This is a genomic window from Streptomyces paludis (genome assembly GCF_003344965.1).
GTDB lineage: Bacteria > Actinomycetota > Actinomycetes > Streptomycetales > Streptomycetaceae > Streptomyces > Streptomyces paludis.
In genome coordinates, this window is record NZ_CP031194.1 from 1 (window position 1) to 113,640 (window position 113,640).

A 113,640-nucleotide genomic window follows, 5' to 3' on the forward strand; every position below is an offset into this window, starting at 1 on the left:
TCCGGGACCGGGACGGGCTGGGTGCGCGAGCTGCTCTGGCCCTGAGCCGGCACTCGCCACCCGGCGCCCGGCGGGCGCGGGCGGTCGCGGTCGCACCGCCGGGTCATGTCACGTCAGGTCGAACTCGCCGTCCCGCGCGTTGATGACGAATGCCCGCCACTCCGCCGGACTGAAGATCAGCGACGGCCGCTCGGGCGTGCCGCTGTTGCGCATGGCGATGAAGCCCTCCACAAAGGCGATCTCCACGTCACCCGCGCCCCGGCTGCCCGACCGCCACTGCGCCCCGCTCAGATCGAGTTCCGGCTTGTCCCAGCCCGCGTGCGGCTTCCGGGTGGTGATGCTTTCGGCCATGTCCCGCTCCTCCCACTGCGTCGTCCCGCGCCAGACTATCGATCGTCACCGGTCCGGGACAGGCCACGTCGGCACCCGCGCCGTACGTCTTGACGCCCGGCTCCGCCGCTGGATTACTGGGGGCGGGACGATCAACCGAATGATCGGTCGATCACCTTGCCGCATCGGCCCCGGCACGGGAGAGCGCCATGAGACCTCAGTGGGATCCGGCGGACCAGCTCGGCGGTGAGGCGCTGGCCGCAGTGCAGACGAGGCGGCTGCGCCGCACCCTGCGGCACGTCTACGACCATGTCGCCTTCTACCGGGACGCCTTCGACCGGGCCGGGCTCCGGCCCGAGGACTGCCGTTCGCCCGCCGACCTGGCGCGCTTCCCGTTCACCACCAAGGCCGATCTGCGGGACAACTACCCGTTCGGGATGTTCGCCGTGGACCGCTCCGAGGTACGGCGTATCCACGCGTCGAGCGGCACCACCGGCCGCCCCACCGTCGTCGGCTACACCCAGCGCGATCTGGACACCTGGGCCGACCTGATGGCACGCTCGATCCACGCGGCCGGCGGGCGCCCCGGCCAGCAGGTCCATGTGGCCTACGGCTACGGCCTGTTCACCGGCGGCCTCGGCGCGCACTACGGCGCCGAGCGGCTCGGCTGTACGGTGATCCCCGCCTCCGGGGGCATGACCGCCCGGCAGGTCACCCTGATCCAGGACTTCCGTCCCGAGATCATCATGGTGACGCCGTCGTATCTGCTCACCCTGCTCGACGAGTTCGAGCGCCGGGGCGTCGATCCCCGGACCACCTCGCTGCGCGTCGGGATCCTCGGGGCCGAGCCGTGGACGGAGGAGATGCGGCGGGAGATCGAGGAGCGCTCCGGGATCGACGCGGTGGACATATACGGCCTGTCCGAGGTGATGGGTCCGGGGGTGTCCCAGGAGTGCGTGGAGACCAAGGACGGGCTGCACATCTGGGAGGACCACTTCTATCCGGAAGTGATCGATCCGCTCACCGGCGCGGTGCTGCCGGACGGGGAGCGCGGTGAGCTGGTCCTCACCTCGCTCACCAAGGAGGCCATGCCGGTGATCCGTTACCGGACCCGGGATCTGACCCGGCTGCTGCCCGGCACCGCGCGGCCCGTCCGGCGGATGGAGAAGGTCACCGGCCGGACGGACGACATGGTGATCCTGCGCGGGGTGAACCTCTTCCCCACCCAGATCGAGGAGATCGTGCTCCGCACACCGGGCGTGGCCCCGCACTTCCAGCTCCGGCTGACCCGCGAGGGGCGGCTGGACGCCCTGACGGTACGGGCCGAGGCGCGCCCGGCGGCCACGCCGGAGCAGCGCGCGGACGCGGCGGTCGCCATCGCGGCGGCGGTCAGGGACGGCGTGGGGGTCTCGGTGGCGGTCGAGGTGGTCGATCCGGAGACGCTGGAGCGCTCGGTGGGGAAGATCCGGCGGATCGTGGACCTCCGGACGCGCTGAACGGGTCCCCCGGGTCGAACGGGTCCCCCGGCCTATGGGCTGATGGCGAGGAAGACGAACGCGGCGAAGATCGCCAGATGGACGCCGCCCTGGAGGAGGGTGGCGCGCCCGGGAGCGACGGTCAGCGCGCCGACCACCACGGTCAGCGCGAGCAGCACCATATGGGTGGCGTCGAGCCCGAGGACCAGGGGGCCCTCCAGCCAGATGGTGGCGAGCGCGATGGCCGGGATGGTCAGCCCGATGCTCGCCATGGCCGAGCCGAGCGCGAGGTTGAGGCTGGTCTGCACCCGCTCGCGGCGGGCGGACCGTACGGCGGCGATGGTCTCCGGCAGCAGCACCAGCAGCGCGATGACGACGCCCACGACGGCCTGCGGCAGCCCGGCGGACTCCACACCGGACTCGATGGTGGGCGACACCGCCTTCGCGTCCCCGACGACGGCGACCAGCGCCACCAGCAGCATCACCAGGCTGAGTACGGTGGCGCGCCGGCTGGGCGGGTCGGCGTGGGTGTCCTCGTCGCGCAGATCGCCCTCCTGGGTGACGGGCAGGAAGTAGTCGCGGTGGCGCACGGTCTGTACGGCGACGAACAGCCCCCACAGCCCGAGCGAGGCGACCGCGGCGAAGCCGAGCTGCGCCGGGGAGAACTGGGGTCCGGGCTGGCTGGTGGTGAAGGTCGGCAGGACCAGGGTGAGGACGGCGAGCGTGGCGACGGTGGCGAGCGCGGTGCCCGTGCCCTCGGGGTTGAACACGGCGATCCGGCTGCGCAGGGCGCCGACCAGCAGACAGAGCCCGAGGATGCCGTTGCAGGTGATCATGACGGCGGCGAAGACGGTGTCCCGGGCGAGCGAGGCGGTCTTGTCGCCGCCGTCGATCATCAGGGTGACGATGAGGGCGACCTCGATGACGGTGACCGCGACGGCGAGGACGAGCGAGCCGAACGGCTCCCCCACCCGGTGCGCGACGACCTCGGCGTGGTGGACGGCGGCCAGGACCGCGCCCGCCAGACAGAGCGCGACCAGCCCGACTGCGAAGCCCGTCAGGCTCCGGCCCCAGCTGAGCACGAGCGCGACCACGGCGAGCAGCGGCACCACCACGGTCCACTGGGAGGTCAGTGACCTGATGCCGATACGCGTAGCCATGCGTCCCACGCTGCCAGAGGTGGCCGGGGCGCGCGCGGCGGGCCGGGCGGGGGTGCCGGTCCGTACGGCGTCCCCTGATGCGTGGTCAGCCGCGGCGTGGTAGTGAGGAGCGTCAGGGAGGCCGCAGGCCGCAGGCCGCAGGCCGCAGGCCGCAGGCCGCAGGCCGCAGGCCGCAGGTGGCGGGACGCGTGGACGGGTGGACGGGGGACGGGTGTGACACGGGAGGCGGTGCCGGGCCGGGCGACGATCCTGCGGTACGGGTCGGCCGAGCGGGCGGGTCTCGTCGGCGGGCAGCTGGAGCGGCTCGTCGACGACGCGGCGGCCTTCCTCGGCCCGTCCCCCGACCGCCCCTGGTACGCGGGCGCCGTGCTGCTCGCCGGGCGCGGCGGGACGATCGCGCTGCACCGGGCGATCGGCCATGCCGTGCGCTACGCGGCGTACGACGAGCGGACCGGTGCGGGGGTGGAGCTGCCGGCCGGGCGGCGGGTCGCGATGGCCCGGGACACGGTTTTCGATCTGGCCTCGCTCTCGAAGCTGTTCACCTCGGTGCTCGCGGTGCGGCGGATCGAGCGGGGCGAGCTGGCTCTGGAGGCGGCCGTCGCGTCGTATCTGCCGGAGTTCGGGGGCGGGGGCAAGGGGGACATCACGGTACGCGGGCTGCTGACGCATACGTCGGGGCTGCGCGCCTGGCTCCCGCTGTACCGGGAGCCGACGCGGGCGGGGCGGCTGCGGATGCTGTGGGACGAGGCTCCGGCGCATCCGCCCGGGACGGTCCCGCTCTATTCGGATCTGAATATGATCGCGCTTCAGCTGCTTCTGGAACGGATCACCGGCCGGGCACTGGAGGCGCTCCTCCACGACGAGATCACCGGCCCGCTCGGGATGCGCCGCACCCGCTACCGGCCGCCCGTCTCCTGGCGGCCCGGCATCGCCGCCACCGAGGACGCGCGCCCGCCCTGGTCGGGGCTCGACCGGGGGATGGTGCGCGGCGAGGTCCATGACGAGAACGCGTACGCGTTCGGTGGGGTGGCGGGCCACGCGGGCGTCTTCTCGACCGCCCGTGACCTGGCGGTCCTGGCGCGCACCCTGCTCAACGGGGGCGCGTACGGCGCGGCGCGGATCCTGCGCCCGGAGTCGGTGGAGCTGATGTTCACCGACTTCAACGGCGCGTTCCCCGGGCAGGCGCACGGGCTCGGGTTCGAGCTGGGGCGGCGCTGGTACATGGGCGCGATGACCACACCGCGTACGGTCGGGCACACCGGTTTCACCGGGACCAGTGTCGTGCTCGATCCGACGACCGACTCGTTTCTGATCGTGCTCGGCAACTCGGTCCATCCGGTGCGTAGTTGGCGCTCGGGCAGTGCGCCGCGCGTGGCGTGCGCCGACCGGATGGCCCGGGCCGTCGCGGTCCGGCCGGAGCGGGGACGTACCGCCTGGTTCGCCGGCACGGCACGGGACACGACGGCGACCCTGACCCTGCCGGACCTCGAACAGCCGTGGGGGCGGGGCAAGTTGGAGTGCGCCCTCTGGTGGGACACCGTGCCTGGGGCCGGCACACTGGTGCTGGAGGCGTCGGCCGACGCGGGCCGGAGCTGGCGGCCGGTGCCCTTCACCACCGTACGGACGGGGCAGCCGCCGCGCGACCACCCGGCGGGCGCGGTCTCGGGCTGGTCGGGGCGCGTCTGGCACCGGCTGACGGCGGACCTCCCCGACCTGCCGGGAGCCGCGCCCGGAGCCCTGGCGGGTCCCCGGCTGCGCTGGCGCTGTGTCACGAGCGGGCCGTACACCGGGCGGGGCGTGTATGTGACCGGTCTGCGGGTCGAGGGCGGCGGGAACGGTACGGGCGCCGGGCGTACGGTCTTCGACGAGGCGCGGCCCAGGGACGCGGCGCGGATCGAGGCGGCCGGCTGGACGCTCTCGGCGGACTGACCCGGCGAGGTGAACGCGTCAACCCCCGTCCCCGGCTCTCGCCTCACCGCCCCAGCGCCGCCATCGCCGCGTTGTGTCCCGGTACACCGCTGACCCCGCCGCCGCGTACCGCGCCCGCGCCGCAGAGCAGCACATTCGGGTGCGCGGTCGCCACACCCCAGCGGCCGGCCCCTTCCGCCGCGAAGGGAAAGGCGAGATCGCGGTGGAAGATATGGCCGCCGGGCAGGCGCAGTTCGCGTTCGAGGTCGAGCGGGGTCTTCGCCTCGATGCACGGCCGGCCCTCGTCGTCCACCGCGAGACAGCCGGCGAGGGGCTCCGCCAGCCGCTCGTCCAGCTGGGCGAGGGTCGCGGCGAGCAGCTCCGCGCGGACGGCGTCGTGGTCGTCGGTGAAGAGCCGGGCGGGGGTGTGCAGTCCGAAGAGGGTGAGGGTCTGGTAGCCCCGGGCGGCGAGTTCCGGGCCGAGGATGGACGGGTCGGTGAGGGAGTGGCAGTAGATCTCGGACGGCGGGGCGCCCGGCGGTCGGCCCGCCGCCGCCTCCCGGTAGGCGGTGGCCAACTGCCCGTATCCCTCGGCGACATGGAAGGTGCCGCCGAACGCCTCGCGGGGGTCCACGGACCGGTCGCGCAGCCGCGGCAGCCGGCGCAGCACCATGTTCACCTTGAGCTGGGCGCCCTCGGCGGCGGGCGGCGGGTCCTCCCCGAGGAGGGCGGCGAGCGCCTGGGGCGAGGCGTTCACCAGCACCTGCCGGGCACTCACCGTACGGTCCGTCCCTTCCGCGCGGAACGTCACCTCGGCGCGCGTCCCGTCGGTCTCGACGCGGGTCGCCTCGTGGCCGGTGCGGATCTCCGCGCCGGCGGACCGCGCGGCGGCGGCCAGCGCGTCGGTGAGCGCGCCCATGCCGCCCACGGGCACGTCCCAGTCGCCGGTGCCGCCGCCGATCACGTGGTAGAGGAAGCAGCGGTTCTGGACGAGCGACGGGTCGTGGGCGTCGGCGAAGGTGCCGATCAGGGCGTCGGTCAGCACCACCCCGCGGACGAGATCGTGGCGGAACCGCTCCTCGATCGCGACGCCGATCGGCTCCTCGAAGAGCGTCCGCCAGGCGGTGTCGTCGTCGACACGGGCGCGCAGCGCCTCCCGGGCGGGCAGCGGCTCGGTGAGCGTGGGGAAGATCCGCTCCGCGACCCGCCGGGTCATCCCGTAGAACTCCTCCCAGGCCGTGTACTCCGCGTCGCCGCCGGTCAGCGCGGCGAGGGAGGCGCGGGTCCGGCCCTCACCGACCAGCAGCCCGCCGTCGCCCAGCGGGGTGTACGAGGAGACCGTCCGGCGCCGGGTGGTGAAGCGCAGCCCCAGCTCGCGCACGATCTTCCGGGGCAGCAGGGAGACCAGGTAGGAGTAGCGGGAGAGCCGGGCGTCCACCCCGGCGAAGGGGCGGCTGGAGACGGCGGCGCCGCCGGTGTGCCCGAGGCGCTCCAGCACCAGGACGGTGCGGCCGGCGCGGGCGAGATAGGCGGCGGCGACCAGTCCGTTGTGGCCGCCGCCCACGATGACGGCGTCGTAGGAGGCGCGGGCGGGCGAGGTGGTTGCGGGCATGGCTCTTGGTAACACGCGGATGATCGCGCGGCCAGGGGCCGGAGCGGTCACGCGGCCGGGGGCCATGGCTCCGTAATGGCAGCGGCGCCGTCAGTGGCCGCGCGAGCCGTGCCGTCGGCGCAGCGCCGCCACCTGGCGGTAGAGGGCCGCCGCCTCCGCGCTCCGGCCGAGCTGTTCGAGGCAGTGGGCCTCGTCGTCCCGGCTGGCCAGCGCGTCGGGGTGGGTGGGCCCGAGGACCCGGGCGCGGGCGTCGGCGACTTGGCGGTACACGGCGAGCGCCTCGGTCCAGCGGCCGAGCCAGCCGAGGCCGACGGCGATCTCGCGGCGGCTGACGAGGGTGTCGGGATGGTCGGCGCCGAGGACCCGCTCCCGCAGGGCGCAGACCTCACGGGCCTCGGTGAGGGCCTCGTCCCAGCGGTCGAGGCGGCCGAGGTTGACGCCGAGGCCGTGCCGGGCGCGGAGGGTCTCCGGGTGGCGCGGGCCGTGGGCGCGGGCGCGGTCCTCGACCAGGCCGCCGTACAGCTCCAGCGCCTCGGCGCTGCGGTCGAGACGGCCCAGGCTGATGCCGACCTCGTAGCGGGCGGCGAGGGTGTCGGGGTGGTCGGCGCCGAGCGCCCTGGCGCGGCCGGCCGCGACCTGGCGGTAGCCGGCGAGGGCCTCGGGCCAGCGGCCGAGCTGGCCCAGCGCGTAGGCCACCTCGTACTGGCTGACCAGGGTGTCCGGGTGGTCGGGGCCGAGCACCCGGGCGCGGGCGGTGGCGACCTCGTGGGCCAGCCGGTGGGCGTCCTCCAGCCGGCCGAGCCTGCTCAGGTTGTACGCGAGGTTGTGGCGGCAGCGCAGGGTGTCGGGGTGGTCCGGGCCCATGGTGCGCCCGCGGGCGGCGAGGACGGCGGCGAAGACCTCGTGGGCCTCGAAGTGCCGGCCGAGCTGTCCGAGGACGTAGGCCGTCTCCTGGCGGGCGGCGAGGGTGTCGGGGTGGTCCGGGCCGAGGGCGCGTTCGCGGCCCTCGGCGACCTCGGAGAACTCGCGCAGGGCGTCCACCGTACGGCCGGTCCTGCTGAGCGTGAACCCGACCTCGTACCGGCTGCCGAGGGTGTCCGGGTGATCGGGGCCCAGCGCGTGCGCGCGCTCGGCGGCGACCGCGCGGTGCACCTCGCCGGCCTCCTCCCAGCGGCCGAGCCGGCCGAGGCTGAGCCCGGCGCTGTGCCGGGCGGCGAGCGCGGCGAGATGTCCGGGCGGCGGGGCGGGGCGTCCGGTGTCGCGGCGGGCCACGGCGGTGGCGCGCGGGTCGGCGGGGACGACGGTCCACTCGCCGGTCAGCCCCGCCGTGTGGTCCGGCGGCGGCTCGCCGAGCCCGGTCAGCCCGGTCACGCCGATGGCCTTGTGCCCGGTGGTCATGGAGTGGGTCCAGGCGGGCAGCGGGATGTCCGCGGGGAGCGGGGGTCCGGCGGGGCCGAGGGCGTACGGGACGCGGCGGCCGGCGGCGGGCGGCGTGGCCTGGGCGGGCAGTGCGAGCCGGACCGGGTGCGGTCCGGGCGGCGGCGCGGTCGCGGAGCGCGCGGCGGCGAGCGCGGCGCGCAGCTCGCCCGCGTCGGCGGGCCGCTCCTCGGGGGTCTTGGCGAGCAGGCCGAGGACGATGTCGTCGAGGAAGGCGGGGAGTCCGGGGCGGCGCTCGCTGGGCGGCCGGGGGACGGTGTCGCGGTGGCCGACGAGGATCGACCAGGTGTCGACCAGGTCGAAGGGCGGGGTGCCGGTGGCGATCTCGTAGAGCACACAGCCGAGCGAGTACAGATCGCTGCGGTGGTCGATCTGGCTGCCGGAGATCTGCTCGGGCGACATGTAGTGCGGGGTGCCCATGGCGACGTGAGTGCCGGTGAGCCGTGAGGTGAATCCGATGTCGTGGCCGAGGCGCGCAATGCCGAAGTCGCAGATCTTCACGGCCCCGTCGGTGAGCCGCATGATGTTGGCGGGTTTGAGATCGCGGTGGACGATGCCCTGGCCGTGTGTGTAGGCGAGGGCGTCGGTGACCTGTTCCGCGATGTCGACGACGTCGGCGAGGGGCAGCGGACGCTCCTCCGGTGTCTCGTCCTCCAGGGCCGGGGCGCGGTCGTCGAGCAGCTGGCTGAGGTTGCGGCCGTCGAGCAGCTCCATGACGAGGTAGAGGACGCCGTCGTACTCGCCGAAGTCGTGGACGACGGTGACACCGCGGTGCTGGAGGGCGGCGGCGACCCGGGCCTCGCGCCGGAACCGCTCCCGCATGATCCGGGTGAAGGCGTGGTCCTGCTGCGGTCCCAGCGGCTTGAGGCACTTCACGGCGACATGCCGGCCGAGCGATTCGTCGCGCGCCCGCCACACCTCGCCCATGCCCCCGCGCCCGATGAGATCGAGCAGCCGGTAGCGGCCCTGGATCAGCCTGCTCTCCGCCATCGCGTGCTGTCGCCCCCCGCACCTTCGTTCCACTCCGTCCCGGACCGTCCAGTATGGCCGCCCGGCAGGGGAAGGTGTACGGGGTGGGGCGGGTGTCGGGCGGATTGCGCGGGCCCGGGGGCGTGCCGGGGGCACTGCGGAGGTGGGGCGGGCGCGCGCGGACAACGGCGGGAGCGGGGCGGAAGAACGGCGGAGAACCCGGCGCGAAAGAGTCGATCATGCGGCAACCTTTCCCCCGGCGGTGCCCACCCGTGGATGAACTTCCCCCACGACGAAGGACGTTGACGGATGTCCCCTTCCCCTCTCTCCCCCCACGGCCCCTCACCGGACACGGCCTCCGCGGCCGCGCCGCCGCACCGCCGGTCACGGCTCGCCCGCCGTACGGCGCTGCTCGCGGCGGCGGCCGTGGTGGCCGCCGGGCTGGGCGCGATCCCCCTCGCCGCCGGCGCGAGCGCCGCGACCGATCTGGCACACCAGACGCTGCCCGCCAAGGACGGCTGGGCGGCCAGTGGCACCGGCACGACGGGAGGCGCGGCGGCCACCCAGGTCGTGACGGTCTCCACCCGGGCGCAGCTGGTGGCGGCGCTCGGTTCGGCGAGCAGTACGACTCCCCGGATCATCCAGGTGAAGGGCACGATCAACGCCAACACCGACGACGCGGGCGCGGCCGTCGGCTGCGCCGACTACGCCTCGGGGACGGGGTACTCGCTCTCCGCGTATCTGAAGGCGTACGACCCGGCCACCTGGGGCCGTACCAAGGTGCCCTCGGGCACCCAGGAGACGGCCCGGGTCGCCGCGGCGGCCAAGCAGGCGAAGAACATCCAGTTCAACGTCCCGTCGAACACCACGCTCGTCGGGGTCCCCGGGTCGAACGCCAGGATCCTCGGCGGCGCCCTGGTGCTGAAGAACGTCGACAACGTCATCGTGCGCAATCTGACGTTCAACAGCCCCGAGGACTGCTTCCCGCAGTGGGACCCGACCGACGGCTCCACGGGCAACTGGAACTCCGAGTACGACGCGGTCACGCTGCGCGGGGCCACCCATGTCTGGGTGGATCACAACACGTTCAGCGACGGTCCGACGCTCGACAGCGCGTCGGCGACCTACTTCGACCGCAAGTTCCAGGTGCACGACGGCCTGCTCGACATCACCAAGGGCTCCGACCTGGTCACCGTGGAGCGCAACCGCTTCACCAACCACGACAAGACGACACTGATCGGCTCCAGCGACACGGACAACGCGAGCGCGCTGCGCATCTCCATCCACCACAACGTCTACACCGGCATCACCCAGCGCGCGCCGCTGACCCGGATCGGCCAGGTGCACATCTACAACAACTACTACGACACCACCAAGGCCGGCGGCTACGCGCACAGCTACACCATCAACTCCCGCGCCGGCGCGCAGGTGGTGGCCGAGAAGAACTACTGGAAGCTGTCGAGCGACCGCAAGACCTCCCAGCTCCTGAGCGGGGACGGCACCGGCGCCATCGCGGGCAGCGGCAACATGGTCGACGGTACGGTGACGGACCTGGCCGCCGCCTACAACGCCGCGGCCGACTCGTCGAAGCAGCTGAAGACCGCGGTGAACTGGACGCCGACGCTCACCGCCGGCCTGGAGTCCTCGGCCAAGGACCTGCCGTCCTCCCTGGCCGCGACCGCGGGCGCGGGGATACTGACCGCCGCCGGCACGACGAGCACCGCGGCCGCGGCCCCTGTCGCCGCCGCCGCTGCCGCCCCGGCGGTGGCCGCCGCCACCCGTACCGTCGCGGCCGACGGCTCGGCCCAGTACCGCACCGTGCAGGCGGCGGTGGACGCCTCGGCCGCCGGTGACACGGTGTCCGTCGCCAAGGGCACCTACCGCGAGGTGCTCAACGTCCCCACCGGCAAGACGGGCCTGACGATCAGGGGCGCCACCGGCAACGCCGAGGACGTCGTCATCACGTACGACAACGCGGCGGGCACCCGGAAGCCCGACGGGACCACGTACGGCACCCGGGGCAGCGCCACCGCGACCTTCGCGGCCAACGACCTCACCGTCACCGGGGTCACCCTCCAGAACACCTGGCTGCGCGCCGAGCACCCCGAGATCACCGACACCCAGGCGGTGGCCGTCACCGCGCAGGGCGACCGGCAGATCTTCCGCAATGTCCGCGTCATCGGCCACCAGGACACCCTCCTCACCTACGCGCCGAACGCGACCGGCCAGTACCGTCAGTACTTCCGCAACTCCTTCATCAGCGGCGATGTCGACTTCCTCTTCGGCAACGCCACCGCCGTCTTCGACCGCGTCAACATCACCCTGCGCGACCGGGGCGCGGCGGCGGGCGGCAACAACGGCTATCTCGCGGCGCCCAACACGAACTCCGCGAAGAAGTACGGCATGCTCATCACCGGTTCCACGATCAGCAGTTCGGCCCAGGCCAACACCTTCTCCCTCGGCCGCCCCTGGCACCCCACCGACGACGCGGTCGGCCAGCTGGTGATCCGTAACACCGCTCTGCCGGCCGCGATCCGGGTGGCCGCGCCCTGGACGGACTTCGGCACGTTCCCGTGGCGGTCCGCGCGCTTCCACGAGTACGCGAACACCGGCCCCGGCGCGACGGTCAACGCGAACCGTCCGCAGCTCACGGCCGCGCAGGCGGGCGAGTACACGGCCGCCGCGTATCTGGCCGGCACGGACGGCTGGAACCCGACGGGCTGACCCACCGGCTGCCCCACCGGCCGACCCGGCACATCCCTCCCGGAGCACCTCTCCCGGGACACCGGGCCCGGGACCGCGCTCCCTGCCTCGGCGCGCGGTCCCGGGTCCGGCGTTGGACGATGGAGACATGCTGCTGGCACCGCTCGCCCATGTGTCCCGGGAGGTCGCCGGGGTCTCCGCGCGGTCCCGGAAGATCTCGCTGCTGGCCGGGCTCTTCCGGACGGCGGGGCCGGACGATGTGCCCGTGGTCATCCCGTATCTGGCCGGACGGCTGCCCCAGGGGCGGATCGGTGTCGGCTGGAACGCGCTCAAGGACCCGCCCCCGCCGGCCGGCCGCGCCACACTGACCGTGCACCGGGTGGACGACACCTTCACCGCGCTCGCGGCCGTCGCCGGACCCGGCGCGCAGGGCGAGCGCAGACGTCTGGTGCGGGAGCTGCTGGGGGCCGCGACGGAGGAGGAGCAGCGCTTCCTGGTCGGGCTGATCTCCGGCGAGATCCGGCAGGGCGCGCTGGACGCCGTCGCCGTGGAGGCGCTCGCCGAGACCTCGGGCGCGCGGCCCGACGCCGTACGGCGGGCGGTGATGCTGGCGGGCTCGCTGGCCCCGGTGGCCCGGCGGCTGCTGGCCGCGGGCCCGCCCGTACTGGACGAGTTCCTGCTCACCGTGGGCCGGCCCGTCCTGCCGATGCTCGCGCAGAGCGCCGCCGGGGTGGCGGAGGCGGTCGAGCGGCTCGGGGAGTGCGCCGTCGAGGAGAAGCTCGACGGGATCCGGGTGCAGGTGCACCGGGACGGCGCGGCGGTACGGATCTTCACCCGCACGCTCGACGAGATCACGGACCGGCTGCCGGAAGTGACGGCGGTCGCGCTGGGGCTGGCGGGCGACGGTTTCGTACTGGACGGCGAGGTCATCGCGCTGGACGCGGCGGGCCGGCCGCGGCCCTTCCAGGAGGTCGCGGGACGGGTCGGGTCGCGCGGCGACGTACCGTCCGCCGCGCGGGCGGTGCCGCTGTCGCCGGTCTTCTTCGACATCCTGGCGGCGGACGGCGAGGAGCTGCTCGACCTGCCGCTCGCGGACCGGCACACGGCGCTGGCGCGGCTGGTGCCGGAGCCGCTGCGGGTACGCCGGATCGTGGTCGCGGGCGGCAGCGGGCCGGACGCGGAGGCGTTCTTCCGGGCGACCCTGGACCGGGGCCACGAGGGTGTGGTGGTCAAGGCGCTGGACGCCCCGTACAGCGCGGGCCGGCGCGGCGCGGGGTGGCTGAAGGTCAAGCCCGTGCACACCCTGGATCTCGTGGTGCTGGCCGCCGAGTGGGGACACGGCCGGCGCACCGGGCGGCTCTCCAATCTGCATCTGGGCGCGCGGCGCGAGGACGGCTCGTTCGTGATGCTCGGCAAGACCTTCAAGGGGCTGACCGACGCGACGCTGGAGTGGCAGACGGGGCGGCTGCGGGAGCTGGCGGTACGGGACGACGGCTTCACCGTGACCGTACGGCCCGAGCTGGTCGTCGAGATCGCCTACGACGGGCTCCAGCGGTCCTCGCGCTATCCGGCGGGGGTCACACTGCGCTTCGCGCGGGTGCTGCGCTACCGGACGGACAAGCGGGCGGCGGAGGCGGACACGATCGGCACGGTGCTGGCGGCGCACGGCCGGGGCGGCGGCAGCGAGGACAGCGGCCAGGACGGCGGCAGCAGCGGTCCCGGGGCGGAGTGAGGCGGCCCCGGGACCGTACGTACGGGAACCGGATGGTGCCTATCCGCGCGGAACGGCCGAGGAGAGCACCGCCGGCAGGGTGCGCCAGTCCGCCGAGATGAGGCTCGCGTTCTTCCGCGCGAGCAGCGCCAGCCGGTCCCGGGCCTGCTGCTCGGTCGGGGTGGTGGCGCTGATGGCGGGGGCCACGTTGTGCGCGTCCGTCATCAGCACGTAGTAGTTGCGCTGGGCGTACCAGGACGTGTCGAACCCGGCGGCCGCGTAGGCGGAGGCGTCCCCGTCGAAGAAGACGAACCACGGCCTGATGCCCGCGTCCGCGTACCGCGTGCGCGGGTCGCCGGCCGCCGCGTGGTGGACGGCGGGGAAGGCCGCCGCCTCGCCCAGCCGGCCCGCGGCCTTGAGGTCACGCAGGTGCATCGCGTACTCCCGGTCGGTCCACAGCGTGTCGAACGGGTTCTGCTCCTCGACCGTGCCCGGGATGAGTTCGACGATGAACCTGCCGGCGAGCTGTGCGCGCGAGGGCCAGGCCCCGGCCCGTACCGCCGTGTCGAGATCGGGGTGGCCGCCGGTCAGTTCGGCGGGCCGGTAGAGCGCGTCACCGAGCTTGGCGCCGAGCAGCGCGTCGAGGGCGGCGGGGCCGCGGCCCGCGCTGCCCAGGAGGCCGTCCTTCATCTCCAGCTTGAGGACGACGGGCCGGTGGCCGGGGTTGGCGTCGTGCCAGGTTCTGATGTCGGTGAGACAGCCGGCGAGATCCCGGTTGCGGGAGTTGGTACGCAGCTGGGCGACGGTGGTGGCGTTCGCGCAATTGTTGTCGTTGCCCAGGGGGTTGGAGTGCGAGACCCGCCACCCCGCGCCGAACACATTGGTCCACACGTCGATTTCGAGCATCCCGGCGCCGGAGTCCAGCGCGTCCGCGAAGTAGGTGAAGGCGGTCTTCTCGTACGCGTTGTGAACGCCCACCGCCGTGCTGTCGGGGAACGGCAGCCCGCCGGGGTCGGCGGCGTTCGCCGAGGTGACCGTGAGAGCGAGCACGGCGGCGGCGCCGGCCGCCACCGTGGTGCGGAGCAGCTTTGTCATAACCCGGATTCCTCCCGTTGCGCATGTGCGGGGCATGTCAACCGAGAGGCAGAGTAGGGGAGTTCGGTGACGGGCGGGAGGACACGGGCTTACGGACGGGGCGCCCGGCGCACAGCGGTGTGCCCCGCCGCTCGGGGGCGGCGGGGCACCTGGGGGTGACGCGTCGGAAGGGGGCGCGCCGGGGGGCGGATGGCCCGCCCGGCGGCCCGGGGGTTACGGCAGCTGTTCCTCGATGGCCGCGCGGCCCTTCGCCGCGATCCGGCGCTTGGCCCATTCGATGTTCTCCGGGGTGAGGTCCCGGCCGGAGGCCAGGACCAGGTCCTCGGCCGTCACCCCGTCGTCGGCGCCGGTGTGCAGCAGTCGGTCGGGGGTCACGCCCTCGTGGTCGGGCCGCGCAGCGGACTCCGCGTTCATGCCGCCTCCTTGTTCGTCCGGTGGTGACAATTCTGGTGCCCGTACGCCCCGGCCGCATCCCCGGTACCCCGCTATCCGCCGTGCCCCCGGTCCGCCCGGTGGCCCCCGGCGCGTCCGCCGCCGGACCGCCGGCCGAGCAGTTCGGCGAGGCCGCGGCGGGTGGCGGCGACCACCACCCGGTCGCGCGGACCGAGCACATAGCCCGGGGGCAGGTCCCAGACGAGCCCGGGCGGCCGCCGGCCCGCGACGCCGGGGCGGGTGTCGGACAGGTCCGGCAGCCGGTCCCCCGGGTCGGCGGTGTCCAGCGCGATGATCCGCCAGGCGCCCGGCCGGAACACCTCGCCGGCGGTACGGCCCTCCAGCCGGGGATGGCCCGCCACGTCGATGGCGGCGACCAGCAGCACCCGGCGCTCCACCGGGATGGCCCCGAGGATCTGCCGGCCCATCATGGCGACGGCGAAGGCGGGCGCGGCGAGGGTGGAGACACTGCGGCTGCGGGTGAGCGCCCCGGGGTGGGCGGCGCGCAGGGTGCGATAGACGGCGGTGGCGAAGTCGTCGTCGTACAGCCGCAGCGCCACCCGGAGCCCGGGGGCGACCGAGCGGGCGTAGAGGGCGGCCTCCAGATTGGTGGTGTCGACGCTGGTCAGGGCGAGCAGGGCGTGCGCGCGCTCGATCTTGGCGGCCTCCAGCACACCTTCCTGGGTCACATCGCCCAGGACGGTCGGTACGCGCAGACTGCGGGCGAGCGCGACACCGCGCGCCTCGGGGTCCTCCTCCACACACACCACGGGGATCTCCAGCTCGCGCAGGCGCACCAGCACCCGGGTGCCGATCTTGCCGAGGCCGAGCAGGACGACATGGCCGGAGATGCCGCGCGGCGGCCGGCGCAGCGCGGAGGCGGAGCGGAAGGTGCCGAGGGCCTCCAGTACGGCGGCGAGCACCACGGGCAGCAGCAGAAGTCCGGTGACCATGGAGAGCAGTTGGAGGATCTGGCGGTCGGCCGGTTCGCCGACGGCGGGGTCGCCGATGGCGAAGAGGTCGAGCAGGGTGAGGTAGGTGGCGCCGATCAGCCGGGAGTCGGTGACCAGCCAGGAGGTGAGCGCGAGCACGACCACCGCGCCGACGATCCCCGCGAAGGACCAGCGCAGCCGCCGGGAGAACAGCGACGACAGGGGCGCTCCGCGGCCCGCGAGACGGCGCGGCGGCAGGTCGGGGCCCGCGTGGGACACGGCCTCCAGGACGACGGTGCCCCGGCCGGTGGCGGTGGCGGCGCTCACGTCGTCGGGGAGCAGCTCCGGCCCCTCCCGGCCGCTGCTGTCCGAACCCTCGCTGCCCGCGGGGTCGTTGGTGGTGGCCGAGAGCAGGGCGAGGGTGCACAGCCCCGGGTCCGCGACCTCGCCCGGGCCCGGCGGATTGCGCTCCACGGCGCGCAGCAGCAGGCCGTCGGCCCGGATCACCTTGCTGGTCCCGGCGACGGCGGTGGCGGCCAGCGCGGGGGCGGCGGTGTCGGCGTCCGAGAGGACGGTGGTGGTGGCGTCGAGCGCCGCCGGGTCCAGACCGGGTACGGCGACGGCCGCGGCCTGGTCGAGGAGCGCCTCCAGATGCTGGCCGAGCTTGCGGTTGTAGAGGCGGATGACCAGGCGCAGCTGGGGGTTGAGCCGGCGGGCCGCGAGCGCGGCCCGGATGTTCAGCTCGTCGTCGTCATGGACGAGGGCGAGGGCCTCGGCCTCCGCCACCCCGGCTTCCAGGAGGATGTCCTCGCCGAGTTCGGCGGTCTCCAGGAGGCGCGGGACCGCCGCTCTCCCGGTGTCCCCGGGACCGGCACCGGGACCGCCGGGACCGGTCCCGGCCGGGTCGGGCAGCGTCGCCGCCGTACGGGCCATGGCCGCGGACATCCGGCCGAAGAAGGCGGTGGCCCGGCCGAGTCCCGCGGCGGGGGCGGGCGGCAGCCGGGAGACGCGGACGGGCGGGACGACCAGGGTGACCCGCTCGCCGTACACGTCCCGCAGCTCGCCCGCCAGCCGGTGGGCGAGGGTGTCGTCGCCACAGACGATCATGTGACCGGCGGGGAGGCCCTGTGGTGCCTGGTGTGGAAGTGTGTACACGACAACAGTGTCGCGGACCGGGGCGGGTGGGGCGACCCTGCCGCTCCGGAACCGGTACGGCGCCGAAGCGGCCGTACGGGCGTCGCACGGACGCCTGGTGACCGTGCGTCAGATGGCGGTCCCGGGGGCGGGGGAAGCGCGCCCGCCGGCACGACCGCCCTGCCCCGGAAGGTCAGAGAGGGACCAGGGTGATCTCGGTGGCCTTGACGCCGGTCCAGACGGGGACGCCCTCGGCGAGCCGGAGTTCGGCGGCGGCCTCGGGGGTGATCTCGGCGACCAGGTCGGGGGTCTCGTCCGAGGTGATCAGGACCCGCAGCCGGCTGCCGAGGGCGGTGATCTCCCGTACGGTGCCCGGCCAGACGTTGCGGGGGCTGCCGCCGGGCCGCTCCCGGTGTACGGAGACGGCCTCGGGCCCGATGATCGCGAGCGCGGCGGCGCCCTCGGCCGGCGGCTCGGCGACGACCAGCCGGCCGCCCCCGGTGAGCAGGAAGCCGTCCGGTCCCGAGACACCGGCCCAGGCGTTGCGGCCGAGCATCCGGGCCACCCACGGCGAGCGCGGACGGCGGGTCACCTCGGCGGGCGGGGCGTCCTGGAGGACACGCCCCTCGTCGAGCACGAGGACGCGGTCCGCCAGTGAAACGGCCTCCACCGGGTCGTGGGTGACGATCAGACAGACCCCGCCGAAGCGGTCGAGGTGGCCGCGCAGTGTGTGCCGCACCTGGGCTCGGGTGGTCTGGTCGAGGGCCGCCAGCGGCTCGTCCAGGAGCAGCAGCCGGGGCCGCGCGGCGAGCGCGCGGGCCAGCGCGACGCGCTGCGCCTGGCCGCCGGAGACCTGGTGCGGCCTGCGGTGGGCGAGATGGCCGACGCCCAGCCGGTCGAGCCACGACTGCGCCGCGCGGCGGGCCTCGGCACGCGGAACGCCGTGCGCGCGCAGTCCGTACGCCGTGTTGGAGAGCGCGCTGAGATGCGGGAAGAGCGCGCCGTTCTGCGGGACCCAGGCGACCCGGCGGCGGTGCGGCGGCAGCGCGGTGACATCGAGGTCACCGAGGCGGAGCGCGGCGTGCGCGCGGGGGGTCAGCCCGAGGAGGGCGCGCAGCAGGGTGGTCTTCCCGGCGCCGTTGGGGCCGACGACGGCGATGGTGGTGCCGGGGTCCGCGTCCAGTGTGAGCCGGTTGAAGCCGGTGACCTCGGCGTGCAGCGACCAGCGGGCGTCCGGGTCCGGCGGTACGGGGACCTCGGCGGGCACGGCGGCGGGCACGGCGGGCGCCGCTCCCCCGGCGGCCGGGGGCTCCGTACCGGCGGCTTCGTCCGGCAGCGGGCCGCGGTCCGCCCGGCGGTCGGCGCTCCCGCCGGTCCAGCGCCCGCGCAGCGCGATCAGCACGGCCATGGCGATGGCGAGGAGCAGCAGCGACACGGAGGTCGCCGCCTCGGGCGAGTCCTGGAGCAGCAGATAGACCTGGAGCGGCAGGGTCTGGGTGGTGCCGGGGAGGTTGCCCGCGAAGGTGATCGTGGCGCCGAACTCGCCGAGGGCCCGCGCCCAGGTCAGGGCGGCGCCCGCGGCGAGTCCGGGGGCGACCATGGGGAGGGTGACGGTACGGAACACCCGGACCGGTGAGGCGCCCAGGGAGGCGGCGGTCTCCTCGTAGGCGGGCCGCAGTCCGGCCAGGGCGCCTTCGAGGCTGATGACGAGGAAGGGCATCGCGACGAAGGTCGCGGCGATCACCGCGCCCGAGGTGTGGAACGGCAGGGTGATGCCGAAGGTGCCCTCCAGCCAGGGCCCGAGCAGCCCCCGGCGGCCGAAGCCGAGCAGCAGGGCGACACCGCCGACGGTGGGCGGCAGCACCATCGGCAGCAGCACCAGTGTGCGGACGAGCGTCTTGCCGGGGAACGGCACCCGGGCCAGCAGCCAGGCCAGCGGCACCCCGAGCAGCAGCGAGAGGCCGAGCGCCCAGAAGGAGACGAGCAGCGAGAGCCTGAGCGCCTGGAGCACGCCGGGGCTGGTGAGATGCGTACCGAGGTCGCCCCACGGGGTGCGGACGAGGATGCCGATCAGCGGCAGCAGCAGGAACGCGATCGCGAGCAGCGCGGGAAGCGCCAGGGCGACGGGGGCGCCCAATCTGCCGGTGCGGGTACGGGGGCGGGTCATCGGGGTTCCTGGGCTCGGGGCGGAGGGGTACGGGCGCGGGCTCGGGCCGTGCCCGTACGGTCCGGGCGGTCGTTACGGCTTCTGGAAGCCGGCCGCCTGGAGGATCTTCTGTGCCTCGGGGCCGCTGAGCCACGCCACGAACGCGGCGGCGGCCTCGGCGTGCTTGGACGTCTTGAGCGTGGCGGCCGGGTAGTCGGCGATGGCGTTCTGCGCGTCCGGGATCTCGATGGCGTCGACCTTGTCGGTCGCGGAGGCGGCGTCGGTCTTGTAGACGATGCCCGCGTCGGCCTCGCCCAGTTCGACCTTGCTGAGCACGGCGCGGACGTTCGGCTCCTCGGAGACCGGCTTCACCGTGATCTTCTGCGCGTCCAGCACCTGCCGGCTGTAGCGGCCGACCGGCACCTCGGGCGCCGCCAGGACGACCTTCAGCTTGGTGTCGGCGAGGTCCTTGAGGCTGTTGATCTTGTCGGGGTTGCCCTCGCCGGTGGCGATCACGAGCCGGTTCTTGGCGATGATCTCGGGGGTGCCGGTGTCGGACGCGAGGCCGTCCATGGTCTTGGTGTCGGCGGTGACCAGGGCGTCGGCCGGGGCGCCCTGCTTGACCTGGGCGGCCAGCTCCTGGGAGCCGGCGAAGGAGAACGTCACCTTTGTGCCCGGGTGCTCCTTCTCGTAGGCGGCGCCCGCCGTCTTGAACACGTCGGTCAGCGACGCGGCGGCCAGCACGGTGAGATTCGCCTTGGGCACACCGGTCGACGAGGCGCCGGCGCCCGCGCCGGAGTCCTCGCTGTCCCCGCCGCCACAGGCGGACAGCGGTACGAGCAGGGCGGCGGTGACGAGCGCGGCGGCGGCGCGGCGGCGGGGGGCGGCGAGGACGCGGAAGGAAACGGGGACGGAAGGCATGACGGGGGACTCCTTGGCGGTACGGGCGCGGGAGGGCGCACGGACGAAGGGCGGCGACGACGGCGCGGCGGTGCGACGTCGACAGCAGGGGCAAGGGCGCGCGGCAGGGCGGGTCGGTCCGGGGCCGGTCACGTCCGGTCGATGAACACGCTGGTCGCCTTCACCCGGGCGGTGGCGCGCATGCCGACCTCCAGCCCCAGTTCCTCGACGGCTTCCCGGGTGAGCAGGGAGACCAGCCGGTGCGGTCCCGCCTGGATCTCCACCTGGGCCGCGACATCGCCGAGCGTGACGGCGGTGACGATACCGGGGAACGCGTTGCGCGCGGAGGTGAACGCGACGTCGTCCTCACCGGCGGCGGCGCTCTGCCCAACCTCGACGGAGAAGGCCGCGAGCGCGCGGCCGTCGATGAGCCGGCGGCCGCTCTCGTCACGATGGGTCTCGACCCGGCCGGCGTCGGCCCAGCGGCGCGCGGTATCGGGACTCACGCCGAGGAGCCGGGCCGCCTGACCGATGGTGTAGGACTGCATATGCGACAAGATAGGCCGCATTCGCTCGCATTTACAATCCGCATAAGGATGTTTGAGCGCAGATGAGACCCGGGCAGCGGTCGCGGGCGGCACGGGCGGACGGCCCGGTTCCTCCGGCCCCGCTCGCCCTCGTACGGCTACAGTGCGCTTACAGATCGGGGCGAATCCGGCATATGACCGCCGCCCCGCCGGCACCAGGCTCCGAGGGGTCCTCGTATGAGACTGAGCATCCGCAACCAGCTCCCGGGCACGGTCATCTCCGTCACCCCCGGCGAGGTCATGGCCGTCGTCAAGGTGCGGCTGACCGGCGGTCAGGAGATCACGTCCGCCATCACGCTGGAGGCGGCCGGGGCGCTGGATCTGGCGCCCGGCACCGCCGTACACGCGCTGATCAAGTCCACGGAGGTCGCGCTGGCGACGGACGGGGACTGACGGACCCGCGATCCTGCCGGGCCGTCAGCGCTTGACGGACCGCAGGATGACGAACTTCGGGTCGCTGGTGACGGTCTCGCAGTTGCCGAAGAGACGGCGGAGTTTGACGTGGTAGCCGAGGTGCCGGTTGCCGACGACCCAGAGTTCGCCGCCGGGGCGCAGCGCCGCGCGGGAGCCGGTGAACATGCGCCAGGCCGTGGCGTCGGTCGTCGACTGGTGGGTGTGGAACGGCGGGTTGTTCAGGACGAGGTCGGCCGTGCCCGGCGGGATGTCGTTGAGGCTGTCGCCGAGGACGAACTCGGCCGCCGTGCCCGCGTCGACGTTCTTGCGGAAGGTCGCCTCGGCGGAGGCGACCGCCGAGAAGGACTCGTCGATGAAGGTCACCCGGGCGGCCGGGTTGTCCAGCGCCGCCGCCGTGCCGACCACACCGTTGCCGCAGCCGAGGTCGATGACATGCTCGGGGCCCTGCCGGTGCGGCAGATGGCGCAGCAGGAAGCGGGTGCCGATGTCGAGCCGCTCGGCGCAGAAGATGCCCGCGTGGTTGACGACGGTACAGCCCGAGACGGCGCCGATCCCGTCGGGCAGCGCGTAGCTGTGCGGCCAGGGGCTGGGGGTCCGTACCCGGCCGGGCGCGGGCGAGCAGAAGATCAGCCGGGCCTTGCGGACGGCGAGGGAGGTGGTGGTCGGGCCGAGGATCTGCTCGAAGAGCTTCAGGGTGGAGGTGTGGATCTCGGTGACGCGTCCGGTGGCCAGCACCACGGTGCCGGGGTGGATGCCCGGGGCCAGCCGGTGCAGCTGGTCCGCGAGCAGCGCGAGGCTCTTGGGGATCCGGACGATCAGCACATCGGTCCGCTCGGGCGGGGTGTCCCGCGCGGAGCGCAGCCGTACGGTGTCCGGGGCGATGCCCGCGCGCCTGAGGTTGGCGCGGGTGGCCTGCTGGGTCAGGTACGAGTCGGTGATCTGTGTCAGCGGGCCCGCGTCGACCAGGTCGAGCCGGTGGGCGGCCAGCGCCGTGGTGAGGGCGCCCCACCGGTCCCCCACGACGACCACGGAGCCGGACAGGTCCGTGGGCTCCGTATCCGTTCCGCCGAGGTGCCCCAGCAGGTAGTCGTCGGCGGCGTCCCACGCGCGCAGGGTCTCGCGGGGATGCTCGGGGAAGCGGGTGAGGCCGAAGTCGCCCCAGGGCGTCGTCAAACGGTTCATCGTGTGCCCAGGCTAACCGCCCGGACGGCCGGCTCCCGCCGCGCGGACCGGATCGCGCCCGCCGTCCCGCCTCTTCGCGCGGCCTCTCAGGTGGGCGCCCCGGCCTCCGGTTCCTTGGACCGACCGTCACATGGGGGGGCGGCGTCACGGGGCCGGCACGCACATCTGCGGCGTTGTCGTCGGTCACGATGGCTCCGCCATCACTCCCTCCTCCGCCTTGCAGCTGCACGCACCAGCCCCCGCTCCTTCACCCACCCCCCATGTGACGGTCGGTCTTAGGGCCCCGGGCCAGATCGAGGGCCTCCTGCGCCTGGCCGAGGCTGAGCACGGCGGCGAATTCGGCGCGCGCGATCGCCAGGACCGTCTCGGCGTCGGCCGGTGGATGGGGGTGGTCGCGCAGCGCGATGTCCGCGGCGGCGCGGGCGAGCAGATCGTCGTCCGGGGCGGCCCCGGGCTGGGACATGGTGCGCAGGACCTGGTGCCAGAGTCCGGCCATCGCGTCAGTTCCCTTCGTCCGGGGGGTGGCCGGCCGCGGTGGTGTCGTCCGCGGCGATACCGAGGGTGGCGAGTGTGTGGTGGACGAGTTCGTCCGCGAGGAGTTCCCGCGAGAGCGAGGCGCTGTTGCGGGTCCAGTGCGCCACCAGCTCGTTGACGGCGCCGGTGAGGGCGACCATCGCGAGGCCGTAGTCGCGCGGCGGGGCCTCGCCGCGGGCCACGGCCCGCTCGGCCTCCGCGGTCAGGAAGCCGCTCCACAGACCGCGCCAGAGCAGCCGCTGCTCCTCGACCGCGCGGCCGGCACCGACGACCTCGACGAACGCCATCCGGGCCGCCGCGGTCTCGCCGGTGACGGCGGCGGCGTAGGCGCGGCCCAGCTCGGTGATGCGCTCGCGGGTGCCTGCGGACTCCAGCCGGGGGTCGCTGAGCACGGTCAGGGTGGCTTCCATTCCGGCGCGGGCCACCTCGTTGTGCAGGGCGATCAGCAGCGCCTCGCGGCCCTCGAACTCCTCGTAGAAGGCGCGGACGGGAACATGTGCCGTGCCGCAGATCCGCTCGACGGAGGTGGCCGGGTAGCCGCGGGTGGTGAACAGCTCGGTCGCGGTCGCGAGCAGCCGCTCCCGGCGCAGCGCCCGGTGTTCCCGGCCCGCGTGGGCCTGGTCGGCGTCGGTACGGGCGGGGGCCGGGACGGTGGCGTCCGTACGGAGCCGGTCACCGTCCGGGGCGGCCCGGTCGTCGTGCGTACGGGGCGTGGGGGTACGGGGCGCGGGGGCGTCCGGCCGTACCGGTGACACGCCCGTCGCCTCTCGGCCATGCTCCATCCGACCTCCCCGAATCGCCCTGTGAACGCACGGTGCCGGCACCGGTGAGAGCGCCTGTCGAGCATGCCACGCGCGGCCCGCCGACACGCCCTGTTCCACAAATGCACTCCCGATCGCAAGAACACACGAATCGCTGCGCTCCTTCCACAACCGCCGGCTCCAGGGAAATCACTCGAACGGACGTCACACCGGGCGGCGTCGGGGCGGGGGCGGGACGCTGGCCTGACCGGCCGTTGCCCCGGCCGGCCGATCCGGCGAGAGGGGTGCGGATGACCACTCCCGCCGACCGGGCCGAGCGCGGCCGGGCCGCCCGCCGGCAGGCCACCCGGTCCTCGCACGGACTGTGGATCCCGGCGGCCGACCGGCCCGATCCGCTCACCGTGCTGGCGCGGCAGGCGGCCGGCCGGGTCCCGGAGCTGCTGCCGCTGCGCTACCGGCGCATGGCCGCCTCCCCGTTCGCCTTCCTGCGCGGAGCCGCCGCCGTCATGGCGGGCGATCTGGCCACCCAGCCGCGCACGGGACTGACCGTCCAGCTCTGCGGCAACGCGCATCTGCTGAACTTCGGTGTGTTCGCCGCGCCCGGGCGCGCCCCGCTCTTCGACATCGACGACTTCGACGAGACGCTCCCGGGCCCCTTCGAGTGGGATGTGAAGCGGCTCGCCGCGAGTGTCGCGGTGGCCGCCCTCGGCAACGGCCACTCCGAGGCGCACGCGCGGCGCGCCGTCCGCGCGGGCGCCGAGGCGTACCGGACGTCGATGCGGCGGCTGGCGCCGCTCGGCGAACTCGACGTCTGGTACGAGCGGATCGACACCGCCGGCATCCTGCCGCGCGTACGGGCGGCACACCGTCCGCGCGCGGCGGCCGGCCCGGACGGCGAGCCGTTCCGGACCTGTCTGCGGACGCTGGACCGGCTGACCGACGCGCCCGGCGGCCGGCGCCGGATCGCCCCCGATCCGCCGCTGCTGGAGCCGGTGAGCCGGATCGATCTGGCGATGCTGCGCCGTGTCTTCATCGGGTACCGCAGCACGCTGCCCGAGGAACGGCGGCTGCTCCTGGACCGGTTCCGGTTCGTGGACGCGGCCCGGAAGGTGGCGGGGGTGGGCGGGGTCGGCGCCCGCTGCTTCCTGGTGCTGCTGGAGGGGCGGGGCGCCGGTGATCCGCTGTTCCTCCAGATCAAGGAGGCGGGGCGGTCCGTGCTCGAACCCCATCTCCAGCAGAGCGCGTACACGCACCAGGGCCACCGGGTGGTGGCGGGTCAGCGGCTGCTCCAGGCGGCGGGGGACATCTTCCTCGGCTGGGTGACGGCGCCCGAGGGGCGGCAGTTCTACTGGCGGCAGCTGCGGGACCGGAGAGGGGCCGAGGAGGGGGAGGACATGGCGCCGGCCCTGCTGCACGACTACGCGCGGCTGTGCGGCGCCGCGCTGGCCCGCGCGCACGCCCGCTCCGGCGACCGGATCGCCATCGCCCACTACCTGGGCGCCTCCGATGTCTTCGACCGCGCCGTCGCCGACTTCGCCCTGCGCTACACGGCCCGGAACGCGGCGGACCACGCGGCCCTCGTCGCGGCGGTCGCGGCGGGCCGCGTCCCCGTCGCCTGACGGCCGTTCCCCCGTGCCGGTCCGGCCGGTCAGCGGTCGAGCGCCGGGCCCGCCGTGTCGAGTGCCGCGCCCGTGTCGTCGGCCAGTGTGACGGCGACCTGCCGGGCCTGGCGGGACGGGACGGTGCCGGGGGTGGGCCGGAGCATGAAGCGGCCGAGGTAGTGGCCGTTGCTCGCGGCGCGCAGTTCGATCTCGCCCGCCGGCCAGCCGAGCCGTTCGAGGTCCCATGTCCGGTGGTCCACGACGACGGTGCCGTCCTGTTCGAGCCGGGCCGGGTGGCCGAGCAGGGTGCCGTACTCGAAGCGGCAGCCGCGCAGCCGCAGGATCTCGGTGAGATGGCGGCCGACCTGGTCGACGACGGTGTCGGGGGCACCGGGCGACCGGGCGAGCCGGGCGGTGTCGTGGATCCTGGCGAGCAGACCGGCGTCGACGACCGTCATGACGCGCAGCCGCCGGGCCCTGGCCGCCAGTTGCGACACGGCGAGCCCCACCACCAGCAGCAGGACGGCGGTCACGATGTCGTGGGAGCCGGTGATGGTGAGCCGCCCGTACGGCCGGGTCAGGAAGAGGTCGTACCAGAGGGCCGCCGACAGTCCGGCGAGCGCGCCCGCGAGCCGGCTGCCCAGCGCCGCGACCGCCACGACGGCCACGACCAGGACCAGCGCCGCATCGGCGCCGGCCACGCCCGTACGCCACGGCACCAGCAGCAGGGCGACGGCCAGTGTGGCGAGCGGCGCCACCAGGAGTGCGGCGCGATCGCGTGACGGCAGCCCCCGGAGCGGAAATCCCATGGTGCGCCTCGCTTCCTGCCCACGCCCCCGCCTCTCCAGCGTGCGCCCGGGGCGCCCGGCCGGGGCGGCGGGGCCACGGTCTTGACACCACTCTGCCGCGCGGCGGACGGACCTTGACGCGATGTTGACGGCGGCCGGTCGCGGCGGTGCGGTGACGGCGGTGGCGGCGGGCGGCGGCGCGTGTGATACGCCTGCGTGTCATGGAGGATCTGGTGACAGCGCGGCTCGTACTGCATCCACTGGGCGTTCTGGAGGCCGAGCGGGTGGCCGCCGGGGAACCGGCGGCCGGGGACCGGTGGGCACCCGGCTACCCCACCGACGGCGACATAGTGGGGGCCGGACGCTATCTGACCACCTGTTCGATCACCGGCGACCCCCAGCCCTTCGGCCCGTACGAGATCCGCCGGCGCTCGGACGGCCGGGCGATCGGCGGGGTGGGCTTCCACGGCGCCCCGGACGACGATCTGACCGTGACGATCGGCTACGGGCTGGTCCCGTCGGCGTACGGCAGGGGCTTCGCCACCGAGTCGCTGCGCCGGCTGCTGCGCTTCGCGCGCGAGCGCGGCGTCCTCCGCGTCCGGGGCGACACCGACCACGGCAACACCGCGTCGCAGCGGGTGATGACGGCGGTGGGCATGCGGCTGGTCGCGGAGGACGAGCGGCTCAAGTACTACAGCGTCGTCTGGGACGACGACGGCGCTCCGGACGGCGCCGGAACTATCCCCGGCGCTGGATAGGCGTACGGCGGCGGGCCGGGGGACGGTCGAAGAGGCTCTCCATGGTGGGTTCCTCGTCTCCCTCGCCGTCCTGGAGCGGCGGCAGTTCCACGGTGTAGCGGGGCTCCAGGAAGATGTCGTGGTGCTGCGGACGCGCCGGGGGCGCGGCCGTCGTGCTCGTTGCCCGCGGCGGATCCTGGCGGGACGGTGAAGAAGGCATGCACAACCGTTCGGTGAGTCGAGCGGTCGCGCGGCCCAATGCCGATCGACCCGCTGGGAAGGTGTCTACCTCATCCTTCCCCGTACCGCACAACCACCGGTCCGCGCCGCGGCGCGGGGCCGCCGGCCCGCCGGATCCGCCACACGGCTCCATCGGGGCGGCCGGCGGGTCCGTTCCCGCTCCGGGCGGGAAGGGTGAGGGCGTGTCCGACACCCGGAAGTCACTGAGAGCGCCGGCCGCGGAGCTGCTGCGCCGCGGCCGGGGACCGGGCGTCGCGCAGGCGCTGCGGTCGACCGCCGCCGCGACCCTTGCCTATGTGGCCGCCCGCCATCTGAGCAGCGAGGCCGCGCCGCTCACGGCTCCCCTGACGGCGCTGCTGGTGGTTCAGGTGACGCTCTACTCCACTCTGACGACCGGGATCCGCCGGGTGAACGCGGTGGTCGCCGGGGTGCTGGTGGCCAGTGGTTTCAGTGTGCTGGTGGGGCTGACCTGGTGGAGTCTGGGGCTGATCATCCTGGCGTCGCTGGTGGTCGGACGGCTGGTCCGGGCGGGCGAGTTCGTGCCCGAGGTCGCGATCAGCGCCATGCTGGTCCTCGGGGTGACCCGGGTGGCCTCGACAGCGTGGGACCGGGTGCTGGAAACACTGATCGGCGCGGTGGTGGGGCTGCTGTTCAACTTCCTGTTCGCGCCGCCCGTCTGGGTCCGGACGGCGGGCGAGTCGATCGAGGATCTCGCCCGGCGGATACGGCAGCTGCTGCTGCGGATCGGGGAGGGGCTGACCGCGCCGGTCCCGGTCGCGCGCGCCGCGCGGCGGCTGCACGAGGCCCGCCGGCTCGATGACGCGGTCGGCGAGGTGGACGCGGCGCTGCGGCAGGCGGAGGACAGTGTCCGGCTCAATCCGCGGGTGCGGGAAGGGGTGTTGCACCGTGTGGTGCTGCGGACGGGGCTCGACACACTGGAGATCTGCACGGTGGTGCTGCGGGTGCTGGCCAGGACGCTCACCGATCTGGCGAAGGAACGGACCGACGAGCCGCTGTTCACCCCCGAGGTGGGGGCGGCGCTGGAGGATCTGCTCTCCCGGGTCGCGGACGCGGTGGTGAGCTTCGCCGTCCTGGTGACGACGGAGGCGCGTACGAGCGCCGAGACGGCGGAGGCGCGGCTCGCGGGCGATCTGGAGGCGGCGCGCACGAGCCGGGAGCGGCTGGCGCCCCTGCTGCTGGCGGGGGTCCGGCGCCATCCCCGGCAGTGGCAGCTGCACGGGGCGGTGCTGACCGAGATCGACCGGATCCTCGACGAACTGGCCATGGAGCACCGGTCGAAGCGGCTGATGGAGGAGCTGGACCGCGCCGCGCGGGAACAGCGTGAGCGTTGGCCGCGGCCGGCGGCGGTAAGGCGACGGTTCCGGCGGCGGTCCCGGGGACGGCTCTGGGGACGGTTCCGCGGATAGGCACGGTGATCTTTGTGACGGCGCCGATAGGGGGCCGGCAATTGCGTCGCGCCCGGTGGGAAAAGCCCGCTTTCATCGACAACAGGACATCGGTGGGCGATTATTGACGGAATTTTTACCCCTGATGTGTGTAGGCACGGTGCGGATAGGCGGCGGAGCACGGGCCCGCACCGGCGGAAGGGGCCCGCCGAGGGGTGTCAACTGGGACGATCGCGCGGACGGAGCCCGGCCCGGGGTGATCATGACGCGGCTTTCGCCCCTCTTCGCACGGTGCGGACGGGGGCCCGGGGAGCCCTCCCGGGCTCAGGAGGCGGGCGAAAAGGGAGAGTTGGGTGGGGCGGTTGAAGGGGCTCCGCGCCGATGGCGGTACTGTGCGCGCGCGCCGTCAATCCTGGGCGGCGCGGTTATCCCGGAGGAATTTGTGACTCTATTCAACAGATCGTGGCAGCGCTCCGGCGCGCTCATAACGGTCGTGGCGGCGAGCGCGCTCGGCGTCGGTCTCACGGCGGCCCCGGCTTTCGCGCACACTCCCACCTGGAATGTGACCTGCGACCAGGTCAGCCTGAATCTGACGGCCTACGGAAACAGTGACAAGAACACCGTCACCGTCACCGTGGACGGCAAGGATCTGCTGCCGACCGAGAACTTCAGGAACAACTTCAAGAAGACGCTCGACCTTCCCGATCACAGCAGCGAGCTGACGGTCCGCCTCGTCGTGGACGCGGCCGACGGTGACCGGTTCAACAAGGACGAGACCAAGACCGCGCCCGTCTGCCCCGGCAAGGAGGAGCCGAGCCCCTCCCCGTCGGAGACCCAGCCCACCGAGGAGCCGACCGACGAGCCCAGCGCGACTCCCAGCGAGCCGGCGCCCTCGGAGGAGCCCCCCACCGAGGAGCCCACGACCGAGACCCCCGAGTCGTCGGCCCCGCCGGCCGACGCGAGCACCCCGCCCGTGGACGAGCCGTCGCCCGTCCCCAGCCCCAACGGTGGCGGTGACCTGGCCGAGACCGGTTCGTCCAGCGCCACGCCGCTGATCGCCGGCGCCGCCGGTGTCGTCCTCGTCGCCGGTGCGGGCATCATGTGGGCCGCGCGCAAGCGTCGCTCCGCCCAGGGCTGACCGACCGCACCACGCGGTATCCGTACGACGCACCACCCGCCGCCACGACGGGACCGCCGCACCCCACGCGGTGACGCGTCCGGTCCGTGGGCGGCTCTTCGAACAGTGTGAGGCCCCGCGGCGCCCCCGCCCGGGGCCTCACCCCGTACCGGCCCGTACGGCGTGGCCCGGCGGGATGCGGGCCGCCCCGGGGGCGCGGACAATGAGGGGGTCCGCAAGCCGCCGAGCAGCGCTGGGGGCGTCCATGGATCCGGTGCAGGCGCTCGATCGGATCGCCTTCCTGCTGGAGCGCTCGCGCGCCGAGACCTACCGGGTACGGGCGTTCCGTACGGCCGCCGAGGCGGTGGCGGAGCTGCCCGCCGAGGAGGTCGCCCGCCGCGCCCGGGACGGGAGCCTCGCCCGGGTGCGGGGCATCGGCCCGAAGACCTCGCTGGTGGTGGCGGCCGTGGTCGCGGGCGAGGTGCCGGAGTATCTGGCGCGGCTGGAGCGGGAGGCCGAGGCGCCCCTGGCCGAGGGCGGCCGGGCCCTGCGCGAGGCGCTGCGCGGCGACTGCCATCTGCACTCGGACTGGTCGGACGGCGGCAGCTCCATCGAGGCGATGGGCCGCGCGGCGGCCTCGGTCGGCCACGCGTGGGCGGTGCTCACCGACCACTCCCCCACCCTCACCGTGGCGCGCGGTCTGACGGCCGGGCGGCTGCGCGAGCAGCTCGATGTGATCGCCGCGCTCAACGAGCGGTGGGTGCCGTTCCGGCTGCTGACCGGTATCGAGTGCGACATCCTGCCGGACGGCTCGCTGGACCAGGATCCCGGGCTGCTGGACCGGCTCGATCTGGTCGTGGCGTCCGTCCACTCGAAGCTGCGGATGGACGCGGCGCCGATGACCCGCCGGATGGTCGCCGCCGTACGCGATCCGCGCACCGACGTCCTGGGCCACTGCACCGGGCGGATGGTGGCGGCCCGCCGGGACCCGGGGCGCGGCCGGCGGAGCCGTGGGGGCGACGGTCTGCGGCCCGAGTCGGCGTTCGACGCGGCGGCGGTCTTCGCCGCGTGTGCCGAGTCCGGTACGGCCGTGGAGATCAACAGCAGGCCCGAGCGGCTCGATCCGCCGCGCCGGCTGCTGCGCGAGGCGGTCGCCGCCTGTGTGTTCTTCGCGATCGACACCGACGCCCACGCGCCCGGCCAGCTCGACTGGCAGATCCTCGGCTGCGCGCGGGCCGAGGAGTGCGGCGTACCGGCCGGGCGGGTCATCAACACCTGGAGCGCGGGGGAACTGCTGGAGTGGACCCGGACGCGTAACCCGCCCCGGTAGCGGGCGGGTTACGCGAAGATCCGGTCGAGGCGCTCGCGCCACGCCTCCTCGGTGTGCCGGCCGTCGGCGCCGGGGGCGAAGTCGTGCACACTGACGCCGACCGGTGCGCCGAAGTGGTTCCGGCCGAAGAGGCGGTACATCGCGGTGCCGGTGCGCAGGCCGACGAAGTTCGGGCGGCGGTAGTCGACGACGGCGTCGACCGGTCCCGTGCCGGGCAGGTCGACCCGGACCCCGGCGCCCTCGGCGGCCCCGTCCGGCAGTCCGAGCCCCCGGGTCAGGGCCGCGAACGCGGTGGCGGCCCGGGACGCCTCGGGGCCGTCCGTACCGGAGAACACGGCGGCGCGGCCGGGGAAGTGCCGCAGATACTGGCGCAGGGTGTGGAGATAGAAGTCGGTGTGCTGGTCGGCGCCGTCGTACTGGTTGTCCCAGTCGTCGACGAAGATGCCGCTGTGCACATAGCGCACCCACGAGCCGCCGCCCTCGCGCGCCTCGATGAGATGGTCGAGCTGGTTGAGGGTCTGTCGCGGGATCCCGTCGCCGGCCTCGGGGCTCTCGACCCGGGCGGTCAGCCGGTGGGCCGGGTCCCAGGCGGTGACGGTGCCGCCGAACGGCGCGGCGCCGCCCTCGCGCGGCTCGTACTCCATGGGCCAGAGCCAGGCTCCGGTGCCGGTGGTGATCGCGGCCCAGACCTCCTGGGGGCTCGCGTCGACCTCGAACTCGCGGGCGATCTCGAATTCCTTGCTCATGACGGCTCCTTGTCCGGGGCGGGGCGCACCTCCGCGGGTGCGGGTGCGGTGTGTTCGGTGTGTTCGGGCTTCACGGTGGGGTGGAGGGCCACGACGATCCGGTGATCCCGGCCATCCTCGGCCTCCGCCGCCTGGTATTTGGCGATCAGCGCGCCGACGCCACGGGTCAGTTCCTCGACGAACGCGGCCCGGTCGGCCGCGGAGGCGAAGCGCACCTCGCCGTCGAGCGCGTACGTCGCCACCCGTTGGCGCGCCTTCGCCGCGCCGGTGATCAGGGACCCCGTGTCCCGTACCAGCCGGGCCGCGACCGCGAGCAGCCAGCGCGCGGAGAGCTGGTCGCGGAAGCGGGCCGGGTCCGGCTGCACGGCGGCGAGGGCGAGCGGCGAGATGACGTAGGAGGCCGCGGTGGCCCGCATCATCCGCTCGGTGACATTGCCCCTGCGGCGCTCCCCGGCCAGCTCGACCAGGCCGTGCCGCTCCAGCGCCTTGAGGTGGTAGTTCACCTTCTGTCGCGGCAGTCCCACCCGGCCGGCCAGCATCGTCGCGGAAGCCGGCCCGCCGGCCAGCTCGGCCAGCAGCCGGGCCCGCACGGGGTCCAGCGAGGCGGCCGCCGCCGCCGCGTCCTCGATCACGGTCACATCCAGCATGGGTCCACCCTCTCACCGACAATTATTTTTGTCCAGACGATTCCATCTGTCGGCGGCTGGGCCGGCGCTGGAGCGCCCGGCCCGGTGCGGAGCGCCCGGCCCGCACCCCCGCCCCCGGGCGCGTTCACTCGAATGGCGGATAGCCGCGTGGGGGCGGCAACCGCCGGGAGCGCCGGTGCGGCGGGCGTCGTGGCGCGGTCGCGGCGGTACGGGCGGGCTTCCCCCGGTTGCCGCCGCCACCGTCCGGATGCGCGATGGAATCGTGCGCGCCTGACCGTGAGGGGCCTGATCCCACAGACGCGCTTCCCCCACGCGAGGAGTGATCGCTGATGTCAGCCGAAGGCGTGTTCGACAACCCCAGCAGTCTGAACGGCAGGAGCATGTACGACCAGGACGGCGACAAGATCGGCACCGTCGGTCAGGTCTACGTCGGCGACCGCAGTGGCCGTCCGGAGTGGGTCACCGTGAAGACGGGCCTGTTCGGCATGAAGGAGAGCCTCGTGCCGCTCACCGGCGCCCGCCGCGCCGGCGAGGACATCCACGTCCCGTACGCCAAGGAGACCGTCAAGGAGGCACCGCGCCTGGACGCGGACGAGCATCTCGACCCGGGCCAGGAGAAGCAGCTCTACCGGCACTACGGGCTGACGGCCGCCGGCGGCATCGGTACGGCCGCCGCGGGCACCGCCGGGACCCGTACGGGCATGGCCGCCGACACCGGCATGTCCACCGGACGCGCCGCCGCGGCGACGCCCACGGGCCGGCCGATGGCCGGGGTCCGCGGCTCCATGCAGGAGGGTAAGGACCTGCACACGGACGAACTCATCAGGTCCGAGGAGCAGCTGCACGTCACGGCGGAGGAGCGCGAGGTCGGCCACGCCCGGCTGCGCAAGGTCGTCGTGACCGAGAACGTGACCACGACGGTCCCGCTCAGCCACGAGGAGGTGCGCGTCGTCCACGAGGCGATCACGCCCGAGGAGCGGGGCCGGCTCCGGGGCTCGCGGATCGGTGAGGCGCAGACCGAGGTGACGCTCCACGCCGATCAGCCGATCATCAGCAAGGAGTCCATCCCCGTCGAGCGCGTCCGCATGGAGACCGAGCGGGTGACCGAGCAGCGCGAGGTCTCCGCCGAGGTCCGCAAGGAGCAGATCGAGTACGACACCGACCAGGAGGACAAGGGCAACCGCGGCAGGCGCGGCGGCCGGTAACCTCCCCGGACCGGGCCACACGCCCCCGCCCCCGCACACCGCGTTGTGTGCGGGGGCGGGGGCGTGTTCCGGCGGGCGGCGACGGGTCGGTCAGTAGCTCGCGCTGGGGCTCGGTGTGACACCGGCGCTCATGCCGGGGCCGGCCGTGTGGCTCGGGGTGTGGGTGGGGCTGGGCGGCGGGGTGGTGACCGCCTTGCCCTGGGCGTCGACGACGTACCACTTGCCGCCGAACTCGTTCTTGGCCTGGCCGTGGGCCTCGCCCGGGTGGTGGTCGCCCTGGTACGTGTAGAGGGGGTGGCCGTCGTAGGTGACCTGCTTGACCCCGTTGGCGCGGGTGATCGTACCGAGCAGCTTGGCCCGGACACCGCCGGTGCCGGCCTCCGGCTTGTTCTTGACGAGCAGCGGGCGCCAGGTCTTCTCGCAGGATCCCGTGCAGTTGGACTTGTCCCGCTTGTCCGCCTCGAAGAGGTAGAGCGTGTGGTCCCGGTGGTTGACCAGGACGTCCCCGTACGCCCCGACGGCCTTCGCCGACACCTTCCCGTGGTCGGCGGCGGGCGACGACATGGCCGTCGACGGGAGCATCGACGCGGACGCGGACGCCGCCGCGTAGTCGGCGGGCACCTCGGCCCGCGTCCCGCTCCCGCTCTCCGAGCAGCCGGCGACACCGGCGGCGCACAGTGCCGCCGCGGCCAGCGCGGCGGCGGTCCTGGTGGTGATCCTCATTGATGACTCCTCAGATCAGAGCCGCCCCACGGGCAGCACGGCGCCCGCGCGATCGCGGCCACAGCACTCACTAGAGGACAGCCGCCACCGGTGGGCCACCGGGCAGGGCCGTCCGATGGAAGCGGCCGGGCCCGGGGGCTCCGTACGGGTGAGGTACCGTGGTGACCAGCGAAGGGGAGTAGCCCCGCGAACCGGTCGTCGACACACTGGAGCCCCCGGGCTCCCGGTGGCCGGGCCCGTCCCACCGGACGGGCGGGCGAGACCTTCGGTCAGGCATTTGACGTGCCCGCGTCCCGCGGGCGCGCCGTCGTGCCGGGCCGAGCGGTCCTCCTTGCTCCTGACGGTGCTTCGCGAAGATCCGGGTCCGGCCCTGAAGAGAGAGCCACCCGTAATGAGTCTCGATCCCCTGGCGATCCTCACCGCCTTCGGGCTGATCTTCCTGGCGGAGCTGCCGGACAAGACGATGTTCGCGTCCCTCGCCATGGGGACGCGGATGCGCCCGCTGTACGTCTGGTTCGGCACCTCGACCGCGTTCCTCGTCCATGTGGCCATCGCCATCGGCGCGGGCAGCCTCATCGGGCTGCTGCCCGGCTGGTCCGTCAAGCTCGTCTCCGCGCTGCTCTTCGCCTTCGGGGCGTTCATGCTGCTGCGCGGCGGCGGGGGCGGCGAGGAGGACGGGGAGGACGCCGCCGGGAGCCGGACCGTGACCGGGTTCTGGCCGGTCTACTCGACCGCGTTCATGGCCGTGTTCATCAGCGAGTGGGGCGATCTCACCCAGATCACCACCGCCAATCTCGCCGCGAGCAACGGCACCTGGTCCACCGCCATCGGCTCGGCGGCGGCGCTGATGTCCGTCTCGGCGCTGGCACTGCTCGCGGGCCGGTTCATCGCGACCCGTGTCCCGCTCAAGACCGTCCAGCGTATCGGCGGGCTGTGCATGCTCGGGCTGGCCGTCTGGTCGGCCGTGGAGATCTTCGTGGGCTGAGCCGGGCGTGCGGCAGCGCGTGGCCCCCGTACCGGTGCGCCGGTACGGGGGCCACGCGCGGATCGCCCGCTCTCCGGCGGCGGCCGGATCAGCTCTTCGGGGTCAGGTGCTTCTTGAGTACGGCGAGGACGTCACGGGCGGCCGTCGGCCCGGTGTTGAGGTAGAAGACATCGTCGTCGACCGGGATCGCGGTCCCGCCCGCGACGGCGGAGAGCGTGGGCCACAGGGGCGCGTCGGTGAGCGCCGTGACCTTGGTGTCGGCGCCTTGGACCCCGTAGAAGATCCAGTCGGCGTCGGCCCGGTCCAGCTGCTCGTTGCTGATGTCCTCGGAGGTGTCGTCGAACCGCTGGCTCTCGGGCCGGCCGAGCCCGGCGTCCTCGGCGATGCTGCCGGTGAACGACGGCACACCGAAGACGCGCAGCCGGTCGGCGTTGAGCCGCAGGAAGGAGACGGTGACGGGCTTGCCGGCCTTCGCGCCCCACTGGGCGGCGTCGGTGTGGAAGTCGTCGAGGATCCGCTGGGCCCGCTCGGTCTTCCCGAGGGCGTCGGCGACGAGCAGGAAGTCCTGCTTCCAGTAGAGCCCGGTGCCCTGGGTGGCGACGGTGGGCGCGACGGCGCTGAGCGCGGTGTAGAGCTTCTTGGCGTCCTTGCCCGCGATGTTCATCAGGATGAGGTCGGGCTTGATGTTGGCGACGGCCTCGATGTCCGGCGCGACCCGGGAGCCCACGTCCGCGACCTTCTCCAGCGCGGCCGCGTCCTTCGGGTAGTCGTCCTTCAGATACCGGGGCACGAGGTCGGCGCCGTCGCCGCGGGTCGAGCCGGCCGGGACCGTGCCGAGGGTGAGCAGCGCGTCGGCCTGGCCGGTGGAGATCACCACGACCTTCGCCGGCTCGGCCTTGATGACCGTCTTGCCCTCGAAGTGGCCGACCGTACGCGGGAATTCGCCGTCCGGTCTGCCGCTGCCCATGCCCTTGGGCACGGTACGGGGCGCGGTGTGGGTCACCGGCGAGGCGGCGCCGTCGGAGGAGGTCGCCGAGGCCGTCGAGTCGGCCGCGGTGCCGGTCGCGCCGGTCGAACAGCCGGTGAGCAGCAGGGCGCCGACGACGGCGAGGCCGCCGGCGAGCCGGGGGAAGGGGAGGTCACTGAAGCGGTACACGATCACTTAGCTTAGGCTCTCCTAAGTGTTGAGGAGCAGCTATGCCGGTCATGGGATGGATCACACAACCGGAGGAGAGAGTTCCAGAAAGCGGATCGCCGGGGGCGGGGTCCGCGGCGCCGCGCTGCTCGGCGCCTTCGCCCTGGTGTGCCTGCTGGTTCTGGTGAGTCTGGGGGTCGGCGCGCGGAGCGTTCCGCTGGACACGGTGTGGCGGGTGCTGTGGCACGACGACGGGAGCGCGGAGGCCATCATCGTGTGGCGGCTGCGGATGCCCCGGACCCTCCTCGCGGTCGCGATCGGCGCCGCGCTGGCCCTGGCCGGTGTGGTGATGCAGGCCATCACCCGCAATCCGCTGGCCGAGCCGGGGATCGTCGGGGTCAACGCCGGAGCCTCCTTCGCGGTGGTCCTCGCGATCGCCGCGTTCCATGTCACCAGCGTGTCGGGTTACGTCTGGTTCGCCTTCGCGGGGGCCGTGCTGGCCGCGCTGCTCGTCCACTCGCTGACCGCCGGCGCCACCCGGGGCAGTCACCGCACCCGGCTCGTGCTGGCGGGGGCGGCGCTGTCGGCGAGTCTGGGGGCGGGCACCGGCATCGTCACCATGTTCGACACCACCGCCTTCGACTCGTACCGCTTCTGGGTGGTGGGGTCGCTGGAGAACCGCGGCTCCGAGGCCCTCACGGCGACCCTGCCCTTCCTTGTCGTCGGCGCGGTGCTCGCGCTGGCGCTCGGTCCGGCGCTCAACGCGCTGGCGCTGGGGGACGAGACGGGCGCGGCGCTCGGGCTGCGGGTGCCGTGGGTGCGCGCGGCCGGGTTTCTCGCCATCATGCTGCTGTGCGGGGCCTCGACGGCCGCCGCCGGGCCGATCGCCTTCGTGGGGCTGGTCGTTCCGCATGTCCTGCGGCTGCTCCTCGGGCCCGATCTGCGGCGGCTGCTGGTCTTCTCGGTGCCCGGCGGGGCGCTGCTGGTGCTGCTCAGCGATATCGCGGGCCGGGTGATCGCCCGGCCGGGCGAGATGGAGGTCGGCATCGTCACGGCGTTCGTCGGGGCGCCCGTACTGCTCTGGCTGGTCGCCGGACGACGGGAGGCCACGGCATGAGCGCGGCGCATCGCGGGGCGCGGGTGGCACGGCTGCCCGGCGGGGTCACCCTGCGCTACTCGGGCCGGAGCGCCGCGGTGACGGGGCTGCTGCTGCTGGGCTGCGCGGCGGTGTGGACGCTCACCCTGTTCACCGGTACGTACCGGATCGACGCGGCGCACATCGCCGAGGTGCTGTTCGGCGGGGGCGGCTCCGCGACCGACCGGTTCATCGTCCTCGGCCAGCGGCTGCCGCGGGTCTGCGGCGCGCTGCTCGTGGGCGCGGCCCTCGGGCTGTCCGGGGCGCTGTTCCAGAGCCTGTCGCGCAATCCGCTGGGCAGCCCCGACGTCATCGGCTTCACCACCGGCTCCACCAGCGGCGCGCTCGTCGTCATCCTGGCGGGCGGCTCCGCGGCCGGGGTGGGTGTCGGTACGGGAGCGGTGGTCGGCGGGCTGATCACGGCGGTGGTGGTGTACGGGGTCACGGCGTCGCGCGGGGTCACCGGCAACCGGCTGGTCCTCGCGGGCATCGCGGTCGGCGCCATGCTCTCCTCCGTCAACGACTATCTGCTCACCCGGGCCGATCTGGAGTCCGCCGAGAGCGCCAAGGCATGGACCTTCGGCAGCCTCAACGCCGTTTCCTGGACGCAGATCGCCCCGCTGGCGCTGGCGCTGCCGCCGCTCGTCGCCGCGACGCTGGCGGTGGGCCGGCCGCTGCGGCTGATGGAGATGGGCGACGACACGGCGGGTGCGCTGGGCGTGCGCGTGGGGCGCGTACGGGCGACGGCGCTGCTGCTCGGTGTCGCGCTGGCCGGGACGGCCATCGCCGTCGCGGGCCCCATCGGCTTCCTCGCCCTGGCGGCCCCCCAGCTCGCCCGCAGACTCACCCGCTCCCCCGGCGCCCCGGTCGGCTCGGCGATGCTCACGGGGGCGCTGCTGCTCGCGACGGCCGATCTGCTGGCGCAGCGCCTCCTCGCCCCGTTCCAGATCCCGGTCGGGCTGGTGACGGGCGCGCTGGGCGGGCTGTATCTGCTGTGGCTGCTGTCGCGGGAGCGGCGGACGACGGGGTAGGGCCTGTATGGGGTTGTGATCTGGATCAGGGAGCGGGGCGTGGTGCGTGCGATCGCAAGGCGCCGGGAGGCCCTCGGATGGGGTGTCCCCTGCTCGAACGGAGTTGAGAGCTCGGGGAGGGAGCTACTAGGGCATTTCGGCAACGCGGCGAGCGTGCGTGCCACGCCCCGCGAGCCCAGAGCGCAACCCCATACAGGCCCTAGGGCCTGTCTGACAAATAGCGCCGTCCGCCCGTAGGGCGGGGCTCGCGGCGTCTGGTGCGTGCGATCGCAAGGCGGAGGGTCGCCCCAGTACTGGACGTACTGGGGTGATCCCGACAACGCCGCGAGCGTGCGTGCCAGGCGTCGCGAGCCAGGCGGGATTTGTCAGCCAGGCCCTAGGGCCTGGCTGATCAATGACGGGGCGTCACCCGGGTGCGGCGGTGCGCGACGCGCGGGCGGGCGAGCTGTCGGGCTCCTCCGCCGATCCGCGCGCAACGGTGTCTAGGATGCCCCCATGACGCGTCCGCCGCACCACCGGAGCCGGCCCCTCGGGGCCCGGGTCCTGCTGGTGCTGGCGGTGCTCGCCGGGCTGCTCGCGATGCACGGACTGGCACCGGCGCCCGCCTCGGCGGCGCACCGGCCGGCCCCGATGGCGGCCGGCCACGGTATGACCGCCGGCGGCACGACCGCCGACGACGCGCCCCGGTGCGAGCGGCCCGGGCATCACGACGACGGCGGCGGTCACACGGACCACGCCGACACCGCCTGCGCGGCGGCCGGCACCGCCGGCGGGCCCGCGCCGTACACCGCGCCCGCTCCGGCCCGTACGGACGGGACCGCCGGACCGGCGGCCGCGTCGCTCCGGTTCCCCGGCGCCGCGTCGGGCGACCGGGCGCCCCCGTCCCTCAGCCAGCTCCAGCTTCTGCGCATATAGGCGCACCCCCGCGACCGGCCCCGGCAGCACCTCACCGGGCCGGCCTCCTTCGGCATGCCCGTCTCCGTAACTTTCTCTCACGCAACAGGAGTTGCTCCGCCATGACCTCGTACCGTTTCCCGGTCCGCCGCGCCGCCCTCGCCGCCGCGACGGCCGCCGCCGCGCTCGTTCTCACCGCCTGTGGCGGCGGGGACGGCGCGTCCGCCGACCGGGGCGCCGCCGCGGCGTCCGCGTCGCCGGACACCGTCATCCACAACGCCGCGGACGTGTCCTTCGCGCAGGGCATGATCCCGCACCACCGGCAGGCGGTGAAGATGGCCGCCGTCGCCGTCTCCCGGGCCTCCTCGGCGGAGGTGAAGTCGCTCGCGTCCGAGATCAAGAGGGCCCAGTCCCCCGAGATCAGGACGCTGTCCGGCTGGCTGACGGCCTGGGGCAAGCCCGCCCCGGCGAAGGACGCCGCCGGTCACGACGCGGCGGGCCACGCCAACGGCTCGATGCCCGAGGCGATGCCCGAGGCCGTGGGCGGTGACGAAATGGCCACGCTGGAGGGTTCGTCCGGCAAGGAGTTCGACACCGCGTTCCTCAAGCTGATGGTCGAGCACCACGAGGGCGCGCTCGCGATGGCCAGGACCGAGCGAGCCGACGGCGCCAACCAGGCCGCCAAGGAGCTGGCCGACGCCATCATCACCTCCCAGGCCGCCGAGATCACCCGGATGAAGGCGCTGCTCAACAAGTAGCGCCGACGGCGTCTACCCGGCCGCGGGCCCGAAGAGCACGGGATCCGCGCTCGCGGGCTCGTCGGTCGTGGGCTTGCCGGTCGCGGGCTCCGCGATCGACGGCGCGGGCTCGGCGGTCGGCAGCACCGGCTTGACGGTCGGCTCGGCGGGCTCGGCGCCGGGCCGGCCGGTCGCGGGCGCCGGGAGCAGCGGCGGGACCGCACTCGGCCACACGCCTTCCGGGACTCCGATTCCCTCGGCGCACGGACCCGGACCCGGCTTCAGCCGGGCCCGGGTCTCTCCCATGACCAGGGTGACCGTGAGTGCGGCCGGGTCCGCGTCCGGGTTCGTGACCGTGCGGGCGTCGGCGACGGTGCAGACGAGCTGGGCCATGGCCAGGCCCTCAAGGGGCTTCGCGAACGACAGCTCGACGGAGATCCGGTCGCCGTTCACCGTGACGCGCGGCGGCTCCGCGCCCGCCGGCAGCGACGGCAGCCGGGTGCTCAGGCCCGCCTGCCGCTCGTCCGGCGTCAGATCGCGCAGGACCATCGCGACCGCCCCGGCCTCGTCCACGGGGGCGGCCCGCGCGCGCCGGAACACCGGGACCAGCCGTCCGTCCAGTACGAGATAGACGAACGCCTCGGCCCGTACGCCCGTGGCCGGTTCACCGGCCTGTACGACCCCGGTCTCGGGGATCCGGCAGCCGGCGGTCAGGGCCAGCCCGGCGATCAGCAGGGCCGCCGCCCGCGCGGCACGGCCGGGGCCCGTCCGGTTCACCCGGTCCGTCCGGTCCGTTCGGTCTGTCACGCGAGGTCCTCCTCGACGGGGGCGCCGGGGGCGCTGTCCACCGGTCCGAGCGGGATGTCCATGGTGAACACCGCGCCGCCCCCGGGGCGGTTCGCCGCCGTGAGGGTGCCGCCGTGCAGCCGGACGTTCTCCATGGCGATGGCCAGTCCGAGGCCGCTGCCCTCGGTGCGGGTGCGCGCGGAGTCGGACTTGTAGAAGCGCTCGAAGACATGGGGCAGCACCTCCTCGGGGATGCCGGGGCCCCGGTCGGACACCTCGACCACGGCCCGGGCGGGCGGGCCCCCGGTCCGCTCCGGCGCCGCGTACAGCCGTACCCGTACGGGCGGCGCGCCGTGCCGCAGCGCGTTGGCGACGAGGTTGGCGACGACGACGTCGAGGCGGCGCGGATCGGCGAGGACGCGGGGCCCGCCGGGGGGCGGCAGCTCGGTCTCGACGGTGTCGGTCCAGCCCCGGGAGGCGAGCGTGCGGCGGAGCGACTCGGCGAGATCGATCTCGTCCGGCCGGAGTTCGGCGGCGCCGGCGTCAAAGCGGGAGACCTCCATGAGGTCGTCGACCAGCCGGGCGAGCTTCCCGGTCTCCTGGCTGATCAGCCGGACGGCGGTCGCGGTGTCGGGGTCGAGGCCGCGCGCGTCCTCGTCGAGGACGTCGGTGACCGCGGCCATGGCGGCGAGGGGGGTACGGAGTTCGTGGGAGACATCGGCGGCGAAGGCGCGGGCGCGGGCCTCCATACGGCGCAGTTCGGCGACGGACCGGTCCAGCGCGGACGCGGTCTCGTTGAACGTCTGGGAGAGATCGGCGAGTTCGTCGGAGCCGTGGACCGTGAGCCGGGTGTCGAACCGGCCCTCGGCCATACTGCCGGCGGCGCGGCGCAGTTCCCGTACGGGCCGGAGCACCCCGCGCGCGGCCAGCAGCGCGAGGACGACGGCGAGGCCGAGGGCGGGCAGGACGGCGCGCTGGACGGCCGACACCAGCGCGTCGACGTACGCCTGTTCGTTGCGCTGCGAGACGGACAGGAAGACGACGAGTCCGGAGGCCCGGCGCGGTTCGCCCTCGGCCACCGGGGCGTAGGTGACGGGCACGCCCATCACCAGCACGGAGCGGTCGCCCTTGGTGACCCGCTGGAAGACGGTGACGGGCCGGTCGGTCGCGGCCTCCCGGAGGCTCGGGGTGAGTTCGGCGAAGTCGTCGCCCTCGACCGAGGTCGCGCGCAGGTCCCCGTACACGGCGAGTACGCGCCAGCCCTGGGAGCGGCCCGCGCGTGCCGCGTCGGCGGCGAACCCGTCCAGCGTCGTCTGGTTCAGCGGGAGGGTGAACGCGGGCGCGAGGGTGTTGACATGGTCGCGGAACTGCTTGAGGACCGAGTCCTGGCTCTGCTGGAGCACTCCGTTGCGGGCCTCGCGGAAGGTCAGCGCGCCGGTGGTCAGGGTGCCCGCCACCGCGACCAGGGTGAAGGCGACGATCAGCCGCACCCGCAGTCCGCCGAGGCCGCGGATCAGCCGGGGGACTCTCACGCCGACCTGAACCGGTAGCCGAAGCCGCGCACGGTCAGGATGTAGAGCGGCCGGCCCGAGGGCTCCGACATCTTCAGGCGCAGCCGTTTCACACACGCGTCCACCAGCCGGATGTCCCCGTGGTAGCTGTGCTCCCAGACCGCTTCGAGGAGCTGCTGACGGCTGAAGACCTGGCCGGGCGAGGCGGACAGCGTCAGCAGCAGACGCATCTCGGAGAGGGCGAGCGAGACGGGCTCGCCGCGCAGGGTGATGTCCAGCCCGGCCCGGTCGATGGTGAGTTCACCGTGGGTCTCGATCCTCGGGCCATCGGTGCCGGTGCCGGTCCCGGGGGCGCCGATACGGCGGAGCACGGCGCGGATCCGGGCTTCGAGGACCCTGGCCTGTACGGGCTTGACCACGTAGTCGTCCGCGCCCGCCTCCAGTCCGACGATGACATCCACATCGTCGCCGCGGGCGGTGGCCATGATGATCGGCACCTGGGAGCCGGTCCTGATCCGCCGGCAGACGTCGAGACCGCTCATGCCCGGCAGCATCAGATCGAGGACCACCACATCCGGCCGGAAGGACCACAGCCGGCTCAGCCCTTCCTCGCCCGTCGCGACGGCGGCGACCTCGTGGCCCTGACGGCGCAGGGCCAGCCGCACACCCTCGCGTACGGCGGGATCGTCTTCGATGAGCAGGACACGTGGCATGCGGACAGTATCCGCAGCTCCCAGGGGCCGGGATCACCCGGACAGCCCCCTCGGAAGGAACTGTTACGCGACGATCATATTGATTCGGCGGACCCGACCACCGGACCATTCCGTGACCTTTTCGTTATCTTCTGGTCCAGGTTTGATCACACGGCGGCGTCAGCCTCGTCCCCCATGAAACATCGCAGCCACCGCTCCAGCGCCCCGTCGCACCGGGGTCCCGCCCGGGGCCCCTCCCGGGGTCTTCTGCTGCTCGCGGGCTCGTTCGGGGCGATCGCGCTCACGGCCGCCGGCTATGCGGCGGTGGCGGACGGGCCGTGGGGCGGGGCCGCGTCGGACGCGGCCGCCGCGCGGCTGGAGGGCGGGGGCTCCGCGGAGGTGCGGGCAACGGAGTCGGCGTCGGCCGGTTCCGGGACCGGCGGCGCCTCACCCCTGGCCGACCCGGGTGATGTGAAGAGCGCGAGCCCGTCGGCTTCCCGCAGCTCCGCGGAGCCTTCCGGCTCCGACGAGTCCGGTCGATCGGATGACGCGGACGGGTCCACCGACGCCTCCGGCTCGTCCGGCACCGTGGACGAGAAGGACATCCCGCGGTCGGGACCGGGCACGTTCACCACGGCGGCGGGCACCGGCACCCGGTCCGGGAAGGGCGCGAAGGTGCTGCGTTACGCGGTCTCCGTCGAGGACGGCCTCACCCTCTCCGCCGCCGCGACGGCGCGGGAGGTGGAGAAGATCCTCGCGGATCCCCGGGGCTGGACGGCCGACGGCACCTCGGCGTTCCAGCGCGTACCGGCCGGCGCGCCGAGGGACTTCGTCGTCAAGGTGGCGACGCCGGGCACCGTGGACACCATCTGCGGGCAGTACGGACTGGACACCGGCGGCGAGGTCAACTGCAACGTCGGCGACCAGGTGATGGTGAACCTCAAGCGGTGGCTGCTGGCCACCGAGTTCTACGCCCAGGACATCCCCCAGTACCGCGCGCTGATCATCAACCACGAGGTCGGGCACTACCTCGGGCACGGCCATCAGACCTGCCCCGGCGCGGGGATGCCGGCGCCGGCCATGATGCAGCAGATCAAGGGGCTGCGCGGCTGTGTCATCAACGCCTGGCCCTACGACCGGAACGGCAAGGCCATCACCGGGCCGGCGGTGCCGTGAGCGCGGGCGGCGCGCGTCAGGGCCGGACGGGAATGACGGGGCCGACCGGACCGGCAGGATCCACGGGGATGACCAGTTCGGGGCGGTCCCACGGCACGGCGGGCGGTCTCGCCTTCTCGGTGCCGGTCCGCCGGGCGCCGACGCTCCGGTAGAAACCCTCGGCGGGCGGATGCGAGACCACCCGGACCTCCTCGATCCCGGCCTCGCGGGCCCGGTCGCGCAGATGGCCGATGAGCAGGCGCCCGATGCCGAGCCCCTGCGCGTCGTCGGCGACGAACATGAGGTCCAGCTCCGGCGGATCGAGGACGAGCGCGTAGAAACCGAGAACCCGGCCGGGGACGGTGGCATCGGGACCGGCCGGGTCGGGGGCGGTGGCGACGAAGACCTCATGGGTCTCGATGTAGTCGGGCCCCACCCGGTATCCGGCGACCATCGAGGCGTACGGCCCCTCGTAGGCGTGGGAGGTACGGACGAGCCGGGTGAGGCGCTTGGCGTCCCGTGCGGTGGCGCGTCTGACCGACACGGCGGCGCCGACCGTGCCCGTACCCTTCGGAGTACGTCCTGCCGTAAGTCCTGCTTTCACTCTGCGAGTATTACCCGACCTCGGGGGTGCTCCGCAACCCACGAGGCTCACGGGACGGCTGATGCTCCCGTGACCGCGGGGAGGCCGGCAGATCGCGGGCGCGCCGCAGCGGCGAGAAGAGCAGGATCAGCGCCGCGAGCGGTACGCCCGCTGTCATGATCCACATCGCCGGCCGGAGACCGAGCAGATCACCGAGGGAGCCGGCGAGCAGGGCGCCGAGCGGGATCGTGCCGTAGTTCAGGAAGGCGGCGCTCGTGGTGAGGCGGCCGAGCAGTTCGGGCGGGCAGTACCGCTGCTGGAACGTCGCCTTGAGGACGTTCTCGGCGACGACGCCCGCCGAGACACAGCCGCCGCCGACAACGAAGAACAGCAGCCCGGCGCCCGCGGACGTGAGCGGGATGAGCAGCGCGCAGGAGGGCAGGCCCAGCGCGAAGTACAGCAGCGCCCGGGCCGTCCCGGTCCTGGCCGCGATCCGGCGGGCGAGGAAGGCGCCGAGCACTCCCCCGGCGCCCGCCACCGCGATCAGCGCGCCGACGGGCCCGGGCGCCAGCCCGGCGCTCCGTACGAGAAAGACGACGAGGATCGACTGATAGCCCATCAGAGCCAGGTTGGAGGCGGCGCCGTAGAGCGTGAGCGAGCGCAGCCAGGGGTCCCCGGCGATCAGCCGCAGCCCCTCGCCGACCTCGGCCGCCAGCGCGCCGGGGCGGCGGCGCGCGGGAGCGGGGCGGGGTTCGCGGTGGCGGATGCCGGTCAGACAGAGCAGGGACACGAGAAAGGTGGCGGCGTTGACGAACATGCCGTTCACCGCGCCCGCCACCTGGGCGGTCAGCCCGCCCGAGCCGAGTCCGGCGATCTGGGCGGCGGACGCGCTGCCGTGCAGTTTCGCGTTGCCCTCGGGCTGGTCCTCGGGGGTCAGCAGAGTGGCGAGATAGGCGGTGTAGGCGGTCTGGAAGAAGACCGCCGCCGCGCCCGTCAGCAGGGCGACCGTCAGCAGCGGACCGATGCTCAGCAGGCCCGCGCGGTCGGCGAGCGGGACGGCGGCGAAGAGGACGAGGGAGACCGCGGCGGCGGCCAGCATGACCGGCCGGCGGCGGACGCGGTCCACCCAGGCGCCGGCCGGGAGTCCGACGACCAGCCAGGGCAGCCACGCGGCGGCGGTGAGCAGGCCGGCCTCGAAGGGCCCGGCGTCCAGGCGGGAGACGGCGATCAGCGGCATCGTCACGCTGGTGACCGACGCCCCGAAGCGGCCGGCCGTCTCGCCGCACCAGAGCAGCCGGAAGTCCCGGTGCCGGCGCAGCAGTCCGCCGCGTGCGCGCGGTGCCGTACCGCCGTCCCCGTCCCGGCTCACGAGGCGGCGCGCCCGTGGCGCGGGAACGACTGGAGCTGGACGACCACGGGGAGGGCGTCGGGGTCGGGCCGGGCGTCGGGGGCCGGGGTGTGGCGGGCGATCACGGCCGCCAGTTCGTCGTTGAGCGCGGCGAGTTGGGCGGGGGTCAGCCGCAGTTCGCTCCAGTCGCCGATGGTGCCGGCGGCGCGCCACTTTTCGTCCCAGTCGTCGTTGAGGTAAGTCATGACGCGGTTGAAGTACTGGCCCACCAGTTCGTGGGTGAAGACGGAGAGGGCGCCCCGGGCCTCCGGGTCGTCCCGGAAGTCGTTGGTGTTCAGCACGTTCTTGGCCGTGGCCGCCCGCCACCAGCGCTCGCGCTTGGTGCCGCGGCCCGGCTCCTCCTCGATGAAGCCGTGTTCGGCGAGGTGGCGCAGATGCCAGCTGACCGTTCCGGTGTTCTGGCCGAGGCGCTCGGCGAGCAGCGTGGCGGTGGCGGGGCCGTCGAGCCGCAGCAGTTCGAAGATGCTCATCCGCAGCGGATGGGCCAGCCCGCGCAGACTGTGCGCGTCGAGACGGCGGGCGGGCGAGGCGGGGTGCGCGGCGGTCGCCGGGGTGTCTTCCGGCGGGGCTTCCGGGGTGTCGGGCATGCGCCCACCCTAAGGTGCAGAGGTTTCTCTGCATAGGACTCTGTGCAGAGAAACCTCTGCATTCGGCCGGCCCTCCAACCCTCGCACCGGGAGAACCCCATGGCAGTTCCACGCCCCGCCCCGTCCCGCCGTTCGCTGCTCCGTTCCGGGGCGTATCTCGGCGTCACCGTGCTCGGTCCGGGCGCCTCGGCGCCCGCTCCCGCGCGGGCCGAGGGCCGCGACCGTACGGCCGCCGGCTATCCCCCCACCCACTGGATCCCGGCCGCCGCCTCCAACTACACGGTGGCCGACCGGCCCACGGACCACCGGATCGACCGCGTCGTCATCCATGTCACGCAGGAGACCTTCCCGGACGCGATGAGGATCTTCCAGAACCCCGCCAAGAAGGTCTCCGCGCACTACATGGTCGCCTCGGCCGACGGCTACATCGGCCAGTTCGTGCGGGAGAAGGACATCGCCTGGCACGCGGGCAACTGGGACTGGAACACCCGTGCCATCGGCATCGAGCACGAGGGCTGGGTGGACCGGCCGGAGTACTTCACCGACGTGCTCTACGCGTCGTCCGCGGCGCTCACCGCGGCCGTCTGCGACCGGTACGGGATCCCCAGGACCCGGAGCCGCATCGTCGGCCACTCCGAGGTCCCGGGGGCGAACCACTCCGATCCCGGTCCGCTCTGGGACTGGGACCGCTACCTCCGGCTGGTCACGGCTCAGCCCTCCGTACGGAGGTGATCCACCGTCAGGGGCGAGAAGCCGATCCGGGTCAGCGACCCGTCGTCCGCCCACCGCACCTCGACCGTGTCCCCGGCCACGCGCACTTCGCGTACCGCACCGGAAAGCGGAGCCTCGTCGGTGTCCTCCGTCACGCCGGTGAGTGAGGCCAGGGCCACGAGCACCGTGGTGCCGTCCGCCGCCGCCGTGAGCCGGGGCACCACGGCCCAGCGGGTGAAGGCCGTTCCCTGCGGGGCCCGTTGGCCGTCCGGCAGCGCCGACTCCCAGCCGTACAGACCGTGCAGGGCGGACCGTACGGTGTCGTCGGGGCCGGTCGCCCAGCCCGTCTGGCGGACCCGTGACCCGGCGGGCGCGTCCACCACGCGGTGCGCGCGCAGTTCGTGGCTCCCCCGGACCACCGTGACGCTCTCCACCCGCAGCCCCGGCGCCATCGGCGGTCCCGGGCGGAAGACCGGCCGGTGCCAGGAGGCGGCCCAGCCCCAGCCGTCGCCGCCGCCGGCGCCCAGCGGCCGGATCCGGCGGCGCTCGCTGAGCCGGCCGCCGATCTCCACGGCGAGGTGGTTGTCCGCGACGTTCGCCGCCGCGGTGGGGCCGGTGGCGGTGGAGTACGCCTGCCGGCTGTAGTGCGGGTCGTCCCGTACCTCCGCCTCCCCCTCGTGCGGGCGCAGATGGTCGCTGCCGTGGTTGTGCAGCCGTACGATCCCGTCGGCGCGGGTGGAGTGAACCAGCAGCCCCGGCACGGCGAGCGCGAGCACCCGGTCGGGGCCCTCGCTGGGCGCGGGCTCCTCAGGGGCCTGCCACAGCGGGGCGTCCCCGGGGGCGAGCAGCGCGACGAACGCCTTGGAGGCCCAGTAGGGCGAGGCGGGCCCGGAGTAGTGCTGGAGCGTCGCGTCGTGCGGTCCGTGCCAGCCGAGGGTGAGCAGCCCGTCGGGGCCGGTGGCGCCGCGGTCCAGGAAGTAGCGCAGCGTCCCGCTCACCAGCCGCCGTGACACTCCCGGCGCGAGCGGGGTGTGTCCGGTGACGGCGCCGAGCCCGACCGCCGCGCCCGCCGCGAAGCGGTAGGACAGCGAGCGGCCGAAGTGGATCGGCGCGCCGTCGGCGCCGAACAGCAGGGAGAAGCCCTCCAGATGCTCACGCAGCCGGGCGCCGTAGTGGGCCAGCCGCTCGGTGTCGCCCGACAGATGGGCGTCGAGCACCGGATAGAGGTGCAGGGCCCAGCCGTTGTAGTGGTCGAAGGCGCGGCTGTCGCCGTCGGCGTACCAGCCCTCGCCGCGGTACCAGCCCTCCAGCAGGCCGAGCGCCCGCTCGCGGGCGCGGGCCGTCTCGGCGTCGCCGCGGCCCACCGACTCCAGGAAGCCGGCCACCGTGTAGGGGAAGAGATACCAGTTGTTGGGGGCCGGGGTGTGCCGCAGCGCGCCGCGCAGCCACTCCTCGGCGCGGTCCTGGACGCCGGGGTCCAGTCGGTCCCAGAGCCAGGGCGCGGTCAGCCGCAGTCCGAGGGCGACGGACGCGGACTCGACCATGGGCTGGCCCTGGACGTCGTGGCCGAGGATCAGCGGCCAGGACTCGGTGTCGTCCCGGCCGGGGGTACGGGTGCCGGCCGCGAGGCCGTCCGCGTACCGGCCGAGCCAGCCGTACGGGTCCTCGCCGCCGGCGCCCGCGACCCGGAAGGCGGCGGCCAGGAACGTACGGGCGTATCCCTCCAGGCCGTCCGAGCGCACCCCCGAGCCGGAGGGCCGGCCCGGCAGATCGAGCAGGGCGCCGCCCGGGGTGGCCCACCGCCAGGCGGCGCGCAGCAGTCCGTCGGCGGTGGCTTCCCAGTGGGCCCGGGTGTAGCCGGTGTACGGGCTGAGGACGCGGTCCTCGGCGGGGAGTTCGAGGGACGGGGGCGTCGTCATACGGGAAAGCCAGCCTTTCGTTCCTTCCCGCGGCTCGGTGCGGGACAGAAGAGATCCTGATCGGCTGATCGGTACGGGTCAATAGATCGCTCAGGAGAAAATCCAAGCGGTCAAACGCTCATACTTTCGAGGCGGGTTCCGGTGGCCCTCTCCGGCCCGCGCCCCACCCCGTTCCTACAGCGCCCGGGTGGAGCCCCGGACCTTCAGTCCGGGCAGCAGCTCGATCCGGCGCACCGGGCCCGCGGGGATGCCGGACGCGGCGTCGGCCAGCCGGTGCAGGAGCAGTTCGGCCGCGGCCCGGCCGATCTCGGCCTTCGGCGGGGCCACGGCGGTCAGCGGGGTGCCGCCGAGCGCGGCCACCACATCGTCGTACGCGACCACGGAGCAGTCCGCCGGGACCCGTACGCCGTCCTCGGCGAGCCGCTGCACCAGCATCAGGGCGTCCACGTCGCCGTGCAGGACGGCGCAGGTGGCGCCGCGCTCGCGGAGCAGCGCGGCGAGGTCGGGCGGGGTACGGCCGGCCGCGGCGGCGGGGCCCGGCGCGGCGGCCGGGGAGCTGAGGACCACCGACCAGTCCTCCACCTCGGGCCGGCCGGCGGCGATGTCGGCGAAGGCGGCGCGGATGGAGCGGGCGGTGGGGCTGTCGTCGCGGGCGGCCAGCACGATCCGGCGGTGGCCGAGGGCGATCAGATGGGCGACGGCGAGATGGGTGCCGTACCAGTGGTCGGAGCAGACCGAGTCGAGGGCGTGCAGGGCGCTGCCCGGCCGGGGCCGGCGCTCCATGAGCACGGTGGGCACACCGGCGTCGGCCAGCCAGCCGTAGTCCGCCTCCTCCGCGGGCGCGCTGCGCCAGCGCGGGGCGATCAGCAGGCCCCGGGCGCCGGCCGCCAGCGCCGCGTCCACCAGGTGCCGTTCGGCGCCGTCGGCCTGCGGCGCGATATGCAGGGCGACGCGCATTCCGGCCTCCTCCAGCACCGTACGGGCGCCGTGCAGCGTCTCGTACAGGTAGGAGTGGCGCTCGGGCACCACGAGCGCGACCGCGCCGGCCGTGGCCGGGGAGCCGGCGCGCGGGGCAGGTACGGACGGCTCGTGCTCGGCGGCCACCGGGCGGGCCACGCCGTGCCCGCGCCGCAGTCTGCCCTCCTGGGCCAGCTCCTCCACGTCCCGGCGGACGGTGACCACCGAGACCTCCAGTTCGGCGGCGAGGGTGCTCACCTTGACGGCTCCGCGCGCCTCCACCACGGCGAGGATCCGCTGCCGCCTGAGTTCGACCGGCTCTCGCATACTGTTCGGCCCCCTGCCGTATCGCTCTGTCGTACCGCGCCGTCGTACCGTGTGCTTGTTCGTTTGAATGCTTCGAATGAGCGCTTTGAGCCGCAGCATAGCGATCACCGGAAACGGATTCCCGCGTACCCGTTTCCCGTCGGGGCCGTTGACCTCTCCGTAACACGCCCTTACGGTTTCGGCGTTCGGGATCACAGATGTCGTTCGACATGCCGGACGTGCTGTGTCCCTCCACCCCGACCGAAGGCCCGAAAGGGAGGCTGCATGAGCCGCAGTGACATCCCCAGCCGCCGCGTTGTTCTGAAGGGAGCCCTGGCCACCGGTGCCCTGACGGCGGTGCCCGGTGTCGCCCACGCCGCGGTACCCGCCTCTTCGCCCGCCCCTGCCCCGTCCGCCGCTCTGGTGTACCGCAATCCGCTGATCGAGCAGCGCGCCGATCCCCACATCCAGCGCCACACCGACGGTCAGTACTACTTCACGGCGACCGCGCCCGAATACGACCGCATCGTCCTGCGCCGCTCCCGCACCATCCAGGGGCTGGCCACCGCCGAGGAGTCGGTCATCTGGCGCCGGCACACCAGCGGTGACATGGGCGCGCACATCTGGGCGCCGGAGCTGCACCACATCGACGGGAAGTGGTACGTCTACTTCGCGGCGGGCCGCACCGACGACGTGTGGAGGATACGGATCTGGGTGCTGGAGAACGACAGCCCCGACCCGTTCACCGGAACCTGGCGGGAGAAGGGCCGGATCACCACCGCCTGGGACACCTTCTCACTCGACGCCACCACCTTCACCCACCGCGGCACCCGCTATCTCGCCTGGGCGCAGCACGAACCGGGAATGGACAACAACACCGGTGTCTTCCTCTCCGCGATGGCGAACCCATGGACCCTGACGGGACCTCAGGTCCGGCTCACCACACCGGAGTTCGACTGGGAGTGTGTGGGCTTCCGGGTCAACGAGGGGCCCGCCGTCATCCAGCGCAACGGGCGGGTCTTCCTCTCGTACTCGGCGAGCGCCACCGATCACCACTACTGCATGGGCCTGCTCACCGCGGACGCCCGGGCCGATCTGCTCGCTCCCGGGGCCTGGTCGAAGTCCCCCGTTCCGGTGTTCGCGAGCAGTGCGGCGACGGGTCAGTACGGGCCCGGGCACAACACGTTCACGGTCGCGGAGGACGGGCGGACCGATGTGCTCGTCTACCACGCCCGGCAGTACAAGGAGATCACCGGTGACCCGCTGCACGACCCGAACCGGCACACCCGCGTCCAGCGGCTGGGCTGGCGGCGGGACGGCACCCCCGACTTCGGGGTGCCGGTGGCGGACGGACCGGCCGGCGGCGTCACCGCGGCGACGCGGTAAAGGAGGGTGTCCGAGATGAGAAACCGACTGCGCGCACTGCTGCTCGCACTCTGTGTGGGGGCCACGGCCCTCTTCCTGCCGGCCGGCACGGCTCAGGCCGCCGGTCCGGTGACCGTCCTCAGCGGTACCCAGTTCACCGACACCTCCGGGGCGCTGGTGCACGCCCATGGCGGCGGGGTCATCAAGGTCGGTGCCTGGTACTACTGGTTCGGCGAGAACCGCAACGCGAACAACACCTTCCGGTATGTCTCCGCGTACCGCTCCTCCGACCTCAAGAACTGGGAGTTCCGCAACCATGTGCTGACCCAGGCGACCGACCCGGAGCTGGCCAGCGCCAATATCGAGCGGCCGAAGGTGATCTACAACGCGGCGACCGGGCAGTTCGTGATGTGGATGCACAAGGAGACCGCCACGGACTACAGCCAGGCGCGCGCCGCCGTGGCCACCTCGGCCACGGTCGACGGGAACTACACCTGGCGGGGCAGTTTCCGGCCGCTCGATACCCATATGTCGCGGGACATCACCCTGTTCACCGACACGGACGGCGCGGGCTACATGGTGTCGGCCGCCCGGGAGAACTACGACCTCCAGATCTACCGGCTGACCGCCGACTACACCGGCATCGCCTCGCTGGTCGCCAACCCCTGGCCCGGCGGCCACCGTGAGGCGCCCGCGCTGTTCAAGCGCGGCGGTGTGTACTTCATGCTCACCTCGGGGGCCACCGGGTGGAGCGCCAACCAGCAGCAGTACGCGACGGCCACCTCGCTCGCCGGTCCGTGGACCGCGATGCGGAACGTGGGCGACTCGACGACGTACAACTCCCAGACCGCGTACGTCCTCACGGTGCAGGGCACCGCGGCCACCTCGTATCTGTATCTGGGCGACCGGTGGGGGAACTCCTTCGGCCGGACGGTCAACGACTCGCGCTATGTCTGGCTGCCGCTGGCCTTCCCGACCAGCACCACCATGACCATGGACTGGTATCCGGAGATCACCATCGACACCGGGACGGGTACGGTGAGCGGCTCGGGCGGCCCGTACGAGACACTGACCGCGCGGCACAGCGGCAAGTGCGCGGACATCCCGAACCAGTCGATCATCGAGAATGTCGCGCTCCTCCAGTACACCTGCAACAGCGGTGGCAACCAGCGGTTCTGGTTCCGGAACACCGGTGACGGCTATGTGCAGTTGATGGGCCGGCAGAGTTCGCTCTGTCTGACCGAGGTGGGCTCCGACATCCAGCAGCGGGTGTGCGGCACCGGAGCCGACCAGCAGTGGCAGGTGACCACCAACAGCGCGGGTTATGTCGCGGTGGCGTCCCGGGCGAGCGGCAAGTGCCTCGATGTCAGCGGCGCGTCCGCGGACAACTCGGCGCGGATCATCACGTACACCTGCAACGGCGCGACCAACCAGCAGTGGCGGCGGGCCTCCTGACCCGCTGAGCGCCTCTGGGGGGGGCGGGGAACCGGGATCCGGGGCCGCCCGCGCGGCAACCATTCGCGCGTGGGCGGCGACCCGGAGGCAGAGGGATCGCGTCACTTTCCCCGCCCTCTCCCCCCACCCCCCGGAGGCATCCGTGCGGTTCAGATTCGCCTCGTCCCCGACCGTCCGGCGCTGGGCGCCGCTGGCCGTACTCGCACCGGCCTGCGCGCTCCTCACCGGCCTGGTCGCCCCTCTGCCGGACGCGGGCGCGGCGGCCGCGCCGCTGGCCGCGGCGGCGCAGCTGGAGCGGCTCGACCGCGGGCTGGTCAGTGTGCACACAGGCAATGACAATCTGGTCAGCTGGCGCTGGCTGGGCACCGACGCGGACAGCGTCACCTTCAACCTCTACCGCGGCTCCGTCAAGGTCAACACGCAGCCGATCACCACGACCAACTATCTGCACAAGGACGCGCCGAACTCGGCCGACTACACCGTGCGCGCCGTCGTGAACGGTACGGAGCAGGCCGCCTCGCCGAGCGCGATCCAGTTCCGCTCCGGCTATCTCGATGTGCCGATCCAGGTCCCGCCGGCCGGCGCGGACTACACGTACGAGGCGAACGACGCCTCCGTCGGCGATCTCGACGGCGACGGCGATCTCGACATCGTCCTGAAGTGGCAGCCCACCAACGCCAAGGACAACGCGCAGTCCGGGGTCACGGGCAACACCATCATCGACGGCTACACCCTCCAGGGCCAGCGGCTGTGGCGGATCGATCTGGGCCGCAACATCCGCTCCGGCGCGCACTACACGCAGTTCCAGGTGTACGACTACGACGGGGACGGCAAGGCCGAGATCGCCATGAAGACGGCGGACGGCACGGTCGACGGCACGGGCCGGGTCATCGGCAACGCCTCGGCGGACTACCGGAATTCGTCCGGGTACGTACTGAACGGGCCGGAGTTCCTGACGGTGTTCAGCGGGCAGACGGGGGCGGCGCTCAGCACGGTCGACTACGTGGTGCCGCGCGGCACGGTCTCCTCGTGGGGCGACTCGTACGGCAACCGGGTGGACCGGTTCCTCGCCGGGACGGCCTATCTGGACGGCGCCCGGCCCTCGCTGATCAGCGCACGGGGCTATTACACCCGTACGGTGATCGCGGCCTGGGACTTCCGGGGCGGGCAGCTGACCCGGCGCTGGACGTTCGACACCAACAGCTCGACCAACACCGGCAGGGGCTACGACGGTCAGGGCAACCACGCGCTGGCCATCGGTGATGTGGACGGTGACGGCAAGGACGAGATCGTCTACGGCGCGATGGCGGTGGACGACAACGGCGCCGGGCTGTGGACGACGAGGAACGGCCACGGCGACGCGGCGCATCTCGGTGATCTCGATCCGTCGCGGCCGGGTCTGGAGTACTTCAAGGTGGACGAGGACTCCAGCAAGCCGTCGTCGTTCTTCGCGGACGCCCGAACGGGTCAGGTGCTGTGGTCGACCCCGGCGAACGGGGACAACGGGCGCGGGGTGGCGGGTGATATCTGGGCCGGCAGCCCGGGGGCCGAGATGTGGTCGGCGCGCGACGACTCGCTCCGCTCCACCACCGGCGCGGCGATCGGCCGCAAGCCGTCCTCGACCAACTTCCTGGCCTGGTGGGACGGGGATCCGGTGCGTGAGCTGCTCGACGCGACGCGGATCGACAAGTACGGTCCGTCGGGCGACACCCGGCTGCTGACCGCGTCGGGGGTGCACTCCAACAACGGCACCAAGGCGACGCCCTCGCTCTCGGGCGACATCCTCGGCGACTGGCGCGAGGAGGTCATCTGGCCCACGACCGACAACACGGCGCTGCGGATCTACTCCACGCCGTACGAGACCGACCGGAAGATCACCACACTGCTGCACGACCGGCAGTACCGGACGGCGATCGCGTGGCAGAACACCGCCTACAACCAGCCACCGCACCCGAGTTTCTTCATCGGGGCCAACATGCCCACTCCGCCGCGGCCGGCGCTCACCACTCCCTGACCGGTCCGGTACGTACCGCGCCCGTCCTCCCGGCCGCCGTGGGGGCCGGGAGGACGGGCGCGGGCGGCGGTGGCCGTCAGTCGCGGGCGACGGGGCAGCCGCCGGTGAGCTTCCCGAGGAAGGCGTTGGGGTCGTAGTAGTGCTCGACCTGGAGGAGCTTGAGGTCGTCGGTGACCGTGGCGACGCTCATGCCGAACATCTCGACCAGCTCGCCGGTGGGTTTGAAGCCCTTGTACTCGCCGTCGAAGACGCCCCAGTGGCGCCACTTGAAGGCGATGGTGGGCGGCGGGCTGAGGACCTCCAGCACCTCCCAGAAGAATCCCTGCGACAGCGCGTCGAGGAAGACGTGGTGCGAGGACTCGAAGCTCTCGGCGCCGGCCGGGTAGAAGATGCTGTCGCCGATGAGGACGTTGTAACTGCCCTTCTCCACCAGGTCCTTGGCGTCGGCCCACGGGCTGCCGTTGAAATTCGTGCGGAATTTCTCGCTGACCATGGAGACCCAGGTCTGGGGGTCCTTGTTGTGCGAGACCTCCATCTCGAAGACCTGCACGAGCGTCTCGACGATCTCCTCCAGCGAACCCGCGGCGTGCTCGGTCACCCGCTGCTGGGGCATGACCGTCGCCGACAGGTGGTAGTCCGGCACGTTCTTGCGCCAGGACTCGGGAGGCGTCGCGGCGACCACGGCGTCACGGCCCTGAAGCCACAGCGGTGTCTCGGTCGTCGGGGTGTCCGGCACGTCGTACTTCCTTACATCTCAAATGGCACTGAAAATTCGATGATTCAGTGGAGGTCCCGAGGATCCTCGGTGAAGATGACGCACACCCACAAGGCGATTATCCGCCATGCGTTCGAATTTAATCAGCCGAAGGGGTACCACATATACCGGCCCCGGTATGTGATACCGGGGCCGGTACAACCCGTCAGCGCAGTACCCGTCCGGGGACGAGCCGCTGGGCGCGGAGCTGATCGCGGACCAGGGCCGCGAAGCGGGTGGCGCCGTACTCCGAGGTGTGGGTGTTGTCACGCTTCTCGTTGTAGAGGAAGAATGCCTTGGATTCCTCCGGTCCCGCCGTCTCGATCAGCTGTTTGGTCAGCGCGGTGAGGTCGATGAGCGGTAGGCTCCGTTCGGCGGCCAGCGCACGCAGCTGGGCCGGCAGGTCCACCCCCAGCTCGTTCACATTGAGCGCGGGGGCGTTGTCGAGTGTTCCGTCGGCGTTGAACCAGCGACGTACGATCGGGGTGACGAGAACGGGTCTGCCACCGCGCGCCTCCAGCCGTTCGATCATGGTGGTGAGGTGGGCGCGGTAGACGTCCGCCGGGGTCTGCTTGTCGTTGTGGGCGAGCTGGATGAGCACCACATCGCCGGGCCGGACGCGGGACTCGACCACGGGGAACAGCTCCGGTGTGTGGAGATACGAGCCGCTCCCCTCCCCCGAGTCCGCGTGGTTGGCGACCGTCAGCCCGCTCCGGACGAACTGCGGCAGCTGCTGCCCCCAGCCGGTGTACGGCTCGCCGATCTGGTCGCAGACGGTCGAGTCACCGATCAGCAGCAGCTTCGGAGTGTGCGGCGCCGGGGTCACCCGCAGACCGGCGAGCAGCGGTGCCGCGCCCCCGAAGCGCAGATCGAGCCCCGGGCTGCCGGCCGGTCCCGTCGGCTCCCCCTCGGGCTCGCGTACGTCGACGGTGAAGGACCGCCGTACGGTCTGCCCGGGGGCGGTGGCCGTCTCGGCGAGCACGGTACGGCGGGACTCGGCCGAGACGGCGGTGCTGCCCGCCGCCCGGCCGCCGAGCAGGGCGGAGACCTCGTACGTACCGGGCGGGACGTCGAAGTGGCAGACCACGGGGGCGCTGCCGGCGCACCGGCCGGGCACCCCGGCGCCGGTGTGCCCGGGGCCCTGACCGGGCCAGTGGGCCTGGACCGGCGAGGCGGCGAGCCCGCCGAGTACGGTGAGCGCCGCGAGCAGGGTGGTAACGGTTCGTCTCATGTCCGGACTCCTCAGCCGGGCGCGGGTCACCGGGGGATGCTGTTGCCCACGAGGGCGAGGTTCTGGATGGCGGCGAGTCCGAAGAGCGCCGTGGTGTTCGTGCTGATCTCCAGGTTGTCGTAGCCGGGTTCGAGCACGGTGGGGCCCGTGAGCGGGGTCTTGTTCCAGACCATGGCCCTGGTGTACCCGTCGCTGGAGTAGAACTTCTCCCAGGCACGGGCGGCCAGCGCCGTGTCGCCCAGCTGGGCCGCCGCGTAGGCGTCCTGGCGGGAGTGGCCCTGGAAGAGCAGCAGGGTGCCGAAGTGGGAGCCGTAGCGCGCGGCCTGTTCGGTCCGGCTCGCGTTGAAGTAGCGGCAGTAGTCGAGCCAGGCCGCCTTGAAGGCGGGCAGGTCGATGAGCGGGATCAGCTCCGCGCACATCTCGACCAGGCCGAACATCGAGGAGAGATGGGAGACGCCCACCACGGGCCTGCTCTCGACCGCGAACTTCCCGGTGTCGAGGTCGTAGAGGGCCGAGCCCTGGACAAAGCCGTTGGGCTGGGCGGCGATGGTCGCCATCGTGGAGCGGAGCCGGGCCTCGGCCTTGGCGGCCTTGGGCCCCCGGCGCTCCCACTCGGTGAGCCAGGCGGCGGCGAGCCCGCTCCAGTCGGTGCCGAAGCCGATCGACAGGGCGTTGCGGTCGGGTTCGTACGGTTCGGTGCGGATCTTGCGGATGGGGTCGAGGACGAGGAAGGTCTCGTCGGAGTCCACGAGCGAGTGCATCAGATCGCCGACGCGCTCGTCCGCCGTGAGGTAGTAGTACGGGCGGCGGTAGACGGCGGTGGAGATGCGCTGCTGCTTGGCGCTGTCCGCGTAGTGCTGGACGCCGTGCCGGGTGCCGAGCCCCGCCCACTTGCCGAGGTGGTAGACATCGACCTCGCCGGTGTGCCGGGTCATGGCCTCGGCGAAGCGGAAGATGTCGGCGCGGCCGGAGCGCAGATAGGCGAACCAGAGCCAGAGGTCGGGCGACAGCTCGGAGTTGTCCCAGGCGTAGCCGCCGACGTCGTACCGCCACTGGCGCCGGTCCTCGTCGTAGGTGTGCATGATGTCGCCGTAGTCCCAGAAGCCGTACCAGCGGCGCTGCTCGAGCTGGTCCTTGTAGTACGTGAAGAGATAGTCGAGCTGGTCCTCGATCTTGGCCTTGGCGGGGACGGAGCGGTCGACGGGGGCGAAGAGTCCGCCGAACACACCGGCGGAGGTGAGGGCTTCGGCGGAGGCGGCGAGCTGGGGCGGGGTGTGGACGGCCGCGGACTGGGCGACGAGCGCGTCGGCGGTGGGGGTGGCGCCGTTGGCCCAGAACATCAGCTCGCTGGTGCGGGCGATGCCGTACGGGGTGCCGAAGCCGGGTTCGTAGTCCTCGTAGGTGATGTTGAGGCCCTCGATCTGCTCCGGGAAGGTCTCCTGGCCCAGGCCGTCGTGGTAGAAGCGCAGGTCCATGGGCTGGGCCTCGGGCGACCAGAGCCAGAGGGTGACCTCGGCCTCGTCGCCGGCCGCGCCCCGGATGTCGAGCTGGGCGGGGTGCTTGTGCCAGAAGTCGCGGAGCCCGAAGGAGAGTCCGCCGCTCACCCCGCCGACGTAACCGAAGCCGTTGGCCCGGCCGCCGCCGCCCGCCGGGATCCAGCCGTGGCCCGCCTTGGTGCGCTTGCGCAGGGTGAAGCCGTCGGAGGAGAGCTGGGCGAGGGTGTAGTCGCCCCAGGTGGGGATGTACTTCAGCCGGGTGGTGACGCGCTGGTCCCAGGTGGCGGGGTCGGGCAGCTTCTCGCCCTTGACCTGGGCGGTGCGCACGTTCGCGCCGGGGTCGCGGCGCAGTCCGGTGATGCCCTGGACGGCTTCGGTGAGAAAGCCCTTGTCCTCGCCGGCGATGCGGATGTGCCGGTCGTACGCCGCGTCGCGCATCGGGACGGTGAAGCGGACGCCGAGGCCGCGGATGAAGTCGCCCTTGGTGCGGCCGGGGGTCTGCTCGCCGTCGTAGGTGATGGTGTGGACCATACGGAACGACTCGGCGCCCGCGTAGAAGTAGAGGCGGACGCTGAACGGGAGCCAACGGCGGCTGCCCTTGCGGTGTTTGCCGTCGATCCGGACCACCGCGCGGACCGGGCCGTCCTGTTCGACGGTGGCGCCGCTGATCTCCCCGTCGAACCGCTCCCACTTGGCGGTGGCGTGTTCGCCGTCGTCGAGTTCGCCCTGGCGCAGCAGGACGAGGCGTCCGTCGGTGGCGATTTTGGTGGCTCCGCGGCTGACGGATTCGACGAGCCGGGTGCCGTCCTTGCCGATGACGGCCTTGATGACACCGGTGTCGACGGTGATCTTCCGCTGGCTCCGGCTGACGGTGACCTTCTTCGCGGCGGTGGCGGGGGTGCCGGGCGCGAGGGTGAAGCGGTCGGCGCCGGCGGCGGTGGGGCCGACCGCGTGGGCCGTCCACTTGAGGGAGCCGTCCGGCCAGTAGGCGGTGGGCCAGGTCTGGACGGGGACGGCGGTGCCGTCCTCGGTGGCGAGCGCGAAGGCCGTCCCGGCGGGGTGCGCGCCCTGGCGCCACGGCACACCGAAGGTGGAGCCGGCGGCGGCGCCGAGGCCGCCGTCCTCCAGCCAGGACACCCGGACCGGGTCACCGGGGCCGGCGGTGGCGCGGCCGTCCGCCGCGTGGGCGTCCTCCTGGCCGAGGACCCAGCCGACCTGGGTGGCGGCGCCCGCGACGGCGGCGGCCTTGAGCAGGGACCTGCGAGGGATCGGAGACATGTCGCATTCCTTTCATGTGCATGACATATACAGGCGTACGGATGCCGGTGGAACAGAGGGGGGAGGGAGCGGAACCCGGGCGGAACGGGGGTTCAGTGGTGCCCGTGGCGCCGTTCGACGGCGAGCGCGCCCGCCACGACGACCCCGAGCACGGGCGCGGCGAGCGGCGCCGCGAACCAGGCCGACACCGGCACCACGGCCAGCCCGCCGATCAGCAGCAGCGAGCCGGCCGGGTCCCGTACGGTACGGCGGACGGCGGCCCGCAGCAGCGCCCGCCAGGACGCGCCGGGCCGCCAGCTCACGGCGGCCCGGAGCCCGGCGGCGAGCAGGCCGAGAAAGGCCAGCACCCCGACCGTACCGGCGAAGGCGCCGCCGGGCAGCCCGGCCCGTACGACGACGAGGTCGGCGTAGAGCAGCCAGAGCGCCGCCCAGCCGGCCAGCCCGACGAGCCAGCCGCGCCGGGCGGCGGAGCGCAGATCGGCGGCGAACTCCCGCCAGGTGGCGGCCTCGTGGGCCAGCACCCGGCGCAGATGCGCCGCCCCGGCGGCGAGGGCGGCGGGCAGGGTGAGCAGCGGCAGCGCGGCCAGCGCGATCCACACTCCGGTGAGCAGACACTCGGCGAACAGCGCGAAGGCGCGCTGGAACGCGGACTCGGGCCGGGGAGCCCGGTCCGGCCGGTGGGCGCGGTCCCCCGTCCGCCGCGCACTCCCGGAGCGGATGGCTCGTGTGCTGCTGGTGGTCGCGCTCATGCCGGGCTCAGCCTTTCAGTCCGGAGGTGGCCATGCCGTCGATCAGATACCGCTGGAAGGCGAGGAAGAAGAGCAGGACCGGCAGCAGGGCGATGAGCGACATCGCGATCATCCCGCCGTAGTTGGCGACGCCGTCCTGGTCCACAAACATCTTCAGCCCCAGCGAGACGGTGTACTTCTCCGGGTCGTTGAGGTAGATCAGCGGACCCATGAAGTCGTTCCACGCGTTGATGAAGGTGAAGATGGCACTGGTGATCAGCGCGGGCCGGCACAGCGGCAGCACGATCGACCAGTAGATCCGGGCGTGCCCGCAGCCGTCCAGCCGCGCGGCCTCGTCCAGCTCCTTCGGCAGGTTCCGCATGAACTGCATCATGAGGAAGACGAAGAAGGCGTCCGTGGCGAGGTACTTGCCCAGCAGCAGCGGCGCGTAGGTGTTGATCAGGTCGAGCTTCTGGAACAGCACGTATTGCGGGATCAGCAGCACGTGGTACGGCAGCAGCAGGGTGCCGATCATCAGCGCGAAGAGCAGATTGCGCCCCGCGAACCTGATCCGGGCGAAGGCGTAGGCCGCCAGCGAGCAGGAGATCAGCACACCCGCGACCGAACCGAGCGCCAGCACGGTGGAGTTGACGAAGAACGTGGAGATCGGGATGTCCGCGATCCCGTTGGCCAGCCGGGTGAAGTTCTCGGTGATCGGGGTGGTGGGGAACAGCTCCAGACTGCCCACGATCTCGTCGTTGGCCTTGAACGAGCCGCCGATCACCCAGAACACCGGGTAGAGCACCACGGCCAGGACCGCGAGGGAGCCGAGGTGCCAGGCGAGCGAACCGGCGCCGCGCCGGCGCAGCGCGTCCGCGGCCCGCCGGAGCGCGGGTGCGCCCACCGCCTCGGGGGTGGTCGGGGTACTGCTCACCGGGACGCCTCCTCGTAGTGCACCCAGCGTTTCTGGGACCAGAACAGCACCGCGGTCACCAGTCCGACCGCGAGCAGCAGCATCCACGCCATGGCCGAGGCGAGCCCCATCCGGCTGTTCTCGAAGCCCTGGACGTAGAGGTAACAGGTGTAGACGAGGGTGGCGTCGGCCGGGCCGCAGGTGCCGCCCGCGCCGCCCAGGATGTAGGCCGAGCCGAAGATCTGGAAGGAGTGGATGGTCTCCAGCAGGACGTTGAAGAACAGCACCGGGGAGATCATCGGGAGGGTGATGTTCCAGAACCGGCGCAGCGGTCCGGCGCCGTCGACCTCGGCCGCCTCGTAGAGCGAGCGCGGCACCTGCTTGAGCCCGGCCAGGAAGATCACCATGGGCGCGCCGAACTGCCAGACCGTGAGCGCCACCAGGCTGTAGATGATCCAGTCGGGGTCGCCGATCCAGCCGCCGACGTCCATGCCGAACAGCCCGCGCTGGACGCGGTCCACGATGGCGTCGTCCGAGAAGATCGCCTTCCAGACGATGGCGATGGAGACACTCGCGCCGATCAGCGAGGGCGCGTAGAACGCGGCGCGGTAGAACGCCTGGCCGCGGCGCTGCTGGCTGAGCAGCAGCGCCACCCCGAGCGCGGCGGCCAGCTTGAGCGGGGTGCCGATGATCACGTACCAGAGCGTCACCGAGACCGAGTGGCGCCAGCGGGCGTCGGCGAACATCTCGGTGAAGTTGCCGAGGCCGACCCACCGCGGCGCGTCGAAGAGGTTGTAGTCGGTGAAGGCGAAGTAGAGCGAGGCGGCCATCGGGCCCGCGGTGAGCAGCAGGAATCCCGTGATCCAGGGGGACATGAAGAGATAGCCGGCCAGGTTGTCCCGGTGGCCGCGCCGCGGTGCGGCGGGGCCACCGGGGCCGGAGCCCGGCGGGGAGCCTTCGGGGAGGTGCTCCGCCGCAGCGGGCCGTCTTGTCGCCACGGTGGATCCCATCAGAAGCCGATGGCCGTCTTCGACTCGGTGAAGAACTGCTTCACCGCGTCGTCCACGGACCGTGTGCCCAGGGCCAGTTCCTCGGCGAGGCGCAGGAAGGCGGACTCGGCGACATCGGCGCCGGCCGGATGCGGGGTGATGGGCTCCAGCACACCGGTGTCGACGAGCTGCTTCTCGTAGGCGGCGATGTCCTTGCCGACCTGGTCGGTGGGCTGGAACGCCTCGTTCTGCGCGACGGTGGCGGGCACCCCGCGGTCGTAGCCCATGATCTTGGCGACCTCGGGGTCGTGCACCATGAAGTCGATGAACTGGGCGACTTCCTTGGGGTGCTTGGTGCGCTTGGAGCCGCTCAGCATCAGCGATCCGAGGTACTGGCCGGTCTTCTTGCCGTCGGTGGTCGGGATGGGCGCGAGGCCGTACTCGCTCTTGCCCTCGGAGGTGTAGCGCACGGTGAAGTTGTCCCAGGTGAACTCGCAGCCGGCGATCTCGGCGGCCAGCGCGGACTTGGGCCTGACCTGCGCGACCTTCTTGGGGTCGGAGTAGAGGCCCGACTTGACGCCGGCGTACCCCTTGGTCCACCACTCCTTGAGGTCGGCCTCGGTGAAGCCGAGGGCGTCCGTGGTGAAGAACGCCTTGCCGTGCTGGCGCAGATAGAGGTCGTAGAGGTACATGACCCCGTAGCCCCCGCTGTCACCGGCCCGGCCCGTGGTGTCGCGGATCTTCGCCAGCGCCGCGTCGAAGTCGTCCCAGGTCCAGCCGGGCTTCGGGCTGACGCCGGCCTTCCGGAACACCTTCTCGTCGATGACCAGGGCCATCGAGTTGCTGCCGACCGGGACACCGAGGAGCTTGCCGTCGACCTCGCCGAAGGTCTCCAGTCCGGCCCGGAAGCCGTCCATGCTCAGATGGCCCGCCTTGACCTGGGCGTTGAGGTCGAGCAGGACGTTCTTCGCGTCGTACTTGCGCAGGAAGCCGATGGCGTTCTGGAAGACGTCGGGCGGATTGCCGCCGGATGCCTGGGTGTTGAACTTCTTCCAGAAGTCGAGGTAGGGCTGGAAGTCCGTCTTGACCTTGATCTTCGGGTACTTCTTCTCGAAGAGCGCGATCGTCTCGTTGATACGCTTGGCCCGGTCGTCGGAGCCCCACCACGCGTAGCGGATGGTCACCGTCCCGTCGCCCGATCCGCTGCCCGATCCGCAACCGGCCGCCGTCAGGCCGAGAGCGGCCAGTGAGCCGCCCGCGATCTTGAGCAGGCCGCGCCGGTCAACACTCCCGGATGTAGGCACAGTTCTTCTCCAGTCGCTCATTGAATCGTTTTAGGTAAGCGCTTGCCGGAATAGTCACGGAACCGCGGGCCTACGTCAACGGCTGGGACAACATCAGTCGAAGCGCTTCTGCGCCCCGGCAGCCGGGCCGGGCCGGCCCGCACATCACTTCTGCGCGAAGCATTGACGAAACACCACCGTCGCCTTAGCTTCATCGGCGTCGTACTTCGTACGTCATATATGAGACACGAGATGTGAGAGCGCCGATGGCCTTCGCCCCGAGTCCGATCCCCTCCCGCACCCAGTACGTCCTCGAAGCGATCAAACACTCCATCCTCACCGGGGGACTCACCCCGGGGCAGCCACTGGTGGAGGCCGAACTCGCCGCGGGTTTCGGTGTGTCGAAGACACCGGTGCGCGAGGCGCTCAAAACACTGGCCGGCACCGGTCTGGTCGTCATGAGCCAGTTCAAGGGCGTCACCGTGCGCACGGTCGACGCGGCCATGGCCCATGAGGTCTACGACGTACGGATGCTGCTCGAACCGGAGGCACTGCGGCGCTCGCTCGCCCGCCACGCCTCGCTGGAGGCCGCGCGGGAGGCGCTGGTCAGAGCGGACGAGGCGGCCGACCGGGCCGAACGGTCCCTGGCCAACCGGGAGTTCCACCGGGCGCTGTATCTGCCCTGCGGCAATCCGCTGCTGGCCCGGATGCTGGACGAGGTACGCGACCAGGCGGCCCTGGTGTCCACCGTCGCCTGGGCCGCCGTGCCCTCCTGGGAGCGGGAGGCCGCCGAGCACCGCGAGATCCTGCGGCTCGCCCTCGCAGGTGACGCCGACGGCGCCGCCCGTGCTCTGCACGATCACATCGCCTCCTTCGTACAACGGGCGTTCCCCGAGGAGACCACGCATGACCAGCACTGATCTCACGCAGTCACGGGACGCGCTCGCCGAGGTGGTGGCGATCCCGGTGACCCCCTTCACCGCGGACGACACCCTCGACACCGACGCCCACCGGCTGCTGCTGCGCCGGCTGCTCGACGGCGGTGTCCGCACCGTCACACCGAACGGAAACACCGGCGAGTACTACGCGCTCGCCCCCGACGAGCGCCGTGCCGTCACCGAGCTGACCATCGAGGAGGCCGCCGGGCGCGCCACCGTCCTGGTCGGCATCGGCCTCGAAGTACCGGCCGCCATCGCCGCCGCCACCCACGCCCGCGACGCCGGGGCACAGATGGTGATGGTCCATCAGCCCGTACACCCCTATGTGTCGCAGGGCGGCTGGATCGACTACCACCGCGCCATCGCGGAGGCCGTCCCCGAGCTGGGCGTCGTTCCGTACATCCGCAACGCGCAGCTCGCCGGGGAGTCCCTGGCGGCCCTCGGCGAGCTGTGCCCCAATGTCATCGGCGCGAAGTACGCCGTACCGGACGCCGCGCGGTTCGCGGCCTTCGCGCGGGACGCGGGGCTGGAGCGGTTCGTCTGGGTGGCGGGGCTCGCCGAGCTGTACGCGCCCTCGTACTTCGCGGGCGGGGCGACCGGCTTCACCTCGGGTCTGGTCAATGTGGCGCCGGCCGTCTCGCTGGGAATGCTGGAGGCGCTGCGGGCCGGGGACTACGCGGGCGCCATGAAGGTGTGGGAGCAGATCAGGCCCTTCGAGGAGCTGCGCGCGGCGCGCCAGTCTGCCGACAACGTGACGGTGGTCAAGGAGGCGCTGGCGGCCCTCGGACTGTGCCGCCGCGATCTGCGCCCGCCGAGCCGCGCGCTTCCGGAGGAGCAGCGGGCCGCCGTGGCCTCGCTCGTCGCGGGGTGGGCGATATGACCGTACGGCCGGAAGAGCTGCGCAGTCACCAGTGGTACGGCAGCGGGATCGCGTCGGGGCTGCGGTCCTTCAGCCACCGGGCCCGCACCCGCCAGCTGGGCTATCTGCCCGAGGAGCACCTGGGCAAGCCGGTCATCGCCGTTCTCAACACCTGGTCCGACATCAACCCCTGCCATGTGCATCTGCGCGAGCGCGCCCAGGCGGTCAAGCGCGGAGTGTGGCAGGCGGGCGGGTTCCCGCTGGAGTTCCCCGTCTCCACCCTCTCCGAGACCTTCCAGAAACCCACGCCCATGCTCTACCGCAACATGCTGGCGATGGAGACGGAGGAGCTGCTGCGCTCCTATCCGGTGGACGGCGCGGTGCTGCTGGGCGGCTGCGACAAGACGACACCGGCGCTGCTGATGGGCGCGGCCAGTGTGGATCTGCCGGCGGTGTTCGTGCCGGCGGGACCGATGCTGCCGGGGCACTGGCGCGACGAAGTGCTGGGCTCGGGCACGGACATGTGGAAGTACTGGGACGAGATGCGGGCCGGGCTGATCGGGGAGACCGAGCTGGCCGAGCTGGAGAACGGTCTGGCGCGCTCCCCCGGCACCTGTATGACCATGGGCACCGCGTCCACCCTCACCGCCGCCGCCGAGGCGCTCGGGGTCAGCCTGCCCGGCGCGTCGTCCATCCCGGCCGTGGACTCCGGACATGAGCGGATGGCCGCCGCGTCCGGCAGCCGCGCCGTCGAGCTGGTGTGGTCCGGTCTGCGCCTCTCCCAGCTGCTGACCAGGGAGGCTTACGAGGACGCGGTGGCCACCGTGCTGGCGCTGGGCGGCTCGACCAACGCGGTGATCCATCTGATCGCGATGGCGGGACGCTCCGGGATCCGGCTCACCCTGGACGACTTCGACCGGATCGCGCGGACCGTGCCGGTGCTGGCCAACCTCCGTCCCGGCGGGCGGTATCTGATGGAGGACTTCCACTTCGCGGGCGGGCTGCCGGCCTTTCTGACCCGGCTGACGGACGTCCTGCACCTGGACCGGCCGACGATCGCGCACACCACCTTGCGGGAGCAGCTCGACGGGGCGCTCGTACACAACCCGGATGTCATCCGCGAGCGGGACGAGGCACTCGCGCCGGAGGGCGGGGTGGCGGTGCTGCGCGGCAACCTCTGTCCGGACGGCGCGGTCATCAAACACATCGCCGCCGACCAGCGACTGCTCAAACACACCGGGCCCGCTATGGTCTTCGACGACTACCGGACGATGCAGCGCACCATCAACGACCCGGCTCTCGCGATCACCCCCGACCATGTGCTGGTACTGCGCAACGCGGGCCCCAAGGGCGGGCCCGGAATGCCCGAGTACGGCATGCTGCCGATCCCCGACTACCTGCTCAAGCAGGGCGTACGGGACATGGTGCGGATCTCCGACGCCCGGATGAGCGGCACGAGTTACGGCGCGTGTGTCCTGCACATCGCGCCCGAGTCGTACATCGGCGGCCCGCTCGCGCTGGTCCGCACCGGGGACCCGATCACCCTCGATGTCGAGGCCCGCAGCCTCCATCTGCACATCACGGACGAGGAGTGGCAGCGGCGCGCGGCCGAGTGGACGGCGCCGCCCGAGCGGTTCGGGCGCGGCTACGGCGCCCTCTACAACGAGCAGATCACCCAGGCCGACACCGGCTGCGACTTCGCCTTCCTCGCCAGGCCGGGCGAGGTGCCCGATCCGTACGTGGGCTGAGCCGGCCACCTCACACACCGTCTGCGAAAGCGCTTCACCCACGGAACGGAGAAGCAAGTCATGGCCTCAGCTGTGGCGCAGGACCAATCAGGCGCGCCGCCCCGGGCACCCGTCCCGCCGGCCGCCGAGAAGCCGGCCCGGCGTACGGGAATATCGGACCGCCGCCTCCCGTATCTGCTCATCGCCCCCGCCGGGCTGCTCATGCTGGGCTTCATCGCCTATCCGATGCTCAGTGTCTTCTACTACAGCCTCCAGAACTACAACCCCACCAAACCCTGGCGGAACGGCTTCGCGGGACTCGACAACTTCCGGCGGATCTTCACCGACGACCCGCTGTTCTGGGACAGTCTCGCCTTCAGCGCCAAGTGGGTCGCCGCCGAGGTCTCCCTCCAGCTGGCCTTCGGACTGATCCTGGCACTGCTGGTGAACCAGACCTTCGTGGGCCGGGCCGTCGCCCGCGCCCTGGTGTTCTCGCCCTGGGCGGTCTCCGGTGTGCTGACCACGACCATCTGGCTGCTGCTCTACAACCCCTCGACGGGCGTGGGGCGTTACCTGGCCGACGCGGGCATCGGAACGTACGGCTCCTCCGTGCTCTCCGACACCGGCACCGTGTTCTGGGCCGCCGTACTGGCCGAACTCTGGCGCGGCGTACCGTTCTTCGCCATCCTGATCCTCGCCGACCTCCAGTCCATCCCCGGCGATCTCTACGAGGCCGCCTCGGTGGACGGCGCCAACCGGTTCCAGCAGTTCTTCCACATCACCCTGCCCCATCTGCGGGACGCGATCATCCTGTCCACCCTGCTCCGCGCGGTGTGGGAGTTCAACAACGTCGATCTGCTGCTCACCCTCACCAAGGGCGGGCCCGCCGGGGTCACCACCACACTGCCGCTGTATGTCGCCGTCACCGGCTTCGAGGCACACGACTTCGGCTACGCGACGGCGCTGACCACCGTCGCCTTCGGCATCCTCCTCTTCTGCTCCATCCTCTATCTGCGCCTGAGCAAGTTCGGAGGCGACCGCAAGTGACCGCCGCCATCGCCGAGAAGGGCGCACCCGCCGCGCCGGCCCCCGGCACCGCACAGCCGCCGCCCGTACGCGGGCGCCGCCGCCGGCGCGAGCGCGCCTTCGACGAGGTGCCGCGGTGGCAGATCTATCTGCCGCTCGGCCTCTATCTCCTCTTCACCCTGGTGCCCTTCTACTGGATGCTGCTCTTCTCGCTGCGCCCCGCGGGCTCCGACTCGCTGGTGCCGTGGCCGATGACCTTCGACCACTTCGCGAAGGTGTGGAACGAGCGGGCGTTCTCCGTCTTCTTCCAGAACAGCGCCCTGATCGGGGTGGGCACCCTGATCTGCACGACGGGCGTCGCGCTGGCCGGCGGCTACGCGCTGGCCCGCTTCGACTTCCGGATCAAGCAGGGCTTCATGCTGGCGCTGCTGTGCTCCCAGTTCATCCCGGGCGCCCTGATGCTCGTGCCGCTCTTCCAGATCTTCAAGAACCTCCAGCTGATCAACTCCCCGCTGAGTGTGGTGATCGCGGAGACGGTGTTCCAGCTGCCCCTGTCGATCATCCTGATCAGCGGCTTCATCAGGAATGTGCCGTACTCGCTGGAGGAGGCCGCCTGGGTCGACGGCTGCTCACGGCTCCAGGCGTTCCGTATCGTCGTCCTGCCGATGCTGCGGCCCGGTCTGATCGCCGTCGGCTCGTTCGCCTTCGTGCACAGCTGGAACCACTTCCTGTTCGCGCTGATGTTCCTGATGGACGGCGACAAGCAGACGATCCCGGTCGGGCTGTCGACCCTGATCGGGGCCGACAGTGTGGACTTCGGGGCGCTGGCCGCCGGCGGTGTGATCTCGGCCGTGCCGGTGGTGATCGTCTTCGCCTTCATCCAGAAGTGGCTGATCAGCGGATTCAGCGCGGGGGCGGTGAAGGGATGAGCCTGCCCGTCGTCCTCGCCGGGGCGCGCGGCCACGGCCGCTCGCATCTCGTGAACATCCGCCGCCTGGAACAGGCCGGGCTGGTACGGCTCGTGGGAATCTGCGAGCTGCGCCCGCTCGGCGCCGAGGAGCTGGAGGGCTTCGGCGAGCCGGCGCAGTCCGCCGACCTCGGTGAGCTGCTGGACCGTACGGGGGCGCGGCTGGCCGTGATCTGTACCCCGATCCACACGCACACGGAGCTGGCGCTGACCGCCGCCGCGCGCGGTGCGCACACCCTGCTGGAGAAGCCCACCGCGCCGTCGTTCGCCGAGTACGAACGGCTGCTGGCCGGGCTCGCCACGTACGGCACGGCCTGTCAGATCGGTTTCCAGTCACTGGGCTCGCTCGCCGTGCCCGCGATCGGGGAGCTGATCGCGGACGGTGCGATCGGGACCGTGCGCGGGATCGGCGCCGCCGGGGCGTGGGCGCGCGACGAGGCGTACTACACCCGCGCGCCCTGGGCCGGGCGCCGCACCCTGGACGGGCGGGACGTCGTGGACGGGGTGCTGACCAATCCGCTGGCCCACGCCCTGGCCACGGCGCTGCGCATCGACGGCTCCGACGGGGCGGGCGATCTGGCCGGGGTGGAGCTGGAGCAGTTCCGGGCCAATGACATCGAGGCCGACGACACCACCTGTCTGCGGCTGCGCACGGCCCGCGGCACCCGGATCACGGTGGCGGTCACCCTCTGCGCGGAGGAGCCCGGGGAGCCGTATGTGGTGGTCCACGGGACGAGCGGCCGGATCACCTTCTGGTACAAGGAGGACCGGGTGCTGGTGCAGCGGGTCAACCGGGGCCCCGAGCAGATCGTGTACGCGCGCACCGATCTGCTGGAGAACCTCGTCGCGCGGGTGACCGAGGGCGACGAGCTGCTCGTACCGCCGGAGCGGACCGGTGCCTTCACCCGGGTCGTCGAGTCCGTACGGACGGCGCCGCTGCCCGTACGGCTGCCACCGGACGCCTGGTACGGCGCGCCGGGCGGGCAGGGGCCGCGCCGGGTCGTACGGGGCGTGGACAAGCTGGTGGCGCGGAGCGCGGAGTCCCTGGCCACCTTTTCCGAGCTGGGCGCGGGCTGGGCCGCGCCCCCTGCGGAGGTGCACTCATGAGGAGCCGGCCGAGCGTTTCCCCGGTCGCCGGGGCGACGGTGCTGCACTGCGACGATCTGGCCGTGGCGACCTACGCCCACCGTACGGACCGGCCGCACCGGCCGAACCGGGCGGACCGTACGGACCTGGCCGACCGGGCCGACCGGGCGTCGCTGCCGACGGCGACGGCGACGGTCGCCGCCCCGGCGCACGCGGCGCGTCCGTATCTGCATCCCGTGCGGACGCTCGGCGGGGTCACGGTGACGGAGCTGCGGCCCGCCGACCATCCCCACCATCTGGGGGTGTCCATGGCGGTGCCGGATGTCGCCGGCACCACCTTCCCGGGCGTCAACTTCTGGGGCGGGCGCACCTATGTGCGCGACCGGGGGCCCGTGGAGCTGGACAACCACGGTACGCAGGAGCACACCGGCTGGCTGCTGCGGGACCCCGACGGCTGTGTGCAGGAGCTGTCCTGGTCGCGCCGGGGCCGGGAGCTGCTCAGGGAGCGGCGGACGATCAGCGCGCTGGCGCTCTCGGACCGGGCCTGGTCCCTCGACTTCACCTCGGCGCTGACCAATGTGTCCGGCGAGGATCTGTCGGTGGGCAGCCCGGCGACCAACGGGCGTCCGGGGGCCGGTTACGGCGGCTTCTTCTGGCGGGCGCCCCGGCCGGGTCCGGACGAGCCGGCGCCGGACGTGTTCACCGGGGCCGCGACGGGCGAGGAGGCGGTGCACGGGCGCAGCGCCGACTGGCTGGTGCTCGCGGGGCGGGGCTGGTCGCTGCTGTTCTGCGGCGGGAACGCCGAGACCCGGGCGGACCCGTGGTTCGTCCGCACCACCGAGTATCCGGGGGTGGGCTCCTCGCTGGCGTGGGAGCGGCGGCTGCCGCTGCCCGCGGGCGGGACCACCGCCCGGCGGGTGATCACCGTCGTGGTGGACGGCCGGCTCGACCGGCCGGCCGCGGCGGCCCTGGCCCGCAGGGCGGTGACCGCCTGAGCGCCGTTCCGCCGCGCCGTACCCGAATCCTGTGAGGAGAGAGCCGCAATGACGCACTCGCACCCGCACACCGACACCACTACTCACACTGACACCGGCACCGGCACCACTGCCGGCTCTGACACCGGCACCCGCTCCCTCGCTTCCGCGCGCACCGCGGCCGTCGGCCTGGCCGCGCTCGCCGCGCTGCTCGCCCCCTTGGTCTCCGCGCCGTCGGTGGCGATGGCCACCGAGCGGTCCGCCGGGGCCGTCCTGCACGTTCCCGCCGACTACCCCACCGTCCAGTCCGCCGTGGACGCCGTGCCGGCCGGGAACACCGAGCCGGTGACGATCGCCCTCGCCGCGGGTACCTACCGGGAGCAGGTCCGGATCCCGGCGACCAAGCCGCATCTGCTGCTCAAAGGCGCGTCGCGGGACCGGTCGCGTACGGTCATCGTCTTCGACACGCCCAACGAGTACGGCGGTTCCAGCGGCAGCGCGACCGTGCTGATCGCGGCGAGCGATGTCACCGCCCGCGATCTCACCTTCGTCAACGACTTCGACGAGGCGGCGCACGACGTGGCCAACCCGCAGGCGCTGGCGATGAAGACCACCGGGGACCGGATCGTCTTCGAGAACACCGCCTTCAAGGGCAACCAGGACACCCTGATGACGGACAGCCCGGCGCTGACCCGGCTGAGCCGGGTCTATGTCCGCGACTCGTACATCGAGGGCGATGTGGACTTCCTCTACGGGCGGGCCACCACGGTCGTCGAACGCTCCCTGATCAAGGCGCTCAGCCGGGGCTCGGACACCAACAACGGCTATCTGACGGCCGCTTCGACCTGGAAGGACAACCCGTACGGTTTCCTCATCACCCGTAGCCGGGTGATCAGCGACGCGCCCGCGGGGACCTTCCATCTCGGCCGGCCCTGGCATCCGGGCGGCCAGCCGGACGCGATCGCGCAGGTGCTCTTCCGTGACACCGAACTGCCGGCCGCCATCAAGTCCGAGCCGTGGGCGGACATGAGCGGCTTCTCGTGGAAGGACGCCCGGTTCGCCGAGTACCGCAACTACGGTCCGGGCGCGGGCATCACGCCCGACCGCCCGCAGCTGACGGACGCCGAGGCGGCGGTCCACGAGGTCGCCGACTATCTGGCGGGCCCGGACGGCTGGGCGCCGCAGAACTCCGTACGTGCCCATGGCACGGCTCACGGACACAGCGCACACCACTGACACCACGGCTGACACCACAACTGACACTCACCGCACCACTGACATCCACCACACCACTGGCATACACACCGCCACTGGCACTCACCGCACCGCTGATTCAGATCATTTCGACAGAGAAGAGCCGGCCATGAGTATCCGAACGACTTCCAGCAGAGCCCTGTCCCCCAGAGGGCGGACGGCCGCGGCCGTCTCGCTCGCCGCCGTCCTCGCCCTCACCGCCACCGCGTGCGGCGACGACGGGAGCGGCGGTGGCAGCGAGGGGTCCGGCAAGGGCGAGATCACCCTCTGGGACAACAACACGGGTGAGCGCCGGGACATCTGGGCGCAGATCATCAAGGACTTCCAGAAGGAGAACCCGGACATCCGGGTCAAGTACGTGGGGATCCCGATCGACCAGGTCCAGGCGAAGTACGACACGGCGATCGACGGCGGCGGGCTGCCGGACGTCGGTGGTGTGACCACCGCGTACCTCTCCAACCTGGTGGTACGGGACGTCCTGGAGCCGGTGAGCGACCGGATCGACTCCAGCGGCCTCAAGGGGAAGCTCGTCCCGACGATGGTGTCCGGGGTGAAGGCGGCCGGCGGCCAGGGCGACGAGATGTACTCCGTGCCGACCTCCAGCAACAACGGCACGCTCTGGTACCGCACGGACCTGTTCGACGCGGCCGGGCTGGAGGCTCCGACCTCGTGGGCGTCGTTCTACGCGGCGGCCGAGAAGCTCACCGCGGCGGGGAAGAACAAGTTCGGCTACACCATCCGCGGCGGCGCGGGCTCGATCGCTCCCGCGATGGACGCGATGTACGGGCAGTCCGGCATCTCGGAGTTCTGGGACGGCGACAAGACCACCGTCAACGACCCGAAGAACGTCGAGGCGCTGGAGAAGTACGTCGCCCTGTACAAGAAGGTGACACCGTCCGCCGACGTCAACAACGACTTCATCAAGATGGTCGCGCAGTGGGACAACGGCACGATCGGCATGCTGACCCACAACCTCGCCTCGTACCAGAACCATGTGGAGGCGCTCGGCAAGGAGAAGTTCAAGGGCCTGCCCTACCCGACGCAGGAGGACGGCTCGCGCGTCCAGGTCTCCAACCCCGTTGACGGTCTGGGTCTGTTCAAGAACAGCAAGAACAAGGCCGCGGCCTGGAAGCTCATCGAGTTCGCGGCCTCGCACAAGTCCAACAGCGCGTGGAACGCGTCGGCCGGCTCCATCCCGGCCAACACCGACGCCGCCGCCGACGCCTGGATCCAGGACGCCGAGCCGACCGCCGCCGCGATGAAGGCGCTCAGCGACGGCAGCACGAAGATCGTGAACCTTCCCTACTACCTGCCGGACTGGAACACCATCAGCAAGTCCGGCAACGAGCCCAACTTCCAGAAGGTGCTGCTCGGCGACATGTCCGCGAAGGACTTCGCGGACAAGCTCGCCAAGGAGCTGAACGCCGCCCAGGCGGAGTGGCGGGAACAGCAGAAGGGCTGACCTCCGCGCTTCCCCCGACCGTCCCAGGAAAGTGAGGCACACCGACGTGTCCATCTCCCGACGACAGGCCGCCGCGGCGCTCTCCGCGCTGCCGCTGGCCGCGATGACCGGGTCCGGTACCGGGGTGGCGAGCGCCCCGGCCCGTCCCCGGAGGACCGTGCACATCGCCGGGGACTCCACGGCCGCCGACAAGTACGCGCGCGCCGCGCCGGAGGCCGGCTGGGGCATGGCGCTCCCCTTCCTGCTCGGAAAGGGCATCGCCGTCGCCAACCACGCGGTGAACGGCCGCAGTTCGAAGAGCTTCATCGACGAGGGACGGCTCACCGCGCTCCTCGCCGTGGTCCGCCCCGGCGATCTGCTGCTCGTCCAGTTCGGCCACAACGACGAGAAGGCCGACGATCCCGCCCGCTACACCGAGCCCTGGTCCACGTACCAGGACTGTCTGCGGCGGTATCTGAAGGGGGCCCGCGACGCCGGGGCCCGGCCGGTGCTGCTCACCTCGGTGGAGCGCCGCAGGTTCGACGCGGCGGGCGGCGCGGTGCCCACCCACGGTGAGTATCCCGCGGCGGTGCGCGCGCTGGCCGCCGAGGAGCGGGTGCCGCTGCTGGACAGCCAGGCACAGTCGCTGGCGCTGTGGCAGCGGCTGGGGCCCGAGACGACGAAGTCGTACTTCAACTGGCTGCCGCCGGGCGAGTCGCCGAACTATCCCAGCGGTGTCTCGGACAACACGCACTTCCGTCCGACGGGCGCCGTGGCGGTCGCGCGGCTGGTGGCCCGCGCGCTGCGGGACGAACGGGTGCTGGCACCCGGCGAGTTGCGCCGGCTGGACGAGGAGATTCCGGAGTCCTGGCTGAGCTGGCTCGACAACCCGGTCGCGTAGAGCGGTATGCGGGGCGTGCTGTCCGGGGAGCGGTGGTTTCTCTCCCCGGACAGCACGGGTCGGGTCAGGACGGGTCAGCCGGCCACGTCAGGTCAGCAGGTCCAGGCAGTCGAAGGAGGTGCCGGGGCTCAGGAAGCCGGAGCCGGTGGAGCCGCTGACCACGTTCACCTTCAGCACGTTGTACTGGCCCGTGTCCGTCTGCCAGGCGGAGGCGGGCACGCTGTAGGTGAAGGTGTTGTTGTTGCCGCGGTAGGAGCCGGTGGTGAGCGAGCGGGTGGAGGGCTGGGTGGGCGGTGAGGGGATCGCCGACACCCAGCTGTTGACGGTGATCCGGGGGCGGGCGTTGATGTAGGCGGTGGTGACCCCGATCCGCAGGGTGTGCGCGGCGGCGGCCTGGGCCGCGGTGAGCCTGAAGTAGACGAGGATCCCGTCGTTGACGCCCGACCAGATGTAGCAGGGGAAGGACGCCGTCTCGCCGCTGCCGATCACCACGTTCCCGGTCCAGGCGGCGGCCCGTATGTCCGAGGGGTGCGCGTACGTCATGAGCTGGGCGTTCTTGAAGCCGGCCGGTGTGCCGCTCCAGTTGTTGATGCGCCAGATCGCCGGGGCGGCGCTCGGGTCGTTGGTGATCGTGAGGGTGTTGAGGGCCGTGGCGTTGCCCGCGGTGACGGTCACCGAGGTGGTGTGCACGGCGAGTTCGCCCTTGTAGACGGTCAGTGTGTAGGTGCCGGGCAGCATGTTGGGGCAGGAGTACGCGCCGTTGGACGCGGCGGCCGGGGCCCAGTACTGGGCGTTGGCGTTGGCGAAGCCCACGGTGTACGGGTAGGCGGTGTCCCGGCCGGCGATGCCCACGCCCGCGACCCGGCCGCGGGCGCTCCTGCCGACCCAGCCGGAGATCCCGAGGCCGTCCACCCAGGAGGTGTCGAGATTCGCGGCGTACAGCGAGGAGGCGGGCGCGCCGCCGTTGGTGAAGCTCAGGACGTACGGGCCCTGGAGGCCGAAGCGTTCGGCCTCGGTCTGGGCCTGGTTGTAGTGCAGGATCTCGTAGAGTCCGACGCCGTTCTCGTTGGCGTGGCGCAGCAGTGAGCGGTAGAAGGGGCCGCCGGACGCCTTCTCGTGGTTGCTGCGGACCATCCAGAGGCCGACCGAGCCGGTGGTGTAGCCGATGTAGTCGTAGTCCATGACCCGTACGCCCGAGTAGTGCTTGGAGCGGGTCTGGCCGCCGGACTGCCGGTAGACGTCGGACGCCTCGATGACGGCGTCGGACGACTCCACCCAGCCGTCGGGGGCGTTGTTGGGGAAGATGCCGGGCTTGAGCCGGACGATGTAGCGGGTGGCGGTGAACGAGGTGTCGGCCTTGTTGGTCCAGAGGTACACGTTGTTCTCACCGCTGCGGGCCGCGTAGTAGTGGCGCAGTGTGCCGTGGACGACGGAGACGAGGATGGTGGAGCCGGACTGCGCGATGCTGACGGTGGAGGCGCCGAGTCCGGACTCGACGTGGGAGTGCGCGCCTCCGTACCCCTCGTACTCGGTGGTCCCGTAGACCAGTGAGGTCAGGTCGCCGGTGCTCTTGGAGACCTTGAAGACGAGGCTGGCGCCGGTGCTGATGACGTAGTTCGCGCCGTCGTCGGTGTAGCCGAAGGCCGCCGCCAGCGCGGGGGTCGCGGTGAGTCCGGTGACGGCGGCTCCCGCCGCGACGGCTCCGGCGGCGGTGGCGCCGAGGACGGCGCGGCGCGAGGGGTGCCGGCGGGCGGTGGCCGTCGGCTCGGCGGACACCGGATCCGCGGTCGCCGGACTCGTGGTCGGAGGGTCGGTAGCCATGGGGGGACTCCAACGGTAGGCGGGTGCGGGGGGCTTGGGGCGTGGGAACGCGGAGGGAGGGTGAGTACGCACCTCCCTCCGCATCCCCTGGTCGCCGCCGCCCGCGCCTTGGTTGCCGCGGGTTCAGAAGTTTTTTCCGAGACCGGTGGGGCGGGTGGGGCGGACCCGGTACGGGGAAGGTGTCACTCCTCGTCGGGCAGGTAGGACCAGAACTCCACCTCCCCCAGGTTGACCCGCCCGTCGTGGTTGTCGTAGATCCGGATTCTGCGGTACGAGGCCGTGCGGCCGAGCGCGACCTCGTACCACTGGGCGGCACTCACACCGCTGATGGTGTGCAGGTCGGTCCAGGTCAGGCCATCGTCGGAGCCGCGGAACACCGTGCCGTTGGCGCGGGCCAGCTGGCCGGCGCGGGGGTGGAAGCGGATCTTGTCGATGGTGATGGGGCCGGCCGTTCCCGCGTCGATGTCGACCCAGCTCTCGGCGGCCAGTGTGTCGGTGTAGGTGGCGGGGTCGCCGTCGAAGAGCCGCCAGCCGTTGGACGCCTTGGTGCCGGTGCCCGGCCATTCGACGGTGGACGCCTCGACCATGTCCCTGGTGACCGAGAACCGGGTCAGCAGGGTGTCCGTGGAGACCAGCAGGGCGTACGCGGCGTAGACCGCGTCGACGCGTGTCTCCTGGTCGCCGCCCGCGCGCTCGATCCGGTCGATCTCGGCGGTGAAGGCCGCGTAGCTCTTCTTCGTCCAGGCGGCCCGGTCGGTCGCGCGGGCGCGTGCGATGACCTCGGCCAGGGTTTCGGCGACCGCGAGGGCGCTGTCCTCGGAGACCCGGGTGCCGCCGTCGGCGAGGGTCGCCACGACCTTGAACCAGCGCTTGCCGTGGCGCAGTTCCTTCTCCGTGTAGGAGCGTTCGCGGGTGCCGGTGACGGCCTTCTCCCAGCCGGCCGGGCGGGTGCGCGGGTCGGTGGCGGCGGTCTTGGCGTCGGCGGTGCGGTGGACGGTGAAGGCGACGGCGTCCTCGGGCTTGTTCCAGGCGACGGTGAAGCGGTCGGCGGTGTGTCCGGCCACATACGGCCGGAGCGCGCCGCCGGCCGTGCCGGTCACCTTGACGGCGGTGAACACCGCGCTGCCACTGGACGCGACGCCCGCGTGCACCGCGTACGGGAACGGGGTGAAGAGCGCGCCGACATAGGTCCAGGTGGTGCCGTCGGCGGAGGCGTGGGCGATCACCTGGTGGGTCTCGTAGTCCCGGACCAGCCGCAGATGGGGGTGGTCGGCGGCGGTGAAGCCGGAGATCCCGGCGTCGAGCGGGGAGCGTATGTCGTCCTGCCAGTCGTGGCGGCTGTCGCGGGTGCGGTTGGCCAGGACGAGCTTTCCGGTGGCGTCGGCGCCGAAGTAGAGGTAGCGGGTGTCGGGGTGGAGGCGGTCGCGGAGCATCAGCCCGGTCAGCGCGCCCCGGCGGTCGTCGACGCGGGCGGTGACCGTACCGCTGCCGGCCAGGACGCGGCTGACGAGCAGCAGGGAGTCCTCGATGTCGCGGGTGGCGACCATGTAGTCGTCGCCCTCGCCGAGTCCGGTGCCGTCGCCGCCGGTGACGGCGATGGTGGCGCCCCCGCCGGAAGTGGTGCTGTGGAGGGAGGTGGTGCCGCGCCGCTGGGAGCCGAGCCTGTCGTCGCGCCAGCCGGTGCCGGTCAGCCGCCGGGACACGGGCGCGTCGAGGGTGACGGCGGCGCGCCAGGAGGACCAGCCGGTGCCCGCGCCGTTGACGGCGGTGACGGTGTAGAAGTACCCGCTGCCCCGCTGGACCTTGGTGTCGTGCCAGGCCAGTCCGGTGAGACCGGTGGCGACGGTGGTGTACGGGCCCTCGGCGCGGGGCGCCCGCTTGACGGTGTAAGTGGCGGCCCCGGCGGTGGGCGTCCACGCGACGGTGATCGAGGTGTCGGCCGGCAGGGCGGTCACGTACCGTACGACGGACGGCAGTGGCGCGGTGGTGGCGGTGTCGGAGAGTTTCAGGACGACGGCGGTGAAGGGCTCGACGGTGATGTGTCCGCCGGTGATCCGGAGGTTCTTGCCGGAGACGAGGTCGAGGACGGTGGACCCCCGGTGGTTCGCGGGGACGGCGAGCCGGTAGGTCTGCTTGTTGCCGTACGCGGCGCGGGTGGTGTTGACACCGAAGAGATAGGTGCCGTAGCGGGCGGTGAGGAAGTCGGTGTAGCCGGAGAAGGGGGTGTCGGCCTCGAAGTTCTCGCGGCGGACCGTACCGATGCCGGGCTGGTACGCGATGGGGCAGATCTCCCCGGCGAGCGCCTGCGGGGCCCAGTTGTCACCGGTGTTGATGTCCTCCATGAAGTCGGCGTCGATGGCGTCCATCCGGGCGTAGTAGTCCCGGTACTGGAACAGCCCGTTGGTCTGGATCTGCACGACGTGTTCATGGGTCGGTGTGATGACGTGCAGCCGGCCGTTGCCGGCGACGCCGCGGTTGCTCTGGTAGAGCGAGCCGAAGATCCGGGTGTCGCCGTCGCGCAGCGAGACGAACATGTTGTCGACGTCGATCCAGGCGAAGCGCTGGTAGTCCGTGTCCCGTACGCCCAGCGCGGTGAGTTCGCCGCCGGTGTAGGCGCGGAAGTCGGTCTGCGGCATGACCTTGCCCGCCTGCGCCGTACCCAGGCGGCTGTGCCGGGCGCGCCCGCCGGTGAGGTGGGCGTAGGTGTCGGGGAGCCGCAGATCGGCCTTGGGGTTGGCGGTGACCTGGGCGAATCCGTTGAAGTACTGGCGGTCGGCGAGCTGTTGCTGGGCGAAGCCGACGGCCTCGCGGGCGTACTCCCAGTAGGGCGCCCACTCGGAGCCGCGGTAGCGCTCCGCGTGCCGCGCCATGTGCGGCTCGAAGCCCGAAGTGAACAGTGACTGGCCCTCGTTGATGCGCGGGCCGTAGGCGGGGATGCCCGGCCAGTACCAGTTGCGCTCGTCGATGGAGCCGATGATCCGCATGACGCGGTTGCCCTTGTCGTCGACGGACGCGTAGCGGGTGTAGCCGCGGGCGTGGACGTTGCGCAGCGCCAGTTTGAGGATGCGGTCGTTGAGTTCCTCGTCGCCCCGGTGGCCCCAGGTCCTGAAGAAGTACTCACCGATGTAGCGGGACGCCTCGCCGTAGTTGCCGACGTAGGTGTTCTCACGGGTGAGTCCGGCGGCGGTGATGCCGGTGTAGTGCTTTCCGTACGGCAGCCGCCGGACGACGTGGCCGGCGCGGTCGAGCTTGCTCTTCGCGAGGCCCTTGCCGACGATGTTGACGTACGCGTCGGTGAAGCGCGCGGTGCCGTCGTGGTAGAAGAGCGAATGGAACAGGTCCAGTTCCTCCTCCTCGGGCCCGACCAGGACCTCTTCACCGAGGAACGGTACGAGGCCGAGCGCCTCGCCCAGGATGGCGTGGCTGCGCGCCCGGCCCTCGTAGAAGGCGGAGCCGATCACCCGCAGGCCCTCGTGGGCCTTCCAGGCGCCCTCGTACGTGTAGAACATCTGGTTGTAGATGTACGAGAGGCGGGAGCGCGCGAAGTCGAAGTTGGCCTTGAGGCAGCGGCCCCAGGCGGCGCGCCGGGTGAGCCGCCCGCCGTCGAGGTCGACGCCCTTGATCGAGTCGGCGCCGTCCTGTGTGCCGGTGGTGAACTCCTCGTCCAGGAAGGCCGTGAAGGCGTCGGCGCCGTACACCTCCGGGTCGGCGATCACGTTCTCCACGAGGTAGAGGGCCTCGCCGAGGGCGCCGTAGTAGCCGCCCCAGTCGCCCTGGTGGCCGCCGCGCAGCACGAGCCGGGTGTTGCCGTAGTAGTCCTTGACGTGGTTGTCGACGCTCTTGAAGATCCGCAGCAGGGCGGCCCGGCGTTCCGCGGCGGTGGCCGCGGGCGACCACTCGGTGGTCAGCGCCTGTGCGTAGTAACGGAGTTCGTCAACATAGCGGACGATGGACATCCTGCCGGTGGCGGCCGCGTCGACCTGGGCCGAGAGCCGGTTGAAGAGGGCGATCTGGGTGGTGCGGAAGCCGTCGACCAGCTTCTGTTTCTCGGTGTCGGAGAGGTCGTCGGCGAGCGCGGTCGGCGGCCGGTAGGTGGTGAGGTTCTCGCCGGAGAGGTCGAGCCGCGCGTCGGTGTGGGTGTACACACCGTAGTAGGGGCGGGAGTTCTGGGTGACCTTGCCGGAGAAGCTGCCCTCGTACGTCCGCAGGGTGATCTCGGCCCGGGACCGGCCGCGGGTCATCTCCAGGGGCAGCAGCACCGTGGAGTAGTGGAAGCGGCCGGGCACCTGGCCCGAGAAGCCGAAGCTGATGGCCGGTGTGTCGTGGTTGCGGCGGTAGCCGATCTGCTCGCCGTTGATGTAGGCGAGCGTGGTGTAGGCGGAGCCGTCGTCGCCCCACAGCTTCAGGGTGAGGTAGTTCTGCGCCTGGGGATCGGTGCGCAGGGTGAAGCGCAGCTCACCGCCGCGCGCCGCGACCGGGTCGAGCGGGGTGGCGGTCCGGGCCTTGACCCCGTTCCCGCCGGTGACGATCTCGCTGCCGTCGGTGGTGAATCCGTGGGCGGCCTCGGAGGCGGTGTCGCCCAGGACGAGTCTGTCGATCAGCCCCGCCGGCTTCGGCCCGGCGGGGCCGGTGGCGGTGGCGGACTCGGCGGCGTACGCGGCGGGCGCCGACTGCCAGAGCCAGCCGCTCGCGGCCGCGGCGGCGCTGCCGGCACCGGCTATCTGGACGAAGTTCCGGCGGCTGAGTTCTGCGCTCGGCATGGCGGAGTCTTCCCTTCCTGGCTTAGAAATCGGTCTCTACGGAAAGTAGGCCGGGGCGACAACGATGAGCAAGATGTCGTACCGGAAAAACTTCTGTCACCCGCTGGTTACGCCGATGTGCCAAGGTGCACCGAGGATTTCGGGCTGATGACGAATCAGGGGTACGGCCGATACTGTCTAGAGACCGGTTGCACAATCCGGCTCCGGCCATACCCTCGTCCGTACCGGCGTTCGTACCCTCGTCCGTATCGGCGTCCGCGCCGCGGAACCGGCGTGACGCGGGCGGTTCCTTGGGGCACCATGACCGGCATGCCCCGGATCATGGTGAACGGCGTCGACCTCCACTACAGCGACCTGCCCGCGCCGCGCGCGGACAGCGGCCCGGCGCTGCTTCTGGTGCACGGCTGGGGCGGGGACGGCGGCGAGTGGGAGCCGCACCGCCGCGCGTGGGCGGGCCGCCGCCGGGTCCTCGTCCCGGATCTGCGCGGCCACGGCGCCTCCGCCGCGCCTCCCGACGGCTACGGCCCCCGCGACTTCGCCGCCGACCTGGCCGGGCTGCTCGACGCGCTCGGCACCGGACCGGTGATCGCCGTGGGGCACTCGATGGGCGGCCAGGCCGTGACGGCGCTCGCGGTGGAACACCCGCGTCTCGTACGGGCGTTGGTCGTGCTCGACCCGGCGTACGGCGCGGACGCGGCGGAGGCCGCGCGGCTGCCCGGCGAGCAGGCGGCGCTGCGCGCGGAGGGCGCGCCGTGGGCCGTGCGTTTCGTCGGCGGGGCGTTCCGTACCGGGACACACACCGAGGCGCGCGCCCGGCACGAGCGGCTGATGGCCGCCATGGACCCGGAGGTCCTGCTGCGCTGCCGCGACGGCATGTATCTGGCCCCGGACGCGTTCGGGCTCCGCCCGGCGGCCCGCCGGTATCTGGCCCGCCGCCGCTGCCCGGTGCTCGGTGTGTACTCCCACCCGGCCGGCGCGGACTGGGAGCGCGCCACGGACGCGCCGGCGGGCTCGCGCACCGAACTCTGGGCGGGCCACGGCCACTTCCTCCACGAGGAGGACCCCGGCCGGCTGGTCGCGCTCGTCGACGACTGGTCGGCCGGGCCGGCCGCGACGGCCCCCGCTCCCTGACTCTCCGGTCTCCCCCGGCCTCTCCGGCTTCTCCGGCCTCTCTGGCTTCTCCGGCCTCTGTCTTCAGGCGGGCGGGGCCGAACTGGCCCGGAGCGTCAGCCGCGTGGGGAGTTCGGTACGGTCGGCGGCCGGCCGGTCGCCGGCCATGAGGCCGGCCAGGAGGCGGAGCGCCGTCCCGGACATGTCGGAGAGCGGCTGACGGACGGTGGTCAGCGCGGGCGCGGCCCAGCGCGCCTCGGGCAGATCGTCGAAGCCGACCACGCTCAGATCGCCGGGGATCCGCAGTCCGCGCGCGGCGGCCGCCTCGTACACCCCCAGCGCCATCGCGTCGGAGCAGACGAAGACGGCGGTCGGCGGTTCGGGGAGGGCCAGCAGGCCCAGGGCGCGGAGGCGGGCCTCGGTGGCGGAGAACCGGGCGTATGTCTCGTACTCCTGGCGGCGCGGCACGCCGGCCGCCGCGAGCGCGGCGCGGTGCCCCTCCAGCCGGTCGCGCCCGCACAGCGCGTTCCGGTGGCCGCCGACGAAGGCGATACGGCGGTGGCCGAGCGCGAGCAGATGACCGGTGGCGCGCGCCGCGCCGCGCACGTTGTCGGCGCCGACCGAGATCACGCCGGGCGGCGGCTCGGCCAGCGGATCGATCATGACGTAGGGGATCCGGCGCTGCTCCAGCCACGCGTACTGGGACGGGGTCAGCTCGGCCAGATGGAAGAGCACCCCCGCCGAGCCGCGCGCGGCCAGCCGGTGCAGCCGCCCCCGTTCGGGTCCGCACCCGCGCGACCGGGCGAGCCCCGCCGAGACCACGATCTCCAGCCCGGCCCGCTCGGCCGCCGCCTCCACCCCGTGCAGCACCGCCGCCGTCCAGGTGCTGTCCAGCGCGTGCACCACCACGTCCACCAGCGATCCGGCAGCGGGCGCGGCACCCCGGGGCCGGGGGACATAGCCGAGCCGGTCCAGCACCTCGGCAACCCGGCGACGGGTCTCGGGGGCCACGTCCTCCCGGCCGTTCACCACCTTCGAGGCCGTGGGCACGGAGACCCCGGCCTCTCTGGCGACGACCGCCAGTGTCGGTCCCGCCGCGGCGCCGGTCCGCGTCATCGGTTCCCCTCTCCGTCGCTGTCTCCGTCGTCTCGCCGTCGTTCAGCAATCGGTTTCTAGGCTACGACCGGGCAACTGATCGCGTGAAGCCCTCGGAACGAAGGGGTGAAGGTCTCCCCTGCCCATCGGCACCTATACGCCCCTCTAGAAACCGTTCTCCGCAGAAAGAGAGCGCTTCGGGATCAGGTGGCGGGAGGCCGGGGGCGCACCCATGACAGCCAACCACCCACCGGCGTACGCTGGTTGGACCCGGCGAGCGGCGTGACCGCGTGAGAGCGGCGGTTCCGGGCCAACCGGGGCCCGGAGCGCCCCGGCCCGCCGGGCCCGGAACCCGGCCTTGCCGCGCCCGCCCGGTCCGTGCGGGTACGGCGGGTGCGCCCGGACGGCCGCCGTACCGGCGGTGCGCACCGGCGCGTCGATACGGAACACACCCTTCCGGGGCGCCGGGCAAGACACATTCAGGACTTTTCACCCCGGTCCGGATATCCGCGACGCCGGCCGGGGCGTGCTGGCGACCTTGGAGACGCTGCCGCCACGATGGCGGCGGAACTCCCCGAGCGTGCGCTCATGACGTTGTACCCGACGCCGACGGGGAGCAACACGCGCCGTCGCACCGCGCGGTGGGCCTCCGGGTCCGCCGCGCGTCCCGTGCCCGGGCCACGGTCCCGGGCGGAGAGGGGAGTTGACGCACGATGCATGTCGAGGCCGATGTACGCGGGGCCGTCGAGGACCGGCGCGAGGTGCTGGAGCGGATACGCGCGGTGCTCGACCGGGTGGAGTTCGCCGGGGCGGTCGAGACGGCCGAGTCGGGCGGGGCGGCCGAGTCGGGCGGGATCGCCGGGATCGCTGCCGCTGCCGCTGCCGGGTCCGGCACCGCCGCCGGGGCCGGGGCGCGGGCGTCCGCGCCGCCGATGTCGGCCTCCGTGTCCGATGACGTCCTGCGCCGGCCCGCCGCCATGGAGGCGGTGCACACCGCACAGCGCGCGCTGCGTTCGGGAGCGTCGGCCGCCCGGTCGCGGGCCGAGCTGGGTTCCGTACTCGACCTGCTCGCCGGCTTCGGGCCGCCGGCGTTCGGCCCCACCGGGCCCCAGGACCATCTGCGGCGCAGTGTGTCGCGCGCGCTGCGGTCCGCGGCCCCGCGCCGGGGCCGTGACGGTACGCCGGTCACCGCGCGGGTCGTCGCGTGGGACGCGGATCAGCGGCAGGTGCTGGTCAGCGCGGTCGCCCTGCTCACCGACGTCTGGCCCGAGCTGGTGGGGGAACTGGCCGAGACGGTCACCGAGGTGGCGCTGCTCGACGGCGACGCCCTCGACCGCTTCACCGACTTCACCGTGCACGGCGCGGTCCTCGTGCACCGGAACCGGCTCACCACGGGCGCCTCGGGGCTGCCGGGGCCGGTGCGCTGCGCGGAGGCGCTCGTCCACGAGGGCGCGCACAGCCGGTACGACGCGGCGGCCGTGGCGCGGCCGTTCCTGCTGCCGGAACCGGCGGGCGGCGGTGGCGGAGGAGGAGGTGGCGGCACGCCCGGCCGGACGGATCCGGGCGCGCTGCTGGTCACCACTCCCCTGCGGGCCGACCCCCGCCCGCTGAGCGGACTCGTCCGGCGGACCGTGGCCCTGGCGCGCTGTGTGCTGCTCTACCGCAGAATCGCCGCGCTCGGCACGCCCGGTACGCCCGGCGCACCCGGCACCCTGGAGGCGGCGGCGGTCGCGGCGCGGGAGGCCCGGCTGACCGCGTCCGCGCGGCAGGCGGTGGACACACTGACCGCACACTCCGGAGCCCTCACGGACGCCGGACGCGCGCTGCTCGACGAGTGCGCCGCCGTATCGCGGGAGCGCGAAGAAGAGCGGAAACAGGAGCAGGAGCGGCCATGAGAGCTTCCAGCACACCACGCGCCTCCGGCACCCCGGTCACGGCATGGGCGCCGCGGGTCTTCACCCCCTATCCGGATCAGCCGGGGCTGCTGCTCGCCCGGGTCGCCGCGCGCTCGGCGGTGTTCGAGGGCACGAGCGGCGCGGGCGGCGCGCCCGTGCTCGTCGGCAGCGCCGCCGGCCACGACCGGGACCTGGTCACCACCGGCGCCCGGGGCGAACTGCTGGAGCGGATGGGCAATGTGCTCGCCGGGCGGGAGGCCGAGGCCGCCGCCGGGATCGTCGCCACGTACGACGAACTCCTGCGCCGGGGCGTGCCGGTGCGCAGACCGTCCATCCGGCCACGGGCCCGCCGGCTGTGGATCCGCGCGCGGACGACCGGCGGTGAGGAGCGGTACGTCCCGGCCGCCGCCGTCTTCCTGCGCCACCGCCCGCCGACCGGGTGTGCCCCCGAGCCGTCGGCCGGCTCCACCGGTGTCGCCGCGCACCCCCACCGTGTGGCGGCGGCTCGGCACGCCGCCTGGGAGGTGCTGGAGCGCGATCTCGTACGGCGCAGCTGGTACGGGCTCGCCGCCGGCCGGCCCCGGTGGATCGAGGCCGGCGCGCCCGCCGCGCTGGCCGGCGCGGTCCGCGCCCGGGGGCTGGCCACGACGGCGTTCCTGCTGCCCGCGCCGTCCGGCACCGCGTGCGCCGTGGTGTGTCTGCACCGGCCGGACGGTACGGGGCAGGCGTTCGGGGCGCGCTGCGGTCCGTCCGACGCCCTCGGCACACTGATCGAGAAGGCGGCGTACGAGGCGGTCATGGTGCGCTGGAGCATGGAGAGCCCGGCCGCGCGCCGTACCTGGGACCAGTGGCGCGGCATCGGCCCGCCGACCACCGCCGTACAGCACGCGCTGTGGACCTACCACCGGCAGGACAGTCTGGCGCTGTGGAACGTACGGCGGGAGCCGGCGGTACGGGACGGCTGCCGGGCCCGGGACGGAGACCCTGCCGGGGACGGCGGCCGGGCCCGGGAGGGCGACGGGCACCGTGCCCGTACGGATCCGCTCGGCGTTCTGGCCGAACACACCGGCCAGGAGGTGCTGTTGGCCGAGACGTCCGGGAAGCCCGCCCGGGACGCCGGGGTCCGGGTGGTGCGGGTGCTCGCACCCGGCACACTGCCACTGCCCTCCGGTCCGGGCCCCGGCCACCCCCACCCGTTCGGTCAGTGACCGGTGGGGATCCTCGTCCACGGGCACCCGGGCCGACCGGACGCCCTCGTGGCGCACGTACAGCCGTGACCCGGCCGGACGCCGTCACCCGGCCGGGCATCGTCCGCCCGGCCGGGCTCGTGCTCAACGGTAGGCGGGAACGGCCCAGTTGGTCTTGTAGCGCCGGTCCTCGACGGAGTACTGGCCGAACGACTCCGCACCCGCGGGCGAGATCAGCCGGATCCGCGCCGTCTCCCAGTTCCTGGTGTTCGGCCGGGTCTGGGTCTCCGGGCAGCCCTGGGAGCAGGTGGACATCACCCGGCCGGTGGCCGGGTCGTTGCTGATGCCCTTGATCAGGGTGCGCTGGGTGATCTGCGTCCGGTTGGCGTAGTCCGTGCACCAGTGCTTCTCCGCGCCGGCCACGTACTGCGGCAGCGGCCAGGCGCCGCCGGAGCCGGTGTAGCAGGTGGCGCGACCGCTCTTGGAGAACTGGACGATGCCGCCGTTGGCGCCGATCCAGAAACGGTCGGTGTCACCGTGCACCGGGGTGATGTCATGGCCGTACGCCCTGCCGGTGGCCGACTGCTTGGGCAGGCTCCAGGAGTCCCCCCACTTGAGCCTGCCGTTGAGGTAGTCGTACCGCACCAGGACGTCGGTGCCGATGGCCCACAGCGAGTTGGTGTCCGGGTCGTAGAGGACCTCGTGCGCGCCTTCGAGGGAGGTCGTCTGGAGCGGTGTGGCGCTCCAGTTGTTCGGGGTGCCCTGGGACTTGGAGTAGAGGGCGATACCGCCCGCGATGCCCCCGCCGAAGACATGGTCCGCGGTGGCGACGGCGACGGTGCCGTCCGGGAACATCTCGGCCCCGTGGATGCCTCCGAAGCCCGTGTTGACCGCCCAGCGGTAGCCGGCGAGCGCCGGATAGGGGATCACACCGACGAACTGGCTGGCCCGGTCGGCCGCGACCAGCACCGTCCCGCCGTAGGTGCCGCCCGGTCGCAGCTTGTGCGAGACACCGCCCTCCCAGGCCGCGCCCTTCAGTGTGGTGTCGAAGACCGAGTGGTACGCGTCGGGCAGCCACCGCTGGTACGGGCCCGAGCTGGGCCACACCTGCGGGCTGGCGGAGTCGAGGAACTCCAGCGCCGCGTGCGCCCCCGGATAGCCGCCCGGGTAGGACTCGCCGTACGCGTTGCCCGAGATGATCGGTGTGGAGCCCGAGTTGAACTCCACCTCCAGTGTCGGTGTGTTGTACGCGGCATGGCACGCGTAGTCCGTCGACAGCGAGTTCATCGAGCAGAAGTCCTTGTACCCGCTGCTGACATCCTCCTGCGCCGAGAAGCGGATGCCGTAGTTCGGGAACGAGCTGTCATTGGCCCATGACCGCACCCAGTCGGTGACGTCGATACGGTGGATACCGTTGGACGCGGCCGGGTTGGTCTTGTTCGGCACGTCGGGGCAGTTGGGATGACCGAGACCGAACCAGGTCCCCTTGCCCGCGCCGACCGTCGGCTGATTGGCCCAGTTGACCGTGGACTGGTCCCACGGCTGGGTCACCGGGTACACGCCCATCCACGCCTTCGCGTCGCAGTCCGAGACGAAGGAGTTGTAGACGCGGAGTGTGGCCTTGGTGATCGGGGCGCCGCGCAGCTTGGACACGTCGAAGCGCATGAAACTGCGGTACTTCGTCACTCCGTTGTCGGGCGTGCCGACGTGCAGGAGGTGTCCCTGCGAGTGATCGGCGTTGTTGGCGTTGGTGATGTACGTGTCCTGGAGCCGCTTGATGATGTTGCGCGGCCCGGTCTGCGCCATGGGGGACACCGTGGGGGTGGCCGCCAGCGCGGCGGCGGTCGACACCGCCGACGACACCGCCGACGACGTCGCCGCCGTACCGGACCCGGACTCGGCCTCCTGGGCCTGGGCCGTGACGGGCACGAGCAGGGACGCGAGAAGCGCCACACCGCCGCCCGCCGCTGCCAGGGATCCCCTCAGGGATCTCTTCATCGGATGCCGTGGGTTGTACCGGAACAAACGATTCCACCTCTTCCGCTTTAAAACATGATCAAAAATGACAACGGGGTAGCTTTACACATCCTGTTGGGGCGGGAAAAGAGAAATTTTCTTCTTCTCGGCGACGCCCGATCGAGAAGGGGCCCGGGCCGAGCGCAACCGCGCCGTACGGCGGCCGCAACACGCGGGAAACAGTTTCAACAGAAAGTTGAATGGCCCCGCTGTACGGACCGCTCCTCCCCCTCCCCCCACCTGGAGGCATCCCGTGTCACAGGCCCCCGCACAGCCCGCCGCGCCCGACCGCCACCCCGTCGACCAGCTGCTGCCGCCCGCCCGGCTGGGGCTGCTCGGCATCCAGCATGTGCTGGTGATGTACACCGGCTGTGTCACCGTGCCCCTGGTCTTCGGCGCCGCGGTCGGCCTCGACACCGCCACCATCGGGCTGCTGATCAACGCCGATCTGCTGGTGGCCGGGCTGATCACACTGCTCCAGGCGCTCGGTGTCGGGCGCGTCCTCGGCGTCCGGCTGCCGGTGGTCGCCGGGGCCACGTTCGCGTCCGTGACCCCGATGATCCTCATAGCCGGCGAGTACGGGCTGCCCGCCGTGTACGGCTCCATGATCGCCGCCGGGGTCTTCGGGCTGCTGGTCGCGGTGCCGTTCGCCCGCGCCGTACGGTTCTTCCCGCCGCTGGTGAGCGGCACGGTGATCACCGTCATCGGGCTGTCGCTGATCGGGGTCGCCGCCGGTCTCATCGCCGGCCCCGACCCGGCCGCCAGGGACTACGCGACCCCGAGCCATCTCGCCCTGGCCGGCGGGATCGTCCTGCTGATCGTGCTGATAAGCCGCTTCACCCGGGGGCTCGTCGCCCAGCTCGGTGTGCTGCTCGGTCTGGTCGGCGGGACGCTGGTGGCGATACCGATGGGGCTCACCGACTTCTCCTCGGTGGGCCACGCCGACTGGTTCGGGGTGACCTCGCCGTTCCACTTCGGCGCCCCGGAGTTCCCCGCCGCCGCCGTGATCTCGATGTGCATCGTGATGCTGGTGATCTTCACCGAGTCCACCGCCGACATGCTCGCCGTCGGCGAGATGACCGGCCGGCCGCTCACCTCGGGCGATCTGGCCCGGGGGCTGGCCGCCGACGGGATGTCCGGCATCCTCGGCGGTGTCATGAACAGCTTCCCGGACACCGTCTTCGCGCAGAACGTGGGACTGGTCGGGATCACCGGCATACGCAGCCGGTACGTCGCCGCCGTGGCCGGTGGGGTACTGGTGCTGCTCGGGCTGGTCCCGAAGCTCGGCGAGATCGTCGCGTCCCTGCCCGGGCCCGTGATCGGCGGCGCGGGTCTGGTCATGTTCGCCACCGTCACCGCCGTCGGTGTCAACACCCTGCGCAAGGTGCGCTTCGAAGGCACCGACAACCTGCTGATCGTCGCGGTCTCGATCGGTGTCGGCATGCTCCCCGTCGCCGCCCCGACGATCTACCACGCCTTCCCCTCCTGGTTCCAGATCATCGCGGGCAGCGCGATCACGAGCGCGACCCTCACCGCCTTCCTGCTGAATCTCCTCTTCCATCACACCGGCCGGCGCGACGGCGACGACGGGCCCGGGACACCGGAGGAGACACCGGAGAGGAAGCCGTCGGCCGTAGCACCCGTCACCGCCGATACGGTTTCCCATTGAGCGTTACTGAGTTACGGTTCTGGGTGAGGAACCAGTACGCCCGCACCAGGGCCGGAGCAGGGAGGCCGACGATGGCAGCCGCGATCCGGAGCGCGACATCGGACGCTCCCGCACCTGACGCTCCGGCCGTTCCGGCCCCGCCGGCGGCCCCGGCCCCACCGCGGACACGGCGCAGCCGGCTCACCCCGGAGCGCGAGGCCGAGCTGTACGAGGCGGTGCTCGACCTGCTGCGGGAGGTCGGCTACGCGGCCCTCACCATGGACGCCGTGGCCGCCCGTACCCACTCCAGCAAGGCCACCCTCTACCGGCAGTGGGGCACCAAACCGGACCTGGTCGTCAAGGCGCTGCGGCACGGCACACCCGTCACGGTCGTCGACATCGACACCGGCTCGCTGCGCGGCGACTTCCACGCCATGGTGGGACGGCTGGGCGACGGACGGATGGAGCGGGACGCCGCGCTGATGCGGGGGCTGCTCCAGGCCGCGTACGAGGCGCCCGATCTCTCCCGGGCGCTGCGGGACCTGTTCATCGACCCGGAGCTGAGCGGGCTGAGCACCCTGCTGGCGCGGGCCGTCGAGCGGGGTGAATTCGCCGCGGACAAGCCCGCGTTGGCGTATGTGCCGCACCTGCTGATCGGCGCGGTCATCGCGCATCCGCTGATCGAGCGGCGGACGGCCGACCGCGACTTCCTCCGCGACTACATCGACGCGGTCATCCTGCCGGCCCTCCGCGGCTGACCGCGCCGTCCCCTCCGTACACACCACCACCGGTGCCGGCACCGGCACCGGCCCGTGGTGTCAGGCGAACTTCTCACTCATCGCCGTGTAGATCTCCTTCGCCACCGAGCCGAGCCGCGGACCGGCGAGCCAGGTCTTGGCGCTCGGGCCGATGGACGTGTTGCTGACCAGTACGGGCAGGCCGTTCGCGTCCTGGACGAACCAGCCGCCGCCCGAGGCGCCGCCGGTCATGGTGCAGCCGATCCGGTAGAGCGAGGGCTCGTCCGCCCTGATGGAGAGCCGGCCCGGGTTGCCCTGGCAGGTGAACATGCGCTCACCGTCGAAGGGCGTCTCCGCCGGATAGCCCCAAATACCCATCGAGGAAATGCCGTTGGCCGCGGGCGCGTCGAACCTGACCCCCGCGGCGCCACCGACGGCCTCCTCCAGCGAGAGATTCGCGTCGGTCCCGGACGGCGGCTTGACGTGCAGTACGGCGAAGTCGAACGGCGCGCCCTTGCCGCCCCTCGGGCCGCCCCGCTCGATCCACTGCGGCGACGTCTGCGCCCAGTCGGCCCACCAGATGCCGAAGGGCGCGACATTGTCGTTGTTCCCGGCCTGGCCGCGGAAGGCCGTGTTCGCCAGGGCCTGGTCGTTGTAGGAGGGCACGAAGACGATGTTGCGCAGCCAGCCGCCGCTCGCGCCGGAGTGCACGCAGTGGCCCGCCGTCCAGACGAGGTTCGAGGCACCGGGGTTGGCCGGGTCCGCCACCACGGTCGCCGAGCACACCGAGGGCCCGTCGGGGGTGTCGAAGAAGAGCTTGCCGACCGTCGGCGCGGTGTCGCTGTACGGCGCGGCCACCGGTTCCGCGAAGACCGGGGACGGCTCGGGGTCGGACACGCCCTCCTCCCCGATGTCATCGGTCACCGGCTGGTCCTGGCTGACGCCCCGGCGCATCCGGTCGGGCTTCCAGAGCCCGTCGATCACCGGGTTGATGAAGTCGGCGGCCTCCCGGACCCACTGCGAGGGATCCCAGTCCCGCCAGCCGCCCTCCTGCCAGCTCCGCGCCGCGCCCGGACCGGCGGCACCGGCCTCGGTGACATCGCCGGGCCCCGCGCAGGCGGAGACGCACAGCGACAGCAGGGCGAGCACGCAGGCCAGCGCCCTCACCGGACGGGGGCGTTGCCTGGAGCGCATGGATCGGTTCCTCCGGTCGGTCTTCGGGCCGCGAACTTCAGGAGCTAGTACGGGGATCGGCCCGTTTCGTTTCAATGTGCCGGCGCGTTTCCCCGCGTCAGCCCACGGCGGTGACCAGTCCCCGCAGCAGCAGTCCGCAGCCGAGGAAGAGGACCACGGCCGCCGTGCTGAGCGGGGCCAGCCGCTGGGCCAGCGTCACGAGCCGGCCGCGCGGCCTGGCGGCGAGCCTGCGGGTCGTGGTGTCGCGCAGCCGTACCACGGCGAAGCCGGCGCCCGCGAGGGTCAGCGCCAGTCCGACCCCGTACGCCACGACCAGCAGGAAGCCGAACCACGCCTGGCCGAGGGCCGCCGCGCCGACCAGGACGACGACGGCGGAGGGGCTGGGGACGAGACCGCCGGCGAAGCCGAGCAGGATGATGCCGCGCAGACCGGGCGCGGGCGGGATGTGGGAGTGACCGTGCCCGTGGTCGTGCCCGTGGCCGTGACCCTGGTCGTGTCCGTGACCGTGACCGTCGTCATGGGCCTTGGTGTGACCGTGGGTGTGGTGGGTGTGTTCCCGCGCGGACTCGTGCCGGGGGCCGGCCTCCGTCAGGGTGGCCACGGAGCCCTCGGCGTGCTCGTGCTCGTGCGCATGCCCGTGTGCGTGCTCGCCTCCATGCTCCTTGCCGTGCTCGTGGGCGGTCGCGAGCACCGGCACGCGCTCCTTGTCCCGCTGCTCCTCGTGGGCGGCATCGTGACCGTCAGCGTGGTCGTGCCCGTGGCTGTGACCATGGCCGTGATCGTGCCCGTGCCCGTGGTCGTGGCCATGCCCGTGGCTGTGCCCGTGCGGGAGGTGGCGCCGCCGCCAGGCCCGCCGCAGCAGCAGCGCACCCGCGATCATGACCAGCGCGCCGCTCGCGATGCCCAGCCAGGACACCACCGTGGGCGCCGCCGCCGAACCCGCCGTGATCAGGGCGCCGAGGGCGAAGACACCCATCGTGTGCGTCATCGTCACCGAGGCGCCGAGGGCCAGTACGTCCCGCAGGGAGTTGCGGCCTCCTGCCGTGGCGGCGGCGGCCATCATGGTCTTGCCGTGTCCGGGGGCCAGCGCGTGCATCGCGCCGAGCAGGACGGACGCGCCGAGCGCGAGGGCCGCGAAGCCGAAGGTCAGTTCGTGCCGGGCCACCAGCCCGGTCAGGGCCTGCGCCCAGCGGTCCGCGCCCCGCGGCAGTACGCCCGCCACCGGCGAGCCGCTCCGGTCGTTCTCCCCCGTGGTCAGCGCCGGACCACCGGTCCGGGCCTCGAAGGCGGCCGACCGGACGGCGGGCGGAGAGGAGAGCAGATCGTCGGGGTAGGCGGTCAGCCGCCGCGAGGTGGTCTCCTCGGGCACGTCCGACCCGTCGACCGTCATCAGGTCACCGCGGGCGGTGATCTCCCGCCACCCCTCGGCCGCCCCGACACTCGCCGGGCGGTACGAGAGCCGCAGCCGCTCCGCCTCCGGCAGCACCGCCGTCAGCTCGCAGGTCACCCGGAGCGTGTCCAACCCGGCCTGGCCCGGCCGGACTTCGGCCTTCGCCTCGCCGGTGGCGACGGCGATGGCGGCGCCTCCGTCCACGGTGAGCCGGGCGTCCTTCGCCGCCGTGGCACAGCGCGCGCCGGCCCAGGCCGACAGTTCGGCCGCCGAGAGCTTGTCGTCCCCGTCGGTGTCGATGCGCTTGCGCTCCTGGGCCGCCGGGATCTCGGCCAGGTCCTCCACATGGTCGACGCGCAGCTCGCCGGGCGCGACCACGAGACCGTCGTACTGGTTGACACTGAAGTTCCCGAGCGGGTGTGCCTGCGCCGCCTGGGCGGGCAGCAGCGCCAGCGCGGTCCCCGCCACCAGCACGGCGAACGCGGAGGCGGCGGTACGGCGGCGGGTCACGATCCCTCCCGGGGCTCGTCGGTGTCTTCGGCGGCGTTGGTGTTCTTGCCGGCCTTGCCTGCCTTGGTGTCGCCGGACAGTTCGGCCAGCGCGGCCCGGGCGTCGCGCGCGCCGGTGGGCGAGAAGCCCGGGTTCAGGGCGAGCGCGGCGCGCAGATCGCGGCGCGCGGCCCGTTCGTCGCCGAGGGCGTGCTCGATCATGCCCCGGTGGAAGAGGAACGACGCGTTGCGGTAGCCGGGCGACGCGGCCGTCGCCTTCTTCGCGTAGGTCAGCGCCTCGCGGTGCTTGCCGCTCGCGTACAGCGCCCAGCCGAGCGCGTCCGCCGTGTGCACGCTCTCGCGCCGGGACCACTCGGCGCGCGCCGCCTTCAGCGCCTCGGCCGCGTCGCCGTGGTCGGCCTCGATGAGGGCGGACTCCAGGTCGGTGGCGACGCCGTTGGCACGGGCCAGCCTGGTCCAGGTGGCGACGAGATCGTAGTTCTCCGCCGCCTTCTCCTTCTCCCCGTTGACCTCGCGCAGTTCACCGAGCGCGGCGAGCTGGCCCGGCAGCGGGAAGCGCCGTACGACCTCGTCCAGATCGCGCAGCGCGCGCTGGTCGCCGCCCTGCGCGGCGTAGGTACGGCCGCGGCCCTCCAGCGCCGGCAGATAGTCCGGGTCGGCGCGCAGCGCGGTCTTGTAGTGGCCGAGCGCCCTGGCGTACTGCCCCTGGCTCCAGGCCAGTTGGCCGAGCGCGGTGGCGACGTACGCCACATCGGCGGTGCTGTACGCGGAGTCCGCGGCGCGCAGCAGCACCCGGCGCGCGCCCGCGACATCGCCGCGCAGCTCCGCCACGTACGCGTACCGGGTGAAGACGGGGATGCCGGGGCGGCGCTGGTCGGCGAGGCGCACCGCGCGCTCCGCCTCCTCGTAGCGGCCGAGTTCGACGAGCGCGTCGACGCGGGTGGAGAGCGCGCGTTCGCTGTACGGGTTGACGCGCAGCGCCCGGTCCGAGGCGCGCAGCGCGGTCGGGAAGTCGTGGCGGGCGGCGGCCAGCGCGGCCCGGCCGGCGAGCGCGATGTCGTTCTCGGCGGCGGGGCGCAGCGCGAGCGAGCGGGTGAACGCCTTCTCTGCCTGCGGATAGCGGGTCGGGTCGCCGCTGGTGCGGGCCTGCTCGACGTAGGCGGCGCCCAGGGTCGCCCACCCGGTGGCGTCCTTGGGCCGTGTCTTGAGGTGTTTCTGGAGGCTTTCGATGCCTTGCGCGAGGTTCCCGGTGCCGAGCTGGTCGACGGGGGCGCCGCCCGTCACCAGGGGCGTGGAGGACGCCGTCGTGGAGCTGTCCGCTCCGCCGCCCGCGCCGATGACCACCGAGGTGGCGGTGAGCCCGAGGGCCAGTGCCACGACCGCCGCGACGCGCCGGCGGGGACGCGGCTGGGGCCGCGGCTCCCGCTCTGGCTCCGCCGCCGGCTCGCCCTCACTCCGGCGGGCGAGCCGCGGCTTCCGTACGAGCATCAGTCTCGCCTTCCTCGGTGTGTACTCGGTGTGCTCTCGGCACGTTCCGGTGTGCTTCCGGTACGTGCCGGTGTGTTCCGGATGGTTGTCAGGGGGGCGGCCCGGCAGCGTCGTGAGGGGGGACGGACAACGCTGCCGGGCCGGCGGAGTGCGGGGGTACCGCCGTACCACCGTCTCGCCGTATCGCCTGACGGACGGGGTCAGTTCATCCAGGAACCGCTGCCGGCCCGGCGGCGCGAGCGCAGCCAGACCATGCCGCCGCCGACCAGCAGCGCCACCGCGGCACCGGAGGCCGCCGAGACCATCATCAGGGTGTCGTTGTTCCACGACGCGGCGAACGAGGTCATGGAGCCGGTGAGGCCGGACGACTTGGTCTCGGCGCCACCACTGCGCGGGTCGGAGCCGGAGTGGGGCAGGGCCACGTACGGGAACTTCTTCTCGAAGCTCTTGTCGTTGGCGTCCACACCGTCGCTCAGGTCGACCTTCTCGCCGAGGAGCGCGCCCTCGACGACCTGGAGGGCGATGTCGACGACGTCGTCGGTGAGCCGGCGTCCGTTCGGGAAGCCCGCGTTGTCACCTTCGAGCACACCGAGCCGCTTGGGGTCCTTGGCCGGCTTGATGGAGGTGTTGAGACGCAGCATCTCCGAAGGGGTCACGTTCGGGGGCTGGTTGAGGTCCTTGACACCGGTCAGGAACACCGACACGAGGTCGTTGCGCGGCTCGGCCGGGGCCTTGATCTTGTAGATGGCCTCGATGAGCTTGGGCAGCTCGGGCTCGGTGACGTTCTTCAGGAAGTCCGCGTCGTTCTCGGGCGAGGACGCGTTGAACTTGTCCTTGTCCTTGAGCGGGTTGACGACCTCGTTGACCAGCGGCATGCCGAGGCGCGACACCTGGGTCCACTCGCCGTAGGCGTTCTGGCGGGAGGTGGTCGAGTAGATGCCGACGATCGGCTGCTTCTTCGACTGGCGGATCTGGGAGGTCGGCACCTGAAGGGCGATCGTGTTGACGTTGTAGCCCTTGAGCGTGTCGTTCCCGACCTCCGAGAGGTCGGCGCCGTACAGCAGGTCGAAGACGCGCAGATCGAGGAAGAACGAGTCGTCGGCCTGGCCGGCGAAGGTCTTGATCCCGCCGTTGAGGCGCTTGATCGCCTGGTCGCGCAGGGTCTGGTAGTGCGGCATGGACGCCTTGCCGACGTTCGAGGGGGCGACCGGCACGTTCTTCGCCAGCTGGTACGTCGAGACCTCCTTGCCGTTCTTCAGCTGGATCAGCTCGATGTTGTACGTCTGGGTGAAGTTGAGGGTCTCGTCGTAGAGGCTCTTCACCACACCGGTGTTGTACAGGAAGGTGTGTTCGTTCTTCCGGTGGTCGTTGAAGGTGTACCGGTAGATCAGGTCGTCCTTGGCGTCACCGTCGTTGTCGATGTGAATGTCGTAGCGCGCGTCCTTGGCGAACGGGAAGAAGTTCGGGCCCCCGGCCGGCTCCTGGAAGGGCAGCCAGTTCGCGATGATTGTGGTGGTGTTGGGGCTGTCGGGGCTGACGAACGCGTACACGTCCGTGTTGTCGAGCTGCGGCTGCCCGGAGATCAGGGGCGCCTCACGGTGGCTGGAGGCGTTCGCCGTGCCCGGCGCGAGCGCCGCCACGCCGACGGATGTGAGCCCTCCCGCGGCCAGCGCGCCGCACGCGAGCATCGCGATGCTCTTCCGTGCTCGCCATGCCCGCTCGTTTCTGGTGTCTGTGGTCATCTCGCCCGTCCTTCGTCCGTCATCGCGCACGTCCTGCTTGCTTGCCCGTCCCATACGTACGCGGAGGCCGTCTTGTTCGGCGTTGATCGCGAGAAGCTGCGTGGATCACTCCGCCGGTGGGGCCGCGCACGTCGCACAAATACCGTCGGACAGTGACGAGACGGACGCGTCCGGCGCGGGCCGGAATCGACCGATCACACCGGCTCTGACCTGCGAAAACACTGGTTCGGGCGGGTGGGATGGTTTCCTCGCGCGGCTGTTCTTCGCCGAAGATGAAATTCTTGCCGCGCGGGCCCGCCGATCGCCCTCGACGGCGGACCCGGCGCACAAGAGATACGACGGGGTGACGGCCGGCCCGGCCGGGGTACGGTCACCCGGACGCGGCGTCGGCGTAACGGCGCGCCAAGTGTGCGAAGGCGTTCCTGAGTTCGGCCGGTCCGACGACCTCGATATCGGCGTCGAACCGGCCGATGGCGGCGGCCAGACCGGCCCATGACCACGAGCCGAGGACGAGCCGGCAGCGGTCCGGGCCGAGCTGCTCGACCAGTCCGTCGCGCGCGTAGCGCGAGACGACGGCGGCGGGCAGATGGAGGATCACCTCGCCGCGGCAGGGCCAGCCGCCGGAGCCGTCCGCGCCACCGGACCCGTCGAAGCCGTCGAAGCCCCGGAATCTGCTGTTCACGAAGGCGGCGACATCCCCGCCGGGCAGCGCGCGCGGGGTGAACCGGGGGCCGGTGGGAACGCGCGGGGTGATGCGGTCGGCGCGGAAGATCCGCCAGTCCTCCCGGTCGAGGTCCCAAGCGACGAGGTACCAGCGCCCGCCCCGGGTGACGAGATGGTGGGGCTGCGTCCGGCGCGCCCGGGACCGCGCCGGATCGTCGTCCGCGCCCGGCGCGGAGACGGAGGCGTAGTCGAAGCGCAGCGTCTCGCGGGCGTGTACGGCGGCACCGAGTGCCATGAGCACACCGCTGTCGGCGCGCGGTCGCGTGCCCTCGGCGGGTCCGTCCACGGTGGTGACGCGGAAGGTGTCGATACGGTGGCGCAGCCGGGCGGGCATGACCTGCCGGACGGTGGTCAGGGCGCGCGCCGCGGCTTCCTCGATACCGGCGCCGCTGGTGGTGGCGGCCTGGAGTGCGACGGCCAGGGCGACGGCCTGCTCGTCGTCGAACAGCAGCGGCGGCAGATCGGCGCCGGCGTCGAGCCGGTACCCGCCGTCGGGCCCTTTGAAGGCCACGATGGGATAGCCCAGCTCCCGCAGCCGGTCGACATCGCGGCGCACGGTGCGCGGGCTGATCTCCAGCCGCTCCGCCAGGAGCGCGCCGGGCCAGTCCCTGCGTGCCTGGAGCAGCGAGAGCAGGGCGAGCAGTCGTGCTGAGGTCTTCGGCATGGCTCCATTGTCGCGCCGAGTAGCGGACACATCCTGGCCGCTACCGCTGCGACTGTGGGCCGTACCGGAGAAACCCGGGCCGGTACGACCCGGGCCCGTACGACCCACGCCCGTACGACCGGACCCACCGTCCGCCGTCCACCGAAAGGACCGATCACCATGACCACCACCCCCGCCTCCCCCGCCGACGCCGAGCGGGCCGACCTGCTCAACGAGCTGGCGACCGCGCGCGCCGCCCTGACCGCCACCGTGAGCGGACTCGACGACGGGCGGGCCGGCGAGCGGCCCACCGTCAGCGCGCTCTGTCTGGGCGGGCTGATCAAGCATGTCGCGTCCGTCGAGGAGTCCTGGCTGCGCTTCGTGCTCGACGGTCCGTCGGCGATGCGCTTCGACCTGCCCGAGGGCGTCACCTGGGCCGACTTCATGGCCGGGACCGCGCGTGAGTTCCCTCGGTGGGCGATCGAGCGCGAGGCCGACTTCCGGATGCGGCCCGGCGAGACGCTCGCCGGGATCCTCGCGCGGTACGAGCGGGTCGCCGCCCGGAGCGAGGAGATCATCGCCTCCGTACCGGACCTGTCGCTGACGCATCCGCTGCCGGAGGCGCCCTGGAACGCGCCGGGCGCGGAGCACAGTGTGCGCCGGGTGCTGATCCATGTCATCGCCGAGACCGCCCAGCACGCCGGGCACGCGGATATCCTGCGCGAGACCCTCGACGGCCGGAAGGCGACGTGAGCCGGCCGGCCGTGCTCTCCACCCGGGCGCTCAACCGCGCCACGCTCGCCCGGCAGTCGCTGCTCGATCGCGCCGGGCTGCCGGTCCTCGACGCCGTCGCGCGACTGGGCGGCCTCCAGGCGCAGGAACCGCAGGAGCCGTTCGTCGGGCTCTGGTCGCGGCTGCGGGCGTTCGACCCGGAGTCGCTCTCCGGCCTCCTCGTCGGACGGCGGGTGGTGCGGACGCATCTCATGCGCCGCACCGTCCACCTCGTCACCGCCGAGGACGCCCTGGCATGGCGGGCGCGCCATGACGCGATGCTGCGGCAGCGGGTGCTCGGTGTGTACGGCGGCGAGCTGGCCGGGACGGACCTCGACGCGCTCGCCGCGGCGGGCCGGGCGGTCATGGCCGACGGCGAGCCCCGCACGATGGCCGAGCTGACGCGGGCGCTCGGTGAGGGCCCGGGGGCCGGCCCCGTGTCGGAAGCGGCACCGGGTCCCGGGGCGCGGGCGCTGGGGGAGATGCTGGTCGCCGCCCTCGTGCCGATGGCGCAGCTGCCGCCGCGCGGGCTCTGGCGGACCCGGGCGGGCGTACGCAATGTCATGCTCTCGTCCTGGCTGGGCCGCGAGATCGACCCGCTCTCCCCCGACGGCTCCGACCCGGTGGGCCAGGCGCTGGTCCGGCGCTATCTCGCCGCGTACGGGCCCGCCTCCACGGCCGATCTGCGCGCCTGGTGCGGTCTCGCCGGGCTGCCGGCCGCGGTGGCCGCCGTACGCGAGGAACTGGTCGCCTTCCGCGACGAGCGGGGCCGGCGGCTGCTGGACCTCCCCGGCGCGCCGCTCCCCGACCCGGACACGCCCGCTCCGGTACGGTTCCTGCCGGCGTTCGACAACGCGATCCTCGGTTACCAGGACCGCGGGCGGATCATCGACGACGTCCATCGGGGCCTGTCGGTGACCGGCGCGCGCGTCGTCCTCGTCGACGGCCGGACGGCCGCGACCTGGACCGTCCGGGACGGCGCCGTGCTCGTCACCCCGCTGCGCCGGCTCTCCCCCGCCGACCGTACCGAAGTCGCCGAAGAGGGAGGGCGGTTGGCGTCGTTCCTCTCCGACGGCGGGAGCGATCACGTACGCGTCGAGGCGTTCGCCGGGTGAGCGGCGCGTTCATCCGGCGAGGAGGTCCGCCACCTCGGCGTCGAAGAGCAGCCCGGGGTCGAAGCCCATCCCGTTGAAGTGGCCCGCGAGTTCGAGGGACAGGACGCCGTGCAGCCGGGTCCAGAAGGTCAGGGCCCGGTGGACGGCCGGGGTGGGCGCGGGGCTCCCGTCCGCCCACTGCCGGTGGTCCTGGAGATGGGTGTCGAAGGGGGACGCGGGCCGGTCCGCGCCGAGCGCCGCGCAGGCGTCCAGCAGCGTCGCCATGATCTCGGCGGCGATCGCGGTGATGTCGTCGGGCGCGTGGTAGCCGGGGACGGGGGTGCCGTAGACGAGGAAGTAGCGGTGGGGGTCCGCCAGCGCCCAGCCGCGCAGGGCGTGCGCGAGCGCGGTCGCGTCGGCGCCGGCCCCGGCGGCCGCCCGGAAGGTGTCCGCGAGGCTTCGGTAGGCGTCCCTGATCAGCTCGGTGATCAGCTCGTCGCGGCCCGCGAAGTAGCGGTAGAGCGCGGGCCCGCTCATGCCCATCCGCTTGGCGATCGCGTTGAGGGAGAGCGCGGACGCCCCCGCCGTGGCGATCTGCTCCCACGCGCGTTCCTTGATCTCCCCGCGCACCTGGGCGCGGTAGCGCTCGCGAGGGGTCTCCGTGCCCGTGCCCGTATCCGCCATGGCCTGCCGTCTTCCGTCCGTCTCCGCGTCAGAAATATACTATCGCTCCAGTGAGAGCCTATCACTCCCGTCATCCTTCAGGAGGACGGAGCCGGGGCGGCTCGTGCGTTTTCAGCAGGGGAAAGTACCGGCAGACGCAGGATGTCGTTAAGTTGTCGGCTTGTCAGTATTGACTGCCGTCGCCCCGTCACGGTGGACGGAGAGGTGGACGGAAAGAGAGCGCGATGAGCACCCCCTGGCAGCGCCACCTGGCGGCACATCCGCGGGGTGTGGACATCACGATGGTCCTGGTGCTGTTCGCCGTCGCCGTCGGTGGCAGTGCGCTCACGGGATCCGCCTTCGGGAGGCACCTGCCCGTCTGGCTCGCGGTGCTGCTCTCCGCCGTCTCCGCCACCGCGCTGCTGGGCCGCCGCACCCATCCCCGTACGGTCGTGGTGGTGACCGCGCTCAGCGCCGTGTGCGAGGGCGCGGTGGGATATCTCCTCACTCCGCTGTCGCAGGCTCCGCTCATCGTGGCGCTGTTCTCGCTCGGGCTGCGCACCGACCGCAGGACCACCCGGATCTACGCCGTGGTGACGCTCGCGCTGCTGATCGTCACGGCCCTGTTCGCCGACCCGCTCAGTCACAATCTGCTGCTCACGACCCTCAACCCCGTCGCCTGGGTGTTCCTGCCCGCGGTCCTGGGCAGCGCCGTCCAGCTGCGCCGGGCCTATCTCGCGGCGCTGCGGGCCCGCGCCGAGCACGCCGAGCAGACCCGCGAGGAGGAGGCCCGCCACCGGGTCGCCCAGGAGCGGATGCGTATCGCCCGGGAACTGCACGATGTCGTCGCCCACCACCTGGCCCTGGCCAACGCCCAGGCCGGTACGGCCGTACACCTCCTGGCGACCCGTCCCGAGCAGGTACGCGGCATGCTCGAAAGCCTGGCGGAGACCACCTCGTCGGCGCTGGTCGAGATGAAGGCCACCGTCGGGCTGCTGCGCCAGGACAACGAGGCGGACGCACCGCTGGGGCCCGCGCCGGGACTTGGGCAACTCGACGATCTGGTCGCGGCGTTCACCGCCGCGGGGCTCTCCGTCCGTACCACCGTCGAGGGCGGTCCCCGGCCCCTGCCCGGCGGTGTGGACCTGAACGCGTACCGGATCGCGCAGGAGGCGCTGACCAATGTCACCAAACACTCCGTCACCCGCTCCGCGGACGTGCGTCTCGTCTACCGCTCCGACCGGCTGACACTGACGGTCACCAACGACGGCACCGGCGCTCCGGCCACGCCCGCCCCGGGGCGCGGCTTCGGTCTCATCGGTATGCGGGAGCGCGCGCAGTCCGCCGGTGGGACCCTGTACGCCGGCCCCCGCCCGGGCGGCGGTTTCGAGGTGATCTGCACACTGCCGCTGCGGCGCCGTCAGGAGGAGGGTGAAGCAGGGGGCTCCTGAGCGGGGATCACGCGCGGAAGTCGGCGATCCACCGCGCGGTGGCCCCGAGTCCGCCGAAGGTGTAGAAGTGCAGCTTCAGAACGCCGTGGCGCCGCGGGTCGTACCCGCTCGCCAGGTCGTGGAGAAAGCGGTCGGGGCCGGCCGTGCCCATCAGGTTGGTCAGCGAGAATCCGTACTTCCTCACGATGGAGGTGCTCGTGCCGACGCCGAAGCGCGTGGCGTACGCCATCAGCCGCTTGGCGCCGGCGGGACCGGGCACCCCGACACGCACCGGTGCCTCGATGCCCCGGGCGCGCAGGGCCTCGACCCAGGTCAGGACCGGGCCCGCGGCGAAGCCGAACTGGGTGATGACATCGCCGGACAGCCCCTGCTCCGCGAGGGCCGCCGTCTTCTCCGCCAGCGCCGACCAGAGCACCGGACCGGCGATGGCGGGATGCCCCTCGGGGTAGCCGCAGATGCCGACGTGCCGCACGCCGTACGTCCGCAGGAGCCCGGACCGGATCAGCGCGAGGGAGTCGTCGTACGGGCCGTGGGGCGTGGTGGGGTCGCCGGCGACGACGAAGACGTTGTCGGCCGTGCCGTCGGAGCGCAGTGCGGCGAGCAGCTCCACCAGCTCCGCCTGTGAGCGCAGCCGGCGGGCCGACAGATGCGGTACGGGGACGTACCCGAACCGGCGCGCGGCCCGGGTGGCGGCCAGCCGCTGCGCCGGGTCCTCGTTGCCGAGGAAGGTGACGTTGATCCGGGTACCGGCCGGAATGAGTGCGCGGGCCTCTTCGAGCGCGGGGGCGTCCTTGCCCGTCATCTCCAGGGAGAAGTCCGCCAGCAGCGGGACGACGGCCGGGGCGGCGGCCGTGGAGAGGGGATCCATCGTGCGCGTTGCTCCTCGTCCTGGGGGTGCTTGTTCCGGGTTCCTTGCCGTGTTCTCCCTGGGGCACGGAGTGCCACCCGGGAACGAAGATACGCGGTGGGGTTCCGCGCACCCCGGCCCGGGCGGCCTGACGTGAATTCGCCGTCCCGCCGCGCCCGTCCGTACCGGCCCCCGTATCGCCCGGGTAACGGGGACCGGCCCGGTGCGTTATCTGAAACACGCCCTTGACGTGGGGTTTTCCTGTCCGTTCAGCTCTCGCTCAGGTGCTGTTTTTGTTCAGTGTCAATTTCTATTGCTCCCGAATCTGTCCGGCCCCATCGTGTAGCCATCGCATATCGGCCACGTACCGAACGGGGCGCCACCACTCATGTCTCAGATCACCATCGGCCCTGATTTCCAGCGGCCCGGCCCGGAGCTGGCCCGGTCGTTCGACGGCCTTCAGGTCTCGGCTCTCGGCCATCTGACCGACTTCGGATTCCCGCGCGGGCTACGGGCGGTGACCACCGCCCGGCGGTTCGCCGGACCGGCGCTCACCGTCCGGATCCCGCATCTCGACTCGACCGCCGTACATCTGGCCATGGAGCGGGTGCGCCCCGGCGATGTCGTGGTGATCGACCAGAGCGGCGACGAGCTGCGGTCCTCCTTCGGCGGCACACTCGCTGCCGTCGCGGCGGCCCGGGGCGCCGTCGGCGCCGTGTGCGACGGCTCGACCAACGACGTGGACGAGATCGACGCGCTGGGGTTCCCGGTGTACTCGCGCGGAGTGACCGCGCTGACCACACGGATCCTCGGGCTGGAGGGCGCCGTGAACGTGCCGGTGTGTGTCGGTGGCACCGTCGTCCTCCCGGGCGATCTGGTCTTCGGCGACGAGGACGGCGTCGCGGTCGTCGAGGGACGACACGCCGCCGCCACCGCCCGCCGACTGCGGGAATTCCAGGAGCGGTTCGCCGAGGCGGACTGGCTCGCGCGGATACGCGACGGAGTGCCGCTGGCCGAGCTGAGCGGCGCCGCCCGCTTCGCGCCCGCGCCCGGACCCGCCGCCGGGGCCGGAACCACTGCCGGAACCACCGCCGCCGCCACCACCGCCCGGGCCGGCCGATGACGTACCGCATCCGGGTCGCCGCCGCGCAGTTCGCGCCGGTCGAGGACTGGCGCACCAACCTCGCGCGCTGCCGTGAGCTGGTCGACCGGGCCGCGGCCGAGGGCGTGGAACTGCTCGTCTTCCCCGAGGCGTCGATCGCCCGGCTGCCCGACGGCGCGCGCGCCGTCACCGCGGCCCAGCCGCTGGACGGCCCCTTCGTCGCCGGACTGCTGGCGCACGCCGCGCCGCATCCGATGACGGTCGTCGTGGGCACCCTGGTCCCCTCGGACGACGGCCGGGCCTTCAACACCCTGGTGGCGGCGCGCGGCGGCGAGGTCGTCGCCACGTACCGGAAGCTGCACCTGTACGACGCGTACGGCATCCGGGAGTCGGACTCGATCGCCCCGGGGCAGCAGCCCGCCGTGACCTTCACCGTCGGTGGTCTCACGGTCGGCCTCATGACCTGCTACGACGTACGGTTCCCGGAGCTGGCCAGGCTGCTGGCGGAGCGGGGCGCGCAGTTGCTGGCGCTGCCCGCCGCGTGGTTCGACGGGCCGCTGAAGCGGGTCCACTGGGAGACCCTCTGCCGGGCCCGCGCGATCGAGAACACCTGCTATCTGGTGGGGGCGGGCGCGGCCGGCCCCCACCGTGTCGCCGACAGCCTGGTCATCGACCCGGCCGGCGCCTTTGTCTCCCGGCTCGACGACGGAAGGGGGCTGGCCGTCGCGACGGCCGACTCGGACGAGGTCGCGCGGGCCAGGGCCCTCTCCCCCCTCATGAAGCAGCGGCGCTTCACCATCAATCCCGTACCGGTCCCCGCGGACCGGGCGGGCTCGGCGACCTCGACACCGAATGGGGAACACTGACATGAGCAAATCCACCGGAGCCCGTACAACCGCGGTCCGCGCGGCCGGAATCCGTACCGCCGGAGTCCGTACCGCCGGAGTCCGCGCGGCCGTCGCGGCGGTCGCGCTGACGCTCTCTCTCGCCGCCTGCGGCTCCTCCGCCACCGGGAAGCCGGCGGACGGCGCGTCGGACCGTACCGGAGGCGGCGGCGCGGCCACCGGCGACGCGGCCAACTCGGCGGCCACGGCCGACTCCGCCCTGCACGACGCGCTGCCCGAGAAGGTCAGGAAGGCCGGCGAACTGGTCGTCGTGATCCCCGGCACCAACCCGCCGTGGTGGGAGAAGTCCGGCGGCACCTACACCGGAGCCGCCGCCGACCTGGTCAACCAAGTGGGCGCGATCCTCGGGGTGAAGGTGCGGTACGTCGCCGTGCCCGACCTCGCGGGCGCCTTCGCCGCCGTCGCCTCGGGACGGTACGACGCGGGGTTCAACCCGTACGGTGACACCGGGAAGTCCGCCAACACCGACATCGTCGACGTGGTCCAGGAGATCGTCCCGTTCCTGGTGCCCAAGGGGAACCCGAAGAAGATCGACGGGCTCGGCGCGCTCTGCGGTACGTCGGTCTCCGCCCTGGGACCGGCCGGCGCGGGCTCCGCGTACGCCATTCTCACCGAGCAGTCCGCGGCCTGCGAGAAGGCCGGCGACCCGGCCGTCCGTATCGTCGCGGTCAAGGGGGTGCCCGACGGGATCCTCGCGGTGAAGTCCCGGCGCGCCGACGCCTTCTTCGGCTCGGGCGCCGCGCTGTTCCACTACGCGAAGACCTCCGACGGCGCGCTCGAAGTGGTCGCCACCGAGGCCGACACCGGCTTCTCCAACCTCTACCAGGGGATGATCGTCCCCAAGGGATCGCCGCTCGCCGAGCCCGTGCTCGGCGCGTTCAAGAAGATTTTCGACAGCGGTGACTACGCCCGGATCATGAAGGGCGCGGGTCTCGAACGGGAGATGCTGGACGCGCCGGGCATCAACCTCAAGAAGCAGGTGTCCTGATGGCCGCGTCCGGGACCGGACCGGCGGCGGTCGGTACGGCGGCCGTACGGGACGAGAGCGACAGCGGCAGCGGCGCCGTCCTTGTCGACGGCGGTGGTGTGGAGGGCGGTGTGGAGAGCGGCCCGGTGGATGTACGGGACGCCGCCCGGCCGCCCCGGCCGTGGACCTGGGTCGCGGCGGTGGCCGCCCTGGTGCTCGCCGCCCAGTTCGCGACGATGCTGGTGCGCAACCCGAACTTCGAGTGGGATGTCGTCGGGCACTACCTCTTCAGCGCGGAGATCCTCCGGGGGCTGCTGACCACCCTGTACATGACGGTGATCGCGATGCTGATCGGCATTGTCTTCGGCGGGGTGCTCGCGGCCTGCCGGGTCTCGGACAATCCGGTGCTGCGGCTCTTCGCCGGTGGCTATATCTGGGTGTTCCGGGGCACTCCGCAACTGGTGCAGCTGGTGTTCTGGTTCAATATCGCCCTGCTGGTGCCGACGCTCGGTCTCGGCGTGCCCTTCGGCCCCACCTTTCTCCAGGCGGACGCCAACGCGGTGATCACCCCGTTCCTCGCGGCGATCGTCGGGCTGGGGCTGCACGAGGCCGCGTACCAGGCGGAGATCTACCGGGCGGGTCTGCTCTCGGTGGACGAGGGGCAGATCGACGCGGCGCGGTCGGTGGGTATGACACCGGGCGCGGTGTTCTTCAAGATCCAGCTCCCGCAGGCGATGCGGTTCATCGTGCCGCCGACGTTCAGCCAGATCATCGGGATGACCAAGGGCACCGCGCTGGTCAGTGTGATCGGCGGCGCCGAGCTGCTGTTCGCCGCGCAGGAGATCTACAGCAGCACCTTCCAGACCATCCCGCTGCTGATCGTGGCGTGCGTCTGGTATCTCGTCGCGACGACGGTGCTCAACTTCGTCCAGTACTTCATCGAGGCCCACTACGCCAAGGGCGCGGTCCGCGTGCCGCGGAGCGGGATCCAGGCGCTGGCCGCCCGGCTCCTGGCCCGGCGGACGGCGGCACAGACGGCACAGGTGGCTCAGACGGAACGGACCGCGGACCGCGCGCCCGACGACGAGCACACGCACGGCAAGGAGCGGGACCATGGGTAACCGGCTGCTGGAGGTCACCGGGCTGCGCAAGAGCTTCGGCGCCACCGAGGTCCTCAAGGGCGTGGACCTGCACGTCGACGAGGGCGAGACCGTCGCGGTACTCGGCCGGTCGGGGTCGGGCAAGTCCACCCTGCTGCGGTGCGTCAACTGTCTGGAGCTGCCGACCGGCGGCTCGATCACCCTCGACGGCGAGCTGATCGGCTTCGAGCGGCACCGGGGCGGCGCCCGCCGGCTCACCGAGCGCCGGATCGCGGTCCAGCGCCGCCGGATGGGCATGGTGTTCCAGAACTTCCATCTGTTCCCCAACTGGACCGTGCTGCGCAATGTCACCGAGGCGCCCCGGCGCAACCGGGGGCTGTCCCGGCCGGACGCCGAGCGGCTCGGCATGGAGCTGCTGGACCGGGTCGGCCTCGCCGACCGCGCCGCCTCGTACCCCCGGCAGCTCTCCGGCGGCCAGCAGCAACGGGTGTCGATCGCCAGGGCGCTGGCGATGGAGCCGCGTCTGCTGCTCTTCGACGAGCCGACCTCGGCCCTCGACCCCGCCAATGTCGAGGAGGTCACCTCGGTCATGCGCGATCTGGCCGGGGCGGGGGCCACGATGATCGTCGTGACCCACGAGATGGAGTTCGCGCGCCGGGCGGCGAGCCGGGTGGTGGTGATGGACGACGGACTCGTCGTGGAGGACGGCCCGACCGGTTCGGTGTTCGGGAACACCCGCAGCGCGTTCATGCGACGGTTCCTCCAGCAGCCGGACACATAGGCGAAGCGGAGCCGGTACGGCGCGGTGGGGCGTCGAGCGGTACGGCACACCACAGCGCGGCACAGCAGGGCGCGGCACGGCCCAGCACAGCGCGGCACGGAACGGAGTGGAGCGGCACGGTGACGGACAGGCCCAAGTACGACGCGCGGTGGTTCTCGGCGCACATCGACGATCCGAGCGCGCGCACGCTGGCCTCCCAGGTCGCCCGGCTGATCCGGGCGGGCGATCTGGTCCCCGGCGACCGGCTGCCCCATGTCCGTTCGCTGGCGGCCGAGTTGAGGATCAGCCCGGGCACCGTCTCCTCGGCCTGGGCACTGCTCAAACGGCGCGGGCTGCTGGTCGGCCGGGGCAAGTCCGGTACGCGCGTGTCCAGTCCGACGAGTCTGGCGGCGTCGCTCGGCGGACTGGCCACCCTGGGGCACCAGTTGGACCTGCGGCTGCTCTACCCCGACCCGGCGATGCTGCCCCCGCTGGAGCGGGCGCTGACCCACGCCGCCCGGCTGGCCCGGCTCGACGAGTACTACGACCGGCCGATCCTGCCCGAGCTGCGGGCGGTGCTGGAGCCCCGGTGGCCGTGTGCCAGCGAGTCCTTCGTGGTGGCGAACGGCGCCTCGGACGCGCTGTGGTCGACGCTCCAGTCCATCTCCGTACCCGGCGACCGGATCGCCGTCGAGTCCCCGAGCCAGCCGCAGCTGCTCACCCTGATGACCGATCTGGGGCTGGAGCTGGTCGAGGTGGCGGTGGACGAGCGGGGGCCCGTCCCGGGCTCCCTGCGCGAGGCGCTGAAGACCCGTCCGGTGGCCTTCTTCTACCAGCCGCAGGCCCAGGTGCCGACGGGCGCGACACTGCGGCCCCGGCGGGCGGCCGAGCTGGCGGATCTGCTGGTCCGCTGGCCGGGGACCACGGTGGTCGAGTACGACGACCTGAACGTGCTGGCCGCCGATCCGCTGCCCAGTCTGGGGCACCGGCTGCCGGGCCGTACGGTGGTGATCCGGTCGTACGAGAAGTCGTACGGCCCCGACCTGCGGCTGGCCGTCGTCGGCGGGCCGCAGAGCGTCATCGAGGGCATCCACGCCCAGATCCGGCTGACCCGGCAGTGGACCTCCCGGATCCTCCAGGCGACCCTGGCCTGGCTGCTGGCCGATCCCGGCACCACCCAGCTGCTGGCGGACGCCCGGGACACCTACCGCGGGCGGCTGCGCGCGCTGGCCGACGCGCTGGCGGAGCGCGGGGTGGTCACCCACGCGTCCGAGGGCTTCTGCCTCTGGGTGCCGGTGGCCGACGAACGCGCGGCGGTCGAGCGGCTGGCCGCCCACGGGGTGCTGGTCTTCCCGGGCTCCGGCTGCTATCCGCACCACGCGCGCGCCCACATCAGGATCGCCACATCACGGCTCGACGGCGACTACGAGGAGCTGGCCGACATCGTCCGGCACGCCCGGCAGACGCTGTGAGGCCGGGCGACGCGCTCAGTGACAACCACAGGAGAGGACGGGAGGGAACACCATGAGAATTCCCGACGCGGGACCGCTCCCGGCGCTGGCCTGCCCGGCCGACCCGCGGTTCAGCTCGTATCTGTATCTGCCGCGCCGCCGGACCGGGCCGGTCCCGCTGGTGGTCGCCGTCCACGGCACCGACCGGCGCGCCGAGTCGCTGCGCGACGCGCTCGTGCCGTGGGCCGAGGAGCGCTCGGTGGCCGTGCTGGCACCGCTCTTCCCGGGCGGGCTGGGGGACGCCGACGACATCGACGACTACAAGTTCCTGCGCACCGCGCACGCCGACTTCGACCGGGTGCTCCTCGCCATGGCCGACGACGCGGTACGCCGCTTCGGTCTGACGGCGGGCCGATGGGGTCTGGTGGGTTTCTCGGGCGGGGCGCAGTTCGCCCACCGGTTCCTGCTCGTCCATCCGGAGCGGGTCGCGGCGGCGGCGATCTGCGCGCCCGGCAATGTCACCCGTATCGACCCGGCGGCGCGGTGGTGGCCGGGGACCGGGGACTTCGCGGACCGGTTCGGCGCCGCGTGCGATCCCGTACGGCTGCGGGAGGTCGCCGTACAGACGGTGGTCGGGGCGCTGGACGACGGCGCCGAGCACATCACCCTGGCCCCCGGCGCGCGCTACTGGGCGCCCGGGGCGAACGACGCGGGCGCCACCCGGGTGGCGCGTACGGCGGCCCTCGCGGCGAATCTGCGGCGGTACGGAATCGGGGTGCGCGAGGTCCGGCTCCCGGGCGTCGGGCATGACTTCGGCCCGATGGTGCCGAGCGTCACCGGCTTTCTGGACGACGCGTTTCTCACCGCCTTCGCCGCCGAGCACCCACGAGAGGAAGAGACGAGATGAGCGACGAGACGACCGGTCGGACGGGTTCCGTGGAGTTCGGCCCGTGGCGCACCTGGTACCGCGTCAGCGGCGGGGGCGCGCCGGACGCCGTACCGCTGATCGTGATCCACGGCGGTCCCGGCTGTACGCACGACTATCTGCTGTCCCTCACCGATCTGGCCACGCCGGAGCGGCCGGTCGTCCACTACGACCAGATCGGCAACGGCCGCTCCACCCATCTGCCGGACCGCCCGGCCGGGGAGTGGACGGCGGAGTTCTTCATGGCCGAACTCCAGAACCTGGTGGACCGGCTGGGCTTCTCCTCCTTCGACCTGCTCGGGCAGTCCTGGGGCGGCATGCTCGCCGCCCAGTACGCCACGGGCCGCCCGGCGGGGCTGCGCCGGCTGGTCATCGCCAACTCCCCGGCGGCCATGCGGCTGTGGATCGAAGGGGTGGGCCAACTCCGCGCGGACCTGCCGGAGTTCGTCCAGGAGACCCTGACCCGGCACGAACGGGCCGGCACCACGGGGAGCGCGGAGTACCGGCTCGCCTCGGAGGTTTTTTACGCCCGCCATGTGTGCCGGCTGGCACCTTGGCCCGAGGAGGTCGTACGGACCTTCGCGCAGGTGGACGCGGACCCGACGGTGTACCACACCATGAACGGGGTGAACGAGTTCCATGTGACCGGCACCCTGCGGGACTGGAGCGTGGTCGACGACCTGCCCCGGATCGCCGTACCGACACTGCTCGTGACCGCCCGCCACGACGAGGCGGCCCCGGTCGCCTACCGCCCCTTCCTGGACCGCGTCCCGGACTGCCGCGAGGCCCACTTCGCCCACTCCAGCCACATGCCCCACGTGGAGGAGCGGGAGCGGTTCATGGCAAGCGTCGCCGCCTTCCTCGACACCACCCCCGCCCCCGCCTGACCCGGCGCCCCCTCAGACCGGCGCGCCGGCCCGCCGTATGTGCAGATGCCCGTCCCTGGGGAAGGGCGGCCGCGCCGGGAGGATCCGGTGGAACGCGTATCCGGTCTTCTCCGCGGACTCCGGACCGGGGCCGGTCCGCTTCATGACCACGTTGCCGACCAACCGGCCTTCCGGTCCGGGTCGGGTCGATGGGGATCAGGCCGCGCGGTTGCCCGCGATGCGTCGTACTTCGACCATGTCCCAGTAGTAGGGGCGGATTTCGGTGATCAGGCCGTCCTCCAGCAGGAAGCACTCGGCGACCGGCATGGTCCACGGCGCGCCTTCGGAGTCGGTGCCGTACAGCTCGACCAGGCCGATCACCCGGTGCGGGCCGTCGGCGACGATCTCCTGGACGGTGAGGCCCTCGATGCCGAGGGCGGCGAAGGTCCGGCCGCCGGCCACGCCCGCCTCCGGGCCGATCCGGGTGCCCGGCACGGGGTGGCCCGGGGCCTGGGTGACCCGGTAGTCGGGGCTGTGCAGGGGGCCGAGAGCGGACAGGTCGCCGGCGATGACGCCGTCGTACAGCCGACGGACGGCCTCGCGGTTGCGCTCGGTGGCGGTCTCGGTGGTCTCGGTGCTGGTCATGGTGGTGGTTCTCCTCTCCTGGCCGCGACGGTGCGCGGCGTTACGGTGCGGCGGTGGCCTGCGTCAGGGCGGGCGGCGCGAGGGCGGCGAAGGCCGCGTCGAGCAGGTCGCCGATGTCGGGGCGGCCGTCCGCGGCCGTCCAGTGGTCGACCGCGATATCGAGGCAGTCCAGCGCGGCGGCGGCCCTCACCAGCAGGTCCAGCTCCCCGGACCGTACGGGGCCGGACCGTACGGAGCCGCTGTGGCGGCGCTCGGCCAGGGCGCCCGCGAGGAGCGGGCGCCAGCCGCACTGCTTCTCCAGGTTCCTGGCGTGGAGCGAGGGCGTCTGCCGGATGAGGAGGGCCGTCGCCAGGGCACCGGCCGGATCACGGCGGTACTCCTCCGCGACGATGTCCAGCCCCCTGCGCAGCGCCGTCCAGTCCTCCTCCTCCGGGGGACGGGCCCGTACGGTCTCGGCGACCCGTTCGCCCCGGGCGTCGAAGGCGGCGAGGACGGCGTCCTCCTTCGTCTCGAAGTAGCGCAGGAACGTGTTGCGTGACACCCCCGCCGCCCCGGCCACGTCATTGATGGTCACCCGGTCGAAGCCGTCCCGCCGGAACAGCTCGAAGGCCACCTGCGCCAACTGGGCCCGGACGGCGGCCCGGGCGATGTCTCGCGTCTTACGCACGTCTCCGCTCACACCCCGCACTCTACCCACATTCCGACTCTATGTGTCACTAGATTGACTCATGCACTATCATGAGACTCAGTCCCATCAAAGAGATCGAGCACCACCGACACAAGGAGTGCGCCATGAGCACAAGCACGGCCGCGGAGAACAAGAACATCGCGGTGACCTTCTTCGAGCACCTCATGACCGGGGCCCTCGACGCGGCCCTGGCGCTGGTGGACGAGGACGCGGTCTGGCGGGTCTCGGGCCGGCCGGACGCCATCCCGCTGGCCGGCGCGTACAAGAAGTCGGA

General features: G+C 72.6%; 93 protein-coding genes and 4 pseudogenes (1 of these 97 only partly in view). 49 read left to right on the forward strand and 48 right to left on the reverse strand.

All coding sequences use genetic code 11. The features are described 5' to 3' along the window. Nucleotides 1–108 precede the first annotated feature (108 nt). Nucleotides 109–351 carry a DUF397 domain-containing protein gene (locus DVK44_RS00005; RefSeq protein WP_114657448.1) on the reverse strand — a complete coding sequence of 81 codons (243 nt, stop codon included), beginning with the start codon at nt 349–351 and terminating at the stop codon, nt 109–111. Between the two features lie 188 nt (nt 352–539). On the opposite strand from DVK44_RS00005, the gene paaK reads away from it, so the two are divergent. Continuing rightward, the gene (paaK, locus tag DVK44_RS00010) at nt 540–1,826 is read left to right on the forward strand and encodes a phenylacetate--CoA ligase PaaK (protein WP_114657450.1); all 1,287 of its coding nucleotides are present in this window, start codon (nt 540–542) and stop codon (nt 1,824–1,826) included. Between the two features lie 32 nt (nt 1,827–1,858). Here paaK and DVK44_RS00015 read toward each other — a convergent pair whose 3' ends face one another. After that, entirely contained in the window at nt 1,859–2,965 is a 1,107-nt protein-coding gene (locus tag DVK44_RS00015) for a calcium:proton antiporter (RefSeq protein ID WP_114657452.1), read from the reverse strand. Nucleotides 2,966–3,178: 213 nt separating this feature from the next. Here DVK44_RS00015 and DVK44_RS00020 point away from each other — a divergent pair, with 213 nt between their 5' ends. Beyond that, on the forward strand, nt 3,179–4,894 hold the full coding sequence (locus DVK44_RS00020; protein ID WP_228446919.1) for a serine hydrolase domain-containing protein: 1,716 nt from the start codon (nt 3,179–3,181) through the stop codon (nt 4,892–4,894). 43 nt (nt 4,895–4,937) lie between these two features. Here the strand turns inward: DVK44_RS00020 and DVK44_RS00025 are convergent, their stop codons facing one another. Continuing rightward, nucleotides 4,938–6,485, reverse strand: coding sequence for a phytoene desaturase family protein (locus DVK44_RS00025; RefSeq protein WP_162793591.1), 1,548 nt, complete (start codon nt 6,483–6,485; stop codon nt 4,938–4,940). A 90-nt stretch (nt 6,486–6,575) separates the two neighbouring features. Beyond that, nucleotides 6,576–8,912 (reverse strand): serine/threonine-protein kinase, encoded by a 2,337-nt coding sequence (locus tag DVK44_RS00030; RefSeq protein WP_114657458.1) that lies wholly within the window; start codon nt 8,910–8,912, stop codon nt 6,576–6,578. A 288-nt stretch (nt 8,913–9,200) separates the two neighbouring features. Between DVK44_RS00030 and DVK44_RS36900 the strand changes: the two are divergent. The 3 genes and pseudogenes from DVK44_RS36900 to DVK44_RS00040 all read left to right on the forward strand — a co-directional run. Next, nucleotides 9,201–10,592 (forward strand): annotated as a pseudogene (locus DVK44_RS36900) (pectate lyase family protein); the annotation flags it as partial. 93 nt (nt 10,593–10,685) lie between these two features. Continuing rightward, a pseudogene (locus DVK44_RS36905) lies at nt 10,686–11,615 on the forward strand (pectinesterase family protein); the annotation flags it as partial. 127 nt (nt 11,616–11,742) lie between these two features. Continuing rightward, complete coding sequence (locus DVK44_RS00040; RefSeq protein ID WP_114657464.1) at nt 11,743–13,326, forward strand: ATP-dependent DNA ligase; 1,584 nt, start codon at nt 11,743–11,745, stop codon at nt 13,324–13,326. 39 nt (nt 13,327–13,365) lie between these two features. Here DVK44_RS00040 and DVK44_RS00045 read toward each other — a convergent pair whose 3' ends face one another. The 6 genes from DVK44_RS00045 to DVK44_RS00070 form a co-directional block, all read right to left on the reverse strand. Beyond that, nucleotides 13,366–14,400: a phosphatidylinositol-specific phospholipase C domain-containing protein gene (locus DVK44_RS00045; protein ID WP_114657466.1), complete on the reverse strand. Its 1,035-nt coding sequence runs from the start codon at nt 14,398–14,400 to the stop codon at nt 13,366–13,368. A 213-nt stretch (nt 14,401–14,613) separates the two neighbouring features. Then, the gene (locus DVK44_RS00050; protein ID WP_114657468.1) at nt 14,614–14,814 is read right to left on the reverse strand and encodes a hypothetical protein; all 201 of its coding nucleotides are present in this window, start codon (nt 14,812–14,814) and stop codon (nt 14,614–14,616) included. A gap of 71 nt (nt 14,815–14,885) precedes the next feature. Further along, the gene (locus DVK44_RS00055; RefSeq protein ID WP_114657470.1) at nt 14,886–16,871 is read right to left on the reverse strand and encodes an NAD-binding protein; all 1,986 of its coding nucleotides are present in this window, start codon (nt 16,869–16,871) and stop codon (nt 14,886–14,888) included. A 220-nt stretch (nt 16,872–17,091) separates the two neighbouring features. Continuing rightward, nucleotides 17,092–19,065, reverse strand: a complete 1,974-nt coding sequence (locus DVK44_RS00060; RefSeq protein WP_114657472.1) for an ABC transporter permease — start codon at nt 19,063–19,065, stop codon at nt 17,092–17,094. Nucleotides 19,066–19,137: 72 nt separating this feature from the next. Beyond that, complete coding sequence (gene modA / locus DVK44_RS00065; protein WP_114657475.1) at nt 19,138–19,965, reverse strand: molybdate ABC transporter substrate-binding protein; 828 nt, start codon at nt 19,963–19,965, stop codon at nt 19,138–19,140. Nucleotides 19,966–20,093: 128 nt separating this feature from the next. Next, the gene (locus DVK44_RS00070; RefSeq protein WP_114657477.1) at nt 20,094–20,492 is read right to left on the reverse strand and encodes a TOBE domain-containing protein; all 399 of its coding nucleotides are present in this window, start codon (nt 20,490–20,492) and stop codon (nt 20,094–20,096) included. A gap of 216 nt (nt 20,493–20,708) precedes the next feature. Between DVK44_RS00070 and DVK44_RS00075 the strand changes: the two are divergent. After that, nucleotides 20,709–20,912 (forward strand): annotated as a pseudogene (locus tag DVK44_RS00075) (TOBE domain-containing protein); the annotation flags it as partial. A gap of 36 nt (nt 20,913–20,948) precedes the next feature. Here the strand turns inward: DVK44_RS00075 and DVK44_RS00080 are convergent. From DVK44_RS00080 to DVK44_RS00090, 3 genes are all read right to left on the reverse strand, one after another. Then, complete coding sequence (locus DVK44_RS00080; RefSeq protein ID WP_114657481.1) at nt 20,949–22,127, reverse strand: methyltransferase; 1,179 nt, start codon at nt 22,125–22,127, stop codon at nt 20,949–20,951. Nucleotides 22,128–22,374: 247 nt separating this feature from the next. Continuing rightward, a complete protein-coding gene (locus DVK44_RS00085) occupies nt 22,375–22,623 on the reverse strand; it encodes a hypothetical protein (protein ID WP_114657483.1) in 249 nt (82 codons plus the stop codon). 4 nt (nt 22,624–22,627) lie between these two features. Further along, complete coding sequence (locus DVK44_RS00090; RefSeq protein ID WP_162793593.1) at nt 22,628–23,443, reverse strand: TetR/AcrR family transcriptional regulator; 816 nt, start codon at nt 23,441–23,443, stop codon at nt 22,628–22,630. Between the two features lie 269 nt (nt 23,444–23,712). Between DVK44_RS00090 and DVK44_RS00095 the strand changes: the two genes are divergently transcribed. After that, nucleotides 23,713–25,041, forward strand: coding sequence for a DUF2252 domain-containing protein (locus DVK44_RS00095; RefSeq protein WP_114657487.1), 1,329 nt, complete (start codon nt 23,713–23,715; stop codon nt 25,039–25,041). 29 nt (nt 25,042–25,070) lie between these two features. Here the strand turns inward: DVK44_RS00095 and DVK44_RS00100 are convergent, their stop codons facing one another. Then, nucleotides 25,071–25,832: a DUF4118 domain-containing protein gene (locus DVK44_RS00100; protein WP_114657490.1), complete on the reverse strand. Its 762-nt coding sequence runs from the start codon at nt 25,830–25,832 to the stop codon at nt 25,071–25,073. Between the two features lie 200 nt (nt 25,833–26,032). Between DVK44_RS00100 and DVK44_RS00105 the strand changes: the two genes are divergently transcribed. Continuing rightward, a complete protein-coding gene (locus DVK44_RS00105) occupies nt 26,033–26,569 on the forward strand; it encodes a GNAT family N-acetyltransferase (RefSeq protein ID WP_114664778.1) in 537 nt (178 codons plus the stop codon). Here DVK44_RS00105 and DVK44_RS36215 read toward each other — a convergent pair. Continuing rightward, nucleotides 26,550–26,768 (reverse strand): hypothetical protein, encoded by a 219-nt coding sequence (locus tag DVK44_RS36215; protein ID WP_162793595.1) that lies wholly within the window; start codon nt 26,766–26,768, stop codon nt 26,550–26,552. The two genes, DVK44_RS00105 and DVK44_RS36215, sit on opposite strands and share 20 nt — an antisense overlap. A gap of 202 nt (nt 26,769–26,970) precedes the next feature. Between DVK44_RS36215 and DVK44_RS00110 the strand changes: the two genes are divergently transcribed. The 3 genes from DVK44_RS00110 to DVK44_RS00120 all read left to right on the forward strand — a co-directional run bounded on the left by DVK44_RS00110 (nt 26,971) and on the right by DVK44_RS00120 (nt 30,641). Beyond that, nucleotides 26,971–28,215, forward strand: a complete 1,245-nt coding sequence (locus tag DVK44_RS00110) for an FUSC family protein (RefSeq protein ID WP_408055275.1) — start codon at nt 26,971–26,973, stop codon at nt 28,213–28,215. Between the two features lie 421 nt (nt 28,216–28,636). Further along, complete coding sequence (locus tag DVK44_RS00115) at nt 28,637–29,332, forward strand: LAETG motif-containing sortase-dependent surface protein (RefSeq protein ID WP_162793597.1); 696 nt, start codon at nt 28,637–28,639, stop codon at nt 29,330–29,332. 244 nt (nt 29,333–29,576) lie between these two features. Continuing rightward, complete coding sequence (locus DVK44_RS00120) at nt 29,577–30,641, forward strand: PHP domain-containing protein (RefSeq protein WP_114657494.1); 1,065 nt, start codon at nt 29,577–29,579, stop codon at nt 30,639–30,641. Between the two features lie 8 nt (nt 30,642–30,649). Here DVK44_RS00120 and DVK44_RS00125 read toward each other — a convergent pair whose 3' ends face one another. Both DVK44_RS00125 and DVK44_RS00130 read right to left on the reverse strand, forming a co-directional pair. Beyond that, nucleotides 30,650–31,387 carry an SRPBCC family protein gene (locus DVK44_RS00125; protein ID WP_114657497.1) on the reverse strand — a complete coding sequence of 246 codons (738 nt, stop codon included), beginning with the start codon at nt 31,385–31,387 and terminating at the stop codon, nt 30,650–30,652. Then, on the reverse strand, nt 31,384–32,034 hold the full coding sequence (locus tag DVK44_RS00130) for an ArsR/SmtB family transcription factor (RefSeq protein ID WP_114657499.1): 651 nt from the start codon (nt 32,032–32,034) through the stop codon (nt 31,384–31,386). Before DVK44_RS00130 ends, DVK44_RS00125 begins: the two co-directional genes overlap by 4 nt. Before the next feature lie 329 nt (nt 32,035–32,363). On the opposite strand from DVK44_RS00130, the gene DVK44_RS00135 reads away from it, so the two are divergent. Continuing rightward, nucleotides 32,364–33,239, forward strand: coding sequence for a DUF2382 domain-containing protein (locus tag DVK44_RS00135; RefSeq protein WP_114657501.1), 876 nt, complete (start codon nt 32,364–32,366; stop codon nt 33,237–33,239). Between the two features lie 90 nt (nt 33,240–33,329). Here the strand turns inward: DVK44_RS00135 and DVK44_RS00140 are convergent, their stop codons facing one another. Further along, nucleotides 33,330–33,962, reverse strand: a complete 633-nt coding sequence (locus DVK44_RS00140; RefSeq protein WP_228446920.1) for a COG4315 family predicted lipoprotein — start codon at nt 33,960–33,962, stop codon at nt 33,330–33,332. Between the two features lie 391 nt (nt 33,963–34,353). Between DVK44_RS00140 and DVK44_RS00145 the strand changes: the two genes are divergently transcribed. Then, on the forward strand, nt 34,354–34,947 hold the full coding sequence (locus DVK44_RS00145; RefSeq protein WP_114657503.1) for a TMEM165/GDT1 family protein: 594 nt from the start codon (nt 34,354–34,356) through the stop codon (nt 34,945–34,947). An 88-nt stretch (nt 34,948–35,035) separates the two neighbouring features. Here the strand turns inward: DVK44_RS00145 and DVK44_RS00150 are convergent, their stop codons facing one another. Beyond that, a complete protein-coding gene (locus DVK44_RS00150; RefSeq protein WP_228446921.1) occupies nt 35,036–36,103 on the reverse strand; it encodes an ABC transporter substrate-binding protein in 1,068 nt (355 codons plus the stop codon). 55 nt (nt 36,104–36,158) lie between these two features. Between DVK44_RS00150 and DVK44_RS00155 the strand changes: the two genes are divergently transcribed. From DVK44_RS00155 to DVK44_RS00170, 4 genes are all read left to right on the forward strand, one after another. Next, entirely contained in the window at nt 36,159–37,199 is a 1,041-nt protein-coding gene (locus DVK44_RS00155; RefSeq protein WP_114657505.1) for a FecCD family ABC transporter permease, read from the forward strand. Beyond that, nucleotides 37,196–38,248, forward strand: coding sequence for a FecCD family ABC transporter permease (locus DVK44_RS00160; RefSeq protein ID WP_114657507.1), 1,053 nt, complete (start codon nt 37,196–37,198; stop codon nt 38,246–38,248). The genes DVK44_RS00155 and DVK44_RS00160 overlap by 4 nt, the downstream gene beginning before the upstream one ends. 495 nt (nt 38,249–38,743) lie before the next feature. Beyond that, nucleotides 38,744–39,163, forward strand: coding sequence for a DUF6153 family protein (locus tag DVK44_RS00165; protein ID WP_114657509.1), 420 nt, complete (start codon nt 38,744–38,746; stop codon nt 39,161–39,163). Between the two features lie 101 nt (nt 39,164–39,264). Next, entirely contained in the window at nt 39,265–39,900 is a 636-nt protein-coding gene (locus DVK44_RS00170) for a DUF305 domain-containing protein (protein WP_114657511.1), read from the forward strand. A gap of 12 nt (nt 39,901–39,912) precedes the next feature. Here DVK44_RS00170 and DVK44_RS00175 read toward each other — a convergent pair whose 3' ends face one another. From DVK44_RS00175 to DVK44_RS00185, 3 genes are read right to left on the reverse strand one after another with little or no spacing between them, the layout of a single operon-like run. Next, entirely contained in the window at nt 39,913–40,686 is a 774-nt protein-coding gene (locus DVK44_RS00175) for a hypothetical protein (RefSeq protein WP_114657513.1), read from the reverse strand. Further along, nucleotides 40,683–42,197, reverse strand: coding sequence for a sensor histidine kinase (locus DVK44_RS00180; RefSeq protein WP_114657515.1), 1,515 nt, complete (start codon nt 42,195–42,197; stop codon nt 40,683–40,685). The genes DVK44_RS00175 and DVK44_RS00180 overlap by 4 nt, the downstream gene beginning before the upstream one ends. Further along, nucleotides 42,194–42,889: a response regulator transcription factor gene (locus tag DVK44_RS00185; protein ID WP_114657517.1), complete on the reverse strand. Its 696-nt coding sequence runs from the start codon at nt 42,887–42,889 to the stop codon at nt 42,194–42,196. Before DVK44_RS00185 ends, DVK44_RS00180 begins: the two co-directional genes overlap by 4 nt. A 174-nt stretch (nt 42,890–43,063) precedes the next feature. Between DVK44_RS00185 and DVK44_RS00190 the strand changes: the two genes are divergently transcribed. Then, on the forward strand, nt 43,064–44,044 hold the full coding sequence (locus tag DVK44_RS00190) for a DUF3152 domain-containing protein (protein WP_114657519.1): 981 nt from the start codon (nt 43,064–43,066) through the stop codon (nt 44,042–44,044). Nucleotides 44,045–44,060: 16 nt separating this feature from the next. Here DVK44_RS00190 and DVK44_RS00195 read toward each other — a convergent pair whose 3' ends face one another. From DVK44_RS00195 to DVK44_RS00205, 3 genes are read right to left on the reverse strand one after another with little or no spacing between them, the layout of a single operon-like run. Further along, on the reverse strand, nt 44,061–44,627 hold the full coding sequence (locus tag DVK44_RS00195; RefSeq protein ID WP_114657521.1) for a GNAT family N-acetyltransferase: 567 nt from the start codon (nt 44,625–44,627) through the stop codon (nt 44,061–44,063). 10 nt (nt 44,628–44,637) lie between these two features. After that, nucleotides 44,638–45,975, reverse strand: coding sequence for an MFS transporter (locus tag DVK44_RS00200; protein ID WP_114657523.1), 1,338 nt, complete (start codon nt 45,973–45,975; stop codon nt 44,638–44,640). After that, nucleotides 45,972–46,601, reverse strand: a complete 630-nt coding sequence (locus DVK44_RS00205) for an ArsR/SmtB family transcription factor (protein WP_114657525.1) — start codon at nt 46,599–46,601, stop codon at nt 45,972–45,974. The genes DVK44_RS00200 and DVK44_RS00205 overlap by 4 nt, the downstream gene beginning before the upstream one ends. Before the next feature lie 99 nt (nt 46,602–46,700). Here DVK44_RS00205 and DVK44_RS00210 point away from each other — a divergent pair, with 99 nt between their 5' ends. Continuing rightward, a complete protein-coding gene (locus DVK44_RS00210; protein WP_114657527.1) occupies nt 46,701–47,333 on the forward strand; it encodes an N-acetylmuramoyl-L-alanine amidase in 633 nt (210 codons plus the stop codon). Here DVK44_RS00210 and DVK44_RS00215 read toward each other — a convergent pair. Both DVK44_RS00215 and DVK44_RS00220 read right to left on the reverse strand, forming a co-directional pair. Beyond that, the gene (locus DVK44_RS00215; protein WP_114657529.1) at nt 47,312–49,231 is read right to left on the reverse strand and encodes a DUF2264 domain-containing protein; all 1,920 of its coding nucleotides are present in this window, start codon (nt 49,229–49,231) and stop codon (nt 47,312–47,314) included. The two genes, DVK44_RS00210 and DVK44_RS00215, sit on opposite strands and share 22 nt — an antisense overlap. Before the next feature lie 174 nt (nt 49,232–49,405). After that, nucleotides 49,406–50,515 carry a substrate-binding domain-containing protein gene (locus DVK44_RS00220; protein ID WP_114657531.1) on the reverse strand — a complete coding sequence of 370 codons (1,110 nt, stop codon included), beginning with the start codon at nt 50,513–50,515 and terminating at the stop codon, nt 49,406–49,408. A gap of 264 nt (nt 50,516–50,779) precedes the next feature. Between DVK44_RS00220 and DVK44_RS00225 the strand changes: the two genes are divergently transcribed. From DVK44_RS00225 to DVK44_RS00235, 3 genes are all read left to right on the forward strand, one after another. Then, nucleotides 50,780–51,880 carry a glycoside hydrolase family 43 protein gene (locus DVK44_RS00225; protein WP_114657533.1) on the forward strand — a complete coding sequence of 367 codons (1,101 nt, stop codon included), beginning with the start codon at nt 50,780–50,782 and terminating at the stop codon, nt 51,878–51,880. Between the two features lie 15 nt (nt 51,881–51,895). Continuing rightward, nucleotides 51,896–53,314 carry an RICIN domain-containing protein gene (locus DVK44_RS00230; RefSeq protein WP_114657535.1) on the forward strand — a complete coding sequence of 473 codons (1,419 nt, stop codon included), beginning with the start codon at nt 51,896–51,898 and terminating at the stop codon, nt 53,312–53,314. A 142-nt stretch (nt 53,315–53,456) separates the two neighbouring features. Beyond that, nucleotides 53,457–55,328 (forward strand): rhamnogalacturonan lyase, encoded by a 1,872-nt coding sequence (locus DVK44_RS00235; RefSeq protein ID WP_114657537.1) that lies wholly within the window; start codon nt 53,457–53,459, stop codon nt 55,326–55,328. 76 nt (nt 55,329–55,404) lie between these two features. Here DVK44_RS00235 and DVK44_RS00240 read toward each other — a convergent pair whose 3' ends face one another. From DVK44_RS00240 to DVK44_RS00270, 7 genes are all read right to left on the reverse strand, one after another. Next, nucleotides 55,405–56,064: a SnoaL-like polyketide cyclase gene (locus DVK44_RS00240; protein WP_114657539.1), complete on the reverse strand. Its 660-nt coding sequence runs from the start codon at nt 56,062–56,064 to the stop codon at nt 55,405–55,407. A 184-nt stretch (nt 56,065–56,248) separates the two neighbouring features. Then, nucleotides 56,249–57,313, reverse strand: a complete 1,065-nt coding sequence (locus DVK44_RS00245) for a rhamnogalacturonan acetylesterase (protein WP_114657541.1) — start codon at nt 57,311–57,313, stop codon at nt 56,249–56,251. 26 nt (nt 57,314–57,339) lie between these two features. Further along, nucleotides 57,340–60,087, reverse strand: a complete 2,748-nt coding sequence (locus DVK44_RS00250) for an exo-rhamnogalacturonan lyase family protein (RefSeq protein ID WP_114657543.1) — start codon at nt 60,085–60,087, stop codon at nt 57,340–57,342. A gap of 92 nt (nt 60,088–60,179) precedes the next feature. Then, complete coding sequence (locus DVK44_RS00255; protein ID WP_228446922.1) at nt 60,180–60,836, reverse strand: hypothetical protein; 657 nt, start codon at nt 60,834–60,836, stop codon at nt 60,180–60,182. 7 nt (nt 60,837–60,843) lie between these two features. Then, nucleotides 60,844–61,749, reverse strand: a complete 906-nt coding sequence (locus tag DVK44_RS00260) for a carbohydrate ABC transporter permease (protein ID WP_408055276.1) — start codon at nt 61,747–61,749, stop codon at nt 60,844–60,846. Next, on the reverse strand, nt 61,746–62,738 hold the full coding sequence (locus DVK44_RS00265; RefSeq protein ID WP_114657545.1) for a carbohydrate ABC transporter permease: 993 nt from the start codon (nt 62,736–62,738) through the stop codon (nt 61,746–61,748). Before DVK44_RS00265 ends, DVK44_RS00260 begins: the two co-directional genes overlap by 4 nt. Then, a complete protein-coding gene (locus DVK44_RS00270; RefSeq protein ID WP_228446923.1) occupies nt 62,738–64,021 on the reverse strand; it encodes an ABC transporter substrate-binding protein in 1,284 nt (427 codons plus the stop codon). Before DVK44_RS00270 ends, DVK44_RS00265 begins: the two co-directional genes overlap by 1 nt. 245 nt (nt 64,022–64,266) lie before the next feature. On the opposite strand from DVK44_RS00270, the gene DVK44_RS00275 reads away from it, so the two are divergent. From DVK44_RS00275 to DVK44_RS00320, 10 genes and pseudogenes are all read left to right on the forward strand, one after another. After that, a complete protein-coding gene (locus DVK44_RS00275) occupies nt 64,267–64,920 on the forward strand; it encodes a GntR family transcriptional regulator (protein ID WP_114657549.1) in 654 nt (217 codons plus the stop codon). Beyond that, nucleotides 64,907–65,818 carry a dihydrodipicolinate synthase family protein gene (locus DVK44_RS00280; RefSeq protein WP_114657551.1) on the forward strand — a complete coding sequence of 304 codons (912 nt, stop codon included), beginning with the start codon at nt 64,907–64,909 and terminating at the stop codon, nt 65,816–65,818. Before DVK44_RS00275 ends, DVK44_RS00280 begins: the two co-directional genes overlap by 14 nt. Then, complete coding sequence (gene araD, locus DVK44_RS00285) at nt 65,815–67,545, forward strand: L-arabinonate dehydratase (RefSeq protein WP_114664784.1); 1,731 nt, start codon at nt 65,815–65,817, stop codon at nt 67,543–67,545. The genes DVK44_RS00280 and araD overlap by 4 nt, the downstream gene beginning before the upstream one ends. Nucleotides 67,546–67,605: 60 nt before the next feature. Beyond that, nucleotides 67,606–68,571: a carbohydrate ABC transporter permease gene (locus tag DVK44_RS00290; RefSeq protein WP_114657553.1), complete on the forward strand. Its 966-nt coding sequence runs from the start codon at nt 67,606–67,608 to the stop codon at nt 68,569–68,571. Next, nucleotides 68,568–69,479: a carbohydrate ABC transporter permease gene (locus DVK44_RS00295; RefSeq protein WP_114657555.1), complete on the forward strand. Its 912-nt coding sequence runs from the start codon at nt 68,568–68,570 to the stop codon at nt 69,477–69,479. Before DVK44_RS00290 ends, DVK44_RS00295 begins: the two co-directional genes overlap by 4 nt. Beyond that, entirely contained in the window at nt 69,476–70,624 is a 1,149-nt protein-coding gene (locus DVK44_RS00300) for a Gfo/Idh/MocA family protein (RefSeq protein ID WP_114657557.1), read from the forward strand. Before DVK44_RS00295 ends, DVK44_RS00300 begins: the two co-directional genes overlap by 4 nt. After that, complete coding sequence (locus DVK44_RS00305) at nt 70,621–71,598, forward strand: DUF6807 domain-containing protein (RefSeq protein ID WP_114657559.1); 978 nt, start codon at nt 70,621–70,623, stop codon at nt 71,596–71,598. The genes DVK44_RS00300 and DVK44_RS00305 overlap by 4 nt, the downstream gene beginning before the upstream one ends. A 249-nt stretch (nt 71,599–71,847) precedes the next feature. Next, nucleotides 71,848–72,813 (forward strand): annotated as a pseudogene (locus DVK44_RS00310) (pectinesterase family protein); the annotation flags it as partial. Nucleotides 72,814–72,940: 127 nt separating this feature from the next. Next, entirely contained in the window at nt 72,941–74,293 is a 1,353-nt protein-coding gene (locus DVK44_RS00315; RefSeq protein ID WP_114657563.1) for an ABC transporter substrate-binding protein, read from the forward strand. A 46-nt stretch (nt 74,294–74,339) separates the two neighbouring features. Next, the gene (locus tag DVK44_RS00320) at nt 74,340–75,173 is read left to right on the forward strand and encodes a rhamnogalacturonan acetylesterase (protein ID WP_114657565.1); all 834 of its coding nucleotides are present in this window, start codon (nt 74,340–74,342) and stop codon (nt 75,171–75,173) included. 87 nt (nt 75,174–75,260) lie between these two features. On the opposite strand, the gene DVK44_RS00325 is transcribed toward DVK44_RS00320, so the two are convergent. Together DVK44_RS00325 and DVK44_RS37550 are read right to left on the reverse strand one after the other, a co-directional pair. Next, the gene (locus DVK44_RS00325; RefSeq protein WP_114657567.1) at nt 75,261–76,994 is read right to left on the reverse strand and encodes a rhamnogalacturonan lyase B N-terminal domain-containing protein; all 1,734 of its coding nucleotides are present in this window, start codon (nt 76,992–76,994) and stop codon (nt 75,261–75,263) included. Between the two features lie 182 nt (nt 76,995–77,176). Next, nucleotides 77,177–81,754, reverse strand: coding sequence for a Tat pathway signal protein (locus DVK44_RS37550; protein WP_114657569.1), 4,578 nt, complete (start codon nt 81,752–81,754; stop codon nt 77,177–77,179). Between the two features lie 309 nt (nt 81,755–82,063). Between DVK44_RS37550 and DVK44_RS00335 the strand changes: the two genes are divergently transcribed. Beyond that, complete coding sequence (locus tag DVK44_RS00335) at nt 82,064–82,885, forward strand: alpha/beta fold hydrolase (RefSeq protein WP_162793599.1); 822 nt, start codon at nt 82,064–82,066, stop codon at nt 82,883–82,885. Between the two features lie 63 nt (nt 82,886–82,948). Here the strand turns inward: DVK44_RS00335 and DVK44_RS00340 are convergent, their stop codons facing one another. Next, on the reverse strand, nt 82,949–83,980 hold the full coding sequence (locus DVK44_RS00340; protein WP_114657573.1) for a LacI family DNA-binding transcriptional regulator: 1,032 nt from the start codon (nt 83,978–83,980) through the stop codon (nt 82,949–82,951). Nucleotides 83,981–84,672: 692 nt separating this feature from the next. On the opposite strand from DVK44_RS00340, the gene DVK44_RS00345 reads away from it, so the two are divergent. Then, nucleotides 84,673–85,854, forward strand: a complete 1,182-nt coding sequence (locus DVK44_RS00345; RefSeq protein WP_114657575.1) for an aKG-HExxH-type peptide beta-hydroxylase — start codon at nt 84,673–84,675, stop codon at nt 85,852–85,854. Beyond that, nucleotides 85,851–87,062: a YcaO-like family protein gene (locus tag DVK44_RS00350; protein WP_114657577.1), complete on the forward strand. Its 1,212-nt coding sequence runs from the start codon at nt 85,851–85,853 to the stop codon at nt 87,060–87,062. The genes DVK44_RS00345 and DVK44_RS00350 overlap by 4 nt, the downstream gene beginning before the upstream one ends. Nucleotides 87,063–87,185: 123 nt before the next feature. Here DVK44_RS00350 and DVK44_RS00355 read toward each other — a convergent pair whose 3' ends face one another. Continuing rightward, a complete protein-coding gene (locus DVK44_RS00355) occupies nt 87,186–89,039 on the reverse strand; it encodes a DNRLRE domain-containing protein (RefSeq protein ID WP_162793601.1) in 1,854 nt (617 codons plus the stop codon). Between the two features lie 271 nt (nt 89,040–89,310). On the opposite strand from DVK44_RS00355, the gene DVK44_RS00360 reads away from it, so the two are divergent. Then, a complete protein-coding gene (locus DVK44_RS00360) occupies nt 89,311–90,726 on the forward strand; it encodes a nucleobase:cation symporter-2 family protein (RefSeq protein WP_228446924.1) in 1,416 nt (471 codons plus the stop codon). A 71-nt stretch (nt 90,727–90,797) separates the two neighbouring features. Further along, complete coding sequence (locus tag DVK44_RS00365; protein ID WP_114657581.1) at nt 90,798–91,463, forward strand: TetR/AcrR family transcriptional regulator; 666 nt, start codon at nt 90,798–90,800, stop codon at nt 91,461–91,463. 60 nt (nt 91,464–91,523) lie between these two features. On the opposite strand, the gene DVK44_RS00370 is transcribed toward DVK44_RS00365, so the two are convergent. From DVK44_RS00370 to DVK44_RS00390, 5 genes are all read right to left on the reverse strand, one after another. Beyond that, a complete protein-coding gene (locus DVK44_RS00370) occupies nt 91,524–92,636 on the reverse strand; it encodes a trypsin-like serine peptidase (RefSeq protein WP_114657583.1) in 1,113 nt (370 codons plus the stop codon). A 97-nt stretch (nt 92,637–92,733) separates the two neighbouring features. Further along, the gene (locus DVK44_RS00375; RefSeq protein ID WP_181957374.1) at nt 92,734–94,536 is read right to left on the reverse strand and encodes a nickel transporter; all 1,803 of its coding nucleotides are present in this window, start codon (nt 94,534–94,536) and stop codon (nt 92,734–92,736) included. Beyond that, the gene (locus DVK44_RS00380) at nt 94,533–96,023 is read right to left on the reverse strand and encodes a tetratricopeptide repeat protein (RefSeq protein WP_114657585.1); all 1,491 of its coding nucleotides are present in this window, start codon (nt 96,021–96,023) and stop codon (nt 94,533–94,535) included. The genes DVK44_RS00375 and DVK44_RS00380 overlap by 4 nt, the downstream gene beginning before the upstream one ends. 200 nt (nt 96,024–96,223) lie before the next feature. Next, nucleotides 96,224–97,765, reverse strand: a complete 1,542-nt coding sequence (locus DVK44_RS00385; protein ID WP_114657587.1) for a DUF4331 domain-containing protein — start codon at nt 97,763–97,765, stop codon at nt 96,224–96,226. 370 nt (nt 97,766–98,135) lie between these two features. Continuing rightward, entirely contained in the window at nt 98,136–99,152 is a 1,017-nt protein-coding gene (locus DVK44_RS00390; protein WP_114657589.1) for a helix-turn-helix transcriptional regulator, read from the reverse strand. 159 nt (nt 99,153–99,311) lie between these two features. Between DVK44_RS00390 and DVK44_RS00395 the strand changes: the two genes are divergently transcribed. Together DVK44_RS00395 and DVK44_RS00400 are read left to right on the forward strand one after the other, a co-directional pair. Then, nucleotides 99,312–99,884, forward strand: a complete 573-nt coding sequence (locus DVK44_RS00395) for a DinB family protein (protein ID WP_114657591.1) — start codon at nt 99,312–99,314, stop codon at nt 99,882–99,884. Then, nucleotides 99,881–101,017 (forward strand): winged helix DNA-binding domain-containing protein, encoded by a 1,137-nt coding sequence (locus tag DVK44_RS00400; protein WP_114657593.1) that lies wholly within the window; start codon nt 99,881–99,883, stop codon nt 101,015–101,017. Before DVK44_RS00395 ends, DVK44_RS00400 begins: the two co-directional genes overlap by 4 nt. 9 nt (nt 101,018–101,026) lie before the next feature. Here the strand turns inward: DVK44_RS00400 and DVK44_RS00405 are convergent, their stop codons facing one another. Next, nucleotides 101,027–101,680, reverse strand: a complete 654-nt coding sequence (locus tag DVK44_RS00405) for a TetR/AcrR family transcriptional regulator (protein ID WP_114657595.1) — start codon at nt 101,678–101,680, stop codon at nt 101,027–101,029. A gap of 224 nt (nt 101,681–101,904) precedes the next feature. Here DVK44_RS00405 and DVK44_RS00410 point away from each other — a divergent pair, with 224 nt between their 5' ends. Further along, nucleotides 101,905–103,110 carry a sensor histidine kinase gene (locus DVK44_RS00410; RefSeq protein ID WP_114657596.1) on the forward strand — a complete coding sequence of 402 codons (1,206 nt, stop codon included), beginning with the start codon at nt 101,905–101,907 and terminating at the stop codon, nt 103,108–103,110. A 7-nt stretch (nt 103,111–103,117) separates the two neighbouring features. On the opposite strand, the gene DVK44_RS00415 is transcribed toward DVK44_RS00410, so the two are convergent. Next, nucleotides 103,118–103,978 carry a methylenetetrahydrofolate reductase gene (locus DVK44_RS00415; RefSeq protein ID WP_114657598.1) on the reverse strand — a complete coding sequence of 287 codons (861 nt, stop codon included), beginning with the start codon at nt 103,976–103,978 and terminating at the stop codon, nt 103,118–103,120. Nucleotides 103,979–104,345: 367 nt separating this feature from the next. On the opposite strand from DVK44_RS00415, the gene DVK44_RS00420 reads away from it, so the two are divergent. From DVK44_RS00420 to DVK44_RS00460, 8 genes are all read left to right on the forward strand, one after another. Then, nucleotides 104,346–105,080 (forward strand): RraA family protein, encoded by a 735-nt coding sequence (locus DVK44_RS00420; protein ID WP_114657600.1) that lies wholly within the window; start codon nt 104,346–104,348, stop codon nt 105,078–105,080. Then, nucleotides 105,077–105,925: a carbon-nitrogen hydrolase family protein gene (locus DVK44_RS00425; RefSeq protein ID WP_228446925.1), complete on the forward strand. Its 849-nt coding sequence runs from the start codon at nt 105,077–105,079 to the stop codon at nt 105,923–105,925. The genes DVK44_RS00420 and DVK44_RS00425 overlap by 4 nt, the downstream gene beginning before the upstream one ends. A gap of 1 nt (nt 105,926) precedes the next feature. After that, entirely contained in the window at nt 105,927–106,952 is a 1,026-nt protein-coding gene (locus tag DVK44_RS00430; protein WP_114657602.1) for a transporter substrate-binding domain-containing protein, read from the forward strand. After that, nucleotides 106,952–108,052, forward strand: a complete 1,101-nt coding sequence (locus DVK44_RS00435; RefSeq protein WP_114657604.1) for an amino acid ABC transporter permease — start codon at nt 106,952–106,954, stop codon at nt 108,050–108,052. The genes DVK44_RS00430 and DVK44_RS00435 overlap by 1 nt, the downstream gene beginning before the upstream one ends. Further along, nucleotides 108,045–108,812 carry an amino acid ABC transporter ATP-binding protein gene (locus DVK44_RS00440; RefSeq protein ID WP_114657606.1) on the forward strand — a complete coding sequence of 256 codons (768 nt, stop codon included), beginning with the start codon at nt 108,045–108,047 and terminating at the stop codon, nt 108,810–108,812. Before DVK44_RS00435 ends, DVK44_RS00440 begins: the two co-directional genes overlap by 8 nt. A 119-nt stretch (nt 108,813–108,931) precedes the next feature. Continuing rightward, nucleotides 108,932–110,263, forward strand: coding sequence for an aminotransferase-like domain-containing protein (locus DVK44_RS00450; RefSeq protein WP_162793603.1), 1,332 nt, complete (start codon nt 108,932–108,934; stop codon nt 110,261–110,263). A gap of 52 nt (nt 110,264–110,315) precedes the next feature. Further along, the gene (locus DVK44_RS00455; RefSeq protein WP_114657608.1) at nt 110,316–111,149 is read left to right on the forward strand and encodes an alpha/beta hydrolase; all 834 of its coding nucleotides are present in this window, start codon (nt 110,316–110,318) and stop codon (nt 111,147–111,149) included. Then, nucleotides 111,146–112,054 carry a proline iminopeptidase-family hydrolase gene (locus DVK44_RS00460; RefSeq protein WP_114657610.1) on the forward strand — a complete coding sequence of 303 codons (909 nt, stop codon included), beginning with the start codon at nt 111,146–111,148 and terminating at the stop codon, nt 112,052–112,054. Before DVK44_RS00455 ends, DVK44_RS00460 begins: the two co-directional genes overlap by 4 nt. A gap of 12 nt (nt 112,055–112,066) precedes the next feature. Here DVK44_RS00460 and DVK44_RS00465 read toward each other — a convergent pair whose 3' ends face one another. From DVK44_RS00465 to DVK44_RS00475, 3 genes are read right to left on the reverse strand one after another with little or no spacing between them, the layout of a single operon-like run. Continuing rightward, nucleotides 112,067–112,198: a hypothetical protein gene (locus DVK44_RS00465; protein WP_408055277.1), complete on the reverse strand. Its 132-nt coding sequence runs from the start codon at nt 112,196–112,198 to the stop codon at nt 112,067–112,069. Nucleotides 112,199–112,249: 51 nt separating this feature from the next. Continuing rightward, a complete protein-coding gene (locus DVK44_RS00470; protein ID WP_114657612.1) occupies nt 112,250–112,678 on the reverse strand; it encodes a nuclear transport factor 2 family protein in 429 nt (142 codons plus the stop codon). A gap of 40 nt (nt 112,679–112,718) precedes the next feature. After that, nucleotides 112,719–113,357 (reverse strand): TetR family transcriptional regulator, encoded by a 639-nt coding sequence (locus DVK44_RS00475; protein ID WP_228446926.1) that lies wholly within the window; start codon nt 113,355–113,357, stop codon nt 112,719–112,721. Between the two features lie 113 nt (nt 113,358–113,470). On the opposite strand from DVK44_RS00475, the gene DVK44_RS00480 reads away from it, so the two are divergent. After that, nucleotides 113,471–113,640, forward strand: the 5' portion of a protein-coding gene (locus DVK44_RS00480; RefSeq protein WP_162793605.1) for a nuclear transport factor 2 family protein. It continues 286 nt past the right edge of the window; only the first 170 of its 456 coding nucleotides appear in the window; the start codon lies at nt 113,471–113,473; the stop codon falls past the right edge of the window.

Excerpts from the sequence above, each read along its gene's own strand:
- DVK44_RS00470 (WP_114657612.1), bottom strand. The coding sequence starts at position 112,678 with ATGACCAGCACCGAGACCACCGAGACCGCCACCGAGCGCAACCGCGAG.
- DVK44_RS00005 (WP_114657448.1), bottom strand. The coding sequence starts at position 351 with ATGGCCGAAAGCATCACCACCCGGAAGCCGCACGCGGGCTGGGACAAG.
- DVK44_RS00090 (WP_162793593.1), bottom strand. The coding sequence starts at position 23,443 with ATGGAGCATGGCCGAGAGGCGACGGGCGTGTCACCGGTACGGCCGGAC.
- DVK44_RS00385 (WP_114657587.1), bottom strand. The coding sequence starts at position 97,765 with ATGACCACAGACACCAGAAACGAGCGGGCATGGCGAGCACGGAAGAGC.
- DVK44_RS00420 (WP_114657600.1), top strand. The coding sequence starts at position 104,346 with ATGTCTCAGATCACCATCGGCCCTGATTTCCAGCGGCCCGGCCCGGAG.
- DVK44_RS00455 (WP_114657608.1), top strand. The coding sequence starts at position 110,316 with ATGAGAATTCCCGACGCGGGACCGCTCCCGGCGCTGGCCTGCCCGGCC.
- DVK44_RS00265 (WP_114657545.1), bottom strand. The coding sequence starts at position 62,738 with ATGGGATCCACCGTGGCGACAAGACGGCCCGCTGCGGCGGAGCACCTC.
- DVK44_RS00145 (WP_114657503.1), top strand. The coding sequence starts at position 34,354 with ATGAGTCTCGATCCCCTGGCGATCCTCACCGCCTTCGGGCTGATCTTC.
- DVK44_RS37550 (WP_114657569.1), bottom strand. The coding sequence starts at position 81,754 with ATGCCGAGCGCAGAACTCAGCCGCCGGAACTTCGTCCAGATAGCCGGT.
- DVK44_RS00135 (WP_114657501.1), top strand. The coding sequence starts at position 32,364 with ATGTCAGCCGAAGGCGTGTTCGACAACCCCAGCAGTCTGAACGGCAGG.
- DVK44_RS00225 (WP_114657533.1), top strand. The coding sequence starts at position 50,780 with ATGAGCCGCAGTGACATCCCCAGCCGCCGCGTTGTTCTGAAGGGAGCC.
- DVK44_RS00250 (WP_114657543.1), bottom strand. The coding sequence starts at position 60,087 with ATGTCTCCGATCCCTCGCAGGTCCCTGCTCAAGGCCGCCGCCGTCGCG.
- DVK44_RS00155 (WP_114657505.1), top strand. The coding sequence starts at position 36,159 with ATGGATCACACAACCGGAGGAGAGAGTTCCAGAAAGCGGATCGCCGGG.
- DVK44_RS00085 (WP_114657483.1), bottom strand. The coding sequence starts at position 22,623 with ATGGCCGGACTCTGGCACCAGGTCCTGCGCACCATGTCCCAGCCCGGG.
- DVK44_RS00380 (WP_114657585.1), bottom strand. The coding sequence starts at position 96,023 with ATGCTCGTACGGAAGCCGCGGCTCGCCCGCCGGAGTGAGGGCGAGCCG.
- DVK44_RS00105 (WP_114664778.1), top strand. The coding sequence starts at position 26,033 with ATGGAGGATCTGGTGACAGCGCGGCTCGTACTGCATCCACTGGGCGTT.
- DVK44_RS00430 (WP_114657602.1), top strand. The coding sequence starts at position 105,927 with ATGAGCAAATCCACCGGAGCCCGTACAACCGCGGTCCGCGCGGCCGGA.
- DVK44_RS00415 (WP_114657598.1), bottom strand. The coding sequence starts at position 103,978 with ATGGATCCCCTCTCCACGGCCGCCGCCCCGGCCGTCGTCCCGCTGCTG.
- DVK44_RS00230 (WP_114657535.1), top strand. The coding sequence starts at position 51,896 with ATGAGAAACCGACTGCGCGCACTGCTGCTCGCACTCTGTGTGGGGGCC.
- DVK44_RS00395 (WP_114657591.1), top strand. The coding sequence starts at position 99,312 with ATGACCACCACCCCCGCCTCCCCCGCCGACGCCGAGCGGGCCGACCTG.
- DVK44_RS00300 (WP_114657557.1), top strand. The coding sequence starts at position 69,476 with ATGAGCCTGCCCGTCGTCCTCGCCGGGGCGCGCGGCCACGGCCGCTCG.
- DVK44_RS00290 (WP_114657553.1), top strand. The coding sequence starts at position 67,606 with ATGGCCTCAGCTGTGGCGCAGGACCAATCAGGCGCGCCGCCCCGGGCA.
- DVK44_RS00025 (WP_162793591.1), bottom strand. The coding sequence starts at position 6,485 with ATGCCCGCAACCACCTCGCCCGCCCGCGCCTCCTACGACGCCGTCATC.
- DVK44_RS00275 (WP_114657549.1), top strand. The coding sequence starts at position 64,267 with ATGGCCTTCGCCCCGAGTCCGATCCCCTCCCGCACCCAGTACGTCCTC.
- DVK44_RS00215 (WP_114657529.1), bottom strand. The coding sequence starts at position 49,231 with ATGACGACGCCCCCGTCCCTCGAACTCCCCGCCGAGGACCGCGTCCTC.
- DVK44_RS00340 (WP_114657573.1), bottom strand. The coding sequence starts at position 83,980 with ATGACGCGGACCGGCGCCGCGGCGGGACCGACACTGGCGGTCGTCGCC.
- DVK44_RS00325 (WP_114657567.1), bottom strand. The coding sequence starts at position 76,994 with ATGGCTACCGACCCTCCGACCACGAGTCCGGCGACCGCGGATCCGGTG.
- DVK44_RS00425 (WP_228446925.1), top strand. The coding sequence starts at position 105,077 with ATGACGTACCGCATCCGGGTCGCCGCCGCGCAGTTCGCGCCGGTCGAG.
- DVK44_RS00040 (WP_114657464.1), top strand. The coding sequence starts at position 11,743 with ATGCTGCTGGCACCGCTCGCCCATGTGTCCCGGGAGGTCGCCGGGGTC.
- DVK44_RS00100 (WP_114657490.1), bottom strand. The coding sequence starts at position 25,832 with ATGGGATTTCCGCTCCGGGGGCTGCCGTCACGCGATCGCGCCGCACTC.
- DVK44_RS00015 (WP_114657452.1), bottom strand. The coding sequence starts at position 2,965 with ATGGCTACGCGTATCGGCATCAGGTCACTGACCTCCCAGTGGACCGTG.
- DVK44_RS00405 (WP_114657595.1), bottom strand. The coding sequence starts at position 101,680 with ATGGCGGATACGGGCACGGGCACGGAGACCCCTCGCGAGCGCTACCGC.
- DVK44_RS00080 (WP_114657481.1), bottom strand. The coding sequence starts at position 22,127 with ATGAACCGTTTGACGACGCCCTGGGGCGACTTCGGCCTCACCCGCTTC.
- DVK44_RS00045 (WP_114657466.1), bottom strand. The coding sequence starts at position 14,400 with ATGACAAAGCTGCTCCGCACCACGGTGGCGGCCGGCGCCGCCGCCGTG.
- DVK44_RS00255 (WP_228446922.1), bottom strand. The coding sequence starts at position 60,836 with ATGAGCGCGACCACCAGCAGCACACGAGCCATCCGCTCCGGGAGTGCG.
- DVK44_RS00305 (WP_114657559.1), top strand. The coding sequence starts at position 70,621 with ATGAGGAGCCGGCCGAGCGTTTCCCCGGTCGCCGGGGCGACGGTGCTG.
- DVK44_RS00440 (WP_114657606.1), top strand. The coding sequence starts at position 108,045 with ATGGGTAACCGGCTGCTGGAGGTCACCGGGCTGCGCAAGAGCTTCGGC.
- DVK44_RS00170 (WP_114657511.1), top strand. The coding sequence starts at position 39,265 with ATGACCTCGTACCGTTTCCCGGTCCGCCGCGCCGCCCTCGCCGCCGCG.
- DVK44_RS00140 (WP_228446920.1), bottom strand. The coding sequence starts at position 33,962 with ATGAGGATCACCACCAGGACCGCCGCCGCGCTGGCCGCGGCGGCACTG.
- modA (WP_114657475.1), bottom strand. The coding sequence starts at position 19,965 with ATGCCTTCCGTCCCCGTTTCCTTCCGCGTCCTCGCCGCCCCCCGCCGC.
- DVK44_RS00095 (WP_114657487.1), top strand. The coding sequence starts at position 23,713 with ATGACCACTCCCGCCGACCGGGCCGAGCGCGGCCGGGCCGCCCGCCGG.
- DVK44_RS00055 (WP_114657470.1), bottom strand. The coding sequence starts at position 16,871 with ATGATCGTCTGTGGCGACGACACCCTCGCCCACCGGCTGGCGGGCGAG.
- DVK44_RS36215 (WP_162793595.1), bottom strand. The coding sequence starts at position 26,768 with ATGCCTTCTTCACCGTCCCGCCAGGATCCGCCGCGGGCAACGAGCACG.
- DVK44_RS00120 (WP_114657494.1), top strand. The coding sequence starts at position 29,577 with ATGGATCCGGTGCAGGCGCTCGATCGGATCGCCTTCCTGCTGGAGCGC.
- DVK44_RS00370 (WP_114657583.1), bottom strand. The coding sequence starts at position 92,636 with ATGCGCTCCAGGCAACGCCCCCGTCCGGTGAGGGCGCTGGCCTGCGTG.
- araD (WP_114664784.1), top strand. The coding sequence starts at position 65,815 with ATGACCGTACGGCCGGAAGAGCTGCGCAGTCACCAGTGGTACGGCAGC.
- DVK44_RS00030 (WP_114657458.1), bottom strand. The coding sequence starts at position 8,912 with ATGGCGGAGAGCAGGCTGATCCAGGGCCGCTACCGGCTGCTCGATCTC.
- DVK44_RS00410 (WP_114657596.1), top strand. The coding sequence starts at position 101,905 with ATGAGCACCCCCTGGCAGCGCCACCTGGCGGCACATCCGCGGGGTGTG.
- DVK44_RS00460 (WP_114657610.1), top strand. The coding sequence starts at position 111,146 with ATGAGCGACGAGACGACCGGTCGGACGGGTTCCGTGGAGTTCGGCCCG.
- DVK44_RS00160 (WP_114657507.1), top strand. The coding sequence starts at position 37,196 with ATGAGCGCGGCGCATCGCGGGGCGCGGGTGGCACGGCTGCCCGGCGGG.
- DVK44_RS00125 (WP_114657497.1), bottom strand. The coding sequence starts at position 31,387 with ATGAGCAAGGAATTCGAGATCGCCCGCGAGTTCGAGGTCGACGCGAGC.
- DVK44_RS00345 (WP_114657575.1), top strand. The coding sequence starts at position 84,673 with ATGCATGTCGAGGCCGATGTACGCGGGGCCGTCGAGGACCGGCGCGAG.
- DVK44_RS00365 (WP_114657581.1), top strand. The coding sequence starts at position 90,798 with ATGGCAGCCGCGATCCGGAGCGCGACATCGGACGCTCCCGCACCTGAC.
- paaK (WP_114657450.1), top strand. The coding sequence starts at position 540 with ATGAGACCTCAGTGGGATCCGGCGGACCAGCTCGGCGGTGAGGCGCTG.
- DVK44_RS00210 (WP_114657527.1), top strand. The coding sequence starts at position 46,701 with ATGGCAGTTCCACGCCCCGCCCCGTCCCGCCGTTCGCTGCTCCGTTCC.
- DVK44_RS00060 (WP_114657472.1), bottom strand. The coding sequence starts at position 19,065 with ATGACCCGCCCCCGTACCCGCACCGGCAGATTGGGCGCCCCCGTCGCC.
- DVK44_RS00205 (WP_114657525.1), bottom strand. The coding sequence starts at position 46,601 with ATGCCCGACACCCCGGAAGCCCCGCCGGAAGACACCCCGGCGACCGCC.
- DVK44_RS00050 (WP_114657468.1), bottom strand. The coding sequence starts at position 14,814 with ATGAACGCGGAGTCCGCTGCGCGGCCCGACCACGAGGGCGTGACCCCC.
- DVK44_RS00315 (WP_114657563.1), top strand. The coding sequence starts at position 72,941 with ATGAGTATCCGAACGACTTCCAGCAGAGCCCTGTCCCCCAGAGGGCGG.
- DVK44_RS00070 (WP_114657477.1), bottom strand. The coding sequence starts at position 20,492 with ATGCAGTCCTACACCATCGGTCAGGCGGCCCGGCTCCTCGGCGTGAGT.
- DVK44_RS00185 (WP_114657517.1), bottom strand. The coding sequence starts at position 42,889 with ATGCCACGTGTCCTGCTCATCGAAGACGATCCCGCCGTACGCGAGGGT.
- DVK44_RS00465 (WP_408055277.1), bottom strand. The coding sequence starts at position 112,198 with ATGAAGCGGACCGGCCCCGGTCCGGAGTCCGCGGAGAAGACCGGATAC.
- DVK44_RS00350 (WP_114657577.1), top strand. The coding sequence starts at position 85,851 with ATGAGAGCTTCCAGCACACCACGCGCCTCCGGCACCCCGGTCACGGCA.
- DVK44_RS00390 (WP_114657589.1), bottom strand. The coding sequence starts at position 99,152 with ATGCCGAAGACCTCAGCACGACTGCTCGCCCTGCTCTCGCTGCTCCAG.
- DVK44_RS00190 (WP_114657519.1), top strand. The coding sequence starts at position 43,064 with ATGAAACATCGCAGCCACCGCTCCAGCGCCCCGTCGCACCGGGGTCCC.
- DVK44_RS00435 (WP_114657604.1), top strand. The coding sequence starts at position 106,952 with ATGGCCGCGTCCGGGACCGGACCGGCGGCGGTCGGTACGGCGGCCGTA.
- DVK44_RS00130 (WP_114657499.1), bottom strand. The coding sequence starts at position 32,034 with ATGCTGGATGTGACCGTGATCGAGGACGCGGCGGCGGCGGCCGCCTCG.
- DVK44_RS00355 (WP_162793601.1), bottom strand. The coding sequence starts at position 89,039 with ATGAAGAGATCCCTGAGGGGATCCCTGGCAGCGGCGGGCGGCGGTGTG.
- DVK44_RS00165 (WP_114657509.1), top strand. The coding sequence starts at position 38,744 with ATGACGCGTCCGCCGCACCACCGGAGCCGGCCCCTCGGGGCCCGGGTC.
- DVK44_RS00245 (WP_114657541.1), bottom strand. The coding sequence starts at position 57,313 with ATGAGACGAACCGTTACCACCCTGCTCGCGGCGCTCACCGTACTCGGC.
- DVK44_RS00280 (WP_114657551.1), top strand. The coding sequence starts at position 64,907 with ATGACCAGCACTGATCTCACGCAGTCACGGGACGCGCTCGCCGAGGTG.
- DVK44_RS00220 (WP_114657531.1), bottom strand. The coding sequence starts at position 50,515 with ATGCGAGAGCCGGTCGAACTCAGGCGGCAGCGGATCCTCGCCGTGGTG.
- DVK44_RS00335 (WP_162793599.1), top strand. The coding sequence starts at position 82,064 with ATGCCCCGGATCATGGTGAACGGCGTCGACCTCCACTACAGCGACCTG.